The sequence below is a fragment of the Pseudoalteromonas sp. McH1-7 genome (assembly GCF_013366255.1).
Lineage (GTDB): Bacteria > Pseudomonadota > Gammaproteobacteria > Enterobacterales > Alteromonadaceae > Pseudoalteromonas > Pseudoalteromonas peptidolytica.
Map to the genome: position 1 here is coordinate 1 of NZ_JABWPQ010000008.1, position 115,343 is coordinate 115,343.

Consider the following 115,343-nt stretch of genomic DNA (forward strand, 5'->3'; position numbering starts at 1 on the left):
GTGGCGACCAAGTCCGACACCACTATTTTCAATACACAAATTCAAGGCATAAAAAAACCCTTGCTAAAAAGCAAGGGCTATAAAAGTGGTACCAGTGGGCGGACTCTGAATTTGTATTAGCGCCACCCGCGTGGCGACCAAGTCCGACACCACTATTTTCAATACACAAATTCAAGGCATAAAAAAACCCTTGCTAAAAAGCAAGGGTTATAAAAAGTGGTACCAGTGGGCGGACTTGAACCGCCACGCCCGAAGGCAACGGATTTTGAATCCGTCATGTCTACCAATTCCATCACACTGGCATAATTTTTCTTTCATCTTCTAAAACAAGAGAAAATAAAGAAAAACCACTTTGAGCTTGGGCTTTTTTTATTTGCCTTCGTCTCTATGCTTTGCATTATACAAAGGCGATGCAGAACGGCAAGTAATTTTTTTGCAATATCGCGTTAACTGCTTGTTATTTGCACACAAGATGCTAGATTTCAGCCAAACGTCAACTTTATTGTTGTAAAAATGATAAAGGTAACGTATTGCTAGGCCATTAGTTAATGTAATTGAGTAAACGTTTTACACGTTTATGTGTAGAATACGCGTCAACCTTGTAATGATGAGAGTTGTTATGTCCAACATCGTTCCTGCGAACTTTGCACGCCGTTTGGCTTCACTTATATACGACAGCTTAGTTGTAATTGCATTTGCCATGCTTACGACTATTGTATTTCTGCTTATTGTTAATGGATTTATTTCATTTGGGCTCTTGTCACTAGGTAGCCATGAAGATGTGTCTGCTTTGATCCAAGCAACCCCAATTTTATATACGGCAAGAACAGTCTTACTAGTGGCTGTATCTGTACTATTTTTCGCTTATTTCTGGACAAAGAGCGGCCAGACTATCGGTATGCGAGCTTGGCGCTTAAAAGTACAAACACATAATGGTGAGTTATTGACTTGGCCAACCGCAATTGCGAGAAGCTTATGTGCTCTACTTGGACTTGGCAATTTATTAGTGCTAATCGACTTTAAGAAGAAAAGATCGCTGCAAGATTTACTCTGTGGAACGCAAGTTATCGTACTAAGTAAAGAAGAAAATAAAAAGGTATACAACAGCTTGGGCTGAATTTTCGCTCAGCAACAACCGTTATTCTGTGTGCAAAAATATAGGCCTCACTTGAAGGCCTATATTTTTTAGCTGAAAAGGTAATACCAATCAGCATGAATACCAACTAAATTTAAGGGAGTAAAGTTAGCAAATTGGTATTAATTTTGTCTTTTTAGTAGATGTATTGCCAATCCAATGAATAATAAACTTGGCATCAGCGCCCCAACAACGGGAGGCACTTGATACACCATCACGATGGGGCCAAAAATTTCATTACTCAAATGAAATGCTAAACCAGTGATCACCCCCATGATAATTCTGGCTCCCATGCTTACTGTTCTAAGCGGCCCAAAAATAAAAGAAAGTGCGACCAACAGCATCACCCCTATCGTCAGCGGCTGCATCACCTTACGCCATAGCGCCAGCTCGTAACTACTTGCGTCTTGCTCATTTTGTTTCAAATACGCTAAAAACGACCATAACCCCGTAAAAGATAGCGCGTCTGGTTCTACTGAGACTACGCCAAGCCTGTCCTCACTTAACTCAGATTCATACAACATGGATTTGGAATAGTGAGTAGTGATTTGCTGCTGACTCAAAAGCACTTCTTCAACATCCTGCAATTGCCAGCCACTCGGGGTACTTTGTGCCGATTGCGCACGCACAATTTTTGCAAGAGTTAGCGAATCGTCGAAGTAGTAGATGGCAATGTCTTTTAATTGCCCACTTTTTTCAACATTACTGATGTTGATGAAATTGCTCCCGTCTTTAGCCCAAACACCACGCTGAGCACTGTAAACTTCACCACCATAGATAGCTTCATTTTTAAGCTTTTTTGCAGTTTGCTCTGCCTTAGGAGCGCCCCACTCTCCTAAAGCCATCATAAATAACGCCAGTACCACCGCGGTCTTCATTACTGACATTATAATTTGCAGGCGTGACCAACCAGCGGCCTGCATCACAATAAGTTCGCTGCTAGATGCCAACGCGCCAAGCCCAATTAAGCCACCTATTAATGCCGCCATAGGAAAAAACACCACGACATCACTGGGCATGCTATAAAGGGTATATAACATCGCACCAAGCAGGTCATAGCTTCCACGACCCACAGAGCGCAACTGTTCAATAAACTTGATTAAGGTATTAATACCCACAAATACCAGCAGTGCAAACCCAGTAGTTTGCAGAATACTTCGGCCTAGATACCAATCTAGTGTCTTCATCATGCCGTTGTCTCCCGCTTCATAAATACCGATCGCACCCAAACACCAAACGGCCGTCCCTTAGCGATTAAATAAACACCAATAAATAGTACACACAGGTGGATCCACCATAAACCAACAGATGCAGGAACTTTTTCTTCCGCTAGTAAAAATTTACCGGCATTGAGGAGGATAAAATAGCCCAAATATAATGCGATAGCAGGAACCAATTTCGCAAATTTGCCTTGCCTTGGGTTAACCACACTCAGTGGGACTGCGAGCAGAGTTAGCAACAAAATAGAAATAGGTACTGACAGTCTCAACTGAAATTGTGCTTTGGCTTCAGGCGTATCCATTTCTAGTAACTGTAGACTAGGAATAGCCTCTAGTTTTCGACGCTGATGCTCTATTTCTTGTTCTTTAATTTGCACTTGATAGCTACCAAATTCAGTTCTATTTAGCGCCTGACTGAAACCATCGGTTTCGTAGCGTTTACCGTCATGAAGCAACAGCTGCTGCTCACCGGTCTCTAATTCTATGACTTCGCCTTTTTGGGCATACACTAAGCGTGCAGCCTGATTGGAATCTTTTTCAGGGAGTTGTGCTACAAATACTTTGTTTAGTTCACGTCCCTGATCGCTGATCCCATGGACAAATACCACCGCTTTTTCGTTTCCGGTTTGTTGAAACCTACCTGCACGAAGGGCAGATAACCCTGACTCGGCATCAGCCTGCTCTCTTAGCTGATACTCTTTTTCACTGGCCCATGGCGCTATATACATGCTCACGCAAGCCGCAAGTAACGCAAAGAAGGCGCTAGACACCAACGTCACTCGCACAACATACCATTCGCTTACCCCGCAGGCTTTTAATACTGTCATTTCACTGTCAGCATAGATGCGACTGTACGCAAGAATTATCCCAAGAAAGAGGCTCAGCGGTAAAATGTAGCCAGCAAGTTGCGGCAATTTCAAGGCTAGCATAGCAAGCACTAACTTACCGGGTATACCTCCTTCAGATGCAGAGCTCAGAATGAGTACAAACTTTTGTGACAAAAAAATTGTCATTAGGGTGAGAAAAACCGCAATCTGAGATTTTAGTACCTCACCCGTTAAATAGCGGAAAATAAGCAATGTTCGTCCCTATAAAACGTCTCGTTTCACTGGAATAGTGGGAAAAATTGAGTAAACTGATTATTTTAGTCAGTTTATTATATGTCAATGTAACGCAATATCCTACCTAAGGTTAAAGCATAATCACGACTTTAATGTAGGAAAGTGTGTTGACATCAAAAGTTCAAAAAGACATAACAAAGACTCAGGAGTCGCAATGGAATTCAGCGTTAAAAGTGGTAGTCCAGAGAAACAGCGCAGCGCATGTATTGTTGTAGGTGTATATGAACCACGCCGTCTCTCACCAATTGGTGAACAGCTGGATAAAATAAGCGAAGGCTACATCTCCAACTTACTCAGACGTGGTGATCTTGAAGGCAAACCAGGACAAGTTTTACTGCTGCACCATGTTCCTAACGTGTTAAGTGAACGTGTTTTATTGGTCGGCTGTGGTAAAGAAAGAGAATTAGACGACAAGCAATATAAACAAATCATCTCAAAGACCATCAATACATTGAATGAAACCGGCTCAATGGAAGCGGTATGTTTCTTAACAGAACAACATGTAAAAGGCCGTGACACCTATTGGAAAGTTCGCCAAGCTGTTGAAACCACACAAGACTGTTTATATACCTTTAATCAATTAAAGAGTAAAAAGAGCGAAGCAAGACGCCCACTTCGCAAAATAGTGTTTAACGTCCCCACACGCCGTGAACTAACTATTGGTGAAAGCGCGATTGAACATGGCCTAGCGATCGCCGCGGGAAGCAAGCTGTGTAAAGACGTAGCAAATATGCCACCAAATATCTGTAACCCACGCTATTTAGGTGAGCAGGCACAACAATTGGCTGAAGACTTTGATAATGTGACGGTAAACCTTGTTGGCGAACAAGAAATGGAAGAGCTGGGTATGCACTCTTACCTAGCGGTTGGCCGTGGCAGCCATAACGAGTCGGTGATGTCGGTGATCCACTATAATGGTGGTGATGAAGGGCAAGCACCAATCGTATTCGTGGGCAAAGGGCTCACTTTCGACTCCGGTGGCATCTCTATAAAACCAGGAGAAGCCATGGACGAAATGAAATACGACATGGGGGGTGCCGCTGGCGTGCTTGGTTTGATGCGCGCAGTAGTACAAATGCAGCTACCACTTAACGTCATAGGTGTATTAGCAGGCTGTGAAAACATGCCTAGCGGCGATGCTTATCGCCCTGGCGACATTCTAACAACTATGTCTGGCCAGACCGTTGAAGTACTTAACACGGATGCCGAGGGTAGGTTGGTGCTATGTGATGCCTTAACGTATGTTGAAGCCTTCGAGCCAGAGACGGTTGTAGATGTTGCAACACTCACTGGTGCCTGCATTGTCGCACTTGGCAGTCATGCCACAGGTTTGTTATCTAACCACAACCCGCTAGCCCATGATTTACTCAAAGCATCTGAGCAAAGTGGTGACAGAGCATGGCAACTGCCACTTTGGGATGATTATCAAGAGCAGTTAGAAAGCCCATTTGCAGACTTTACTAACTTAGGCGGTCGTGCAGCTGGCACAATCACAGCAGCATGCTTCTTATCTAAGTTTACTAAAAAATACAACTGGGCGCATTTAGACATCGCGGGTACCGCATGGCGTAGCGGCAAAAACAAAGGCGCCACGGGCCGTCCTGTGCCTATGCTGATGCAATATTTACTGAATCGCGCCAATATCACAGATGCACAGCAAGATTAACACTTTTGGTCGCGAACTTGTTTAAGCAAGTTCGCGACATCAAATCACGGCCTATTTCCCCATCATAACCGAAGGCTACAGAGTACTTAAATTTCCCAAGTCGGCGATCCCCACCACTTATTATATTTTATTCTGCTTAGTTTGGTTCTTGATTGATGGTATTGCCTTTATATGGCAGAATACAGCCTTATTTATGTGCATTTATATGGCGCTATATTTAGTTTTAAACTAAGCCGCGCATACTAACTTTATTAGTCTACTCAATCACAGTAAAAACATTACAGATATTGAGCAGCTGTGGAGTCTGTGGCAAACCTCAGGACTCCTCGCAATTGGTATTATTATCATGACTATCAAAGCGCGCTTTTACGTGTTAAAACAAAACGATGAGCCGGGGGTTAGCGTTCCGGCTCATTTTGATCTGGCAGCACAAACTGCGGCGAGCTTATATCAAGCTGGACACCGTATCTTTGTTAACGTGGATAATACTGACGACGCTCATTTATTCGATGAGCATCTTTGGTGTTTTGACGCAGACAGATTTGTGCCCCACAACTTACAAGGCGAAGGCCCCAAAGGCGGCGCACCAGTGGAAATTGGCACTATGCCTCCTGCTGCTCGTCGCCCCGTGCTCATTAATCTGGCTCGGGTCATCCCTGACTTTATTCGTCGCTTTGAGCAGGTGATAGATTTTGTGCCTGTTGAAGCCAGCGCTAAGCAAGCCGCGCGAGAACGCTTTAAGCAACTTCGTGCACTTGGCGCAACAATTTCCACTGAAGACATTGAGAAATAGCATTTTTAGGGTTCTGTGTAATGGATAAAACCTACAATCCACAAGATATTGAACAGTCTTTGTATCAAGACTGGGAGTCAAATGGCTACTTTAAGCCATCAGGCAATGGTGACGCATACTCGATTATGATCCCACCGCCGAATGTCACAGGTAGTCTACACATGGGCCACGCGTTCCAAGACACTATCATGGACACGTTGATCCGCTACCAGCGTATGAAAGGCAAGAACACGCTTTGGCAAGTGGGCACTGACCATGCAGGTATTGCAACTCAGATGGTGGTTGAGCGTAAGCTTGCAGCCGAAGAAGGTAAATCACGCCATGATTTAGGCCGTGACGAATTCATCAATAAAATCTGGGAATGGAAAGAGCAATCAGGTGGCACAATCACCAAACAGTTACGCCGTTTAGGTGCATCTGTAGATTGGGATAGAGAACGTTTTACCATGGACGATGGCCTGTCTGAAGCGGTAAAAGAAGTATTCGTGCGCCTATATCAAGATGACTTAATCTACCGCGGTAAGCGCCTTGTTAACTGGGATCCAAAATTACACACTGCGATTTCTGATTTAGAAGTTGAAAACAAAGATAAACAGGGTCATATGTGGAATTTGCGCTACCCGCTTGCGGATGGCGTAACCACTAAAGATGGTAAAGACTACATTATCGTAGCAACCACACGTCCAGAGACCATGCTAGGTGACACTGGTGTTGCAGTAAACCCGGATGATGAACGTTACCAAGACTTAATTGGCAAAGAAATTCTACTTCCTATCGTCAACCGTCGCATCCCTATCGTTGCTGATGAACATGCGGATATGGAGAAAGGTACAGGCTGCGTAAAGATCACACCAGCGCACGACTTTAACGATAACGAAGTTGGTAAGCGTCATGAGCTGCCAATGATCAACGTGTTCAACAAAGACGCAGCTGTTCTGAATACGGGTGAGTGCTTTACTTTTGATGGTAAGCCACTTGAAGCGATGGATGCCCCAATTCCAGAGCGTTTCCACGGCCTTGACCGTTTCGATGCGCGCAAGCTAATTATTGACGAGTTTGAGCAGCTTGGTCTACTTGAGAAAATCGACGACCACAGCCTAACTGTGCCTTACGGCGACCGCTCTGGCGTAGTTATCGAGCCACTACTTACCGATCAGTGGTATGTTCGCGTAGCTCCTCTTGCAGAGCCTGCGGTAAAAGCGGTAGAAGATGGTGATATTCAATTCGTACCTAAGCAATACGAGAACATGTACTTTTCTTGGATGCGTGATGTTCAAGACTGGTGTATTTCCCGTCAACTTTGGTGGGGCCACAGGATCCCAGCTTGGTATGATAATGAAGGTAATGTATATGTTGGCCGTGACGAAGTAGAAGTACGTCAAAACCATAACCTTGATGCAAGCGTAGTACTTACACAAGATGAAGACGTATTAGACACTTGGTTCTCTTCAGCACTGTGGACTTTCTCAACATTAGGTTGGCCTGAAAACACAGAAGATCTAAAGGTATTCCACCCTTCAGATACCTTGGTTACTGGTTTCGACATTATCTTCTTCTGGGTAGCTCGCATGATCATGATGACCATGCACTTCATCAAAGATGAAGATGGTAAACCTCAAGTTCCATTTAAGACCGTTTATGTGACTGGCCTTATTCGCGATGAAAATGGCGATAAGATGTCTAAGTCAAAAGGTAACGTGTTAGACCCACTAGACATGATTGATGGTATCGATCTTGAGAGCCTAGTGACTAAACGCACGGGCAACATGATGCAGCCACAACTAGCTGCAAAAATTGAGAAAAACACGCGCAAAACATTTGCCGATGGTATTGAAGCACACGGCACAGATGCCTTGCGCTTTACCCTAGCAGCAATGGCGTCAACGGGACGTGATATCAACTGGGATATGAATCGTCTTGAAGGTTACCGTAACTTCTGCAACAAGCTTTGGAATGCTAGCCGTTATGTATTGATGAACACAGAAGAACAAGACTGTGGCTTCAATGAGAACGAAAAAGTGTATTCTCTTGCCGATCGTTGGATTTTAGGGCAATTCCAAAATACGGTTAAGGTGTTCTCTGAGCACTTAGATAACTACCGTTTTGACCTTGCAGCAAATACGATTTATGAGTTCACATGGAACCAATTCTGCGACTGGTATCTTGAGCTAACAAAGCCAATTCTGTTTAAAGGCAATGAAGCACAGCAGCGTGGTACACGCCATACGCTTATTACCGTGTTGGAAGGCTTACTTCGTTTGATGCACCCACTAATGCCTTATATCACAGAGACCATTTGGCAACGTGTAGCACCAATCGCTGGGGTCGAAGCAAAGACAATTATGCTTGAAGCCTTCCCTGTATTTGACGAAAGCAAAGTTGATGCGCAAGCGATGGCAGACCTTGAGTGGGTGAAGCAATTTATTATCGCTGTCCGTAATATTCGTGGTGAAATGGATATCAGCCCAAGTAAGCCGTTAAACGTGTTACTTGCTGGTGCAAGCGACGAAGACAAGCGTCGTCTAGAAGAAAATCAAGCTTTCTTAAGCGCATTAGCGAAACTGGAAACAGTAGACTTACTCGCAAGCAAAGACGAAGCACCAGCTTGTGCAACTGCATTTATTGGCGACCTTGAGATTATGATCCCAATGGCAGGCCTGATTGATGTTGAAGCAGAGCTTGCGCGTATTGCTAAACAGCTTGAAAAAGCAGAAAAAGGCCTAGCTCAGGTTGAGAAAAAACTTGCGAACGAAAAGTTTGTAAGCAATGCACCTGAAGCAGTACTTGCTAAAGAAAAAGCGAAATTAGCTGAGTTTAGCGATGCGAAAACAAAGCTACTTGAACAAAAAGCTAAGATAGAAAGCTTATAATCGCTTTCTATTGTCCAGCTTTTTAGCTAGAAAATCGAAAAAGCCGCAAAATTGCGGCTTTTTTCATAATACTAATTTTACTGTTGTTCAAATAAACTGTCTGTGCTCAGCCCTTCGTGCTGTAAAATGTCTTTTAAACGTCTCAGTGCTTCTACTTGGATTTGTCTTACACGCTCTCTAGTTAAGCCTATTTCGCGGCCAACATCTTCAAGCGTAGATGGTTCATAGCCAAGTAGACCAAAGCGTCTTGCCAACACTTCTCGCTGCTTTGGATTAAGTTCACCAAGCCAGTCAACGATATGCTTATTAATATCATTGCTTTGTACTTCAGTTTCTGGACCACCACCCTTTTCGTCCGCGATAATATCGAGCAGTGCTTTGTCATTTTCACCACCAATAGGCGTATCTACTGAGGTGATCTTCTCATTCAAACGTAGCATCTTACTGACTTCTTCGACTGGTTTATCGAGGCACTCAGCGATTTCTTCCGCAGTGGGTTCATGATCTAACTTTTGCGTCAACTCTCGAGCTGTACGCAGATACACATTGAGCTCTTTTACGACATGGATTGGTAAACGAATAGTGCGAGTCTGATTCATTATCGCTCGCTCGATGGTTTGGCGGATCCACCAAGTTGCATAGGTAGAAAATCTAAACCCGCGTTCCGGGTCAAATTTTTCTACAGCTCTTATGAGCCCCAGGTTCCCCTCTTCAATCAGGTCAAGTAAAGCTAAGCCACGGTTGTTGTAACGGCGCGCTATTTTCACAACTAGCCTTAAATTGCTCTCAATCATCCGTTTGCGTGAAGCTTCACAGCCTCTGAGTGCCTTGCGTGCAAAATACACTTCTTCTTCTGCACTGAGCAGAGGGGAAAATCCAATTTCACCTAAATAAAGCTGAGTAGCGTCCAAGTTTTTAACCACTTCTTCTTTGGCAAAAACATCTTCGTCATCTTCGAGATCTTCGAGCAATTCATCTTTTGGTTCGTCGATGTTGTCATCGTCAAACTTATCTAACTCTGGAGTTGATTTTGTAGGTAATTTTGCAGTGTGAGCCATAAGTATTCTCCCCAAGCGAATAAAAGTACGGGTACTCGACCTAATCGATGTACTCACATACTTTATGGCAAGTATTTTGCCGGGTTTACAGCTTGGCCTTTAAAACGGATCTCAAACCTCAGTGCCGTCTTAGAAGCGTCTGTACTACCCATTTCGGCAATTTTTTCCCCAACTTTAACTTTTTGCTGTTCCCTGACGAGTAACTTAGCGTTATGAGCATAGGCGCTTAGATAATCATCTGTATGTTTCAAAATGATTAAATTACCGTATCCTCGCAGTGCGCTCCCTGCATATACAACTACACCGCCAGCAGCAGCCCTTACTGAAGTACCAGGTTTATTAGAGATTTCTAACCCCTTGTAACCGTTTTCTTTAACTGAAAACTGACGTGTTACCTTTCCTTCAGTCGGCCATTTCCATAGTACCTTATTATTATACAAAGCCTTGGCACTATTAGATTTTTGTGTGGCTTGTCTTTGAACATACTCTCGTTGTTTTGGCTTATCAAGCTCTTTTTTAGCGATTTTGTTACTTTTTTGTTTTAAAGACTGAGACTTGCGGTTTACTTTTGTATATTTATTGTTCTTTTTATTCTTATTTACTGGATACTCTAAGCGTATAATTTGATTCGGATAGATAGTGTACGGGGGCTTAATTTTATTGATTTTCGCAAGCGTTCTTACATCTTTGTTAGCACTAAATGCAATTGCAAATAAAGTATCGCCTTTTTTAACTTTGTAACTACTTCCGTTTATATTAATTTTATGTGTCGAAGTGGTCTTACCAGAATACAATGTAGTAACAGGTGCTGGGGTATGATTTGATGAACAAGCAACAAGCAAGCCGCTTAAACAAATCGATATAATGACCCTAGGCTTGCGCATTACTTATATTTTCCAGTATGAATAAGGACTACTTTCATATTAATCTAACTTAAATTTATTGTATTTTCACACTTTACTGGAAAAAATAGAGATATTTTATGTAGTTGCTATGTGAGTTCAGCTTCACGGCATCTAAAAGTCAAAGCTACAACTTGTCCTTAATTTAACTTGGACTCGAGTCAACTAAAGACCTAAGCTCAACAGGTGTACTATTACTCTGGCTTGAGACTACTTCTTAATCTAAGGCAAGCTTTTGCGTCAATAGCTAGCCTATTGCAAACAAGCTAAACGCAGTAGTATGGGATTGCAGCTACTAGAGAACAATTTATATCAATTATCTTAGTAAAGTTTGCTTTTTTAAGGCAAGGAAATCTTGTCAATAACACTACTCCCGCATTCTACTAACGCTGCGATAGCGACCTCCGTGGAAGCCAGACAAAAATTTTGCTATTTAGTTGTTCTAAATAAGAATTTTTTAACGCTGTTAGCGTCAGATTTCCCCCTTCAAATTGTGCAAGTATTAAGGCTAATTGGTATCAATATCTCGAGTCCAGATTATCTAATTTGAAGGCCGCCTTTACGCTATTTGCTTAAATTAATTTGAGCGCAGTTGAGTAGTAAACAGCCTGAGCTTCGGATAAGTAGCTAGAGTTTTTGACATCGGCTGTATATTATTGTCTAACTCACTTCACCGGCAACCAAAGGTACAAAGCGTACTGGCGCTAAGGCATGACGAATATATTGCTCTCCCTTTTTGACAAATAAAGTCAACGTTTGCGTCTCAACACCGATTGGGATGATCATTGCACCTCCGTCTTGTAGCTGAGCAAGTAAGTCATCAGGCACCGATTGTGCTGCTGCGGTGACAATAATGCCAGCAAACGGGGCTTTTGATGGCCAACCTTTCCACCCATCCCCATGCTTCATTGTGACATTGTATAAATCTAATAAGTGAAGCCGTCTTCTAGCTTGCCACTGTAATGATTTAATTCGCTCTATGCTAAATACCTGCTCAAAAACCTGTGCAAGAATAGCAGTTTGATATCCAGAGCCAGTACCAACCTCTAATATACTTCCCTTTACGCCAACTTGTTTCAATACTTCAGTCATTTTTGCGACAATAAAAGGCTGAGAAATAGTTTGTCCTTGTCCAATAGGAAGCGCTGTGTTTTCATAAGATTTATGCTTCAACACTTCGTCGACAAACAAGTGCCTTGGGGTACTTGCCATTACCTCAAGTATTTGTTTGTCTACAACTCCTTGTTGTTTTAACAGCGCCACTAGCGCATTGGCGCTGCCCTGATAATTATTCAGCACACGCGCCTCTACAATAACCAGCTAGCCACTGCATCTAAGCTTTCGTGAGCGGTCATATCAACTTTTAACGGAGTAATTGCAGCATAACCATTATTCACTGCATGAAAATCAGTCCCTTCTCCAGCATCACTTTCACGCCCAAGAGTGCCGTACCAATATACGCTTCTACCCCAAGGATCTATTTGCTCTGTCATCGTGTCAGCTTTGTGACGCGCTCCCAAACGCGTTACTTTTATTCCCTTGAGTTCATCAAGGGGAATATCTGGTACATTGATATTAATGATTTGGTCTTTTGGCAGTGGGTGATTTGCCAACTTTTTAATGATCTCTATTGTCACATGTGCGGCGGTTTCATAGTGCGCTTCATTTTTTGAACACAGTGATACCGCAATGGCAGGTAGCCCTAAATGCCGTCCTTCAGTCGCAGCAGCAACGGTTCCTGAATATAGCGTATCATCACCAAGATTGGCGCCATTATTAATACCTGCAACCACTAAATCAGGCAATTCATCAGTAAGTTTGCTGACACCTAAATGAACACAGTCCGTTGGCGTGCCATTCACCGAAATAAAGCCATTATCTAATGTCGTTGCTCGTAAAGGATTTAAAAGCGTTAATGAGTTGCTAGCACCACTACAGTTTCGGTCTGGGCCAATCACCGTAACATCAGCTATCTGAGACAATGCTTGATACAAAATAGCAATCCCTTTGGCGTGAACACCATCATCATTACTTAATAGGATCTTCATTTTTACCTCTTCTTTGGCAGGCAATGCGTAGCTTGTTGCCATCTGATTTTTTTATTTTGATTAGTCAATAGGTTGCAAGCAAGCCGAACCAGCTGTTGACTTAATATTAGCACTCTTCACAATGACTGCTAGCACCAGTTAATATCGTTTTGCTTTTATACCTACTCAATTTGCAGGCGTAAGTTTAACGTTCGCTGCAATAAAGACCTCATCCTTAAAACGTCGAAGTTACAAACTTTTAGTCTGCCTATAGCACTGTAGGTACTTTGGCAATAGCAAGCTTAGGTAGTAGCGCTGCCACACCATCTTCTCTTAACCTAGTCCGCTTACACTCAATTAAGCAAATTAATATTACTCACCTGGAACTTTGACTATTTCTTACTAGCATCACGGTGATTGACAAGCTCTCTGAGCACAGCGGTTGCAAAAGTACCTTTTGGCAAACTAAATTCAAGTACCATAGAACTTTGTTCGGTCATACTAACTTTGAACTCTTGTGGCATTAATCTGAGTGCTCTACGCTCATTCTTCATACCAAACTCAGCCAACCCATTATGCCACTGTGAAAATGAACTCAACCACTCTCGCTCTTGTGGTAGTAACCCTTTTTCACCTTTACCAACTAATGGCGCAGAAAGCAGAATATCGTTACCTAACAGTCGTTCTATTAATTCGCAATCAATATCTGATTCAAAAAAAGCATTACTGCCATTTAAAAGGAATATTTCACGATGCCAGGTGGTTGCCAAGCCATGTTCAGCAACTCGACGACTCACGACTTGATTAAAAAGGTGTGACCTCGCCGCGGACAAAACCAGGCCTCTGAGCTTTTTATCTCGAATTTTTTCACCATCAAACAATCTCTGTGCCATATCAAGGTTGTGACCATCATGACCAAAACGCTGCTCCCCAAAGTAATTTGGGACTCCCTGACGCACTGCGTTAATACGAGACAAAATATCGAGTGGCTCAGTGACGTTACGTAACGTAATGGCGAAACGATTACCTTTATGGCAGCCTGTTTTCAGTTTTCGGTTATGTCTTACCTGTTTTACAATAAAGATTGAGTCACTATTGAGCGCGCTAAAGTCCAAAGGTTTTTTTATTGGCACCGGTACACTAAACCATTGGGTACAAACACCATGCCTATCTTTAATACCAGCATAACTCACCTCACGAGGAGGGAGCTGCGCAAACTCTGCTAATTTCTTCGCCACATATGCGGTATTTTCGCCCTTTTTAACGATTTGTAAGCAAACATGCTCACCTTCACCAGTAAAAGGTATGTCTAAGATCTCTTCAACCCGAAAGTCCTCTGGTTGTGACTTGAAGTCACCATCAGAGAGGGGTTTACCATATAGATAATTTAATGTCTTCATGTTTTAACCAACAGCACGACTGCGTGACTTGAGATCCCTTCTTTGCGCCCCTCAAACCCCAGTTTTTCTGTGGTAGTTGCTTTCACATTAACTTGGTCTAGTTGGGTTTCACAGTCCGTCGCAATATTACCGCGCATCGCATCGATATGAGGTCGCATTTTCGGTGCTTGAGCTACAATGGTGACGTCAATATTCCCAATTTGATAACCTCGAGCCTTCACTTGTTCCATAACACGGCGCAACAAAATACGACTGTCTATATTTTCAAATTCACTCGCGGTGTCAGGAAAGTGTTTACCAATGTCTCCAAGTGCGAGCGCACCTAATAAAGCATCACATAACGCATGAATCGCCACATCTCCATCAGAGTGAGCGATAAACCCCTGTTCATAAGGAATTTTTTCGCCACAAATTGTCAGCGGTCCAGCACCACCAAATTTATGAACATCAAATCCGTGGCCAATTCTAATCATGCTGCTTACCTTGTTGTTGAATAATAAACTCCGCCAGAGGTAAATCCTCCGGAGTGGTGATCTTAATATTATCTGTGCGTGCGGCTATCAACTGAACTGGTTTTTTTTGTAATTCCATCGCTGACGCTTCATCTGTAATATTAGCGCCTTGCGCTAACCCAAGCTCCAGTGCCGCCAATAACTCTTCATACTTAAACATTTGCGGTGTGAAAGCCTGCCATAAAGACTCTCTCGGCACCGTTTTTTGCACCAATTCAGTACCACATTTAATCGTATCTTTAACTCTGGCAGCCAGTATGCCACCTTGTCCCTCATTAACACACTTTGCTATCAAGTGATGAATGTCTTCAAGCGCGACGAGAGGTCGAGCAGCATCATGCACGAGTACCCAATCAGGCTTACTCGAAGCTAACGCTCGTAGAGCGAGCAACACAGAATCAGCACGCTCCTTACCACCGTCACAGTGACCAAAGCGACTGTCCGGCAGCAAGCTCGTAGTAAAATAGCTATCTTCTTTCGATACGGCTACCATGAACTGCTCAACGCCATCCAGTTTCGCTAATTTCTCTAATGTGTGCACTAAAATAGGTTTGCCCAATAAAGGGATATACTGCTTAGGCACCTGTGCCTGCATTCTACTGCCGACACCGGCAGCTGGAATAATAACCGCTAATTTATCGTTTCTTTTCATGGGGTACTTTAGGTAATACGCGGATGAAGGTTTCGCCAGGCTTGATCATGCCAAGCTCATGACGAGCCCGCTCTTCAACCCCTTCGAGGCCCAGCTTGAGATCTTCAATATCCGCTTTGAGTAGTTTATTTCTTTTGCTTAGGTTGGTGTTAGTTTCTTGGTGCGATTTAACTACAGATTTAATCCGCGTGTAATCCTCCACGCCGTTGTGGCCGAACCAGAGTCTATATTGAATAAATAGCGCTAACACGAACAGCGCTAATTGAAAAAATCGCATCGTTTATTCCAAACTTCTACCATTGAGCCACTTTTGGATTATTGACTCGTCTTTATTTTTTGTACGTGTGACCAATTAATCGCACTGGCTAATAACATTTCTCTTAATGTTAGCCTGCGCGGTGGTGCCGCTTTACCGTAATGCCAAGTGTGACCGCAGCACGCAGCAACCATCAAGGCTTTTGTGGGTTTTAACAGCTCAATAGATTGCGTCTCCGGTGGCGTTAAGCTGTCACCGTTCATCGCAAACCAGCCAAACTGATTACAATGGACTTTTCCTGAAGCGCAAATTTGATCAACACTATCTAATCGCACAGTAACACCCGAAAGTTCAGCACAAAGAACTGGAGCCACTAACCCAACTTTTACTTTGTTTAAAAAAAATGCCTCATTGGCTACTTTATCACTTTTTGGCTGAGTTTTTTGTTTTGCCAGCCAACAGCCATTAAAGCTGTCTAGTTCAAGCGGTACATCACCATGAATAATGTGAGTAGCAGCACGCTCCACATAATACGGTAGGCTGTTTAACAAACGCTGAAGACGTTGATGATCAGATAATTCAGCAAGTTTTGGCAGTTCTCTGGCATAAAATACATTTACAAGTTCTGCAAACATCAGGCGTGATGCTTCATCATACCAAATTGTATTTTGCTGCTGCTCCAAAACGCCTCCTATCGGTACAATCTATCAACGTAGACCGGTGTACATCCTTTATACACTAGCCATGTTTCAAATCAAAGCAAAGTGCGCAGCTGAATAAGCCTTATGGTTTAGTTCCTAGTTTAGCTTCTCCTTCAGCCATAAACTGGACTACCGAACTACGTTTTTTACCAATTAGGAAACTTCCATCCGTCAAAAACATAAAGTTTTGCCAACACCGTTTGAACACATCAAAGCGGGTCTCAATTACATCATCTCGAGAGAGACAAAAATACACCGTGGTATTGGCTTGCCAATCAAGAAATTGCTCAATCGCTTCTGGAAATTGCTCACCAGCCTCCCAGGGCTGTTCCCAACTAAGGGTTTCTTGCCATGACTCAGCTTTGCCAACCCAATCTGTTTTATCAAAAAAATCTGGGTGATCTTTTTCGTTGCTCACCATGGTGCTCCAAAGCACCGCAGCACGCGCCGCAGACATTGGTTTTATCAATGCCAAATCGGCAGCTTCGATTGGAAGATCTTTATGTTTGAAAACCCAAGCTTTCTTATAATCGTCCAGCGCAATATAATTCATCTTTAAACACCTTCAGTCTTAATGGCACGGATTATAACATTTCAGTCCGTCACGTACGGCTTTTATTTTTTGGAGCTTGAATTAGTGGATATCACACCTGGAATTTACCGCCACTACAAAGGAAAACTTTATCGTGTGCATGCTTTAGCAACACACAGTGAAACGCAGGAAAAACAAGTGGTTTATCAAACCCTATATGGAGATATGAGCTTTTGGGTTAGGCCACTTGAAATGTTTTTAGAAAACGTTATGGTCGAAGGCGAGGCGGTACCTCGCTTTACCTTAATTGAAACCGAAGCAGGGTTGGCAGCGAAAAGCTGATTGTGGCAAGATGCGGTTATCTCATCTGACCACAAGAAGTTGAATTATGTTTAAAGGTACTGATCAATATATTGCTACCTCTGCACTACAACAGGCCGTGAATGCGGCCATCGTATTAGAAAAACCACTCTTAATTAAAGGCGAACCTGGTACAGGCAAAACCTTACTCGCTGAAGAACTTGCTAAAAGTTTAGACACAGAGTTAATCCAATGGCATATAAAGTCAACCACCAAGGCCCAGCAAGGCTTGTACGAATACGATGCGGTCTCGCGTTTGCGCGACAGCCAACTTGGCGACCCTCGCGTTAACGATGTTAGTAACTACATCATCAAAGGAAAATTATGGCAGGCGTTTACCGCCACAAAACGCCCTGTTTTACTCATAGATGAAATCGATAAAGCTGATATTGAATTTCCCAATGATCTACTGTTAGAACTCGATAAAATGGAATTTCACGTTTACGAAACTAACGAGCAAATAAAGGCAAAGGTGCGCCCCATCGTTATTATTACTTCAAATAATGAAAAAGAGCTGCCAGATGCCTTTTTACGCCGCTGCTTTTTCCATTATATCGACTTCCCAAGCAAAGAAGAGATGCAGCAAATTGTGGATGTGCATTTTCCACATATTAAATCGAGCTTGGTACAACGTGCTCTTGAAAGCTTTTTCCAATTACGCGACACACCAAACTTAAAGAAAAAGCCCAGTACGAGTGAGCTGCTTGACTGGTTAAAACTATTGCTCGCAGAAGATATTTCCCCTGAGACATTACACGATAAATCCAATCAAGGTGGCTTGATGCCATTATTCGGCGCACTACTTAAAAATGAACAAGATGTTTCTTTGGTTGAAAAACTCGCCTTTATGAGCCGACGCTGATCATGCTTATTGATTTTGTACTCACACTTAGACGTTACGGTATTAAAGCAAGTTTGCGAGAATTACTGGACTGTCTAGAAGCACTTGATAAAGAGGTGTGCTTTGCCGATCTGGACGGCTTTTACTTTTTGGCAAAAATCATCTTCGTGAAAGATGAAACTTTGTTTGATAAATTCGATCGTGCGTTTGCTGATTACTTTGAGGGAATAGACTCAATAGACCTCTTCTCAAAACTTCAACAGCAGCAATTACCTGAGGACTGGCTGCGTAAAGAGTTTGAGAAATCACTGTCTGAAGAAGAAAAAGCCAAACTCAACGCAATGGGTGGACTCGATAAGCTCATTGAAACGTTGAAAGCACGCTTGGCAGAGCAACAAAAACGTCACGCTGGCGGCAATAAGTGGGTTGGTACAGGGGGCACTTCGCCTTTTGGGGCTTACGGCTATAATCCTGAGGGGATCCGCATTGGCCAAGATGGAAATCGCCATCGCAGAGCAGTAAAAGTTTGGGACAAACGGCAATACCGCAACCTCGATTGTAATACTGATATTAGCAGCCGCAATATCAAATTGGCTCTTAAGCAGTTGCGTAAATTTGCACGCAGCGGGGCAAGTGATCAGCTTGATCTGAATGAGACCATTCGTGCCACCGCAAGACAAGGCGGCATGTTAGATGTAAAAATGGCACCAGAGCGACATAACTCAGTTAAAGTCTTGATGCTGTTTGATATTGGTGGCTCCATGGATGACCATATCCAGCTATGTGAGCAACTTTTTAGTGCCGCACACGGTGAGTTTAAGCATCTTGAATTTTTTTACTTCCATAATTGTGTATACGAACATGTTTGGCACGATAATGACCGTCGTGACAGCGAATTGCTTGACACTTATCAGCTAATTAACCGTTATGGCTCAGACTATCGGCTAATATTTGTTGGTGACGCGACAATGGGCCCCTATGAAATCACCTATCCCGGCGGTAGCGTAGAGCATTGGAATCAAGAGGCTGGAGCCACGTGGCTGAACCGTTTAACCAATCACTTTAGTAAGGTGGGTTGGCTTAATCCTCAGCCGCAAAGTTATTGGTCTTACTACCATTCAATCGAGCTAATAAATCAATTAATGCAAGACCGAATGTATCCGCTAACAATTGAGGGATTAAGTCAGGCGTTTAAAGAGTTAAGCTAAAAGAGTCTTGCTTGCAAGGAAAGCGTCTTGCAAGCAATGATGCGAGGTTACTCATTCGCTTCAATAGGTTCTAATTGTAGTTTTGAAGCAATCAATACGGCTTGGGTACGATTATAGACCCCTAGCTTTCTGAAAATAGCAGTAATGTGTGCCTTTACCGTCGCTTCTGAGATATTTAATTCATAGGCAATTTGTTTATTTAACAGGCCTTCATGAAGGTATTGCAATACTTTATATTGCTGCGGTGTTAATGACGCAACCTGCTGCGCAAGCTCTTTATCTTCCCCCTCTAGCTCTGCGACTTTGTCTTTCATCCCTTCTGGTAACCAACTTTCTCCATCAAGCACTTGTTCGATAGCTTCTGTAATTTGCTCGACCGATGCTGCTTTTGGGATAAACCCCATCGCACCATAACCCATCACCTTTGAGATGATTGAAAGATCTTCGCTTCCCGACACGACAACAACAGGGAGGCTTGGGTGATCCTCTCGGATCCGAATTAGTCCATATAAATCACCATTGCCCGGCATATGTAAGTCGAGCAGCAATAGGTCTAGTTCTTCTTGTTGTTGTAAGACCGAGAGCGTAGTGTCAAAGTTTTCAGATTCGAATACCTCTAGCCCTTCAAATTGCGCTTTTAGAGCCCCCTTAAGCGCCTCTCGAAATAGAGGATGATCATCCGCGATTAAAAACTGATACATGCTATGCTCCTAAAAAATCGGCTGTTATCGTAAAGATAACAGCCGTTATAGTATGTTTATATTAGGTCGCAATTCAAGTCATTCTGTTAACGATTTAATCTATTCTCGATTAATTCATCAACAACACTTGGATCAGCAAGGGTAGAAGTATCACCTAATTGCTGATATTCATTCGCAGCTATTTTACGTAAAATGCGGCGCATAATTTTACCGGAGCGCGTTTTAGGCAGACCTGGAGACCACTGGATCATATCTGGGGTTGCTATTGGGCTTAACTCTTTCCTAACCCAACTTCTCACTTCCTTGGTTAACTCATCAGACACCATAACGCCTTCGTTTGGTGTGATGTAAACATAAATACCTTGGCCTTTGATGTCATGTGGGTATCCTACCACGGCCGCTTCAGCAACCGCCTCATGGGCAACTAACGCACTTTCGATTTCAGCAGTTCCCAAACGATGACCTGAAACGTTAAGTACATCATCAACACGACCTGTGATCCAATAGTAACCATCCTCGTCCCGACGGCAACCATCGCCCGTAAAATATACGCCCGGATAAGCAGAGAAATAGGTTTGTTCAAAACGTTCATGATCGCCATACACGGTACGCGCTTGAGAGGGCCAGCTATCCAAAATTACCAGATTACCTTCCGTTGCACCTGTAAGCGTATTACCTTCTGCATCAAATAGTGCAGGAGCAATACCAAAGAATGGACGGGTCGCAGAACCCGGCTTAAGTGCCGTTGCACCAGGTAATGGCGTGATCATGATGCCGCCCGTTTCGGTTTGCCACCAAGTATCTACGATTGGACACTCACTATTACCAATTTGTTCGTAATACCAAGACCAAGCCTCTGGATTAATTGGTTCACCAACCGAACCCAAGATACGTAAACTATCGCGCTTTGAACTTGCAGTCGGCTCGTCACCTTTAGCCATCAAAGCACGGATAGCGGTAGGCGCGGTGTAAAGAATAGTAACGCCATGTTTATCAACAATCTCACCCATACGCCCAGACGTTGGATAGGTTGGCACGCCTTCGAATACAACTTGAGTACAACCATTCACAAGTGGACCATAGGCAATATAACTGTGTCCGGTGATCCAACCGACATCAGCACTACACCAGTAGATATCGTCTTCTTGAAGGTCAAATACATACTCATGTGTCATAGAAGCATACACTAGGTATCCACCCGTAGTATGAACAACCCCTTTTGGTTGACCCGTTGAACCCGAGGTATAAAGAATAAATAGCGGATCTTCCGCATTCATCATTTCAGGTTCACATTCCGCAGGTTTATCAGCAACTAATTCATGCCACCATACATCATGCGCATTCCATTCAACATCACCACCGGTCAGTTGATGTACCACAACATGCTCTATGCTGGTTACACCAGCTTGCGCTACCGCCTCATCGACATTTGCTTTTAATGGAACACAGTTCCCACCACGGCGTCCTTCATCGGAGGTGATGACCACTTTAGCACCAGAGTCTTTAATGCGATCTGCAATTGCTGAAGGCGAAAACCCTCCAAAAACCACCGAATGGATGGCACCAATCCTAGCACAAGCTTGCATTGCGTAGATTGCTTGAGGTGTCATAGGCATATAAATAGCGACACGATCGCCCTTTTGTACACCCAAATGCTTCAAGCCATTTGCCAATTTGGCGACTTCGTCATGAAGTTGCTGGTAGGTAATATTTTCTGTTTGTTCCGGGTTATCACCTTCCCAAATCAATGCAGCCTTATCGGCGCGCTTTTCGAGGTGTCTATCGATACAGTTATAAGAGGCATTTAGTACGCCGTCTTCATACCATTTAACATTGATATGGCCTTTGTCGAATGAGGTATTTTTAACTTTGCTATAGGGTTTGAACCAATCTAAACGTTGACCGTGCTCTTTCCAAAACTCTGCGGGGTCATCAACCGACTTTTGATATAGTTCTTGGTATTGTTCGTCGTTGATTAATGCGGCGTTCTTGATTTTTTCAGGAACTGAATAAATGCTCTGTGACATAGTCATCTCCATTATATTTAGAGGTCTAGGTCTGCTAGACACGCTTTTCATAAGGATCACCCAGCCTTGGGTGTTTAAGTATTAGACCTTAGTTGTAGAACCTATGAAAACGAATAAGTTTCATCGCAACAAATGCTTTGTTACCAATTTAAAATTTACAGCAAAGCCCAAATTCTCGGGTCGCAAACCATCTACCACCTTAGTCTAATAGACCAATAGATAATTGAGTAAAAACCCACCTTCCACAACAGTTAGTGTTGATTTAAATGAATATCAGCTGATGCTGACTGTCAGGCACAGCAATTGAGGAACAGGATTATGACAACGAATAACATTAATAAAAAACTGCTTGCGGTTGCTATCAGCAGTCTTTGTGCGCTTCCTGCCACAGCAGCTGAGATTGGCGACACGAAAGTAAATTACGGTGGTTATATAAAACTTGATGCAATTTGGAGTGACTTTTCTGATGGCTCGTTAGGTGCACAACATATAGGTCGAGATTTTTATGTCCCAGGCACCACTCCTGTTGGCACAAACTCAAGCAGCGACGCTGTTTTTGATATGCATGCTCGTCAATCTCGCTTCAATTTGGCCACCGATACCAAGCTTGATGATGGCAGTAGTATCAAAACTAAAATTGAATTAGATTTTATTGCATCTGTCGGCGGTAATGAGCGTGTCAGTAACTCCTACTCCCCTCGTATTCGACAAGCTTTTGTTACCTATAAAGGCTTTTTATTTGGTCAAGCTTGGTCAAACTTCCAAAATGTAAGTGCACTACCAGAAACTTTGGACTTTGTAGGCCCTGCAGAAGGTACCGTGTTTGTACGTCAAGCAATGGCAAAATACACCACAGGCAACTGGTCTTTTTCAATCGAAAACCCTGAAAGCACAGTAACTACAGCCGATAGCGGTCGAGTAGTAACGGATGATGCGAGCATGCCTGATTTTACGGCTCGCTACACACATAATGCAGACTGGGGGCATATCGCGGTAGCTGCCCTTGCTCGGCAGATCACTTATAAAGTGGGTGGAGCTGATGAATCTGAAAGCTCATTTGGGATCAGTGCATCTGGCCGTGTCAATTTTGGCAAAAATAACCTGAAGTTTATGCTCACTCAAGGTCAAGGACTTGGCCGCTACATAGGACTAAATGTTGCTAATGGTGCTGTGTACGATGGCAATTCATTGCATGCAATTGACTCAACATCTGGTTTTGTTGCATATCAACACAATTGGAATGATCAATTCCGCTCTACATTTTTATACTCATTTTTTAATGCTGACAACGAAAGTAATCTACTGGCGGTAACGGGAGATCCTACAAAATCAAGCATAAGTTACAGTGCTAATTTACTTTATTCTCCAGTGAAGAAGCTGACTTTTGGTGCTGAATATAAAATCGGTACTCGTGAGACTGAAAGTGGCTTAGAAGGCGATTTAGACAGACTACAGCTTTCTGTAAAATACGTGTTCTAATTTTACAATAAACTGTATTGATCCAACTGTAAGCGGCTAATATGCCGCTTTTTTGTTGTTATACCAGCTTGCTTTATTAGAACTTTGAAATTCTATCAATTACTATCTTGTAATCGGAGAGAGTCCATATATGGTATTAGAGACCATGCTCTGTTAATACCCGGTTTGGCATAGTTATTATGCGCTACTAAAAGTGAACTAAACGCAGTGTTCACCTGAATTTTTGCCAAATATAAAAAACCCCACACGCTGGCGGGGTTTTTCAGTATAGTGAAGCACGTTACTACTGCGCTTTTGCATCCTTCATATAATCAAAGAATTTACTGTCTGGCGATAGCACCATTACGTCATTCTTATTTTTGAAGGTATTTTTATACGCCTCGAGTGAACGTACAAAGCCAAAAAACTCAGGGTCTTTATTGTATGCTTTAGCATAAATGTTAGCAGCTGTTGCATCACCAAGACCACGAACAGCACGAGCATTACGCTCGGCATCTGCAAGCATTACAGTTACCCTGCGGTCTACATCTGCGCGAATTTTCTCTGCCTGTTCTTGACCTTCAGAGCGGTGCTCTTTTGCTACAGCCTGACGCTCCGCACGCATACGCTGGAAAATTGAATTACTTACTTCATTAGGAAGGTTGATTTGCTTAACACGGACGTCTAGCACTTCAATACCTAGCTCAGTTGCACTTTCGGATGCTTGAACAAGGGCTTCTTCCATCAGCTCGCTTCGCTCGCCCGACACAATCTCTTTAATTGTACGAGAACCAAAGTTTGTTCTAAGTCCATTGTTCACCTTTTGCTTCAGTAGCGTTTCAGCATATTGCTTGTCACCACGAGCACGAAGATAATAAGCGCTGAAGTCATTTACGCGCCATTTTACGTATGAATCAACAATAAGGTCTTTTTTCTCGCTGGTAACAAAACGGTCAGGTTGTCCATCCAATGTTTGTATACGCGCATCGAGTTTACGAACTTGGCTAAAAAATGGCACTTTAAGGTGAAGCCCTGGCTCATACACCAAAGCATCTCCATTTGCGTCTTTTTGTACCTTACTGAATAGCAAGACAATCGCTCTTTGTCCTTCGTTTACAACGAAAATACCAGAGAAAGACATGATCACGGCAGTGATTAATAGAATGAGACTAAAATTCTTCATATTCATTATCTCCCGTTACCGAATCTATCGCGATTAAATCTATCATTGCTGGAGTTCACAGAGCTGTTTTGCTGCTGATTACCTTCTATCGTTCTGCGCAGTTGTTCGATGTCACTTTGACTCGGCAAGCGTACTGGAGAAGAGCCGCTAGCATGTGATTGCATGATTTTATCTAGTGGCAGATACAACATGTTATTGCCGCCTTCAACATCAACCAAAACTTTAGAACTTTGACCTAAAATTTGCTCCATAGCATCAATATATAAACGCTTACGTGTTACTTCTTTTGCCGCTTGATATTCTGGTAAAAGCTTTTCGAAACGCTCAACTTCACCTTGAGATTCTAGAATGATCCGTTCTCTGTATGCTTCAGCTTCCTGAGTCATACGAGTCACTTGACCACGAGCACGAGGCTCAATCTCTCTTGCGTATGCTTCCGCTTCGCGAATAAAGCGCTCTTCATCTTCCTGTGCTGCAATGGCATCGTCAAACGCGTCTTTTACTTCCGCAGGAGGACGAGAATCTTTAAAGTTAACGTCAGTCACAATCAAGCCTAGATTGTAAGGTTCGATAATGCTGTTCAGCTCATCCCATGTACGCTGACGCACTACTTCACGACCAGTAGTAAGTACTTGATCCATGCGCGAGTGACCAACAACGTAACGTAGAGCACTATCTAGCGCTTGTTGCAAACTATGATCCGCATCTGTCACACTAAAACGATATAGTGTTGGATCGACAACACGGTATTGCACTTCAAACTCCACGCTGACTACGTTTTCGTCTTCTGTCAGCATAAAACCTGATGCTGAAAGTGACCGCACGGCTTCGATATCTACAGGAATAACACGTTCAATAAACGTGGCCTTCCACCGCAGACCGGGTTCTGCAATACGATCAAATTTCCCGAACTGCAATACGATCCCACGTTCGGCTTCTTTGACGGTATAAATACCGCTTAATGCCCATACAATAACAGCAATAATTAAAATAAAGACGAAGCCCGCTCCGCCTAGTCCGCCGTTACCACCTTTTCCCGGTTTTCCACCGAAGATACCACCGAACTTATTGCCAAATTTACGGAATACTTCATCTAGATCAGGTGGGCCTTGATCCCGCCCTCCGCGGTTTTTCCACGGATCGTTATCATTGCCATTATTACCCGGTTCGTTCCAGGCCATAGCTATACTCCATTGTTATTTAAATGAATTAGGTTAAATCTAACAAAAATCGAGCGACTCTCATATAAAAATACGCTCGAAATTAACGATTTTTAACTGCCAGTGACTAAATCATTGAGATTTTGCCCAAATTCTTTATTGAGCTTTTCCCATTCAATCTGTGGCATTCTTACTGAAACAAGCCAATTGCCTTGCTCATCATAGCCTTTTTCGTTGACCGCATTAAGCTCAAACAAAGCGCCACGCAAACGCCCAAGTGCAGGAGGCACAGCCAGCTCGGCGGTAAAAACTGTTTTAGCTAACAGCTCTTTAATCGCATCGAACAACAGCGAAACTCCAGCCCCCGTATGTGCACTGAGCCACACTCGGACAGGTTTTCCCTCGTCATCCCTATCTATTCTAGGCGCAACATCGTCCATTAGATCAATTTTGTTGTAGACCAAAAGCTGAGGAATGTCATTTGCTTCAATTTCCTCTAGAACCAATTGTACCTGTTCTATATTTTCTTTTCTTCTTGGATCTGCAACATCAATCACATGGAGCTGTAAATCTGCTTCTCGTGTTTCTGTTAGTGTTGCCTTGAACGCCGCGACTAGGTCATGCGGTAAGTGGCGAATAAACCCCACGGTATCCGCTAAAATAACAGCACCAACATCGTCAATTTCAATCTTTCGTAGTGTCGGGTCTAGTGTTGCAAACAGCTGATCTGCAGCATACACCTCTGCATCCGTAATGTGGTTAAATAAGCTCGATTTGCCAGCGTTGGTGTAACCAACAAGCGAAACGGTTGGAATTTCATTGCGACTTCGCGCTCGACGCCCCTGCTCTCGAACAATAGCCACTTTTTCTAGTCGCTTGCGAATACTTTTTATCCGCTCTCGTAGTAAACGCCTATCAGTTTCAAGCTGTGTTTCACCGGGGCCTCTTAAGCCGATCCCCCCTTTTTGCCTTTCTAAGTGCGTCCACCCGCGTATTAAGCGTGTTGAGATATGCCTAAGCTGAGCAAGCTCAACTTGTAATTTACCTTCATGGGTTCGCGCCCTTTGGGCAAAAATGTCTAAGATCAGTGTAGTCCTATCTAACACCCGACACTTACAAATGCGTTCTAAATTGCGCTCTTGTGAGGGACTGAGTTGGTGGTTAAATATGATGACATCTGCGTTGTGGATATTGACAATCTCGGCAATTTCTTCAGCTTTACCCGTTCCGACGAACAACTTCGCATGAGGTGCTTGACGGCTGCCTTGCACAACCGCCACACTACTAACACCAGCAGAAGAAACTAGCATTTCCAATTCACGTAGATCTTCTCGATCACCCTCATGTGGAAATTCTATATGAACCAAGACTGCCTGTTCGCCGGCTTCGTAACGGTCAAACAAGCATTAAGCTCCTACTAATTAAAATCAATAATTACCTTCTTCATTCTGGTCACTCGCGTCACTTCCAGTTGCATTTTGGAAATTTACCGCACGAGCAGGAACCACTGTGGAGATGGCATGTTTATAAACCATTTGGTTTACCGTGTTTTCAAGTAAGATCACAAACTGGTCAAATGACTGGATCTTACCCTGCAATTTAATACCATTTACTAAAAAAATTGAGACAGGAATGCGCTCACGACGCAAGACATTCAAAAATGGGTCTTGTAAAGATTGGCCTTTTGCCATTTTCTTATCCTTCGTTTTAGGTGTTATTATGTCAGGTCGTTGATTTAATCAGAACACGCTGATTTAACAACTACTATTAGCTTAGCGAAGTTAGAACACGTTGCAAGTTTTCTTGACCATCGGTGTCAAGCCAAGTTACATCTTGCCACCCCCTCAGCCAAGTTAATTGCCGTTTCGCCAGTTGTCTGGTAGCTGCGATGCCTTTGAAAACCATTTCTTCATAATCGCATTCGCCAGCTAAATACTCCCACATTTGCCGATATCCAACACATCGAATTGACGGCAAATCAGGATGTAAATCTTTTCGATTATATAGGGTCAAAACTTCATTTTTAAAGCCTTGTTCCAACATTATTTTAAATCTTTTTTCTATACGTTGGTGCAAGACTTTTCGGTCACTTGGCGCTATCGCAAATTGATGAAATTGATACGGTAATACCGCTTGTTTCGTTTGCTGTAGTTCGGTCATCGTTTTACCACAAATACGATAGACTTCTAGCGCTCGATTTATCCGTTGTGAGTCATTTTCACTAATTTTTAGTGCCGCTTCAGGGTCAATCTCTGTTAATTGCTGATGTAGACCCGGCCACCCAATCTGTTGCGCCTCAAGTTCAAGTGCAGCTCTTACCTCAGCGTTGGCCTCAGGTAATGGCGAAAGCCCCTCTATCAACCCTTTAAAATACATCATAGTGCCACCAACCAAGATGGGCACCTTTCCACGTTGATGCAGATCATCAATCAGTCTGATAGCGTCAGCACGAAACTCTGCCACCGAATAACTTTGCGCAGGGTCAATAATATCAATGAGGTGATGTGGTGCCATTGCTTGCTCTTGCGCGCAAGGCTTAGCCGTACCAATGTCCATGCCACGATACACTAACGCAGAGTCTACACTGATGATTTCGGTGTTAAGCGTTTGGCATAATTCTATCGCTAACGCAGTTTTCCCCGCAGCTGTCGGCCCCATTAGGGTGATGACAGGTAACTTGTTCACATCTAACCTACTAATAAACTACACTAATCTTATATTATAGCTGATTGTGCATCGGAATTAATACCTACTTCTTAGGCAAATTAATCAACACTCAAAAAGCGTACTAACTTATGGCCATCTATTGTAGCAGCATTTTCATGAATGCGAGCCAAACATGCCGTGTTTGAAAGCATTTTATCTTTAACTAAATCAAAGTGCTGACTATCAAAATAAGCGCTAGGCGTGGTTGTCTCAAGCCATTGTAACCAGATAGTGAGCTCAGCTTCCGGTTCCGGCTCCAACATCGCTTTTGAGATTTCCCCCACATCGATGCTGTATAGCGATACAGGAAGTTTTTTAACTAAAATGTGAGTATCGAATAGCTCGATAGAAAAGCCTAAAATCGCGAGCCAAGTTTGCCGTTGCTGAAGAGCAGCAAGTGCGGTTTTATCCAGTTTAATTCGCACAGGTAACAACAATGCTTTACCTTGCAGCGTGCCGTCTTGCTCAATTTGCGCTTGCCAGTAAGGCAACAGGCCATGCTTACAGTCCCCAAACCGCAGCTGATTATCTTGTTCGAGTATTACTTTGCCATGAGGCAACGACATCCAACTGGATTTAGCAGCCAAGCTTGGCGCTTTGGTCAATTGCTCAGTAGGTATTGTCGACTCAGCTATCGTATCAAAGTGCTGCATTTGTTGATGTGACAGGCCTTGATAAAGCTGATTAACATTTACCTGTTTCTTTTTACTCGCGGCGCTATCTGTATGACCACGGCTTGCTTTTGATGTTTGTGTGGCGAGACTCGGGTACTGACTAGTGCTTTCATGTCTATGAGATGGCGCTTTAGGTTGGAGTGTTGAGCGATAGCTTTGATGATAAGTCTCATCTTGTTGCTCTTGAGGTGTAAATAAAGGCGTCTCAGAGCTAGGTCTGGGCAGCGATACGGTATCATTATCGCAAGATAACTCCGTTTGCGCTGTTGCAACTTGCTTAATCGCTTGAACAATAAAATCATGTACTAAACGTGCTTGATGAAAGCGCACTTCATGTTTAGCTGGGTGGACATTTACATCGACTTGCCGAGGGTCAAGCTCTAGATAGACAACAAACCCAGGAAGTTCTTCATGACCAATTGATTCATCAAATGCTTGGCGGATCGCGTGGAGGATAAGCTTATCTCGCATCATACGACCATTTACGTAAGTATATTGGGTCGAGTTAGTAACGCCTGCTGGTAACACCCAACCAAATAGTCTTAGACCTTCGTGGCCTGATTCGATGAAGCTGGCGTGCTGTGAAAACACCTTGCCACCAACTTGTGCTACCCGTTGCACTCCATGCTCCATCGCGCGCGGTCGGTATTGGCGAACCACTTTTTGATTATGAGTTAAGGTTATTGCAATATCAAAACGGCTCAGTGCGATCCGCTTTACCAATTCATCAATGTGGCTAAACTCCGTTTTCTCGGTTCGTAAAAACTTCCTCCGCGCTGGTGTATTGAAGAATAAGTCCTTTACCTCGATTGTAGTACCGTCTGGGTGCGCCGTTGGCTGGATCTGAACAGCCATATCTCTGCCTTCAGCAAAAGCCTGCCAAGCCGTTTCCTGAGTGCTCGGCTTAGAGCTTAGTGTCAGGCGTGACACTGAGCTAATAGATGCCAAGGCTTCACCTCTAAAACCAAGCGATGCAATACACTCAAGGTCATCTAAACTTTTCAGTTTACTGGTGGCATGACGCGACAGTGCCAGCATAAGTTCATCTTTAACGATCCCTTTGCCATTATCACGGATGCGGATCAGCTTGTGACCACCACGTTCAATGTCTATTTGAATTCTGGTTGCCCCAGCGTCGATACTGTTTTCCACCAGCTCTTTTACCACTGAAGCCGGACGTTCTACCACTTCACCTGCGGCAATTTGGTTAGCCAGCCGAGCTGGAAGCACTTCTATTGTCATGGTTTACGCTTTTGGGATAGTTAATACTTGGCCGATAAACAAGGTATTGTTTTTTAAGTTGTTTGCTTTTTTAAGAGCTCTGACTGTTATGCCATAACGGCTGGCTAACACACTCAGAGATTCACCACTTTTTACCTTATGGGTTACCGGCTTGTTAGACTGCATACGAGCAAACAGCGAGTTGTCAGGTGGGTTTTTCTCATAATACCCCTTAATAGAACTAAAAATAGCGCGGGCTAGGCGTTCTTGATAATGAGGTGAAGTTAATAACTTTTCCTCTCTTGGATTCGAGATAAACCCGGTTTCCACTAAAATCGACGGAATATCAGGGGACTTTAGCACGCCAAAGTTTGCAGCTTGAGGGCGGCTTTTATGCATTTTTGCGACCTTTTTTAGCTCCTTCACAACTTCTTCAGCAACCTGAAATCCGGTTTTCATCGAGTGCTCCATCGACATATCAAGCAGCGCTTTGGCAAGGTATTTCTCATTTGCTGTATCTTTGATTAGATCTGCGGCTCCTCCTAAAAGTTGAGAGTGCTTTTCTTTATCTTCCAACCATTTACCGATTTCAGAGTTAGCTCTTCGTAGCGACAGTACCCATACCGATGCCCCACTTGGTTGTGGACTGGTAAAAGCATCAGCATGAATGGAAACAAAAAAGTCGGCTTTTCTCTCTCTTGCTCTTGCCGTTCGGGTATTTAACTTTAAGTAGTAGTCTCCTGTACGAATGAGTTTCGCACTCATGCCCGGTTGGCTGTCAATTAATCTCGCTAAACGTTTTGCAATTTGTAACGTCACTAGCTTTTCATAAATACCTGATGGCCCAATGGAGCCGGGGTCTTCCCCCCCATGGCCTGCATCAATGGCAATCACAATATCTCTATCTTGTACTAGCGTTTTTCGCGGAGCAGCTGTTTTGTTATCGCTATAGGCACTTGTTTGTTTGCCATATAAATCTACCACCAGACGGTTTTTATATGGCCCTGTTGGTGCGAGTGCAAATACCTTTGGAGTGGCACTGCGACTTAATTCAATCACAATTCTCGCTGATTGACTGTTTTTAGGTTTACTATGGCGAATTTTGTTAATCACCCGATGCTCATCGGCAATATTTGGGAAGTTTTTTTTCTGTTTAGTGCCTTCGAGATCAATCACCAAGCGTAAGGGATTTTTTAACACAAAGTAGCTGTAATCCGGCTTTTTACTCATATCGAAGACGATACGAGTACTTTCTGGCGAAGGCCACACACGTACACTCTCAATGGCATTTTGAGCAACGCTGTGCATGCTTATAACCAGCATGCACAAAAAAATAAAAAAATACTTACTGTTGAGATGATTACGCATAGTCTTGTAATTGTTTTAGTAACGCCTCACCGCGACTAGACTTCGCCTGAAGAATAGCCTGACGACCTTCACCTGCGTATTGCATCGTAATGTCGATATCAGGGCTTGGTATGAATCCTTCCCCTTTTTCTGGCCATTCAACAACACAAATAGCATGGTTTGCGAAGTAGTCTCGGATCCCCATATATTCCAGCTCTTCTGGAGAACCTAGTCGATACAAATCAAAATGATATATTGAGACATCTTCTAATTCATAAGGTTCAACCAAGGTATAGGTAGGACTTTTTACCTTACCTGAATGACCAAGGCTTTGCACTATTCCACGGGTAAGTGTGGTCTTTCCTGCGCCCAAATCACCATGTAAAAACAACACGGCACCTTGGCGGACAATTTGGGCAATTTTATTACCCATCGCAACTGTTGCTGGCTCATCAGCCAAATCGAATGTAATATGTCCTGTTGTCACCCTAAAATACCTCGAATATGTTCGAATAAATCCCCAGCTAGCATACCTTTTGCACCATCATCAGCGGCCTGTTCAGCAGCTAAACCATGAATATACACGGCCAGGTTTGTGGCCGCAAATGCTTCCATTCCTTGCGCTAATAAGCCGCCTATAATACCAGATAATACATCCCCCATCCCAGCACTTGCCATTGCGGCGCAACCTGAACGGTTGATATTTATGCTTTGCTGTTGTGCCACTAGGCTACCTGGCCCTTTTAACACAGTAGTTGCTTGGTATTGCTTGCTAATATTTGATACCACTGCAAATCTATCAGCTTCATCTACTTTTGCGTTTACATTTTTCAATAACCGCCTTGCTTCGCCAAGATGAGGCGTTAATACCCAGTTTGACCTTGCAACAGGCTCTTTAGCTAGCAAATTTAGGCCATCAGCATCGAGCACTAATGGTAATTTGGTTTGTATTACTCTTCGAAATAGACTTTGCGCCCACAGATCTTGCCCAAGCCCTGGGCCTAGTACCACCACACTTGCCTTGTTAAGCAGCGGTAATAATGCTTCAGCCGTTGCCACGGCATACACCATCAATTCATAACGACCATATAGCACCGCGGCGGTATTATCTGGGTGTGTTGCCACCGAAACTAACCCAGCTCCGGCTCTCAATGCGGCTTCTGCGGCTAACCGAACCGCTCCAGCCATGCCATGATTACCACCTATCACTAACACATGGCCATGTGAATTTTTATAACTATCAAGTGCTCTTTGCGGCCTTGTTGCCATCAAAGTTTCATGATTTAAGAAATTCGATGTTGCTGTAACCTGTGAATTAAATGCTTTATCAACACCCAGACCTGCGAGTAATAAATTACCCACAAAACGTTTAGCTGTGCCACTTAACAAACCTTGTTTGAGGGCGATAAAAGTAACCGTTGTAGATGCCATCAGTGCCGATGGCGCAACTTCTCCAGTTGTTGCATTTACACCGCTAGGCACGTCGAGTGCTACTTTCCTGATAGGGAGATTATTAATGCAGTCAAAGCAAGTACGTACATGCTCCGGTAGCTCACCGCGAAATCCAGTTCCAAATACAGCATCGACCACGGTCGTAAATTGGCTCAGGTCTATTTCATTATATGTAGACACCAACTTCCCATGGTATTGACGGTATGCCTGCTGGGCATCTCCAGCTAAGCGTTTAGGTTCAAACAATGTCAGTACAGTTACGGCAATACCAGCCTCCCGACACAGCTGCGCAACTATAAAACCGTCGCCAGCATTATTTCCCTTACCAGTGATAACGAGCACCTTTTCATGGGATGACATTGTGTCATTCACATAAGAAAATGCGGCATGACCTGCACGACGCATCAGCGTGGTTAAGTTAGTACCAGATAATTTAGCTGCTTGACCTTCGTAATGCTGTACTTGCTGGGATGTGTAGGCAACTTGTGGTAAATTATCCGAGTATTCATTAGCCATTATTTCTTCCTGTGACAACCAATAACATTAATTATAGTGAACTTGCCGAACAAATTAAGCAATGGGGCCAAGCACTTGGCTTTGCAGAAGTGGGTATCACAGACATTGATCTGAGCCAGCACGAGGCGCAATTACAACGTTGGTTGGATGCCGGCTACCATGGTGAAATGGCTTATATGGCTGCACATGGAATGAAACGAGCTCGCCCTAAGGAGCTGGTTCAAGGAACACAACGTATTATTTCAGTAAAAATGAATTACCTCCCTCCCGATGCCAGTTTTGCCAAGGCATTGGGAAATAAAACAACGGCTTATATTTCACGCTATGCACTAGGTAGAGACTATCATAAAGTGATGCGTAATAAACTAAAACAGCTTGGTAAAATGATAGAGCAGCAAGTTGGGTCTCTAGGCTTTAGGCCATTTGTCGATTCAGCACCTGTTCTAGAGCGTCAAATAGCACAAAAAGCGGGGTTGGGCTGGCAAGGGAAAAATAGCTTAGTCATCAATAAGCAAGCAGGCTCTTGGTTTTTTCTTGGTGAGCTTTTTGTTGATATTCCACTGCCAATCGACAAACCTCATGAAGATGAAGGATGTGGTCGATGTACAGCTTGTCTGACTCTATGTCCAACCGGTGCTATTGTCGCTCCTTATGTTGTCGATGCTAGACGTTGTATTTCATACCTAACGATAGAGCTACAAGGTGCTATTCCTGAGCAATTTCGTGCAAAAATAGGCAACCGAGTTTATGGCTGCGACGACTGCCAATTGGTTTGCCCTTGGAACCGCTACGGGCAACTGACCCAAGAAGACGACTTTCTTCCTCGGCAGCACCTTAAAGATAAAGATCTATTGTCATTGTTTGCTTGGAGTGAAGAAACATTTTTAAAAAATACAGAAGGCAGCCCAATACGTCGAATTGGACACGAGCGATGGCTGCGCAATTTAGCCGTAGGCCTTGGTAATGCTCCGTATAACGAGGAAATAGTTCGAGCATTAGAAGACAAGCGTCAAAGCACCACCGCGCTGGTGATCGAGCATATAGATTGGGCACTGCAACAACAAAGGGGCAAATGTGCTCAATCTACACGTAAAAATGAAAGATTAATCCGTATCATAGAAAAAGGACTGCCACGTGATGCGTAACCTAAGCTCCGCTTCGCAATTTACGTCTTTCTTTTATCGCTCAGCCCGACGCGAGAGTACTTTTAAGTCTTCTTCAATATCATGAAAGGCAGCTCTCACTTCATGAACGCTGGCTTCTCGGGCAACAGAGCTTTGAATTGCTTTATCTACATTTTGATATATAAACTGCTCCTGATCCTCGTCTAGCCCCATTGTAGGGATCCGCTCTTCGAACAGCTCTTGCAGCACTCTAAACACTTTTTCATTTTCTTGACGATTTTTATCAAGTAGTGAAATCATACTTTTGAACTTGCCCTGCACCATTGTGATTGCCGCTTCTAAGTCTTCTCGTTGCTGTGTTAGTTTTCTTTTTGTAAGTATCGCAAGAAGCTGCTGCTCAGTAACACTGGCTATAAAACAGATATGATCTCGTAAGCGACCATGTTTTTCTTGGTCGTCACTGGGCATATTCAAAATCAAGATACTCAGCCAAGGGTAATTTACCAAAATACGATTTGTGAATTCATGTAATCTTCCCTTGGTATGAAGAATTTCAAATAATTCAATCACGATAGGTGAACATATTCCGGTTGTTGCAAAATGATGTTTTTGCCCTTCAAGCCTTACCTCTACATTGCAATTTAGTCCTAGTCCTTTCAAGCATTGGCATAGTGCAGCAGCAAGCCTTGGGATCGAGTCAATTTCCCCTATTTGCTCAATATAATTGACGATTTGACCCATCTCGCTACTATTTGCCATGGCGCTAAACGCGGTAGAAGTAGCGTCTTCAACCTGCTGTGCGAGCACATCTTTTTCTTTGAGTATCTGACTTAAATGTTGTAACTTGGCTTTTAATTCCCCTTGCCCAAATGGTTTAACAATATAATCCTCGGCGCCTACTGAATACCCTTCCATACGCTCTTCAACTGATCCTCTTGCAGAGACAAACATGACGATAATGTGCTGGGTGTTCGGGTTGGCTTTTATTGCTTTACACACCTCATAGCCATTCATCTTCGGCATGCTCACGTCCAGTAAAATAACCTGAGGATCAAACTCCTCAATAACGCCAAGACACGCCTTTCCACTCTCAACCGTTTTAAGCTCAAAGTCTAAATCTTCAAGAATTTCTTCAATGATTTCTAAATTAAACGGCTCGTCATCCACCGCCAAGATTCTTTGTAACGCCATAGGTGCTATCCTTTACTGGTATATGACAGTATTAAGTACACATCACACTCTCCGTATCCAACTGAGTCCAGTTATCACCATTATCTCAATTTATAACTTAATCCAGTGGAAAAGTACGCCATTCACATGTTAAACACTTATGAATAAGCAAGTAACGAAGTCTGCGTTTGTTACTGCACAATTTCTAACTTTAAATAGGACACATACTCAATACCATAAGTATAAAAACATAGTCTTCTTAGTTATAGACCGATACCGTGAAGCTTGCCAGCCAGCATCATTACACTAGATTACTCCTTCAGTATACTCAACCAATGGTAAGCTTATGTGAATACTGGCTCCGCCATCAGGGTTATTCTGTGCATAGACTTGCCCTTTATGCAGCAAGATGAACTCTTTGCAAATAGCAAGCCCTAAACCAGTACCCCCTGCACCGCTATCGGTTTTACTACTTTGAACAAATTTAGCAAAAATCTGTTCTAGTTCATCCTCTGGGATCCCAACTCCTTGATCAATGATTTTGATATGAATATCCTGCCCTTCGCAGCTAAGCACAATACTCACTTCACTTCCTTCGGGGCTAAATTTCAAAGCATTACCTAGCAAGTTTCTTATCACTTGATTTATTTGCTCTGGATCACAGAATGTCATTACTCCTCGATTTGGCTTCTCAAAGCGGATCTTAATGCGCTTCTCAAGCGCAGTCCCTGAAACATCTTCAATACCACTTTGAATAATGTTTACTAAGTTATGAAAACTGGGATTAAAAGGAAAACGACCAGCGTCTAGTTTTGATAAATCTAATAGATTATTAAGCAGCACTAACAAGCGCTCTCCGCTGGTTTCAATACGTGACAAGTATTTTTTTAATTTATCGATGGGTACCTCTGGGCTCATCAACTTATCTAGCCCAAATCGCGCAAAACTTAATATCGAGTGCATCGGCGTACGAAGTTCATGAGACATATTGGCTAAAAATTCTGACTTCGATAAGTTAGCTGCCTCAGCCGCTTCCTTCGCTTTTAGCAATTGTGAGGTTCTCGCCTGTACCTCAAACTCTAACAGCTCTTTGGTCTCTTCTAACATTTCTTGCTGCTCTTTGAGCTTAGACACATTTTTAAAAATGACCGCAAAGGCCATTTCACCGTGATGATCTATCTCGTTAAAAGTACCCATAAGTGGAATGCTGCGCTCTCCGACTTTAGGAAGGCTTAGCTCACAGTCAAAATGTTTTAGCATACCGATATGCTTCATTAAGTCGCGCAATTGTAAAACTGACACTTCATCAAATAGCTCAAAAATAGATAAAGGTTGTAGCTCCTCCTCTGTGAGTTCAAATAATTCACAGCACGAGTCATTCGCTTCAATAATGTGCCCTTGGCGATTAAACAGCATGATAGGATCAGGCGTGTGCTTATAAATAACGCGTAACAAGCTGTCTCTTTCGATAAGCGCATCTACGGTGTCCTGCAACCGCTCCACCAGCTCTTGATTATGGCGTCTCAGCAGCTCTGTTTGCCAAAGTTTATGTAAGCTTTGCAACAGATCGCTTTCATCGAACGGTTTGATAAGCACATCCTCAACCCCCTGTCGCACAGCTTCTAACATATCTACCTGATTGACACGAGACGTCATCAGTAAGCAACGGCAATTATGGTGCACTTGGCGCACTTTATTAAATACATCAAGACCTGTGTCTTTTTCTAAATTAAAGTCACAGATCAATAAATCGACAGGGTGCTGCTCTGCAGCATGTAGTGCTTCGGGCAAGGTAGTTGCAGTTATCACTGCAAGCTGAGCGCCTCGAAGACTATTTGCAAGCATCTCCAAACGGGGGGTATGGTGGTCAACCAACAAGACTTTCGGCAAAACCAGAGAATTGGTTGCACCGACCTCAAGCAAGCGCTCCAATAACCCGGTAATATCTTTATTGGCAAAAAACGGATAGATCACAATACCATTTGGTAACGCACGATTTATTTCACTAAATGACTTCAAATGCTCTGCATTATCGGGTTTTGGAGCTAGCAAAACGAGCTTGTCATGATGCCTAAGCTGTTGAATTGGAGATAATTTACTTGCGGGAACACCATGTGCAACCACCACAACATCAAACCTATCTAGGTCTAGGTCAGCTTCAAGACTGCGATAATGAACATGCTCAACGTCACCACCGAGTAACTCAAACAACACCTTGACTCGCATTGCTTGAACACTGCTGCTGTCAATAATCAGTACCTGACTCGTCATACCCTGATCCTTCAACCAAAAACCTGAATTTTAGTTTAGTTGAAGAATAGCGAGACGCTAAAAAATAGCGGCGATTTAGCCGCCATCAAAAATCAACAGAGACAAACACCTAAAAGATTATCGTAAAGATTTACCTAATATAGTTAAGCTATATTGAGTTCTGTCCATCTCCGCAATATGGGGTAACTCTCCCCACTTTTGGAAGCCATGTTTTTCGAACAAGCGAATGCTAGGCGCATTATGAGAAAAAATAAACCCTAATAAAGTAGTGATATTAAGCTTTGGTGCCTGCGCTTCAGCAAACATCATTAACTGGCTGCCAAGCCCCTTACCTTGCGCGGACTTTGCCAGATAAATACTTATTTCTGCGGTACCAGCATACGCAGGACGGCCGTAAAAGTTGCTAAAGCTCAGCCAAGCAACCACTATATTATCTAACTCAACAACGTAAATTGGTCGACATTTAGTATGTGCATCAAACCAGTCTTGTTTTTGTGCTATGCTGACAAGCTCTGTATCAGCTGTTACTTGGCGACTTGGAATTGTCTCGTTGTAAATGTCGACAATAACACTGAGATCTTGTGAGTTAGCAAGTCGTATATTCATTTAGCTGATCATTTAAATGGATGTGTCCGTATGATAAGAGATAATTTCGTTAAAAGGAAAGTGTTGATGCTAAAAAGTATTTCCACGCTGAGCCTAGCGCTTAGCTTATTATTAAGTGGCGCTGCAAATGCACAGTCGCCAAGCTGCGACGATTTCACCAATGTTGAAATGCGCAAACTACGTTCCGATGAATCTATCAACTTTTGCCAGTTTAAAGACAAACCACTGCTTATCGTAAATACAGCGAGTAACTGCGGCTACACTGGCCAATTTGAAGGGCTAGAAAAGCTTCATCAAAAGTACAAAGATCAAGGGTTAGTTGTGCTTGGGTTTCCATCTGATGACTTTTTTCAAGAAGAAGACGATGAGAAAGAAACCGCAAAGGTGTGCTTTATTAATTATGGTGTAACCTTTGATATGTTTGCCACCACCGCGGTTAGAGGTTCAGATGCAAACCCACTATTTGAGCATTTGAATGAAGTTACTAGCTCACCAAACTGGAACTTTTACAAGTATTTGGTTTCAGCTGACCGTAAAACTATCAAGCGTTTTAATAGCCGCACCAAGCCAATGTCTGAAGAACTTACCAGCGAAATTGAAAAACTATTACCAAGATAAGCTGATTTTTCTATCTGCCTAGATTAGAATAAAGTATGAATAACAATTAATCATTGGAGAAATTATGGCAATCGCTAGTGCAAGGCATATCCTAGTCGATAGTGAAGCGCAATGCTTGGAGCTAAAAGAACGAATCGCCGCAGGGGAGGATTTTGCAGAAATCGCTAAACAGTACTCCAACTGCCCTTCAGGTCAAGATGGTGGTGCGTTGGGAGAGTTTGGCCCCGGCATGATGGTACCTGAGTTTGACAAGGTCGTTTTTTCAGCGCCAATTAACCAGGTACAAGGCCCTGTGCAAACCCAGTTTGGATATCACTTATTAGAAGTGACCAGTCGTAACGACTAATTCACTTGCGAAATCATATGAGTTTCGCCATTATTCCTCACACCGCTTGTTGCAATAGCAACAGAACGTCAGTTTAAGGAATAATGGCATGAAACTCATAGGCTCAAATACCAGCCCTTACGCCCGTCGGATCAGAATGTGGGCGGCGACTAAGCAAATAGAATTAAGCTATCATCATATAGATATTTTTTCGCCAGAAGGTCACAACGAGTTAGTACAGTACAACCCAGCCAGAAAAATACCATTTCTACTAGACGATACACAACTTGTCTGCGACTCCAATCTTATCATCCGTTATCTACGTGAAAAGTACCAGCTTCCAGTGCCTAGCTGGGATCAAGAGAACTGGCTAATACTAATCAATGCGTGCAGTGACTCACTGATTGAACTGTTACTTAGCAAACGCTCCGGCTTCGATATTGAACAAGATAAGCTCTTTTTTAATCTGCAACGTGAACGAATTGGTCACACACTTCACGCATTAAACGAAGCATGTACAAGCGATACGTTTTTACACTGTGATTATCTGCAAATAAGTTTATACTGCCTACTTGACTGGGTTCTCTTTAGAGAGCTTATCGACCTGAGTGATTATGATAATCTAGTGGCTTTTCATGACCGCTTACAACATCAGCCTATTGCCCAGAAAACAGATCCACGAAATTGAGAACGACGATAATGAATGAAGAAGAAATTGGCTCAGAAGTCAGTGATTTTATTGGACAAGTAAAAAATACTGAAAGTGTTTGGGCACTCAGCTCAAGCGATGGTGGCATGGTTGTAGTTGACTCTAACCAGTTCGACGAAACCGATGTATTGCTTTTGTGGGATAGTGAAGAAAAAGCGCAAGCACAGTGCCGTGATGAGTGGAGCGAATTTTCACCAATGAGCATAGATATTGAAAGTTTCCTAGACGAATGGGTGCTAGATTTAAAAGAAGATGATGCTTTGGTTGGCCTTAACTGGAATGATGACAATGTCTGTATTGAAATTGAACCAGTTGGTCTTGCACGCTTATTAGTTGATATTGAATAAAATAACGATTCACGCAGCTATAGCCATGGGCGCATTATACCAATTTGCTTAATTAAGTGGTCTATTTTGAGGCGAGAAAATCTTGTCGATAACCAGACAAAAATTTTGCTATTTAGTTGTTCTAAATAAGAAATTTTTAACGCTGTTAGCGTCAGGTTTACTCCCTCAAATTGAGCAAGTGTTAAGTCAAATTGGTATTAGTACTAGCTTGATATGCGCCTCGTCAATTTACACCACGCTTTTTATACCAATTCGCTTAATTTAGCTTGCTGTTTTGATTTGAGACGAGAACATCTTGTCGATAACAGCTGCTAGAGAACAAGTTACCATCTCTATCAGGTTATTATTTCTAAATAATAGATTGTTAACGCAGGTAAACTCAGATTTACTCCTTCAAATTGAGTCTGTATTAGAATTAATTAGTATTACTCATTGGTAGATATTTTTGATACCAGAGCGACCAGCGTCCCTTCTATTGCTCTAACATAAGCTTGTGTCACACTCCCTTTTTGGCTTGGAGCACTTAATGGCTCTGCACCAGCCTCCACAGCTTTGTCATAGCATTCAGGTACATTAACGCAGCTTAAGGTAATTTCAAAGCCCAGTGCGGGTTGCTTTGGGTGACAACGAATGTAGTCTTGTTTGAATTGAGATTGTGCTAAAGGGTGGCTTGCAAATGCTAATTTAACTTCACCTGTGTCTAATTCGCCGTAGTCGCCATCATCGGTCATATCACAAGTGCTCAGACCAAACGCTTGATAGTAAAAGTCTAGCACTTCTTCAACGCTATCTACGTATATCACCGTTTTAACAAACACAGATTCCCCACTCCGCTATACACAAAATCGTAACCTTTTATAACTTAAGCACAAATATTGGGCAAGGTAAAATCAGTTTAATACCAATTATCTTAATTAAGTGGTCTATTTTGAGGTAAGAAAGTTTTGTGCAAGATTTACATAATCGTATGCTATAAACAGGGCGACCTAAGCAAAAACAGATTGGATAAAAACTTTAACGCAGGAATCACCTAGTCGACCTGTTTAAAATAAGTATCAAAAAAGAGCAGGGATTATTATACTGGAACCACGCAATTTCGGCCTTCCGCTTTGGCTTGGTACACGGCATGATCAGCTGCTTTCAGCGCATGGCTAAACGGTAAGCTGGTATTGACTTGTGCAACACCAAAACTTGAGGTAACGCTAATCTCTCCTGCTGGCGTCGCTATTCGGGCTTGCTCTATTTCATTTCTTAGGCGTTCAGCGATAATCATTGCTGAGTTTATCGATGTGTTTGGCAATAGTACCACAAACTCTTCACCGCCTAAGCGACACATACAATCTTCTAGTCTTAGCGTGTTAACACAAATTTCAGCAAAATGTTTTAATACTAAGTCCCCTGTTTCATGGCCATAGTTGTCATTTATCTTTTTAAAATGATCAATATCCAGCATCATCAGACTAAAAGGGTGCTCAAAGCGGGCGTGACGGCTCATTTCTCGCTTTGCACTATCCATCAAAAAGCGTCGATTGCTCAGCCCCGTGAGTGGGTCTTTAAATGCCAGCTCTGTTAGTTGTGATTGCAGTTGCCATAGCGCTTTAACTAGCAAGCGGCGGCTACAGCAATCTGCAATCATTTCTGCAAATGCAATTTCATCTTTGTGCCAGGTACGGATCTTATCCCCTTCACAACACACTACACCATGAGGTATTCCATTTTTAAAAATAACGGTATCCAGCATCGTTTTTATGTTGTGAGGGACTAAATAAATATCGTGAAATTCGCAGGTTCTTGGATCTGTTGTTGCATCATTCGCATCAATAGAGCGACCACTGTTAATCGCTGTAAAATAAGCAGCAAAGTCTTCATATTGAAGTGTTGGAAGCTGTTCTGGAAGTGTTTTACCAGACCAATCAGTATTAGCAACATTGATTAACTCTGAAGGCTTATCAAGGTCATCAAACAACCATACTGACACACGAGCGACCTTCAAGGTCTGCTTACCTTCATCAAGTAAATCGAGCAGAAAGCTCTGAAAAGTGCCAGATACATCTAACTCCTGTGAGCTAAGTCGTCTGAGGCGTTGGGTTACATTGCTAAAGTTCTTCAACATAATACGAAGAGTAGACTCTTTTTAGTTAGATTAATACCAATCAAGTCAAATAGCCAATCAAATTGTAGTAACTTGGTGGTAATACAACCCAATCACCTTCAGTGTGCTCGGGTAAGCCATATTTTTTGGTCAGTCATAGAATTTAAGTTCAGACTATTCAACCTAAAACCCTGATAGTTATATCTTTTAAAAGAGATATTTAAGCGTAAACCGTGTTGAATTGACTCTGAATAACTGCCTGTATGTAAATTCACGTTGCCAACCGGGTATAGTTACTATGCTAATCACAGGACGCAAGCGCAATTCTGTCGCCGAAAGGTGTTGATTAGATAGGGAAGTAATTTAGCGTAACTTTAAAACAATTTGTTAGCCCATTCCCTATCCAAACCTCAAGTTAATTAATATATTTCGCGAGGTACTTTTTGAAAACCGGATCCGTTTTAGCTAATTGTCGCTGCTCTTCCATAATATCGGTCAACATGGCTTCAGAGGTTAGCGGGTTCGCTAATACCACCCTAAATACAACCGTAGGTTGACGCTCATATTGCTCTGGAGTCAAACGTGTCCGTGATACGAACGAGCGCCCGGCTTCACGTTGCCGCTTTTGCATACTTGCAGTGAATCTGTTTAAGGCTGCATAAATGTCTATCTTCTCTTGCTCATCCGCTTGCTCTATTGCCAATTTAATTGCTTCCGGAACATATCGGTAAGTAAGCAAGCAAAGCTCTGGCTCTGAGATGAGCTCAAAATCAGGTGTCTGTTTGATCAATTCAGCAAAATAGCGTGCTTTTTCAATGCCTTTGTCAATGAGCATTTCATAACCTTGACGGCCAATCACTCGTAAACATGCGTGCACAAGCATCGCCATACCGGGCCGGCTACCCTCTAACGTATGACTTCCTAAGTCTTTTGAGCCTTTTCGCAATATATATTCAGCATGATGTTCAATCGCATCAGATGCTGCGGGGTCTTTAAAAATCACCATCCCAGCCCCCATAGGCACGTACATCTGCTTATGCGCATCAATGGTGATCGAGTCAGCACGCTCTACCCCTTTGAGAAGGTGACGATAATTATTAGAAAGTAATGTTGCCCCTCCCCATGCGGCGTCCACATGAAAGTGGCAACCTAGCTCTTCAGCTAGATCAGCCATATCCTCTAGCGGGTCAATATTACCAGTTTCTGTTGTGCCAGCGACCCCTACAAGCGCTAATACTTTAATACCTTGGGATTCCAATTCATGTGCTTTTTGTCGCATCGCACTGACATCAACTTTGTTATCAGCTGATGTTTTGATGGAAACGAAGTTATCGCGCCCAATACCTAGCACATCAGCCGCTTTCCCTAATGAATAATGACCACGCTCAGACACCAGTACGGCTAATCCTTTGTAGCCATAGTGCAGCATCGCGGCAACTATACCGGATGCGCCAATCCCCTTAAAATCACCGTCCGCTTTTAATAAGCGGTTGCGTGCAATCCAAAGCGCAGTGATATTTGCAATAGTGCCTCCTGAGCAAAAGGCACCTAAGGAGGTTTTGGCACTATGCATCCATTTATTGTAGAAAGTATCGTTATTGCCATAGACAAGATGGTGAACCATCCCAAGTACTTGGCGCTCAAGTGGCGTAAATGCTTTTGAGGTTTCTATTTTTACCAAGTTTTGATTCAGCCCTACCATTAACTTGGACAGTGGCAATACAAAGTGTGGTAACGCGGAGGTCATGTGCCCGATAAAACTAGGCGCTGCAGTATGCACAGAATGCGCAACTAGCTGCTCCATAATATCTTGAGCATAATCGGAGACAAACATTGGCACTTCAGGGATCTGTGCGGACTGAAAGTCTTTTTCAACTTCATGAAGTGGCTTCTCGATTGCAGCTATATTTTCATTCAAAAAACCAGCCAAGTTACTCGAGATTTCTTGCTCGATTCTGCTCAAAGTTGAATCAGGTGCCTCAGGCACTGTAAATATACGCATTAAGCTTTCTTCAGAGGCAACGGCGCAACGCTTTGGACCCATCAATACTACCTAACATCAAAAGGTGTACTAACACTCTCCCATCAAAATAGACTAGAGCAATGCCAATAACACAAGAGATTGTGATCTATGAAATGGCTAACTTTACTGTAAAGAAAAGGAATTGTCTTCTATTGTCGCGCCAAAATTCATGAAACATTGACAATTTTATGAAAAACCAGCGAAAGTTCAATGAAGGCTAGAGCTCAAATTTGTCGTTTTTATTTTACTTTTCAGGTACAAATAAGGTATAAAATGTCATGCTCATTCAGCTTTTATGAGTAGACCAGCTCCTATTCGACAACAATACATTTTGCAGAATATCAATGCGGAACTTTTTTGCTCAATTTCTTTTCATGTGATTAACTTATGATGTATTGTTTATATTATGTAACAAGGCAACACCACCTGAATCCGAAACGGTATTTCGTCGTTTACACCAAGTGAATCGGTGGATAAAGGATTATCATGAATACTCGGAGTATCGCTCAGCCACTCAAAGCTAATAAAGTGCGAGAGTCGACCAAAATCTCGCAATTATTGGGACTGACCAGTTATACCCCAAGATTACCAATTGCGTGGCTCGCTTTAGCATCGTTGATCTTCTTAGCTGCTTTATCCATTTACGTTGTTGCAAACTACTATGATACACGACGTGACATTATGGCTAGTATTGATGCGCAACTTATCAACGCAGCCACCAGCGCAAACGTGATGGTTGGCAAAGGTTATCACAGCTCTCTCGATAGTATTACAGCTGCTGAATTCAAACAAAAAAGCCATGCCCTGACTGAGCTTGCAAACGCATTGAACGTAGAATATGTTTACACTATGGTGCTAAAAGCGCCTAACGTCCATTTTACGGCATCAAGCTATACTCGCGAAGACCTCAAATTAAAACGCCTCACTCGTTATCAAGACATCTACTCTGAAGCTTCTGTAACGTTAAAAAGTGCCTTTCACTCAACGGAGCCGGTCTTTGAAGTAGCGAAAGATAAATGGGGTCATTTTAAAAGTGTATTCATTCCTTTTGTGCTTCCAGATGGTACAACTTATATTGCAGGCGCAGATATTACTATTCATGACCTTGAGAGTAGGCTCAATGAGAGTGTGATAGATGCAGCAGTTGATGCAAGCTTTTTCTTTATCATGTTTTTGGTTGTCGTCAGCCTATATTTTATGTACTACAAGAAAACTCTGACGAGTGATAACCGAACAGGGTTTGGCAATCGAATTGCCTTGGAGCAAGCACTCAAACATTCTAAATCTCAACATTTGTGCTTAAGTGTTGTCTGGGTCAAAGAGCTGGAGGATATCATAAGCTTTTATGGTACAGAGGTTGGTGATAATGTAATGGCTAAAGTAATGAGTTACTTCTCAGAGTTTACTCATCCATTTGAAGTGTATCGCCTAACAACATCTAAAATAGCCTTGGTGACGAGTATTGAGAATAGCGAGCATTACCTTGCCAATTTAACTGAGTCCTTTCCTTGCGCCAAACCTATCTATGATGCGCCGCATCTGTATGTAAATTTGTGCGCAGGCGTTGCCAAAGGCAACTGTGCCTTGTTGCTAGAGAATGCCTTTTTAGCACTTAGACAAGCACAACAACAAAATATTCAGATTTGTTATTTTGACTCGCAGTTACAAATAAACCCACAGCAACAATCAAAGAACTTACACCTAACAAGATTATTGCAAAGCGCGTGTGAATCAGATCGGATCATACCCTTTTTTACTCCCAGAAAGGCCTGTCATGATCACAACAATATTCAATATCAGTGCAGCGCTCGTATTCTCAATGAGCGAGGTGCAATTATTGATGCAGAGCACTTTTATCCGGTAATGAAGCAACCCAAGTTACGCGCGCAAATTAGTATGAAATTACTTGAGCTATGTGTTACTCGATTTAGAAAATCAAACCATGCCTGGAGCATTCAACTCAGTCATGCAGAAATAGCTGATCCTGAATATTTTGAGTATATCAGTCAAATATTGCGACGATACCCGCAACCTCAACTTATCACGTTTGAGTTTGATGAGAGTGATGTACTAAAGAATTTTAGCGACATGAACTTAATGATGCAGTCCCTAAAAGCTAAAGGTGCCAATGTTGCTGTCAGCGGCGTGAATAGCGGCTTTCTTACAATAAACAGAATATTGAAATTACCACTCGACGCAATTTGCCTCGAGAAAAGTATTTGTGAACAGCTCAGTGATGACGAGATGCTAATGAGCTCCGTCGCCTACTTGGCTGACCACTGCAACACTCGTCGCATTGACCTGATTGTCCCATGTGTGACCACGAGTCGCCAGGCTAAACAACTAGAAGAAGCTGGAGTGGCGCGATTAGAGGGAAGCTGGGTAGGCAAGGCAAGTGGCCACCTTTGATATGAATACCAATTTAACTTAATACTTGCTCAATTTGACCTGAGTAAGTCTTGACGATAACAGGACATGAAAGCGGCGTTATCGCCAAGATTTTCTTGCCTCACAAAGCAACCACCCCTAGGTTGAATTATGTTGATTTAATCGCATTGCTGAGCATTAAATCTGTGCCAACAAGCGCGTACTCGACTGCCCACTTGCCCAATACTTACGCTCAAAAGGCGTGATTGCTTGCTCGTTTTCGTAAGCTTCAACATGTGCAGTAACACCGCTTAATTCAAGCGCTCTGGCGAACTCTTTAACATAGATATTCCAATTACTACGTAGCTCTAGCTGGCCACCTAATTTCACAATATAGGGAAATACTGCGCTGCCATGCCAACGCCTTTGAATATGCTTAGCCTTTGGCCAAGGATTTGGATAGAGCAAGTAATGGTGGCTAGGTTGCCATTTAGCTTGCAGCGCAAGTCGCCAAAAATCATTTAAGTCAGCTTGTACCAGAATATATTGTCCTTCGTCGGATTGTTTATATTCTACGTCATGCTTTTCAAGGCGATGGGAAGACTTATCAATTCCAATTATAAGCGCTTCAGGGTGGTGCTTAGCAAGGTTCGCGGTACTTTCCCCTACTCCACAGCACGAATCCAAAATAATGGGTCCATCAAATGCCTGAACTCGTTTATTTACCTCATCAAAAGCACGTTGAGTGTGCACTGCTATCGGCTTTTTGAATTCAGCTTTTAAATGTTTTGTGACGATTTCATCGAGCTTTTCATGCAGCCCTTGCTGATTAGTGGTAATACTACGAGAGTTTGCTTCTGTCATAACCTATCGATAATTTGGAAGAAATTGTGGTGATTTTACCTGAAATTAGTCAAGAGTGCTGCCACCATTTACAGCACTCCATTTAAGCGCAAGCGCACTTAGTGCCTGAGCCCAACACCACGTTTAATCAAATTAAGCGCTAATAGGAATAAACCACAGATAAAGATGCCAAGTACTGTAAAGGCCACCCCGATATTTACATCAGAGACTCCTAAAAAGCCAAAGCGAAATGCATTAACCATGTAGATTATTGGGTTTATCTGCGATACGCCTTGCCAAAACTCAGGTAGCAAGGTGATGGAGTAGAACACTCCTCCCAGATAGGTAAGTGGAGTAAGTACAAAAGTGGGAATTATACTGATGTCATCAAAGCTATTGGCGAATACCGCATTGATAAGCCCTCCCAAGGCAAACACCGCAGAGGTTAAGATCACTGTGATAATAATCACCGCAAGATTGTGGATCTGGATATCAACAAAAAATAAGCTCACAATGGTGACGATTAACCCGACCAGCATGCCTCTGGCCATTCCACCTCCCATGTAGCCGAGCACGATAATATAATTTGGTACTGGGGCAACCAATAATTCCTCTATACTTTTTTGAAACTTAGTAGAATAAAAACTAGAAGCTACGTTAGAGTAAGAGTTGGTAATAACCGACATCATAATAAGGCCAGGCACAATAAACTCCATGTAGCTAAAGCCGCCCATCTCACCGATTCTAGAACCTATCAAGCTACCAAAAATCACAAAATAAAGCGTCATTGTGATCGCAGGAGGTACTAAAGTTTGCACCCAAATTCGCAAAAAGCGAATACACTCTTTTATCCAGATACTTTTTAACGCGACGCCGTATTTCAGCACGATTATACCCCTCTGCCCTGCTCTAATAGACCCACAAACAACTCCTCTAATCGGTTAGCCTTGTTGCGCATACTCAATACTTGATTCCCCTGCTGCGTTAACTGTGAAAAGACCCCATTGAGCCCCTGTGACTTAGCAACTTCGACTTCAATCGTATGATCATCAACACGAGTAAACTGATAACCATCTAACGTCACCGGCTTGATGGGAGACTTGAGGTCTAGTACAAAGGTTTCTTTATCTAACTTAGCAAGTAATGCCTTAATAGTTGTATGCTCTACTATGGTGCCTTTATCGATAATCGCAATATTGCGGCACAGTAACTCAGCTTCTTCTAAATAGTGGGTAGTTAAGATAATCGTCACCCCTTGTTGGTTTATTTCACGTAAGAAATCCCACATTGAGCGACGTAGTTCAATATCAACACCAGCTGTTGGTTCATCTAAAATAAGTAGCTTTGGTTCGTGCATCAACGCTCTGGCAATCATCAAGCGACGTTTCATGCCACCAGACAAGGTACGAGCTTGCTTATCTTTTTTGTCAAACAGTCCAAGCTGCTTGAGGTACTTTTCTGCTCGTTGATGTGCAACATCTCTTGGCACACCATAGTAGCCTGCTTGTGTCACTAAAATCTGATTTAGCGTCTCAAATTGACTGAAGTTAAACTCTTGCGGCACAAGCCCTAAGTTAGATTTTGCGTCTTCTAAATGGGTATCAATACTGTGGCCAAATACCTCAACACGGCCCTGGGTTTTATTTACCAGTGAAGCGATAACGCCAATTGTTGTTGATTTTCCGGCGCCATTAGGGCCAAGCAAAGCAAAAAAGTCACCCTCTTGTACTTGTAAGTCTATTCCTTTCACTGCTTCGACGCCGTTACTATAGACCTTTTTTAATCCTTCGATGTTCAGTGCTATTGTCATATTTTGTTATTCTCCATAACCCCAGCGTTTTGCTAAAGTATGTTCGATGTTCAGATGATCTAGAATTCGCGCCACCATAAAGTCGACTAAATCCTCAATACTTTGTGGCTGGTGATAGAACCCTGGCGCGGCAGGCATAATCGTCACGCCCAAACGGCTTAATTTAAGCATGTTTTCAAGATGGATTGGGCTAAAAGGCGTCTCACGAGGCACTAAAATCAACTGTCCCCGCTCTTTGATCACAACATCAGCGGCACGCTCCAATAAATTATCAGATGCTCCCAACGCAATGGCTGAAACACTTCCTGCACTACATGGGCATACCACCATTTGTTTTGGTGCCGCCGAGCCAGATGCCACAGGGCTAAACCAATTATCTTTGCCAAACACTTGTATTTGCTGTTGTTTGGCTGCGAATAGCGTTTGTAGCTGCTCGCTCGCTTTTTGCTCATTACCAGATAGCTTTACATTTGACTCGGTGTCCAAAACCACTCGAGCTGCGCTAGAGATTAACACATAAACTTGATAGTTTAACGACACTAATACTTCTAACAACCGCAGTCCGTAAGGTGCACCTGAGGCACCACTGAATGCCAATGTAATTGGCCCTTTAAATGTTTGTTCTGACATACAAATTACTTTTTTAATGCAGTTAATAATTTATCGTGAATACCACCAAAGCCGCCGTTGCTCATTACTAAAACATGTTGATTCGGCGCTTGATTTGCAACAACCTGTGTAACAATTTCATCGACACTAGCAAAGCACCGCCGTCCAGCACTTTCAGCCTGTGCTCTTAACGACCAAGACAAGCCTTCAGGCTCAAATAAATACACCTCATTTGCTACTGCTAATGACTGCATTAAAGTCTCTTGGTGCACCCCAAGCTTCATGGTGTTTGAGCGCGGCTCTAAAATCGCAATGATGGGTGCATCACCTACTTTTGCTCGAAGCCCTGCAAGTGTCGTTGCGATAGCGGTGGGGTGATGAGCAAAATCATCATAAACCGTCACTCCGTTGACTTCTCCTTTACACTCCATGCGTCGTTTAGGTGAGATAAACTGGCCTAGCGCTTCAATACTTACTTCTATTGGGATCCCAACATGTCTTGCGGCTGCAATCGTCACCATGGCATTCTTGACATTGTGTTCACCGATGGTCTGCCAGTTAACTACACCCTTTTCTTCTCCTTCAAACAGTACCGTAAAACTAGAGCCATCTGCTTTGATGAGGTTATACGACCATTCTTTGCCAAGGGATTCCTGCAAGCTCCAAAATCCTCTATTTATCACCTCTTGCAATGCCTTATCGTCGGCAGGATAGATGGCTTTACCTTGGCTCGGTAGCGTACGAATAAGATGATGGAATTGCGTCTGAATGGCGTTTAAATCGGGAAAAATATCCGCATGATCATATTCTAGATTATTCAAGATTAGTGTACGCGGTAAATAATGAACAAACTTACTCCGCTTATCAAAAAATGCGGTGTCATATTCGTCTGCTTCGATGACAAAAAATGGTGTGTCCGAAGTACGCGCAGACACCCCAAAGTTTTGAACCACCCCGCCGATTAAAAACCCTGGACGTAACCCAGCATATTCGAGCACCCAAGCCAGCATACTTGCGGTAGTCGTTTTTCCGTGTGTACCAGCAACAGCGAGTACCCAAGACTCTCTTAGTACATTTTCTCGAAGCCATTCAGGGCCTGACGTATAATAAAGCCCTTTTTCCAGCACATATTCAACACAGGGGTTACCGCGACTCATGGCATTGCCAATGACCACCACATCAGGCTGAGCATCAACTAATTGCTGTGGGTCATAGCCTTGAGTAAGCTCAATGCCAAGTGCTTCGAGCTGGGTGCTCATTGGTGGATAAACGTTGAGATCTGAGCCAGTAACTTTGTGACCTAAAGACTTCGCTATAGCGGCAATACCACCCATAAAGGTGCCGCATATCCCTAAAATATGTACGTGCATAGCATTCGCATTCTTTATTTTTCATTTTTAGCTAGATTAACATACTCAGCTTATCGGTGGCTGACTTTATTGTTGAATCTATTGCACCAGTATTATTCTGGTCTTGCTGAGGGCTGCAAGATTGAGGTTATACAGAAAGGTTGGGCCGAACAATCGTTCGGCCCAAATAGTTTAAGACTTGTTACGATTTTCTTTTGCAAACGCACGTAACTTGCGTTTTTGTGATAACGTCATTTTATTTGAACGGCCTGCGTATGGGTTGTCCCCTTCGCGGAACTCAATTTTAATTGGCGTTCCCATCACATTTAAAGCCTTGCGATAATAGTTCATTAGGTAACGTTTATAACTATCTGGCAGTTCGTGCACCATGTTACCGTGGATAACAATACGCGGAGGGTTATAACCACCTGCGTGTGCGTACTTCAGCTTCACACGACGACCACGCACCAAAGGTGGCTGGTGATCAGCCTGCGCCATATCCATAATGCGACGCAACATTGCTGTACTCACACGTTTAGTTGCCGACTCGTAGGCTTCATCGATAGACTCAAACAAGTGACCAACACCGGTGCCATGCAACGCGCTAATAAAGTGTAATCGTGCAAAATCAACAAAACCCAGTCTTCGGTCTAGCTCTGTTTTGATCCGCTCTTTTACGTAGTCATCAAGACCATCCCACTTGTTCACTGCAATCACCAATGAACGACCCGCATTCAGAGCAAAGCCAAGCAAGCTTAAGTCTTGATCAGAGATCCCTTCACGAGCATCAACAACTAGCAAAACTACATTTGCGTCTTCAATTGCCTGTAATGTTTTTATCACAGAAAACTTCTCAACAACATCGCTGACTTTCTTGCGTTTACGTACACCTGCGGTATCAATCAGTACGTATTCTTTGTCGTTGCGAGTCATTGGGATGTAAATTGAGTCTCGTGTCGTACCTGGCATGTCGTACACTATCACTCGGTCTTCGCCTAGAATCCGATTTGTCAGTGTCGACTTACCAACATTTGGGCGTCCAATAATCGCAAGTTTTACAGGCTTGTCTTCAAAGCCAGTTTTGCCAGCTTCAACTTCCTCATCTTCAAGATAAAGTTCCGCAATGTCTTCATCATCTTGCGCCACGGCTTCTTCTTGTAAAGAAAGCTCTGCAATGACTGGCTGCAAGGTTAACTCGAGTAGTTGAGTGACACCACGGCCATGTGCTGCTGCTATTTGCTGTACATCGCCTAATGCTAATTGATAAAACTCTGCACAATTGGAGTCTGCATCAATACCATCCGTCTTGTTAGCCACGACAAAGCACTTTTTCTGCTGTTTACGAAGGTGCTGTGCGATTGCTTGATCAGCAACAGTCATGCCTGCTCGTGCATCAACCAAAAATAGTACAATATCCGCCTCTTCAATTGCCAGCAGAGATTGTTCAGCCATTTCAGTTTCAATGCCTTCTTCTGAGCCATCAATACCACCCGTGTCCACCACGATAAACTCATAGCCTTCGTAATTTGCTTGGCCATACTTGCGGTCACGAGTGAGGCCAGGGAAATCAGCAACTAACGCGTCTCGAGTACGTGTTAAACGATTAAATAGTGTGGATTTACCCACATTAGGTCGCCCAACCAGAGCGATCACAGGAAGCATAGACTACCTCTTTTATAAACAACAAAAGGCTTCGCGAAAGCGAAGCCCCATAAAATATTCAAAATTCAGAAGGTTATTTTGGAATTTGAACTGCGCTAAGTTCACCATCTCGCGTATATACAAATACCTTGTCATCAACGACGATTGGCTCAATATAAAACCCAGAATCATCAAACTCAGTACGAGATACTAGCTCTCCTGAGTTTTTATCCAACCAATGTAAATTACCTTCTTGGTCACCGACCACGATATAATTGCCTGCAACTGTTGGGGCAGTAAGATACCAGCCACGCAAAGCAGCTTGTGTCCAACGTTCAATACCTGAGTTTTTGTCTAGGGCGTATAACACCCCGTCACTGTCAACCAAATAAATAACATCTAGGTCTAGCGTTAAGTCGCGATAACTACTGTACTCACGATCCCATACTACGTTACCGCTGCGAACATCAATAGCCACTAGTTTACCATTATAGGCGATAGAATACACATATGCGCCACTCACGACAGGCTTAGTGTCTACATCAACCAAACGCTCAAACTCTGAAGCACCTTTTGCTATCGCAACATCAGTACTCCAAGCGGTAAAGCCATTCTCGGCGATTAATGCCGTCAGTTTGCCACTTTCTTCACCAACAAGTACACCGCCATTGGCGCTGGTTGGCGAACTTAAACCACGCAAGGTCAGTGCTGGCACTTCTTGTTCGTAGTGCCAACGTTCTTCACCTGTATCAGGGTGTAAAGCAACGAGTTTACCTGAACCTAAGTTAACATATAGAAGGCCATCCCCTGCAGAAGGGGCAGAAAGCGCTTCGCCAGGTACTGATTTACGCCACACCACTTCACCGGTTTCACGGTCTAAGGCAAAAACCTGTCCATGCTCAGAGCCGATGTACAGCTTACCATATGCTTGGGTAATACCGCCTGACAACTTAGCACTGTCACTGTCTTCCCATGGCCAAAAGCTGGTATTTTTACGCACATCAACTTGCCATTTTTCTTTACCTGTCTCGACGTCAAACGCGGTGACTATACCCTCTCGAGCAGCAGCAAAGACCGTTGTTTGGTAGCTCACAGGGGCAAGATGAGAGAAATAATGCTCTACACCGTCACCAACGCCCTCTTGCCACACAATATTCGCTTCAAACTGGTTATTGATTTCAGGCAGTATCAGTTCTTCTTCGTCATCATTTGATGAGCACCCAGCCGTAAGTGCTGCCACACATAGAGCCAAAGAGGCCATAGTTAACTTCTTCATGGCAACTCCTTAAACCGTTGTCTTTTGTGCTAAATCATCCAGTTTAATTTGCAGCATGGGGTTATTATTACCTGTTGCCGCTTCTAGTGCTGACTGATAAGCGTCACGTGCCTTATCTTGCTCACCTTGCGCTAGGTAAATATCGCCTTGGATTTCTGATTGCTGTGCTTTGAATGCCTCAGGCATCGGTTTTGCTAACGTTGCTAGCGCCTGCTCGTACTGCTTTTGAGAAGCCTGAACACGTGCTAATCGAAGTAATGCTGTTGCTTTGAGCTCAGCATTATTTACATTTTCAGCAGCCCAAGTTAATTTGTCTGCGGCTAATGTTAAGTCATTCTTTTCAATTGCCTCTTTTGCAGCAACAAATGCGGCTAATACGGCATAGTTAGAATCAGCATTATCTGCAACAAATGCTTCGCTTTTTGCAAGTACGTCATCACTTTCTACGATTTGGCTGTAGGCTTCAGATGTCGCTTCTGCGGTGTCAATCTGACTCTGATTATAGGCTTTCCAACCGTATAAACCGCCTAACCCTAATACAGCCCCTATCACTAGGGTTGTACCATTCTCGCGGAAAAATCGCTTTATTGCTTCTTCTTGCTGCTCTTCTGTTGAATAAATTTCCATTCTAACCTCTTAGCTTACCAACTCTGCAAGCAGTGCTTTTACTTCTGCAAGCGGTAAGGTGATTTGTTCTTTCTCTTCACGCAAATATTTTACAGTCACTTTGCCTTGCGCCAGTTCATCTTCGCCTAGCACTAATGCCACGACTGCATCGCTTTTGTCTGCACGTTTAAATTGCTTTTTGAAGTTGCCCCCACCGCAATGTACCATCACGCGAAGTCCTGCAACCTCATCTCGTAGCTGCTGCGCTACTACTGGAGCTTGGATTGCCGCTTTGTCACCCATAGCAACTACATAAACATCAGCATTACGGCGGATTTCACCAACACACTCTAATGTTTGTAACATTAACACAAGACGCTCGATACCCATCGCAAAACCGACAGCCGGTGTCGCTTTTCCACCTAGCTGTTCAACCAAGCCATCGTAACGTCCACCGGCACACACTGTACCTTGAGCACCAAGACTGGTTGTTACCCACTCAAATACAGTACGGTTGTAGTAGTCTAGGCCACGTACCAGCTTTTCATTAACCTGGTATTCGACGCCAGCTGCGTCTAAACGTTCACATAAATTCGCAAAATGTTCACGCGACTCTTGGTCTAAATACTCAGAAAGCTTTGGCGCATCGACTAAAACTGCTTGAATGTCTGGGTTTTTGCTATCAAGAACTCGAAGCGGGTTAGTGTACATACGACGCAAACTGTCTTCATCAAGTACCGCTTTATGCTGTTCTAAATAAGCTATCAAAGCATCTCGATATTCAGCTCGGGCTTCGTTAGAGCCCAATGAATTAAGCTCAAGCTTGACGTGCTCTTGAATACCAAATTGCTGCCATAGACGCGCCGTCATTAAGATCACTTCAGCATCAATATCAGGCGTTGCGACCCCATAAGTTTCAACACCAAATTGGTGGAATTGACGATAACGACCTTTCTGCGGCCGCTCATGGCGGAACATTGGCCCCATATACCAAAGACGCTGCTCTTGGTTATACAGTAAACCATGTTGATTACCAGCACGTACGCACACAGCCGTCCCTTCAGGACGTAGCGTTAAGCTGTCGCCGTTACGATCATCAAAGGTATACATTTCTTTTTCAACAATATCGGTCACTTCACCAATAGAGCGTTTGAATAGATCAGTCGATTCAACGATTGGAAAACGGATCTCTTGGTAGCCAAACGCAGCCACAGTTTCTTTTAATACCGATTCTACTTTCTGCCAGATTTGTGTATCACCTGGCAGACAATCATTCATCCCACGGATTGCCTGAAGTTGTTTTGTCACTGAAAACCCTAATTATTCTTTGCCATCAGCCAATATGTGTTGGTTGATGCTATTGCTTAAACACATGCTCAGGTAGCATTGTTTGCGTACCTGTATAAAGCTTGAAAATTCGCTTATCTTAACGATTACATCCGTATCAGTCGATGATTTTTACATCGATTTTTTCTTCGCTCTCTTTTTTCTCTACATACTCTCTAATTTGAGATTCAAGCTGAGCAACAATATCATCATTATCAATACGTGTTTTTTGACGTTCACCATTAATGTAAAGCCCTGAGCGGCGATTTGCACCTGCAAGACCTAAATCACTCACTAATGCTTCACCAGGGCCATTTACCACACACCCTATCACCGACACCGAAATTGGCGTAGTGATATCTTCTAGACGCTCTTCAAGTTGATTCATGGTGTTGACCACATCAAACTCTTGTCTTGAACAGCTTGGGCAAGCGATAAAGTTAATACCACGCGAACGGATACGCAGCGATTTAAGGATATCGAAGCCAACTTTTATCTCTTGTACTGGATCAGCAGCAAGAGAAACGCGCAGGGTGTCACCTATCCCCTCAGCCAACAACATGCCAAGACCCACTGCCGACTTCACTGAACCGGCTCTAAAGCCACCAGCTTCTGTGATCCCTAAATGTAGTGGCTGATCGATTTCTTTAGCGAGTAGACGATAAGCGCCCACCGCCAGAAACACATCTGACGCTTTTACCGATACCTTAAACTGATCGAAGTTATGACGCTGAAGAATCTCAACGTGACGCATCGCGGACTCAAGTAAAGCCTCAGGTGTTGGCTCACCGTACTTCTCTTGCAAGTCTCGCTCAAGTGACCCGCCATTGACCCCAATTCGAATAGGAATATTGTGTTCACCAGCTGCGTCAATCACAGCGCGGATCCTGTCTTCACTACCGATATTGCCAGGGTTGATCCGCAGACAGTCCGCACCATACTTGGCAACTTGTAAAGCGATGCGGTAGTCGAAATGAATGTCTGTCACCAGTGGAATGTCTACTTGTGCTTTAATGCTTTTGAATGCTTCAGCGGCATCCATGGTCGGCACAGAAACGCGAACGATATCAGCGCCCGCATCTTGGATAGCTCTTATCTGCGCCACCGTTGCATCGACATCTAGGGTGTTAGTATTCGTCATCGATTGCACCGCTATCGGTGCGCCATCACCAATAGGCACATTACCGACATAGATCCTCGTTGACTTTCTACGCTTAATAGGTGGTTCTGAAAACATGCTGACTACTCTGCTAACGGTAAATTAAATTTGGCTAGACGGTTTTTAGTGAACTCTGGCAAGGTCACAGGTTTACCATCAAGTGTGACCTCTACGGCCCGATGCTTGCCGAGTATAACAGAAAAAGGGGCTTTCCCTTCAACTGTCATGGTATATCCTGCTTTTTTAACCCCAAATGCCACGCGCTCTTGGGTTGCATCAAACATTTCAACCCAACTTTCTTCATTAAAGTACATCACCACCGTGCTGATCCCTGGCGCGCGTTTAGTCTGCTCTTTCGGGTTGCTCTGAGCAGGCGTTGATGTCGCCACCTCAAGCGTACTTGTTGGCTGCTCTTCTAGCGCGCCTGTACTCTCAGACTGTTCTGGCTCGTCGTTTTGTATCTCTTCTTGATCGCTTGTTACTTCAAGCTCTGGTACTTCAAGCTCTGGTGCTTCAATTGTGGTGATCGCGCTTTCTTGAGCGCTTTCAGGCTCCGAAGTATTGGTCTGCCAAAACCACAACGCTGAGGATCCCAACACAATAGCAAGCACGATATAACTCACCATCATTAAACGGCTATCATGTGCCTCTTTGTGCGTACGACGCGAAAAGCTCTGCATTCGTTTTTTCTGCGGCGGTACCACTGGTGATTGGTACATGGCCAGTACCTCTACCGGATTTAGTCCAAGCAATGCGGCATAGTTTTTAATATAACCACGCACAAATGTTTCAGGCCCTAAATCTTGATAATCGTCCTGCTCGAGCTTAGTGAGTTGGGCATGAGTCATCTTTAGACGTGATTCAATCTCAGCAAAACTGATCCCAGCATTTTGTCTTGCAGTCGCCAAAGTTTGCCCGATTGAAGGCTGCTCTTGTTCAGGTGCTTCTTGCTCTTTCATATTTTGGTTCATAAAACGTAATTTGTTGGGTCTACTATTAATAATCCGTGGCCTGCTTGCAGCGCCACGTCAGGAGTTAGCTTATTCCATCGCATAATTTCATCGATCAACACACCATATCGATCGGCTACGCTGAGCAAAGTATCTCCCACAGCGATTTTATGGATCACATTGGGATTATTTAGATACACCTTTTGACCCGCAACTAACCTTGCAGATTCACGCACTTGATTATACTGCATCAAATCGACCATTTTAATGTCGTATTTTACAGAAATACTAAATAGGTTTTCACCTGCTATAACCGTGTGAAACGCTACCCTTGGTGGCGTTAATTCGCTGTTTAGCAGCGGTATAGAAGTGTTAGTTGCTGCCGCGGTCACTACATGACGTTCCTTTGGCACTTCACTAAAGGTGACATCTGCAGGATTTGGTTGATAGAACTCAACTTGCTCATCAGAGCGCAATGACGTAGTTACCGCTGGAGAATTTTTAACTACCTCAGGTTTTGCTACTGGCGCAAAATTATTAGTCTCTACAGGTGAATCAGCAGTGAATATAGGCGTTGATTTGCGTTGCGTTTTTTTACGTTTAATTTTTATCTTTGGATTTGCAACGATATGACTGGGTGACGCACCAGCCAACTTGTTAAGCTGCGCTTCTCGGTATCGATTCCTCAGTCGTTCAAACTCACTCGCCACAGTATTGTCAGTTAATATCAAGGCCGCCTGCGCTGACTTTGGATAGCTTTGCACTAACGTGGTTGCTAAGTCCTGCGCTTTTTGTAAATGTCCCATTTGCATGTGAACAAGGTGGCCAAGCATCAGGCTTCTGGGAGAAACAAAACCCCGCTTTTCAATACTTTCTAGAATATCTTCGACTCGCAAAAAGTCACTGCGCGCATAATACAGACCGGCCAAAGCCAGCTGTGAAGAGATCTGCTGCGCATTATGCTTAATAGCGCTTTGCAAATAGTCCTCAGCAAGTAAATATTCATTTTGCTTCAAAGCACATAATGCTAAGTTTTCGTAACTGGCTGCTACTCTGAGATAACTTGGCACTTCAATTGCCTTAAAAAAGTACGCATTAGCTTTATCGTACTGCCCTACTCGGCACAAAAACGTGCCATAGTTATTTAGCGTATCGGGATTATCAGGTTCAATATCCAATGCAGCTTGGTACGCATTGTCGGCACGCTGTTGCTCTCCCACCTGCTCATAGTAATAGGCCAGCGTATAATGTGCTTCTGCCAGCTTTGGCGCGAGTTGCAACGCGCGCTCAAGATTAAACTTCGCTGACGTAGTATTACCTGAATTGAGATATTGAAGTGCAAGCGCGATACGAGTTCTAGCAGCATTGGTGTTATTGACTTGCTGCTCGGCTACTGGACGGCCATCAGCACGATAGCTGCGCTCCGTCACACAACCTGACAAAACTAAACTCGCACCTGCGAGAATGGATGCAGCCAATCCTGTTTTGCGATAATTTCGCGATTGCATCACTCACCTTTGAATGCCACTGGGTTTTATATCTGCACTATATTACCCAAAAGGCTACGAGATTCACCCATTTTTTGTAAGATAACCAGAACTTATCTGAGACTCAGATGAAATGAGCTGACCCAAGCCAGCTCATTATTTGTTATTGTGCACTCACATTGACAGCAATGGCGCTGTCATCACGTTGCTTTTTCTTGGCTAGACGCTTGGTTCTATCCACAACATCACCAACCAACTGACCACATGCAGCATCAATATCATCGCCACGAGTACGACGCACAATACAAGTCAGTCCAGCCGCTTGTAACACTTTCGAGAATCTATCGATACGGCTATTACTAGAGCGGCCATATTCGTTACCAGGGAACGGGTTGAACGGGATCAAGTTAATCTTTGATGGCGTGCCTTTAAGCACTTTTACTAACTCATGGGCATGATCCGTGCTGTCATTAACATCTTGCAGCATTACATACTCAATGGTGACATCTTTATTCGCCTTTGAGCCATCAATATAACGGCGACATGCAGCTAAGAACTCTTCAATTGGATACTTTTTATTGATTGGTACAAGCACATCGCGAAGTGGGTTATTTGGTGCATGTAGTGAAATTGCAAGTGCCACATCTATTTTTTCTTTCAAGATGTCAAGCGCAGGTACCACGCCTGATGTACTGAGCGTGACGCGGCGCTTGGATAGGCCAAACGCCCAATCGTCCATCATCAGCTCCATCGCTGGTACAACGTTATTGAGGTTTAACAGAGGCTCACCCATACCCATCATCACGATGTTAGTAATTGGGCGCTTAGTGCTATCACCTTTATGTAGACCAATGTCGGTTGCCACGCGCCAAACCTGACCTATGATCTCAGACACTTTTAAGTTACGGTTAAAGCCTTGTTGCGCCGTTGAGCAAAAAGTACATTCCAACGCACAGCCAACCTGAGAAGATACACACAGTGTGGCTCTATCTTTTTCTGGGATCCACACGGTTTCAACTTCTTGGCCGCCTTCGAGTAACAGTGCATATTTGATGGTGCCATCTGAAGCCTCTTGCTTTACTGATATTTCAGGCGCTTTAATCTCACACTCAGCCTGCAAACGTGCACGAAGCTTTTTATTTAAGTTACTCATCTCATCGAAATTATCGATACCAAAATGATAAATCCATTTCATCACCTGATCCGCGCGAAACGGCTTTTCGCCATATGATGCAAATAACTCGCGCATCCCCTCGCGATTTAAATCAAGTAAGTTAATTTTTTTCTCAATAGTGGTCATGAACAACCTCGGTTATAGACGGTAAAAACAGCTTAATTGCCAACTGCACATTGTACAAAAAAGCAGCAAACATCACAAATAATGAAACGTGTTTTGTGAAGTAGTGTGATTACTTTACAAAGCACGCTTGTCCCATATCAACACCATTTGGCTACGGGACAAAAAAAGGGCTCGAAAGCCCTTTTTTGGCACCAAGTCTCGAATTAACGAGTACGTGGGCAGATTTCTTCTTCAGCGAAGAAATAAGCGATTTCGCGAGCAGCAGACTCTGGTGCGTCAGAACCGTGTACAGCGTTCTCGTCGATGCTGTCTGCGTAGTCAGCACGTAGTGTACCAGCTAACGCTTCTGCAGGGTTAGTAGCACCCATGATTTCACGGTTTTTACGAACTGCATCTTCACCTTCAAGAACCTGAACCATTACAGGGCCTGAAGTCATGAAAGAAACTAGTGCACCAAAGAAAGGACGCTCTTTGTGCTCTGCGTAGAAACCTTCAGCTTTCTCTTGAGAAAGGTGAACCATTTTTGATGCAACGATTTTAAGACCAGCAGACTCAAAACGGTTGTAGATAGCACCGATGTGGTTTTTAGCTACCGCATCAGGCTTGATGATTGAAAAAGTACGCTCTAAAGCCATCTTTTGCTCCAAAATATTGTTGTGAATATTAACGGGCGCGAATTATACGTTGTTTGGTAGAAAAAACCTACTATCTCACGCCGCTTTCTTTGAGAAGATAAAGAAGTTTAGTCAATTTAATATCAATAAACGTCCATAATTCACCGCTACAGCCCAGCTGACAGGGAAATCTATTTGCTTCACAGACAACATCGAAAAACCTGATCTACATCAAAATTATTTTACAGGCTTTCTTCTATACTGCGCCGCTTTTTAGAATCAGCGCACGAAATCACTCAACAGCTGACCCGTAATCAGTTCAATGTATGAGGTAAACCATGTTTGTACCAGAACTTCTCTCTCCAGCCGGCAGTTTAAAGAATATGCGTTACGCTTTTGCGTACGGTGCCGATGCCGTCTATGCCGGACAACCTAGATATAGTTTGCGAGTGCGTAATAACGAATTTGACCTTGAGAACCTTGAGATAGGTATCAATGAAGCTCACCAGCAGAATAAAAAGCTTTATGTGGTGTCAAATATTGCGCCGCATAATGGCAAAGTAAAGACCTACTTACGTGATATTGAACCCGTCATCGCGATGAAACCAGATGCGCTTATCATGTCCGATCCTGGACTAATTATGCTCGTACGTGACAAGTGGCCTGATATGCCAATTCACCTTTCTGTACAGGCTAATGCAGTCAACTATGCTGCGGTACAATTTTGGGCGAAACAAGGAATTGAGCGCGTAATTCTTTCTCGTGAACTATCACTACAAGAAATAGAAGAGATCCGTGCGCTTTGCCCAGAAACAGAACTTGAGGTGTTTGTCCATGGGGCACTGTGCATGGCATACTCTGGGCGCTGTTTGTTATCTGGTTACATCAATAAGCGCGATCCAAACCAAGGGACGTGTACCAATGCCTGTCGCTGGAGTTACGACGTAAAGCCAGGTCAAGAAGACGAAACCGGTGACGTAGTGCATAAAGTGGATCCAAAGGCCATTATTCCTACTTTGGGTGAAGGCCAGCCAACCGATCAAGTCTTTATGCTCGAAGAGCAAGGCCGTCCAGGTGAATATATGCCAGCGTTTGAGGATGAACACGGCACATACATCATGAACTCCAAAGACTTACGTGCTGTACAGTATGTTGACCAGCTGACTCGTATGGGCGTACATAGCCTTAAAATTGAAGGTCGTACCAAATCTTTCTATTACGTTGCACGTACTGCTCAAGTTTATCGTAAAGCTATCGATGATGCAGTAGCGGGTAAGCCATTTGATCCCAGCTTAATGAAAACTCTAGAGAACCTTGCTCACCGAGGCTACACCGAAGGCTTCTTAAAGCGTCATGTACATCAGGACTACCAAAACTACGACTACGGCCACTCTATCTCAGATAAACAACAATTTGTCGGTGAAGTGCTAGGTCGCACAAACAATGGCTTAGTTGAAATCGACGTAAAGAACAAGTTCTGCACAGGACACAGCCTTGAGTTGATGACACCAAAAGGGAATATTCACTTTAACCTTGAACACATGGAAAATAAAAAAGGTGAGACCATTGATGACGCTAAAGGCTCAGGCCATGTTGTAAAGATCCCATTGCCGGAGGATATTGACTTAGACCATGCGATTTTAATGCGTAATTTAGGTCAGCATGAGGACACACGAAACCCATTTAAAAAGGCTTAGTCATGGCACTTTTGATCAATGATAAATGTATCAACTGTGATATGTGTGACCCTGAATGTCCAAATCAAGCCATTTATATGGGCGATAAAATTTATCAAATTGACCCAGATAAGTGCACAGAATGCGTGGGGCATTACGATACACCAACTTGTGTGAGTGTATGCCCAATAGACTGTATCAAGCCGGATCCAAATTATAAGGAAAGCCTAGATCAACTGGCTGAAAAGTATCTTCGCCTTACTGAACCAAATCCGTGAAGCCTAAAGGCTTCACTTTCTCTTTTCATCCTTCACTCGCCTCAGAAATACCATTTGTTTTTCTACTTGCTTCAGACGACAGCATAATTTTGATGCTAACGGTAGGAATAGCCTTATCTCAAACAACTATACAGACAATTCTAATCTGTAATTTATTAGCTCAAAATAGCGCGCTTACTAACCTGATGAACGTCTAATAATTAGGCTAATTGGTATAGTTCAGATTTGACCCCGTCGAAGTTTCAAATAGATATACTACAATCAAATTAAGCTTAGAAACGAATTAATTATCTTTAATTGCATTATAGCAAATGCGCGATTTTGCAAAGAAAACGATAGAGCTAATAACTCGAAGATTAATGCTGCAACTGTGTAGGCCGAAAAACTTTATATTCAATCGTATAGGAATATTTCTCAAATAGGTTAAAGAGCCAACACAACTTGATAGTTACCCTCTGGAATTGGTATCACTTAAGGTAGGGAAATAACATGGATTTGAACTCATTTGAGTCTTTTTTTCACAATGCCTACATGCCCCATGGCCACTGCTACTTGTGGCAACCTCATTTGCTATGGACAAATGTTATCTCCGATATTCTGATCGCGACTGCATATTTTTCCATCCCCATGGCGATCATCATTTATGCAAAACAGAGACCTGATGTTGGCAAGAATTGGGTATTCGTGCTGTTTTGTAGCTTCATTACCTTATGTGGCTTAACACATCTTATTGGTGTCTACACCGTTTGGCATGGTGCGTATGGTATACACGGGATCTCAAAAGCCGCAACCGCCCTTATTTCTATGATCACAGCGGTATACTTATTCAGGCTTATTCCAAGCGCAGTCGCTATTCCAACGCCAAACCAATTTCATAGTATTAGCGCAAAACTCAAACGTGTCACCGATGAAAAGCAAGCCCTACATACCCAGCTTGATCAACATAGGGTCACTGAATTTATGCTCAATACGCTGCCAACAAGCACCTTACTGCTCGATGGGTTGCTTTCGATAAGTAAGTGTAACCCTTACTTCTATCGTGAGCTTGGTTATGACTCCCCCGATGAACTTATCGGATTACGATTACATGACATCATCAGCTTGGATGACCCCTTCGATAGTCTCGAATCTGTAAGCCAATCATTACTTGATCAAAATGATTACAGTAAAGAGTCACTGTGCCATGTTCGGGATAAATTTGGTAACCAAATTCCGATGGAAATGCGACTAGTGCAAGAACCTCATGATGGTACCCATCTTATTCTTGCAGTATTCAATAACCTTTCCTCCCTAAAGAAGACGGAACAAGCGCTTGCCGACTCTATAGATAAAATGAAACGAGCCATTGGTGCAACAGAAGATGGGATATGGGAGTGGAACGTTGTTGACAATAGCGTAAGTTACTCTGCTGGGTTAAAAGCCATGATAGGCAAAAGAGAAGATGAAAACGTGACTTTTGATGACTGGTTTGCACACATCCACCCTGATCATCAAAATAAAGTACAAGCCGCTATCGAGCAACACTTTGAAACGAAGGCACAATACTTTGTAGAGTATTTAGGCAGAGATAATAAAGGTGAATATGCGTGGTTTTCTGCTGTAGGTAACAGTCAGTTTGATGACAATGGCAAACCCCATATTATGTCTGGTGCGCTGAGAAATATTCACCAAAGAAAAGCCCTTGAATTACAGGTTGCGGAGAAAAGCAAAATTTTAAATGCCATTTACGAAGGTTCAAGCCAAGCCATTTGGTTATTGAAAGTCGAACCAAATCAAGATTTTCGCTTTTTAGAGTACAATAAATTTGCCTGTCAGCGCACCGGAGTAAAATTAGAACAAGTGCTTGGGAAAACACTGAAAGAGCTCAGAGGCGCGACACTTGACGCAGAATTAGTCGACAGAATAGAAAAAAACTACTTGCTCTGCGTAGAGCTTGCAAAGCCAATCGACTACACCGAAATGATGCCACTGAAAGGCAAAGCGCACTGGTATCAGACTACCCTCTACCCGTTAAAAGATCATAAACAAAATGTTGAGCGTATTGTCGGGGTAGCTGTAGACATTACTGCACGAAAAATTGCTGAAAAAGAACTCAAAGACAATCACAATTTCTTACAACGAATGATTGACTCTGCGGTGTGTGGCCTCTACCTCTACGACTTGAAAACACATAAAAATACTCGGATCAATAAACGCTATACACAAATACTGGGCTACACCATGAAAGAACTAGAGCTCTGTGACCTTGATAGTTGTTTCCATGAGAGTGAACGCGCTTTGGTGTATGAGCACATAGAAGAAATCAAATCTAGCCAAGATGGCGTGCTTATTCCTATAAAGTATCGATTTAAACACAAAGATGGGCATTGGGTGTGGTGCTACTCAGTAGATACCATTATCACCCGTGATAAACACGGTGAACCTGAATTGATGTTAGGTACTTTCGTCGACATGACTGAGTACACAGAACTCTTACTTCAGTTACAGGAATCAAACGCGTACCTTGAGCACTTTGAATATATCGCCTCTCATGACTTGCAAGAACCGCTGAGAAAGATCACCGCCTTTTCGGATAGCTTAGCACAGAGGATCACGCCTGAATTTAAAGACTATGACGGTGCAAAGTTTGAAATCGACAGGCTGGTTGATGCCAGTCAGCGAATGCGAGTCATGATCCAAGACCTACTAAAACTTTCACGCTTACATTCACACACTTTAAAGCGACAACCCACTAACTTGTCTATACTAATTGAGGATGTTTGTGAAGTGATGAGCTTTAGCTTAGAGGAAAGTCAAGCCGAGATTAAGCTTGAAAACGCTGAAGTACCGCTACAGCTTGATGCTTCTTTATTTTTGCAAGTATTGCAAAATCTAATAAGTAATAGCATCAAATTTAAATCACCTGAACCGGTACCTATTATTCGTATTTCAGTTACTCAAAGTAGTAGTGAAACCATGATCTATTATCAAGATAATGGGATAGGAATACCAAAATCACGACGACAACAAATATTTGAGCCATTTAGACGCTTTGGTACAACACAAGAATACGGTAGTGGAATAGGACTTGCTTTGTGTCGTCAAATTATTAAGTTACACGGCGGCACCATTAAGTGTATAGAGTGCGAACAAGGTGCTTTATTTGTAATGGCTTTTGCAAATAAAGCTAAGGGGTAATAATGGAACTGTTATTAGTTGAGGATGACCCCGATGATGTCTATTTCTTTGAACGTGCCTATCGCAGTATAGATAACGCACCTGAGTTGAAAATCTTTTCAGATGGTCATGCTTTGCTGGATTATCTCAACACCTGTACAACCCCCAAGCAAGTGCTGTTGTTAGACTTGAATATGCCTGCGATGAGTGGCTTCGAGGTAATGGAAGCCTTACGCGCTGAGCACATGATAGATAATTTAATTACGGTGTGTTACACCACCTCTACACATCACAGTGATATCCGCAAAGCGTATCAACTCGGTGCAAAATCCTACATCACCAAATCTGGACGTTTGCGTGATTTAGAGTCATTAATTAAGTTGATAAAACAATATTGGTTTGATAACAATCGAGTTGTGCAGGGATAACTATGAATACATGTCTTGTTTACCTTCTAGAAGACAACGATGAAGATGCCTACTTGGTAAAGCGCACGCTTGCCAAAGTCGAAGGCAGATAAAAGTTTAATGTGAAGCACTTTATCAATCTCGAACAGCTTGATCATGCAATCAACACAGTTAAGCCTGACGTGTTATTGCTCGACCTAAATATCGAAGAAAGCCAAGGACTACCCACTTTAATTAAAGTAAAACAGCTTAATATACGCGCCCCCATCGTAGTGTTAACAGGCGTGTCAGAAACGCTTTTTGGAGAAAAGGCCATACAATTAGGTGCACAAGACTATATACCTAAGCATGAACTCAGCGGCCCACTGCTTGCTCGCACTATCACCTTTTCAAAAGAACGTTATGAGATGCATCGCAATTTAGAACACTTAGTTGTCATGGACAAACTAACCATGCTTCACAACCGTGGAGCATTTGATACTGAACTAGAAAAAGCCATGTCAGGCTCTGAGCGATATGGTCACGGATTTGGTTTGCTGTTCATTGATTTAGATAACTTTAAACCGGTCAATGATACGCTCGGTCACCAAGCCGGTGATCAATTGTTAAAAATAATCTCAGCGAAGCTCAAAATGTACAAACGTGCATCTGATTTTTTCGCCCGTTATGGCGGAGATGAGTTTGTCGTTATTGCACCCAATCTTTGCGAAAAAAACCAACTTAAAAAGCTCGTACAACACAAATATGACTTGCTTAGCGATACCTATTGTTTACAAGATGAAAGCGGCTGTATTCAAGAAGTAAAGTTAAGTTTAAGTATCGGCGCTGTCATTTATCCGTCCGACGCGGCTTCGGCCGCTGAACTGGTTGCAAAAGCAGATAAAGCCATGTACTTCGCCAAAAGTAATCAGCTCCCATACGCTCTATATAACGAAACTGAATCAACTGAGCAATAACAGAACAACTCATACCAATTTGACTTAATACTTGCTCAATTTTAAGGAGTAAACCTGATGCTAACAGCGTTAAAAACTTCTCATTTAGAACAACTAAATAGCAAAATTTTTGCCTTGCCTACAGGACGTAGGTACCTCGGCGAGAGCAGGACGCGGAAGCGGTGTCATCGACAAGATTTTCTCGCCTCAAAACAGATCACTTAATTAAGAAAATTGGCATCATTCACTCTTGGATGGCCTTCACCTCAGCGATTGCATAGTTTATGTATTATTTTTGTTTCGTCCGAACACTTCGAGCCAAACAGCCCCTTTGTTAAATCCAGTCAAGACAAAACTTTTATTTTACAAAATAATTACACTTGGTTATAACTTAGTTTGAACAAAAAACAAACAAAAAGGATACAACATGAAACACCACTACCTATCAGCATGTATACTCGCATTGCTTTCGCACCAAGCTACAGCAGCAGGTCAACACGACTCAATCTCGCTACCTGATTTTACTGCAGAGCATGTTCGTAGCTTACCAATCACCAGCCTGATGGCCGTGAACCCAGATCTATTTCTATTTAGTAACGCGCTGCAGTATGTTGATTGGCAACAAACTCTTGATACAACTGCGCCCCATCTCAACGATAAACTAGAGGTCATCTTGCATTACGCAGGCTATGCCAGTATCAATCCAAAGCTATTGCTCGCTTTAATGGAAATGTCATCTGGCATCATTAGCACGCCAACGCCAGAGGCATACTTAGCACCGTTTGGAAAACTCTCGCATGAAACAGGCTTCGATGCGCAACTTAAAGATATCGCGCTAAATTTAAGTGGTCGATATTACGCGTTCCAAAAACTTCAAACTGAAATGGGCTTACAAGTCTTTCCAGCAGTAAATGAAGCCACCGTTGCCCTTGCTGATCTGACTAATATGCCAGTCAATCAACTATTTAATGTTTATCAGACATTATTTAATGGTGAATCTTTGGCACTCAAGGAAGATGGCGTTTCACACTTTACGGCCTCAAAAGACTCACAAGTAGGCACACTCGCCAGTTTCACTCTCAACTTTCCTTGGCCTTCAGGTTACGCTTGGTATAGTGGTGGCGCACACTCGAATACCGGATCTGGATACCCATACTCTTCATTGGACTTTAATAATGGGTCTGGTGGTTGGGGTAGTAATACACCTTGGGTACAAGCCGCACACGGCGGTACCGTCACGCGCTACTCACGATGTAATATTCGAGTAACACACTCAAGTGGCTACTCAACTCAGTACTACCATATGGAAAGCCTCCAATATAATACTGGTGATGTGGTATCCGCAGGCGCGTGGCTCGGCCGCTATGCCGACGACAAATCAACAGCATTATGCCAAGGAGGTCAATCAACAGGCCCTCATGTGCACTTCTCTTTACTCTATAATGGCGGGCATATTTCACTTCATAATTGGTACATCAGTGGCTATCGCATAGACGTTGGTAACTACAACTATGACGATAATTGCAGCCGCTTCTACTTTGAGAAAAACGGTTACCGCACCTGTGCATGGAGAGCATTGTATAAGTAATACCAATTTTCTTAATTAAGTGATCTATTTTGAGGTAAGAAAATCTTGTCGATAACACCGCTTCCGCGTCCTGCTATCGCCAAGGTACCTACATCCGTGTAGGCAAGGCAAAAATTTTGCTATTCAGTTGTTCTAAATAAGAAATTTTTAACGCTGTTAGCGTCAGATTTACTCCTTCAAATTGAGCAAGTATTAAGTCAAATTGGTATAGATGATAACTTGTTCTCTAGCCGCTGTTATCCCTTAGGGTAAAATTTGTTTTAAGAGATAGCTTCCGGCTAGCGTGATGTTGCACGTCTGGGTTTAGGTATTTTAGTTGATTAACTAACTTCTTATCTCAAGTTGAGGCTAAGATACCCCCTCAGCTAGGGATAACACTATACTTTTGTATTATTCGATAAAGGCTTGCCTAAGTAGCTGGCCTTTACCTACATGACCATTCTAAAGCACTGAAGCTCCAGTAAAATTCAACAATAGCGTCTCATTGCCTAACGTTTTAACGCCAAAAATAGAGTCGTTAATTCAGCAAACCCAAATTATAAAAAACTTAACTTTTTGTAAAAACTATGTATATTAATTTTTAAATAAAATAAAAAAGGATTGAGTACATCCATGCTTACTAAGGAAAACTCTAATGATTTCATCGAGTGGCAAAAACGCAACTTTTTTATCTTAACTCACGCCAAAGCCGATACAAGCTCTACCAACTACACACTATTAATAAAAGTGTTAGAAACCTTAGGCAGCTCGGTTAAAGTTGATACCAGACTTCCTGAGCCAAATTTACGCGCACAAACCGCTCTTTTTTTGGTGGATACTGAACACCGAGACTGTAACGAGCTGATAAGTGCTGAAGTTAAGCTATTGGCCGCAACCCATAAAGTTTTGTTGTTCAATGCCAATCCCGAAGAAGTAAATGAAAAAACAGCATTACTTGGTAATGTGAAAGGCTTACTTTACCAGAACTCCCCCCCCGAAACTCTATTTAAAGGACTTAGCAGAGTCTTAAAAGGTGAGCTTTGGTTTTGTCGAAGTGCTATTTCTACCGCATTTAGTGAGCTACTTGCTGCACTCCCTCAAACGCTGCCTAATAGCGATATAGTCTTAAACAGTGAAGAGCTAAGTATACTCACCTGTAGAGAAAAATCAGTGATCAAACTAATCGCGGCGGGTGCCAAAAATGAAGATATCGCTGACAAGCTAAATATAAGTAGTCATACAGTAAAAACTCATATCTATAGCGCGTTTAAAAAAACGAACTCACGCAACCGCGTTGAGCTAGCTAATTGGGCGCTACGGCATATACCCATAGTCAGTTTAAATTAAATATCAGTAATTCACTTAACGCTCAGAAAAATATAGTGCCTTTGATTGTACGAACGCAAAGTAAAAGAAGTGAAAAGAGAATAGGCGGCTAGTAAACCTAACCGCTCAATAATACAAAACGCGAGCTGTATTACGCTACGCCATAGCTATCACGGTATGCTTTAACTGCATCTAGGTGTGCATCCATACCACCTTGTTGCTCAAGGTAAGTGATCAGATCAGCAAGCTTAACGATAGAAACTACCTGAGTATTAAAATCGCGCTCAACTTCCTGAATAGCAGAAAGCTCAGCTTTGCCTTTTTCTTGACGGTCCAACGCAATTAATACACCAGCAAGATCGGCACCGTTGGCAGCGATGATTTCCATTGACTCACGAATAGCAGTGCCCGCCGTGATAACATCATCAACCAACATAATACGACCCTCAAGTGCAGAACCTACTAAGTTGCCGCCTTCACCGTGCTCTTTCTTTTCTTTACGATTAAAGCAATAAGGCACATCTTTATTGTGATGATCGGCAAGGGCAACCGCTGTAGTGGTTGCAATAGGAATACCTTTATATGCTGGGCCAAACAACACATCAAACTCAATACCTGCATCTTCCAATGCTGACGCATAAAAACGGCCTAAACGGGCAAGATCACGACCCGTGTTAAATAAGCCTGCATTGAAAAAGTAAGGACTTGTGCGGCCTGATTTTAACGTAAACTCACCAAACTTCAGCACCTGCTTTTCTAAGGCAAATTCAATAAACTCTTTTTGATACTGTTTCATGTTTTCCTACCGAGTGTTGATTATGCTAGCGCTTGCTTTTGTAGATCAATAATTTCTCTAATTGAATGTTTCGCCAAGCCAAGTAGCTCGTCTAGCTCGTCAAACGAGAAAGGTTCGCCTTCAGCAGTACCTTGTACTTCAATGAGCTTACCGGTTTCAGTCATGATCACGTTCATGTCTGTTTCGGCTTCTGAGTCTTCAAGATACTCGAGATCCGTGATTGGCTGACCTTTATAAACCCCAACCGAAATTGCCGCGATCATAAATTTTAATGGGTTTACATTAATCATGCCTTTTGCACGCATGTGCGTTAGTGCATCAACCAATGCCACACAAGCACCACTGATTGACGCAGTACGAGTACCACCATCAGCTTGGATAACATCACAGTCAATGGTAATTGTGTTTTCACCTAACGCTTTTAAATCAACCGCGGCACGTAAAGCACGCGCGATTAAGCGTTGAATTTCCATGGTGCGGCCACCTTGTTTACCGCGCGCTGCTTCACGGTTGTTGCGCGTATGTGTAGAGCGCGGAAGCATACCGTATTCTGCGGTGATCCAGCCCTTGCCTTGCCCCTTCATAAAGCGTGGTACACCGGCTTCTACAGAAGCTGTGCATAACACTTTTGTGTTACCAAACTCCACCATTACTGAGCCTTCAGCGTGCATAGTATAGTTACGAGTAAATGTAACCGGCCTGATCTGATTTGCAGTTCTTTCGCTTGGACGCATCCACGTTCCCCCATCATCAAAATTTGCCGTACATTATAAAGGGATCACAAAGACTATGCCACGCGATCCGACTAAAAATAAAATTCACTTTAGGGCTGTGTGGAAATTCGGCTATAATGCTGCGGTTAAACCAAGCTAAATTTTAGGGACTTTATATGATCCATAGTATGACCGCCTACGCCCGCAAAGAAGTGAAAGGTGATTGGGGCACTGGGGTTTGGGAAATTCGTTCAGTTAATCAACGCTACCTTGAAACCTTTATCCGCGCACCGGAACAATTTAGAGGCTTAGAGCCAGTAATACGTGAGCGCCTGCGTAAACACCTACAACGCGGCAAAGTTGAAGTATTCCTAAAGTTCACCGCCAACCCAGCGCACGTAGGCCAACTCAGTGTCAACGAAGCACTCGCGAAGCAACTTGTTGAAAGCGCAAAGTGGCTGCAATCTCAAAGTGGTGGCGACATCAATCCCGTAGATATTCTACGCTGGCCAGGCGTGATGGAAGCCGAAGAAGTTGATTTGGACTCCGTAAACAGCGAGCTGTTAAGTGGCTTTGACGATCTAGTTGAAGACTTTAAAGCGGCGCGTGCAAGTGAAGGTGAAAATCTAGAGACCATGATCACCACCCGCCTCGACGGTATATTAGAACAAGTTGCCATTGTTGAAGGGCACATGCCTGAGGTGACAAAATGGCAACGTGAAAAGCTTTCTCAAAAGCTTGAAGAACTCAAAACCGACATTGACGAAGGCCGCTTAGAGCAAGAACTTATTTATCTTGCACAAAAACAAGATGTTGCCGAAGAACTCGACCGTCTTAAGTCACACGTTAAAGAAACCCACAAAATCCTCAAAAAAGGAGGCGCGTGTGGTCGTCGTTTAGACTTTATGATGCAAGAATTTAACCGCGAATCTAACACCCTTGCTTCAAAGTCGATCAACAGCGACATCACCAACGCCGCTGTAGAACTAAAAGTGCTGATCGAACAGATGCGCGAGCAAATTCAAAACATCGAATAACCAGCCATATTTTGAGATATGTCACCGATTTGGTGACATATCTCATTATGTTCGATACCGTGATATTGTTGGCAGTTTTAGCTGAGCTTACTCTTGCATATCTCATTACACTTGGCACTTGATGGCGATAATAAAAACCAATTTTGACTTAAATTCTGTGCCATTGCCCCCGTTCAAATCGCTTTAGTACGTTGCATTTTGGTGAAATGGAAATTAAATATAACCATTCATTTTCCACCAGTTGTTTCACCACTTCATGCTCAGCCATCACATGCTCAAGGGCGCTTGTCGGTGCTTGGACTATTACGCTCAAACGCTGTGGTGTGTGCATCCACTTTTCACCGTTATAAACTGATTGCAGTGGCAGACCAATTCGCAAATCACCACCATTACCCTCAAAAACGCCTATTCGCCCCCCTACCACGTTATGAAGTACTTTATTACCACTACCATACTTACCAGGATCGGTGACTGAGGCGTTATATTGCATATTAATCCAATTAGTAACGAGCATTGGCGCCGTTAAAATTGAGGTTAATTTAGTTAACTCTGGGTCTTGCTGATAATCGTACTCATGTAAGAACACTCGACCTTGTAGGTCTAGCCCCTGCGTTGTCTGTCGAGGCGCAATAATAAATCCAGCGTTATTCGCAAGCCCCCACTCAGGACGTACTTGAGACCAGTCCTTGGTTCGAGCGCTAAACTGCAGTTCTAGCTGTTGCTGTGACAAAATATCTGGGTTGATTGCAAGTGCCTCTGAGCGCTCAATGCGGGCTAGATGTGATGCCTGTTTTAGCCACTGACTGATCTCTGGTTTGAGTTCGCCATAAGTTACAATTTGCTCTGTTGTAGTATTGTGTAATGCCGCGATGAACCGAGTTGTGACAGGGATCTTCACCCCCAGTTTTATCAGCTCATTACGCACCGCAACATCATTTAATAGCTGGGCGAGTACCTTTACATTAACCTCGCCAGATTGACCACCGCATGCGCCACACTGTAGCCCCGCGTCGTGAAGATTATTAGTGGTTTTTGCTCCGTGACCTACTAACAAAACTGTATCTGCAAATGTTGTTAGTCCCATACCCGCTAAGATAGGTGCAACCAATTGAGCTTGTTCAGTAGCCGAAATCTCTCTTTCATCTTGAGTGAGCCGCCATGCTGTTGTACCTATGTGGCTATCAACAGGGTGCGCGGTGGGATACAGCATAAACACTTTACGTAACAGCTTGTAAAAATAGCTCATCCCCATCGATTCAACCATAGAAAAAGAAGCTGCGGCAGAGTGTGACCAACTCTGCCAGCGCCCCGCATGTTGACGTTGTGTGGTTAGCGATTGTGGCTCGTGTATTTGTGTTACCTTTAATGGGGCTTTTAATAAACCGGGTAGTTGTGGCCGCTCAAAGCCGCTATCTGAGGCTCGATAATCTATCGGTAAGCCAAAAAAACCAGCATATCCCATCGTTTGAATACCAAGGTGCTGCTTTTCTAATGCCCGACGTATTACCTCTGAGCGCACATCAATGCAAAATATAGCTTGTAGTATATTTGCGTTGCTCTCATGTGCTTGCTTAGACTCGAATTGTTGAGCTAACTTAGTTTGATAGCTAAGCTCTAGTGCACGCTGGAATAACAACCTTGGCGAGAGTGCTTGCTTATGCTCCGCGATGATTTTAGGTAGCTGCTGCTTTTGCCTGTTCCAATGATGGCTGATTTGACTAAACATCGTAGGATAACGTTTACTAACATACTGCCAAATCACAAGCTCCCATGCCATTCTAATAGCCAATAGCGCCCGCATGTCAGAAGTTGGGCTGCCGGTAAGATTAGCCTGCCAACGCTCGTACCCAACCCATGACGCCCAACCATTTATATCTAACAGCAGCATATGTGCGTAGTCCGCAATCGCTGTGGACTCAATGCCTAATGTCTCAACGGTCAGTGCTATTACCGTATCAGGTTCTGTCGGTAACTGTTTAAAGTATTCGACTAAACCTGGTTCCCCCATCACGATACTTATGCCCAAATCTTGAGAAACCGTCTCATGCCAATGACGATAAACGCAGAGCTTTTTGTGTCCTTGGGTTTGTTTCAAGATAGGCTGCACTTGCTGATAGTGGGCAGCGCAAAATTGGCTAATTTGATGGGTTATTTCCTCTTGCCATGGCATCTTGTGTTCAGAGCGGTAGCGGTCAAATAGATCAGCCAATGTATGCCAATGTGGTAACTCTTTTCGGCGACTTTGCCTTAACCAATTCAGTAATTCATTATTGCTGCGCGGCACCTGATAGTACTCGGCAGCTTGTTGTAGCGCAGCAGGCGCGATAGCCCCTTGTAGCCACTGTTCAAGATAGAAATCAATGGGCATCAACATGTTAACTTGTGCCAACGCACTCATTTTGCTCACCGCCACATCAAATGACAAGGCTTTTATCCCCCAAAACGGATTAACCGCAATTAACTGATCAAGCGGCCAAGTTGGCGCGATCCGCATTTCTGCGTCGAGCAATTGCTGTTGCTGTGGCGCTGACAATACACTCTGGTTATTACTGTGATTGAACATTACTTCAGCTCCTCAAGGTTGGGGGTATAATGATGTTTAGCGAGATACTTTTGCTTTTTGGTACGAGGCAGCTGCACAGGCCAAAGTAATATGGTCAATCTAGTCATCCATTCATCCAAATAGAGACCGGCATATAATAATCGAGACAGCTTTTGTACCAGAGGTAAGTGGGCGCGATAGTAAAGTAGATAATTGACTATCGCTAATGTGATCACTATGGTGAGCAGCCATACGTCTGAAGCAGAAAAAGCCTGTGTTCTTAGCTCGTCGGGTAAAGCGACCATAAAATGTAATAACCATTTCTGTACGCTGTACACAACCAGTAGTACCAACGCAATACCGAGTATTTTCCAATAGCTACGCAGCACCTGAGCTTCGAACCGCAGTGCCAACCATACTGTCAGTGCGCCTATCATCAGTGCCCAAATACTTACAGGCCCTTGGTACCCGATACTGCTTGCTGCATCATAAACCAAACCCATGGCAACACCAAGTGCGCCAAACCACTGCCACAAAGGCGGCTCTACTTGCTTGCTCATCCGTCGAGTTAAGTCTTCATGAACCCATTGACTCGCATTAAGAAAGGCATGTGCTTTATACGCTGAGTGAGCAAGCAAGTGTAGCAGCGCCAACTCGTATAGCCCAAGCGCACATTCCACCAGCATGAGCCCCATTTGCGCTGATGTAGACCAAGCTAAACGAACCTTTAAGCTGATCCTCGTAGTCATAATAAGCGCCGCTAATAACGTGGTGATCCCTGCAACAATTAAAAGCAGCCACTTCGCAGCCTCTACCCGTAAGACTAAGGCTCCAAATAACATCACCAGAAAACCACCTAAATTAATGATACCGGCGTGCAGCAGCGCGCTGACAGGCGTTGGAGACTCAACAACCTGCATTAGCCACCCATGAACGGGGAGCTGAGCACACTTTATTAATGCAACAACAGCCAATAAAATGGCGGCGGTTTGATCCAAAGCTGTGATCGCGCCTGTATATGTCGAATAAAATTTCAATATTTCATTAACTTGCAGTGAGCCTGTGGTTAAATAGATACAGATAAAAGCACCTAAGAGTGCTGACTCCGCCAACCGCGCCAAAATAAACTTTTTATGTGCAGCCAAGGCAGCTCTTGGTCGGTTTGGATAAAACACTAGAAGACGATGTAAACTTAGGCTAATTCCAACCCAAGAAACCCAAAATAGTATCAAGTGATTGCTTAACACCACCACAGCCACACACAGCAATGTGATCAGCAGGCTGCGAAAATACCGTCCTCGTAACTTGTCGCCATCAAGGTAATGAATTGAATAGCGCAGTAACACAAAGCTCATAAAGCCAATAAGAGAAACCACACAAAGTCGCAAAAAGTTTATTTCAAACAATGTGTTTGCGTTGCTTTTTGAGGTACTCCAATACCCCCAAGCTAACACCAGACAAAGGCCAACGCCCAGAGCAAAAAGGTTAGTAACACGGAATAAAAAACCATTTTGAGCCATGCTTTTTCCCATCACAAAAGCGGCAACGACAAAATGGAGGAGCAGTAAAATCACCAAGGTGGTAAGCATCAATTTCTACACTTCGTTATCGAATTTTACGGTATCAGTATTATTCCAACCTTTTTAACTTAATAAAAATAGATATAATTTAACTATTCGTTCTGTTTTTGTTATGTATAAATGAGCCGACTCAACTATCATCACCTTTATTACTTTTGGCAAGTCGCCAAACAAGGTAACCTGACTCAAGCAGCTAAAGATCTGCATGTGTCACAGTCTGCACTTTCAGCACAGATAAAGCAGCTAGAGCACAATAGCGGAGTTGCATTATTTGAACGCAGCGGCCGACAGTTAATACTTACCGAGCAGGGTAAAAAAGTACTTAGCTATGCGGATGATATTTTTACTACAGGACAGGAACTTGAGGCGTTATTAAGTAAAGGCGTGCAATCTACCACTCATGTTACGATTGGGGTTTTAACAACTCTCTCACGTAACTTTGTCGAGGCATTCATCACCCCGTTGATGGAGCGCTGTGATGTTCAATTTAAATTGAAATCAGGCAGTATCTCTGAGCTACTAAACGGACTAACCAAGCACGAACTGGATTTAGTACTAACCAACCGCACCGTTAACTTGGATACATCCGATCCATACTGGCAATGTCAGCTCGTGGCAAAGCAACCGCTAGCCATTGTAGGCCCACCTCAAAACAAACCCGATACATTGTTTCCAAAAGGCTTTGCTCACACCCGCTGGATTTTACCCCCAGCCAGTTCTGATCTCCGCACTGCTTTTAATGCCTTATGCGCGCAACACCAGTTCTTTCCTAACATACTTGCTGAGGTGGATGACATGGCAATGATGCGACTGCTTGCAAGAGACAGTGGTGCTGTGGCGGTATTGCCAGCAGTGGTGGTAAAAGACGAAATTGCTCAAGGGGTGTTAACGCACTATCAAGACTTACCTGATATTTATGAATATTTTTATGCTATTTCAACACATAAAAAAGTCATCCCTGAAGCGATTAAGCTGTTGTTACATAAAGCACGTAGCGACCCTGAAGCCTTTTAAGTTGAGATTGTTAGCGACCATACTCATTACGCATGCCATCAAGCGATAAAACGTTCAGTAGCACAGAGACTTAATTTACCATATAGCAAGACTGCCCCCACCCAAAGTTGAGGCATCTATATTGCCCTATAAAGTTAGTGTAAATGGACAATAGTCGAGTGTTTTGTAACTGAGCCCATATTTAGGTAAGAAAATCACCCTAAGCACTTGACCAATTAACGTTTATTTAGCAAGCTGAAGTTATAGGACAAAAAATAAACGAGGCGATGATCGTGTTCAAACTTGCGCATAATGGCAACATTTTAATGGATGTGAAATCTGCTTCACCGCCAAGTGCAGCCTTTATCATCGAAGCCCTTGAAAAGTCGCAGTTTGCCGACTGTGAAGTTGACCATGAATCTATTGACGCTTACTTCAAGAGTGACTTCCCTGAAAGTCAGCTTGTTGTCGCGAAACAATATGACGCTGAATTTACCGTGACACTCAGCGACGACAAAATGCAAGCTTTTGGGCAACTCAAAACCGCACGCGGTGGTAAAGCGATTGCATTAGAAGAAGCCAAGAAGGTTATAATCAAAGCAGGCGTTAGTCGTGGCTATAAGCAAGCCTACCTAGAAAAGATTTTAAGCAAACAGTTTGAATTACCTCCCGGTGAAGAAGCTTCTGGCATCATCGCACAAGGCCGACCACCACAAGATGGTCAGTCCGCTAAGTTATTACCTCATGTACAAACGCTAAAAGAACGCCTTAAACAACCAAGAATGCGTGAAGATGGCACTGTGGATATGCGTGATTTTGGCAAGCTCGCAAGTGTTTCCCCCGGAGATCTACTGGTTACACAAAGACCAGCAACCCCAGGTAAAGAAGGGTTTACTGTCACGGGTGAAAGCATAGAAGCCAAAGCAGGAGAGTCTTTTCAGTTGATGGCAGGTGAAGGTACAGAAATTAACCCCAGTAACCCTCTTGAGCTCATAGCAACAATTGCGGGGTGTCCATCAGACATAGGCAACGGCATGCGGGTAGACGATGTTTTTACCATTGCTGATGTAACTGTAAAAAGTGGCCACGTTGACTTCAATGGGAGCGTAGTCGTCACACACAATGTTGAACCGGGCATGCGGGTTACAGCAAAAGGAGATATAACGATATTAGGCACAGTAGAATCAGGAGAGCTAGTTGCTGGTGGGAATATCGAAGTAAAAGGTGGCGTTATAGGTCATGTTGACCACCAAAATAACGAACAAGGCTTAACTTGCAAACTCAGCGCAAAAGGCAATGTCGAGATCGCTCATGGTCAGTATACTTACCTTGAAGGTGAAAATATATTTATCAATAAGCAAAGTAACCATTGTGATATCAAAGCGCAGCGGCTGGTTCAAGTAGGCACTGGGGAGCACCCTAATGGCAAACTCATCGGCGGCTCTATCATTGATGCTCAGATGATAGTAGCAGGAGAGATAGGCAGTGGTTCTGGGGCTAAAATGATGATTTACTTAGCCCGTAAAGGGATTCAAATCACTGAAGATACCGACACATTATTCAAAGAAGTCGCAGCGACCAATGAATCTTTAGACCAACTCCAACAAGCTATTGAAAAAGCAGAGTTAGTCAAAGACACGGAGAAAAAGCAACAGCTAAAAACAAAGATAGGTGCGACACAAATGCACTATTGCCAGCAAGCCGAGCAGCTAGAGAAGCAGCTCTATCAGCTCGACCATGACTTACATGAACTGTTAGAAAATACAAAATTATCTGCAAATAAAGCGCTGCATTCTGGCGTTGAAATACATATATTTGATCGCGTTTATAAAACAACCCGCAGCTATCCACCTTGCACAGCCTCATTACAAGATAACCAAGTTAAAATTGATTTTAAAACGGCTGGTAACTAGAGCCTGTTGACCTTTGATTTTTGCTCCTTGAGTGTACTTGGTCGCGGTGCTCAACTTGCCGCCCAATAGTCAAAGTAGAAGTTGGGCAATCGTGAACAAGGCGCACTTGGGTAAACCTAAAGGGCAACGCTTGATCCACATTTTTACTGAGTTGCTCTATCAGGGGGCAAGGAGACTTTACAGCAGCACAAACTCTTTATCGCCTGACTGACATAAAGCAACTCTCCTACACAGGCTCTACCTTATACAATACCAATCAAACGACTGCGAAAACAAACTTAAAAAAATAAGCAAACTCTAAAACTATTTATCGTTGGCATTTGGGACAATACACTGTACTTCGCTGTCCTAATCGGACTTCTTTCAATGAAGTTTCACAAGTAACACACGGCTCACCTTTTCGTCCGTACACCAGTAACTCTTGGGCAAAATAGCCAGGTTTACCATCGCTTTGTGCAAAGTCTTTTAGCGTAGTACCGCCTTGTTTAATCGCCGCACTAAGGGTTTCCTTAATTATGGGCGCAAGTGCCTGATAACGTTTAAGGGATATTTTTCCTGCTTCTTTTTTAGGGTGGATCCCAGCTTTAAACAAGGATTCATTCGCATAAATATTCCCTACCCCCACGACTACGTGGTTATCCATAATAAATTGCTTAACTGCTTGCTTTTTACCACGGCTCATTGCAAACAAATGCTCCGCAGTAAACTCAACGGTCAAAGGCTCGGGACCCAGTTTTGCTAAAGTCGGGTGTAGTGCTCCTTTTGCTTGCCACAAAAAAGCCCCGAAGCGGCGGGGGTCATTCAGGCGTAGTGATTTGCCACCAGCGAGGATAATTTCGACATGATCATGCTTTTTAAGCGGTTCACCTTGGTCAACAACGCGCAAGTTCCCCGACATACCCAAATGCAATATTGCGGTGCCATGAGCCGACTCAATTAAGAGATATTTAGCGCGTCGCTTCACGGCGGTGACTTGCTCCCCTTCCAACAAATGCACGTCTTGGGGTACAGGCCACCTTAGCTTCTCGTTATAGACTTTTACATGGGTGATCACTTGTTCAGTTAAGTAGGGTTGAATGCCCAACCGACTTACTTCCACTTCTGGTAATTCAGGCATAATTAGCTCTATATTTCTTGCTGTCTAAATAATATGGGTAAAAACAAGGCGCGCACCTGTGCTTCATCAAGCTCAAACCAGCGCTGCTTATGCTTATCAAACAAAATCAGCCTGTTGCTATGTTGATATAACTGAAAGCTTAATGGCAGTTCATGTGTCGCTAACCAAATACGCGCGACACTAAGCGCTTCACCTAGTTGTGGTGGCTTTTCAACAACGTTAAGCTGGGCTTTTTGCCAACTTGAGACCATCGCACTAAGCTCTGATACGCTATAAGACTGCGTCGCGCCTTTTGGCAGTTCTATACGCCAGCTAGTACCAATACGTTCAATCTTATAACCAGGAAAAGCTACTGTCAGGATAAAGCTTTGCGCTGGTAACACCGCCTGTATTCCCATTTTTTCATCTGTTGGATTCAATTTGTAATGTAACCCATTGAGAAAGAAAATCATCAGCAGCATGGAAAATATAACCACGTTATTCCATGCTTTACGGCTCATTTGGATCATAGCCATCTCCTAGCGTCTACTGACCTTTTGCATTTATTTTTATAGCTATCTGCTCGCTAGCCACTACTTTTGGTAATGTAAGCTCTTTTAGCGATTCGCTTTGGCGCTTAACTAAGCTTATCAAATAGCGAAATTATTCATTTCATGAGTATAACATCAGCACAGATGAATAAGGCTAAAGTTTCCCTCACTTATAGATGCTCGTTACCACATTCACAGCTATAAAAGCCAATGCTTTCCTAAATCAGGCTTGCTATCTTGAACTCAAACTAACTGGGGTAAATTGCACATTTAGACTATTTAATTAACAAGTTATTTTGCTAGAATGTGGGCAAAATTTTTAGGAGTTCCGTCAATGGCAATGTATGTTGTGGGTCATAAGATCCCAGATTCAGATTCAATCTGTGGTGCAATCGCACTTGCATATTTAAAAAATCAAATTGGTGAAGAGGCAATCCCATCACGTTTAGGTGATGTATCACCTGAAACTCAGTTTATCCTTGACCGTTTTGGTTTTGAAGCGCCTGAGCTGAAAATGAGCTACGCAGGTGAAGAGGTTTACATCGTAGATCACACTGAAAAGACGCAAGCACCTGATGACATCGATAAAGCGACGATTGTCGGCGTTGTTGACCACCATAAGCTTGGCGATCTGACCACATCTGCCCCACTAGAATGTTGGATCCGTCCTGTCGGTTGTAGTAACACGATAATCAAAATGATGTATGACTTTTACGATGTTGAAATCCCAGCAAATATTGCTGGCATCATGATGTGTGCAATTTTAAGCGATACCGTGATCTTTAAGTCACCGACTTGTACTACAGCAGATATTAAATGTGTTGAAGCGCTAGCTGAGATTGCTGGTGTTGATGACGCAAAAGCACTGGGCATGGAAATGTTCAAAGTAAAATCTGCAGTTGATGGCACTCCAGTGCGTGATTTAGTAATGCGTGATTTTAAAGACTTCAATATGAATGGAAACCTTGTTGGGATCGGCCAACTTGAAGTCGTTGATCTTGCTGTGTTCGACAACATCAAAGATGAGCTACACGCTGATATTGCCAAGTTAAAAGCTGAAGGTAATCGCCACAGTGTGATGTTACTGCTGACTGACATCATGAAAGAAGGCTCACAAATGCTAATCGCATCTGATGATGAAGCAATTATTGCTAAAGCCTATAATGTTGAACCAGAAGCAAGCAAAGTATGGTTAGACGGTGTACTAAGCCGTAAAAAACAAGTAGTCCCGCCACTACAAGATGCCTTTGCACAGTAATACCATTGCCGAGGTGCTTACCTCGGCATTTTACTCCTGACTCTATACGACCAAGCCCGTACACTAAACAGCATTAGCCGCTGACCAGACCCCCTTTTCTATCCCTTGCTTCACTATTAACGTCAACGCTTTTTCAATCGCTTGAGTCACACAAATATGCATCGGCTCATTATCACTAAACCCTGCTTCCGCTTCCGCCAGCCGCTTATAACTTACGTAACGAAAAAAACCGGCTCGAACTTCCATTGAGAGTACTTTTTTGCTGCTTGCAACAGACAATAATACTTGCCCAGTACGCACATCAACAGCGCGCATATAAATTGAAATGACATCTTCTCGATAAAGCTCTGAAGCACCAATACCAAAGTACTCCATACCTAATCCACCCGTGCGAATATTAGAGTCATAACTGATGATCCCGCCTTCTAAAATAATTTTTGCAGTTGTAAGTGGCGGTAATGGCGCAGCATCGTTGTCATCATTGGCTGCACGAATAATTTTACGCTCGGTCAATAGGTTTTGTAGCCCCTCTCGTTCAACCGGAATAAACCAGTCGGTCTCGTGTAGCGCTTGCATCAAAATTGAGTTTGCGCCTTGCGTAACTGCGGTAGAAAAAGAGCTAACATTGTCTTGTGGCTTATATTGACCGGTTTGATCGCGAAAGGAATAAACAGAAACAGGTATTCGACCTCTGGGCTTAGGTAGCGCTTTTAGCTCTGCAAACGTTTGTGTTTCTGTTAATGCGATAGCAGCACTCTGCGAAGGAGGTAAAACACGAGACAGATTAGAGCAACCTGTTACAAAGAGCGTGATGGCAATTACTACTAGTCGGTACATTTAAAACCCTCCGTCGGGAGAGACTGAAAACCTAGGAACTTCTAGGATCGTTTCTTCACCTGACGAAGTGTTAGTAATCCTCACCGTAATGGTGTCTGGCGTACTTGTGATCACTTGGATCTGATAATCTCCACTCATAAATGTGGCATCTTGATCAAAAATACTATCTTTTACATCATCACCAAAAGCCACATCAGTGATCTCTCTGACCAAACGATTGAGATATGTTCGCTCTAGCGATTCTTGAAACTTTTCATCATAAGTCTTTTCAATGATCGGCGCTCGGTGTTTATTTTGTGATTGCGCTTTACTTAGTAACATATTGGCGTTTAGCGGGTTACCACCAAAAGCTGGATTAATTGGCTTGTAGACCAACTCAGTTGCCATACTATTTTTGCTGTGAACACAGCCCAACACACCGAGTAACAATGTTATTTTTATTATCTTCATTTTACCACCCACTAGCTGCCAAATCTTCAGACCCACTTTGCTGATACTGCGCCTTAGCCATCGCATCCATTACCGTAAAAATCGCGGTTTCAACACGCTCGTCAACAGAGCCACCTCGCCTTCCCATTGCAGTTGCGTACACAGGCTTATTATTCATTAACACTTCCAATCGAGTACCAGCTCTTGGTAAAACGGTTTCTTTAACCGTAATGTTAATTCCAGTTGAATTTGGCACATCTCGCCAAAGTTGTGAGAATTGGGAATAAAATTGATGGCCAAACCGGCTAATACTTTGATCCATCACTAAACCATCGATCTCAACATCTTGTTGTGCCACTGCTATATTGGCTAAAAAAAGTTGCGCACTTAGTAGTATTATTATTTTTGTCATGACTTATCTGCTCGTTATTTTGGCGATGTTGATGAGAGTATTCCTTATAGACTACAGTTTAGAGCCAAGTATTAATTGAGGATAAATAGGCTAAACAGTACCAACTTGCTTCATTCAGTGATGTATTATGAGGCGAAAGAATCTTGTCGATAACACCGTTAAAATTTTGCCATTTAGTGGTTCTAAATAAGACTTTTTTAACGCTATTAGCGCCAGGTTTACTCCTTCGAATTGAGCAAGCATCAAGACAAATTGATACCAATACAAAGCGGGGGCCTGCTCACTAAGCCCCCGTTTATTCGCAGTTACTGCTGCGTTATTGTAGCAACGTTATTGTCGCCTACTTGTGTAACCGTGATGTTTTGACCACTGCCTGTAATGCCACCTTGTACCAAGTTACCATCACCCATTTGGCTAATTGTTAGGGCATTATCATCACCATTGATAACAAAAGCGTCAGATCCCATCCCCATAACAAAGTTATTAGTGCCAGTTTGTGTGATGTCTAACATATTGCGACTGCCTTCTAACATCAGATCAATGGCATTGAACTCTCCAGACTGAGCAATATCAACTTGGTTAGCGCTACTTTCAAAAACACTGCTCATTGTCACAGCGACACCATTGCTGTCACCATCTTGAGTAATATCAAGCGCATTGTTATTGCTTGCCAAGTTCACGTTTGGATAAGATGACTGTACAAGTGCTTCATTATTGCTGCCGGTTTGAACCACCTCAACATCATTATCATTACCGTTGAAATTGGCGATATGCGCAACGTTACCATCACCGATTTGCACGGCTGAAAACTCATTGTTGTTCCCTGCAACACCTAGGTACATATCATTGTTATCGCCGACCTGAAGTGCGCTAAACTCGTTATTGTCACCAACAACATCTGCCAAAATGTTATTGTTTTCGCGTCGTTGTTCTGTGGTTATCTCATTGTCACTACCAACAAGTAAATCAGATGCAAACTGGTTACCCGAACCCTCTTGCTCTATCGCTAGCTCATTACTATCGCCTGAAATTTCAAACACGCTAACGCTATTATTATTACCTTCTGATTGCTCTATTTCTATTTGATTATCATCACCTGTGATTGTCTCAATTGAAACCACATTGAAATCACCACTTTGACTAGATTCAATCTCGTTTTCGTTACCTTGTAAACTCACCACCTTGTATTGATTGTACAAGCCGTCTTGTGTCAAGGTTATTTGGTTCATATCACCTTGCAGTGACTCTAATGTAGCCTCATTCCAAGTGCCAGTTTGTGTTGCAGAGACTTCGTTTTGGCTGCCTTGCATGTCTAGGTTATAGAACCATTGACCACCGGAACCTTGAGACACCGAGATGGTATTCTGATCACCGGTTACTACGTTAATCGCTTCGTTATTAATACCAAGCAGACCAGCACCTGATTGCTGTACATCAATGTTGTTATCATCACCTGTTACTTCTGAAAGCGCGCCGTTAGACTCTCCGTCTTGGCTGTACACTTGTTCATTGTTATTACCGGTTGTAGTGATAATAGCAACATTACCTGTACCATTTTGCTCTGCTGTCGTCGTATTATCATCACCAACTGTTGTTACATCGGTTAGGTTGGAAACACCAGATTGAACGGAGATTAGTTCGTTATCACCGTGGCTTCTTGAAGTTTGAGAAAGCTTTAACTGGTTACTAGTACCATTGATTTGCTCAACTTGTGAAAGTGCAGAAGTAGAAAGCGCTTTGTTGTCTGATTTTGTATCAGCCTGTGCAGCAAACGAATGAGTTAATGCAAGTGCTATGGCGCAGCTCACAATTGATTTTGAAAACTTCACACTGTTCTCCTTAGAGATTTATTATATTGTTTTAAAATTAAGTGTTCAGTGTTGCGTCTGAGCAGTTGCCTTTACTCAGTTAAATACCACCTTCACCTAATCAACGTCCTGTTATGGCTCAATAATTTGAGCCGCTCCTACCTAAGCCAGTTACCAGAGTGTTACATTTGAGTGAAAAACATAATCTATATCAAAGCAGCCACCTTGATATGCTGAAATAATATATTCCATTACGTTTTGCCATCTCTAACTCTAAGTTGGGAACATCCGAAGATAAATAGAAAGATTTTATGAAATATATAACCTCATAATTACATCAACTTACCTATAAAAAATCACATCTCATTACAAATCAAAAATTTAACTACAAAAAAAGTATGACTAAAGTTCCATCGCGTTTAGTTTATCTCTACTCACAAAAAAGAACTAAATAATATATTCTTAAATTTGCAAACCAATAAAAATGCCTGATTTTTTTATTTAACCCTTTTTTTACATTGCATAGCCGAATTTCTGCGTCTACGTTTTAAAGCGTTGCCAAAAAGACCACAGCCACTACCAGAAAACTACCAACTAAAACAGCGTGATAATAAAAAGCGCTTGAAATTAAAAAGGTTATTAAAATGAGATCAAAACTTTCTGCATTGTCTTTGGCTTTGCTACCTGCATTTGCGTTTACCGCTCAAGCAGCAGTTCAAATTGACACAACAACCGCAACTGCTGACGACAGTATTTTAGTGGTATTTAAAGAAAATACGTCCGCGGCACTGCGCGCTAACGCAAGAAATCTTGTTAAAGCAAAAATATCGGATTTAAACGCTGACGGTGTAGATGACAAATATCGCCATGTCTTGAAAGGACGACTAGCAAACTTTAAGCTTGATAGCATCAAAGCAAAACAAGCTATTGAGAAACTAGCCAACCACCCTGCGGTAGAATATGTAGAGCCAGACTATCAGGTCAAAGCACTTGGGATCCCTGATGACAGCCGCTTCGATGAACTTTGGGGTATGCACAATACCGGCCAAACAGGTGGAACAGCAGATGCTGATATCGATGCACCTGAGGCATGGGACATTAGTATTGGTTCGCGTGATGTGATTGTCGGTGTTATTGATACAGGTGTGGACTACACACACCCAGACCTTGCAGCAAATGCCTGGGTAAACCCTGGCGAAATTGCTGGAGATGGTATCGATAATGATGGTAATGGCTATGTCGATGACGTCTACGGGATCAACGCAATCACAGGTAGCGGCGACCCTATGGATGACCAAGGTCACGGTACTCACGTTTCTGGTACAATTGGTGCCACTGGCAATGATGCAACAGGTGTTGTTGGTGTCAACCATGAGGTATCCATTGTAGGCTGTAAATTCCTAGATGCGTCAGGTTCAGGCTCTACTTCTGATGCTATCGAGTGTATTGACTATATGGTTGCATTGAAAAATGCAGGCCACAATGTTCGTGTAACAAATAACAGCTGGGGTGGTGGCGGATTTAGCCAGGCACTGTCTGATTCGATTACAGCAAGTGAAAATGCGGATATTCTGTTTGTTGCCGCAGCGGGGAACAGCGCAGTTGATAATGATGTAAATCCACACTATCCATCAAGCTATGATCACGACACTGTTTTCTCTATCGCCAGCACAACACATACTGATGCCATGTCTTCGTTCTCACAGTGGGGGTTAACATCGGTAGATATGGGTGCGCCAGGTAGCGCGATTCTCTCTACCGTACCCGGTGGCTATGCGAGTTATTCAGGTACATCTATGGCCACACCGCACGTTGCCGGTGCCGCCGCATTAGTACTATCAGTTAACCCAACACTGAGTGCTGTTGAGCTTAAAAATCTACTTATGCAAAGTGGTGACGTAAACGCAGATCTTACCGATAAAACAGTCTCTGGTACGCGTTTAAATGTAAATCAAGCTGTTATTGATGCCGATCCTGAGCCAGGCTTTAGAGTCTCAGCACGTCCAGCAAATCTAGAAATTGTTGCTGGTGATACTGCAACTTATGAGTTCACGTTCACATCAGTTGCTGATTGGCAAGGTTCCATCAATCTTGCAGTGGCTTCACCTCTTGAGGGTGCAACACTATCTGCTGATACAGCAATGCCTGGTGATACAGTAACGTTATCAGTACCAACCACCAGCACGACGCAGTGGGGCGAATATAATTTGACTCTAAACGCGACATCTGGAGATTTAGCTGATAGCGAACAAGTTGGACTTTATGTACTTCCGCAGGGCTTAAGTGACTTTAGCTATGATAATACCACCACAGTTGATATTCCTGACAACGATGCAGCGGGTATTACCTCTGTGATCACTGTTGCTGATACTGTGACAGTATTTGACAGTAATACGCTTGTAGATATTACTCATACTTTCATCGGAGACCTAATTGTGACGTTAACGTCACCAGCAGGAACTGTTGCGACGCTGCACAACCGTCAAGGCGGTAGCACAGACAACATTAATCAAACCTTCAACTCCGCGGCATTTAATGGTGAAGTTGCAACGGGTGACTGGACATTATCTGTTTCTGATAATGCCGGTATTGACACCGGCTCTCTTAACAGCTGGACTTTAAACTTAACGGGTCTTGGTGAAGTAGCACCACAACCACCGGTGGCAGGCTTTAGCTATAGTGCATCAGGTTTAGCCGTAACCTTTACAGATGAAAGCCGTGATCCCAATGATGATATTGTCAGCTGGGCATGGGATTTTGGAGATGGTAGCACGAGCACTGACGCAAGCCCTATGCATGAATTTGCAGCATCTGGTGAATATAGCGTAGCGCTTACCGTTACCGATAGCGAAGGAAATAGTCACACAACGACGCAATCTGTTGTGGTTAGCAGTGACGAAGTCGCACTGTCTCTTGTGCGGGCAAATAAATCTCGCTTGGGCTTTATCCGTGTTGAACTATCATGGGAAGGTAGCAGCGCAAGCGAGGTATCAATTTACCGAGATGGTCGACTACTTGAAACCGTTTCTAACACTGGTAAGTACAGAGACTTTGCTCGTGACCTAGAGGCAACTAGCTACACATATAAAGTGTGTCAATCTGCTGAGCTTTGCTCAAATGAGATCACAGTAAACTTCTAATCATCCTCTTCCAGTGGATAATTCAAAGCCCCACTAGGGGCTTTTTCTATTAAAAATTTCTCATTTAGAACAAATAAATAGCAAAATTTTTGCCTTGCCTATATGGATGTAGGTCCCTTAGCGATAGCAGGACGCGGTAGCGGAGTTATCGACAAGATTTTCTCGCCTCAAAATAGACCACTTAATTAAGCAAATTGGCATTAAGCGCTCAATACTTCCCCCTCGATACAAAAACATAAAAAATAAACAAGTGTTCACACCTTCTGTCTAACTATCAAGTTATTCTAATTTGCAACTTTTTGACAGAAAGATACAATGCCCGATGAAACTTGGAAATCAGTCAAAATATGGACTTTTATGAAAGCAGTAATTCCTGTTGCGGGTCTTGGAACCCGGATGCTCCCAATGACCAAAGCAATTCCTAAAGAAATGCTACCTTTGGTCGACAAACCGCTTATTCAGTATATCGTTAAAGAATGCGTAGCTGCTGGGATAAAAGAAATTGTACTCGTAACCCACTCTTCTAAAAATGCAATTGAAAACCACTTTGACACTAGCTTTGAGTTAGAAGCTACGCTCGAAAAACGTGTGAAACGTAAGTTACTCGATGAGGTCCGCTCAATTTGCCCTGAAGATGTCACCATTATGCACGTTCGCCAAGGTGAAGCAAAAGGTCTAGGTCACGCCGTTTTGTGCGCACAACCCATTGTTGGCGATAGTGACTTTGTAGTTGTATTACCTGATGTCATTTTAGATGAATATACCGCAGATCAAGGCCAAGAAAACCTAGCTGCAATGCTACAACGTTTTTCACAAACACAAGCCAGCCAAATCATGTTAGAGCCTGTTCCCCAAGAAGACGTATGCAAATATGGTATCGCCGATATTGGTGGTGTAACGCTTTGTCCAGGTGAGAGCAGCCCCATCAAGCACATGGTAGAAAAGCCTGATGTGGAGACTGCACCTTCTAATCTCGCCGTGGTTGGCCGCTATGTGCTTTCTAAAAATATTTGGCCGCTCCTTAAAAAGACGCCACTGGGTGCTGGCGGTGAAATACAGCTCACTGATGCCATTGATATGCTGATGGAGCAAGAAACCGTTGAAGCTTTTCATATGAGTGGTAGATCGCACGACTGTGGCGATAAACTTGGCTATTTAAAAGCGATTGTTGAATATGCTACCCGAGATGAACAGCTAGGTGAGGCGTTTTCACAATTTTTAAAGCAATTACAGCCGAGCCACAGACTGGGATAGCGACTATCACACCTCGCACTTAGCAGCGACTTATACTAATGGCTCTTATGGATAACAGCATTCTCTTTAGCAGCTGTTATCCATACTACTGCATTAAACTTAAAGGCAGTAGTTTCCATTACAGGAAGCAACAACCTCTCGTTGTAGTGGTAGTATACTTTTAGGATACTGCCTTTTAGTTGATTAACTCGCTTCTTACTTCAAGTTTAGATTAGCCCATAGATTATGTGACCTGCGCGGTATATCATACCCTTCCGTAAAAAAACAAAACCCGCTACACTAACCGCTCTTAATACTCAAGGTGTTGATCATTGTATGAAAACTCATTTAGGCAGACGAGCATTCTCAACAATGGAACTTCATACTCTATTTAACGGGTACATCTATACCGACGAAAAATTAAAACGGGAACAGCCCAAACATTGGCACTTTTGGCTACCATTACTGAGCTACTACACTGGTGCCTACAGCGACGAAATTGGCTCGCTTACCCTTGATGATATTTTTCAACAAGACCATGTTCACCTATTGCACTTTAACACCCATGGTAAAATTCAGCCTCGCGTGGTCCCTATTCATCCAGCGCTCTGGCAAAGTGGACTTGAGCAATATTTAACGCAGGTCAAAAAGCTCGGTCAGCAACGTATTTTATTTGATCTACCGGCCAAAAGTGGAAGGTACAGTGAAAAAGTCAGAATTTGGTTTTCAGGAGAAGGAGAGCGACAGGGCTACCTGCAAAAATGCGGCTTACCCAATGTCGATCAACAAGGGATGAAAACGGCTATTAGTAGCCTTCGTTTGAACTTTGAGCAACAAATACGAATATCCGCTATCCAACAAGGTCATAAGAGTAGCTTGCATTACCTGCTTGGGTTAAAGGATGATGGCGATATAGTAACCCGCCCGCCATTAGCGATATTAAAGCAGATCACCTCTCAGCTTAGAGTTATCAATCCGAACATAACTTGGCAAAGGTTTTTAGACCGCCACTAATGTAGTACTCAGTTACTACCCTTTTCTACCCCTGCTAATTTATGATGTGCGAGGTAAGTTAAGCAAGTTACCCGTAACATAGAAGCAAGATTGTTAATCTCACCATGACGTTCTATCACCTCTTGATACAGTGTAGATATAAACTCAGCGAGTGATAGTTGCTCCTGTTTTGCAATAACTTCTAACACAGACCAAATTTCGTTTTCTAACGCAAGGCTTGTTACCACGCCTTGAATACGAATAGAGCGCCGATCAACTTCATATCGATGCGGTGCCGTTGAAGCGTATAGCTCACACATAAACATTCCAAAGGTTATAAATGGCAAAAATGATACATACCATGATCAGAGTAAAAGATGCTGATCAGTCAATTAGATTTTATCACGACGTATTTGCATTGACTGTAAAACGACGTATAGATTTTGGCAACTTTTCTCTTATTTATCTGGGTAATGGGCAAACCTCGTTTGAGCTAGAGTTGACTTGGAACCATGACATGCAATCAGAATACATTCATGGAAATGGCTACGGGCACCTTGCGTTTGTTGTAGATGAACTAGAGTCTACCTTTGAGCAAGCCCTGGCACTTGGCTACCGGCCAAAGGCAATTAAAGATTTTTACAATCAAGATGTGCTAGTTGCCAGGTTCTTTTTTATCACCGATCCTGATGGGTATGAGATTGAAGTTATTGAGAAAAGCGATGTATATCGGTGATCTGAGATTTAGGATAAAAGCGAGATAATCTGCAGTAGGGCTTGAATGAATTTATCGTGTATAACGCAGCTTTTATGCTTACTCTTGCAAGATTTCAGCTTTTTTTAGGCTCGACTAACTCACACTCCAGCGCAGCTCCTTGGGTAGGTGCAATTTCTTGATATAGGGTAGCCTCTGATTATACAAAACTTTTTGCAGTCCGAATTAATGCCACTCTGAAGGTATGGTTAAAGGTTACCCAGAAAAAAGCCGCGTCTCCGCGGCTCAGATGATTGGACTAATCATTATTTTCTATGCACCTGTCACTACTGAGCAAGTCACCGGCACATTAATTGTTTCAGCTGTACCGTCCGCTGTAATTGTTGCAGTTACAGGGCCTGTCGCATTAGCTATTCTTGGCTTAACTGACACGGTATAGGTTTGCCCTTGAACCATGTCACTTAAAGTGTAGGTGCCGCTGCCACCATTTGTAGCCACTCGTCTTGAGCTATTACCCCGAGCATACCTCACAACGGCAGCAGGTACTGGTGTAGATACGGTACTATCGTTTGTACAAGTCGCTGTTATAGCGACGTTTTCACTCACTAATGTAACAGGGTTAGTCAGCGGTGTATCAAAAGTGCCACAAACAGGGATTTCACCATTTGATTGAAACCAAGTGTTACCAGAAAAGTCAAACACTCTAATACTTGCAGTTGCAGTCGACGATACATTAACTCGTGATGATTGAGGTCCGGTCAACAATGTGGTGTTACCATCTTGTGTAATCCCAAACAACTCGCCCATATCTGAAGACTGCAAAGTCACAAGTAACCCTGAGCTTGGCACTAATGCACCGGATGTATTGATTATCACGCCAGCATCACAGCGAGGTTCATTTCTTGTAACAGCGAAGAAGGTTAAGTGATCCGTTTGAAAGGTACCGTTGTAGGTGTTTGTGGCCTCATTTAACGCGCCAACTGTGACCATTTGTTCTTCAGCAGACCATACGCCAGTGTCCTCATTGTGCGATCTGAGGTTTAGCATATCACCAGTTTTAACCTCTACACCATTGACTTTTTTTCCAGCTGGTATGGACATTGAAACGGTGATTGGACTTGAGAATTTTTTAACTTTTTTACCATTTGCAGCTGTCATTACAACATTGGATACTCCAATAGCTTGAAGTACGTTGCCAGAGTCGTTACCAGTATTCAAGCCAGCAGGTAAAACTAAGGCTGCTGCTGAGCTATTTGAGTCTGCGCCACTCACGTTAAGTGAAACAGCGCCAGAAATAGCCGTACCGTCAGCATCCTGTAATACAACACCTGAAGGGATTTTTGCACTAGCTCCAGCTTTACCCGTTGTTTCAGCAACAATTTCACTGGTGGTTGTACCATCAGTACCTACTGACGCTTCAACAGTAGTGTCAGACACATCATCACCAGTTTTGGCCACGATAGGAAGCAGAGTATTGACAGCGGTGCTGTCCCCTGATGTCTCAAGCGCTACTGTAAAGTCTTTACTAAAGTAACCTTCAGCACTTACCCGAATGGTCACCTCACTCAACTCGGCGCCCTCTTTTTTGGTGAATATGAAAGCACCTTCCTCATCACTCAGTGATGTTATCGCATTACCATCTACGTCTACAATATTGCTTGATACCGCTCCACCTTCTAGGAAGCGGATTGTACTTGGCACAATATCATTTGAGGCTCTATCCACCACGTTCGCACTGATCACTAGAGCGAGTGGATCTGAACTTTCTGGTGGAACCACTACAGGATCCGTTGGTTCAGGCGGCGGCACAACAACATTATCGTCGTCATCACTAAAACAACCAGAAAGCACAAGTGCAGAAGCCACTGATAAGGCCAGTACAGACTTTTTATTTGAAATCATGATTAATCCTTGTTCCGATTTTTAAAGCGCACGAGTGCGCAGTAGCGCATTTTTTAATATCAAATAAAAACTATAGAAGAGGTTTCAAATTTCTCCAGCTTTGGAATGAGATTTTTATGGCGCTGATCACCCGTTACTTCAAAACAGGTGCAGTTTGTGGAAGAAGTTTTCAGTAGAGCTGTTCTAAATATCAGCTCTACTGCTTTGTTTTATAAAATATTAGGCTCCTGTTACCTCAGAGCAAGATATTGTGATATTCAATGACTCAGCTGCTCCTCCAGCAGTTATAGTCGTGGTTTGAGTAGCGACGGGGCCATTGGTATCACTGACTCGAGGATTAATGCTCACGTTGTATGTTGAACCTTCAACCATGTCAGAAAACTGATAAGAGCCGGCACCTAAATTTACCGCTGTTTTAGCAGAAAAACCTGGTAAAGAGTAACGTACAACTGAAGCAGTGAGTGGTACAGACACATTAGCATCGTTACTACACGTAGCTGTTAGACTGAAGGTTTCAGCAACATAGGTTACAGGTTCAACAAGCTCAGCCTGCACCGCTCCACACACTGGAACTTCACTTACCGAGTCAAACCAAATGTTATTAGAGAAGTCGAATACCCTGACTCGAGCCGTTGCCTCAGCAGAAACCCCATAACGAGTCGCAAGCGAACCACTTAATAATCTTAAAGAGCTTGAGCCTCCAGGCGCGTAACCACTTGCGCTTGCATCAGATGAGGTTTCTGTTACCAAAAGGCCCGCAGAAGGCACGGCAGCTCCAGTAAAATTAACCACCATATCATTAGTACAAGCTGGCGTTGAACGCGTTATGGCAAAAAACGTTAGATGGTCAGTTTGAAAAGACCCAGTATAGGTATTGGTCTCAGCATTAAAGCTCCCAACTGTGGCTTGGGTAGACTCGGCAGTCCATACCCCAGTATCTTCATTGTGAGATTTGAGGCTCAATGTATCGCCAGTCTTGATTGGTACACCGTTCAACGTTGTTGTTGCTGGGATAGAAGTCGTTACTGTGATTGGGTTTGAAAACTGCTTAACTTTGCTACCTGTCGCACTATTCACTAACACGTTTGCCACCCCAACTGCTTGTTCGACATTAGCAGCACCGCTTGCATTCAGCCCTTCAGGTAAAATAGCAGTAACAGCACTGGTTGAAGCGTCCGCGCCACTGACATTGACCGAAACTTGGCCAGTAACAGGGTTGCCAGACGCATCTCGCAAAATAACCCCTGCGGGAATGTTAGCCCCAGCGGCTGCCTTACCTGAAGTTTGCGCTACAATCGCTTCAGCAGACGAACCATCATCTCCTATCGTTGCTGGAACGACAGTATCTGATACACCCTCAGCATTTTTTGAAGTGATCGCTAACTGCACGGGCAACACCGTTTGCCCCTCTTCTGCCGTTAAGTTGACCACAAAACTCTTACCGATATAACCATCAGCGGTTACACTCACAGTTACTTCTGTTAGTGTTGCATCATCTTTTTTTGTAAATGCAAAGCTTCCGCCAGTACCCTCAAGCATAGAGATGGCATTACCATCAACATCAACGATATTTTGAGATGCAACACCGTTTTCCAAGAATCGAACATTGGCGTCGACCACTCTTTGCGTTGCTGCATCCACTATGTTTGCGCTCACAACCAAAGCTAGTGCATCAGGCAGCTCAGGTGCAACCACAACGGGATCTGTTGGTTCTGTTGGTGGTACCACCACAACATTGTTGTCATCATCATCACTAAAACAACCTGACAGTGTTAAAGCTGACGCCACAGATAAAGCGAGTAAAGATTTTTTATTCGAAATCATGATGGATCCTTGTTCCCTTTTAGCAAGCGCCCATTGGCGTGGTGGCGCAATTTGATATGTTGAGATTTAAATATAGAAAAGCTTCAAGGATTGTCTAGGCTGGAGGTAAAATAATTTTATTGTAGAAACATAAGAACTAAAAGGGTTAAGGTAGTTGGGCTGGGCAGCTTATATGGGTGGCCAAAATACAATAGTCCAAGCGAATACACCACGAAAAAGGCCAATGATAAAATCATTGGCCTTAACAAACCGTCAACTTATTTTAAGACGGCTCACAATAACGATAAATGCTTATGCACCTGTAACTTCTTCACAAGTAACAGGAATGTTACCAGACTCACCGTTACTATCTGCTGTAATTTCGAAAGACTGAGGTGATGCACCTTCAATACGAGGATCTACTTGTACGCTATAAGAATTCCCTTCAACTAAGTTCGTCAAAGAAAATTGACCATTACCTGTGCTAGATGCAACCAAACGAGCTCTATTAGGTTGTCCGTAAGTAACCAAAGCAGCTGACATATCAATGGTCTGCGTCTCATCATTTGTACATGCAGCGGTTAGTGAGAACGTTTCATCTACTGTTGGGTTCGTATTCGCAAGCTCAATATCAACTGTACCACAAAGTGATGCGTTTGCAGCACTTCCCCAAGAAGTGCCATTGATATCAGATACCAGAACTTCTACCGTCGTATTTTCAGTAATACCAAGGTTTGCAGCGGTTTCAGCCGTTGCTAACTCTAGTGATGTTGAACCACCAGCAAGAGCGCGAGTCAGATTAATTGAGTTTGAGACAAAGCGTACATAAAGACCTGACGCAGGCACAGCTTCACCGGTAAAGTTTACTGTGGCCGCCGATGTACATGGAGCAACTCTAGACACTGGTACAAATGAGGAAAGGTGCTTAGTCTCAAGTGTAGCTGCAAACATATCTGTTTCAGTATTATAAGCACCAATAGTTACTAGGCTGTCTTCTTCAGTCCACACGCCTGTATCTTCATTATATGAAGAGTATGGCATTGTATCACCAGTTTTGATCTTTTCGCCGTTTAGCATGGTTGAAGCAGGAACGGACATAGATACAGTAATACTATCACCACCAAAGCTCTTTACTTTGTTACCGTTGGCATCATTCATAATGACAGTTGCAATGCCAGCAGGTACTGAAACTGAGTCACCACCCATACCATTTAGCCCTTCAGGGATAATGGAAGCTGCTGCACTAGATGATGCATCAGCACCTGCAACGTTTAGTGAAACTTCACCAGATACTGGCTCACCTGCAGCATTAAGCAATTGAGTACCAGCTTTAATTTGTGCGCCCGCAGCAGCTTTACCAGACGCTTTACCTGCACTGATAGGCTCAGCTGTTGTACCGCCTTCGATTGTGGCCGTCTCTACATCAGCAACAATACCAGTACCGTTTAAAGAAACCAGCGCTAACTGTGTATTGACAGCAGTAACGCCTTCTGACGCGTTTAGGCCTAATATAAAGCTTTTACCAAGGTAGTTATCTGCAGTGACGATAGCAGTAATTTCTGAAATATCAGCACCTTCTTTTTTTGCAAAGACAACTGTACCATCTTCTACCGTTACTTCTGTTATTACTTCGCCGTTTACATCAACGATATTTTGTGAAGGCTCACCATTTTCAAAAAACTTTATCGTTGCTGGTAATACATTAGTAGTTTCTTGATCTACAACGCTTGCAGATATAACAAGAGGAAGTGCTACTGGTGCTTCCGGAGCAACAACTACTGGATCAGTAGGTTCTGTTGGCGGAATAGTAACGTTGTTATCGTCATCACTAAAACAACCAGAAAGCGTTAGTGCAGACGCTACAGAGAGCGCTAGTAGAGATTTTTTATTTGTAATCATGATTAGTCCTTGTTTTCCTTTTGTTAACTTTCGCTTTGATGACGCGTTAACTCATAAAAAAAGCCATATTGTGGACAATATGAGCTTAAGTTTTTTAAATCATTTTAATTAAGACAGACAGGGACTAAGTCGCTCCCTGACTAAAGCCAACTTAGCTACTTTACCTATTCGAGATAAAACAACCAGATAGTCGAAGTTAGCTGCCTTAATTTATCACAGAAAAGCGGTAGTTCCAACCGCCTGTGATCAGTTGAAAGTAGGATACCTGTGGCATATTAAATAAACAATGAACAAAGTCAAATATGTGGCAAAAACACGCTTACTTAATGCTTATTAGTTAACAAAGTAGCGATGGTAAAATACAAATATACAGCAGAGAAGACCACAGACACACCAAGCCCATCTTTTTAGCTGGTATCTATCATTCTTGGCTCATTAACTCTCCATAAAAGGTAAATTGTTACCAATGCCGATAGCCAACTGAACTGTAAAGGCAAGAGCCAAATCAAAATATCGCGAGGTAAACTCGCTCCAAAATACGACCAATGTGGTAGGAACAAATTTCCTGACGATAAAAATAACGTCCGGTTTATCAGTGTAAAAATTACAAGCGCGGGTTTGCCCCGCGCCTTCTGTACTACCTATGAGTTAAATACGCTTCTCTCAACCTTGCCAAGTTACTATAAATATAACTGCTTGATAAGCGCCCTTGATTAAGGAATGTTTTGTCTAAATTTACAGGGGTTTTAACTGTATGAGCACGACCAACAACTAAGGCATTAGTCGATTCACCAATACGCGTACTTACCTCATGACGCCACGCTTCATTGCCCTTAATTTGGCCATATCGGATAGGTGCCATATCTTTGCGTGGAGTAAGTGGAATACTAAATGCGATACCAGCTACTTGGACATCAGTATCTTGTGCAAATACAGAAATATAGCTGTCACCAAACCAAAAGCGCGTTTCAAGCTTTACGCCGCTATCTTCATAAAAGAACCGCCCGGCTGTGGCATGAAAGCTCACATCCTGCTCGACCCAGTTATAACGATATGACAAGGTTTGATAATCCCTGTCTAAATCAAAGTCGTCATATTCTAAATACCCAATTTCTGCATTAATTTGGTGACGACCATTTTCACTTAGCCAAGCGGTCTCATTTTTGATGCCAGTATAATCGTTAAACTCTTTAAAGAAGCCAATATGGGTTTGGTTATAAATACCGTAAGGTAAATCTAGCGTTTGATAGATCGTTGCTTGGGTAACACCACTGTCTTTTGCAAAGCGGCCAAATGGTTTACCGGTCTCATAGTCATCTGTTTTAGCCACTTCCGTTTCAGCGCTAACGCTAATACCACCGCCATACCACATCGGTACATCTACATCGGCTTTAATTGCGAGTGAAAAGTCGTAAACACCTATTTCAGTCGCAAAATGTGAATCTAGTGAAGGCCCAACTGTTACGCGAGGCCTAAAGTAAGGGCTATTTGCCTTAGGCATACCCACCCAGGATACACTGCCGATTGGATCCATTTCTCCGCGGCGAATATCCATATCTGGCGTGCTGCTGGTATTAATAAACTCACGGTAATTGTCTATATCACCACGCACTGACAGCATAGGTATACCGCGGTTTAGCAACTGAATAGTATATTTGGCATTTGGTTCATCAATGTGCTCTGCAATTCGACCAAGTACCAAACCTATGGCGTCTATATCATTGCGATTAAACACATAGTTCTCAAAACTTACCACAATATGTGGGTCACGATTGAAGCCAACGCTAATAGCCTCAAGGCCATCATCAATTAGGGCATTTTTAAGCTCACGAGTTTGTAATGTGAGGGACTTTCTAAACTCATCTCGCTCAGTTACTTCTTGTTTAGCTTCTTCTAGCGGCTTTTGAGCTAATTCTCGTTGCTGTTGATAATGAGCTTTAAATGCAGCTTCACGTTTTTTGTGGTTATCTAAAATCGGAGCAGGCGCCGCTTCAGTAGGGTCATTCAACTGAGCCTGCTTAAATAATGGCATAGAAAAGTTAACTCCCCAAAAGGTGTCCTTTTCAGCATGGTCGGTATTACTGTAGAACTTACTAGTCAACGTAAGCGTACCTACACCGTAAATCCACTCTTTAGGCACTGTTAACCGTAAGCCTGCATTCACAGCATCTGCATCGTGTTCAAGCTGTAATGCAAACCAGTCAAGTGGCTGCCATTCAATACCCACAAAAGCACCATCCATTTGCCCTGTAGCACGGTCGCTTACTGCAAAACCTGCAGAAAACCTAAAATCGTTCCATTCACGAGAACCGGCTAGGTAGTAAGTTTCGTAGTTATTAGCAGCACCACCTAAGTCTTTACCGCCGATAGCAAGGTTAAACCACTCTTTAGGAATAAAAGGAATTTGGTATTTTAAATTAAAGGAGAGATCTCGCGTTTGCCCTTCAGCCTTCACCTCTGATTTAAACATATTATCGTGCATCGAGCTTGCTGCTATTTGACCACTTACCTCTAATCCGTCAAATAATCCAGCTGAGAATATATAGTTATGACCATCTTCATACCTCACTCCATTTAGATCGAGATTATTATTATAACCAATATCAATACTGCCTTTTTTGAGTACTTCAGCGGTAGGTGTGTTTAATAACCCAGTATAACCTGCAAACGCAGTGTAATTATTTATTTGGGTGTCAGCTAAGACAGGCATACAAGCAAGCGCAAGGCTACTTGCAATTATCGTATTTGTTTTTGACATGTGCGCAGACCGATTTATAGTTTTGTATTCTTGACATTAGATGAAGTAGAACAGGCTCACGAGGACTCCTTGCCCTAACTCTTAAGTTTATTCAGCTATCGTACAGTGAACTGTAAAAAAACCCAAGTCCACTGTCAGAGGTTCTGCCCACTATCGCGCGCACAACCTGATATAATTTAGCTCTAAAAGTGCAACTAATCGGGCGGTTATCTACTATTGCTTATTTTCAACAGCTCCCTCTTGTCATTACAGCTTCCCCCATGAGCTTTAACTGAGGAGCACCCCGTAGGAGCGAGTTTACCTCGCGAAAACTTTTACTTTAAAGCCTAAAAAATAACAGAGCAGCTACACTTCCCCTCTTATTTCCTTCTAGTTGAGCCCTCTCTGTAAGAGCGGGTTTACCCCGCGAAAGCTTTAGCTTAAAAGCACACAGAATAACAAAGCTGCTTCAATACCCCTTATTTCCTTCTAGTTGAGCCCTCTTTGTAGGAGCGGGTTCACCCCGCGAGAACTTTTACTTAAAAGCCCACAGAATAACTGAGCAGCTCCACTCTCCCTTATTGCCCTCTCGTTAAGTACCCTTTGTAGGAGCGGGTTTACCCCGCGAGAACTTTTACTTAAAAGCCCACAGAATATCAAAGCAGTTCCACTCTCCCTTATTTCCCTCTAGTTGACCACCCTGTGTAGAAGCGGGCTTACCCGCGAGAAGTTTAGTTCCAAACAACTAGAATAAAAAACCGTTTTATTCCCTTTATTTGTCATCATTAAGCTACTTATGTTAGAAGAAGCTCATCCCACATAAGTTATCAAACTCAATCACTTAAAGTACTTCTCAGCCAAACCACTACGGGTTTCTGAGATTAACAACTTTTCGCTCTGCTTTGTCTTGAGTAGTAAGCACTCGACGCTTTTCATTCCAAACTAAGTCACAAATACCATCTGTAGGATTAAAGCCCGTGGGCGCTTCTAGCAGCAACTTACGGATAAGTTGATGATCAAAGTTATGACAAGCATCATCCATCGTTTTCATTAACGACTCTAACTCTGTAAGTGACAATTTGACCTCATTCGCGGTCATGATTCTGGGGTGTGAAGTATTTGCAACATTGTCACCAATCAAAAGCTCTTCATACAACTTTTCACCAGGTCGTAAACCGGTACATTGAATTTCAATATCACCGTGGGGGTTCGACTCTGACTTAACTTCCAATCCTGATAGGTGAACCATTTTTGTCGCTAAGTCTTTAATTTTAACCGACTCCCCCATATCTAATACAAACACATCACCACCTTTACCCATGGCGCCCGCTTGAATAACTAACTGAGCGGCCTCTGGGATGGTCATAAAAAAACGTGTAATGTCTTGATGAGTCAGGGTAATCGGGCCGCCTTGTTTGATTTGTTTGCGGAACAAAGGCACAACAGAGCCACTAGAGCCAAGCACATTACCAAAACGCACCATGCAGAATCGTGTATTTTTTGCAGTTACTTTGCTCTCGGCAAGTGCTTGCAACACAAGCTCTGCCATCCTTTTTGTAGCCCCCATTACGTTAGTTGGGCGTACAGCTTTATCTGTAGAGATTAGAACAAAAGTCTCGACCTCAGCATTTATTGCAGCCTTTGCCGTGTAGTAAGTGCCAAAAACGTTATTACGCACCCCCTCTACTACATTTTGTTCTACCAACGGTACGTGTTTATAAGCGGCTGCATGGTATACGGTTTGAACACCAAACGCCTTCATACAGGTTTCAATGCGGTTAATACGTTGTACCGAGCCAATCACAGGGACAATTTCAACAGTAATCCCTTTATCTAATGCTAATTGAGCTAATTCTTTCTCAATGTTATATAAACCAAACTCCGATACCTCAAATAGCACTAATTTTTTTGGCTCGTTTAAGATGATTTGCCTACATAGCTCAGAGCCGATAGAGCCACCAGCCCCCGTTACCATAATGACTTTATTTTTGATGTTGGCAGCTATTAAGTCTGCTTTTGGTGCCACAGGGTCGCGCCCTAGTAAGTCTTCAATCTCAACTTCTTTAATCTCACTTAACTGCGCTTTGCCATCAATAACATCCGCCATACCAGGCACCGTCATCACTTCCAGTGGCAACTTTTCCAGCTTAGTTAAAATTTCCTTTCGACGAGATCGAGGTACGCTCGGAAGAGCGAGCAATACTTTATCCACCCGCTTTTTATCAATTAAGTTATAAATTTCATCAAAAGCGACTACTGGAATCCCTTGAATAATAGCGTTATGTTTACTCTTATCGTCATCAAGATACGCAGTAACATAATAGTCCGGTCCAGTTGCGAGCGCTGTAGCTAACTGCCTACCAGCATCACCTGCTCCATAAATAACCACTGGAGTTTTAGTAAATGAAGTAAGCCTCCAGATGATCGCTCGCACTAAAATACGCGAGCCACCAACAGATAAGATCATTAGCCACGCGTAAATAAATGGCATAGTACGAGGAAGGGCAGTATGAGTAAAAAATGAGGAAAGTACAAGCACCACAGTACTAATGAGTGTGCCAAGTACCACAGCTCCCACAGCATTTGCTCCGACATAACGAAGTACAGCGCGGTACAAACCAAGTTTTACAAAAATAACTAAACTAGCTGGTAGTAACATACCAAGTACTAGCCAATTCTTATAGTTAGTTAGTGGGGCTAAGCTATCTAACCTAACGATAAGCGCTAACCAAAATGCTGTAATAATAAATAAAGAATCTAATACGAGGGTGAGCAGTCGCTTTTGGCTACGAGAAGCACCTAACAAAGCGCGAAACCAACTATCCATTGTGTTCCCTTTTTTATTCAAATCCGAACTAAAACCGCAGACGAACTAAAGCATAGTACATGTTGCATGTATACACAAAAGTAACAAAAATGTATGAGGAAAATATGAAGAAGCTTGAGTTTAAAATAAAGAATATCTTAAACTAACGTTTACCAACTCTATCTCCTGAACCACTGCCAGTTACCGTCATTACTATATATTTAAAATAATTAGCCACTGTCAAAGTCTCAATCATTTTCCTATCTGTTGTTGCAAGTAACTCAGGGGTAGACATATCGATTTCATTCACCTGCGCGAGACCAGTAATTCCAGGCCTAACCGAATATATGTCTTTAGCCTCTCTCGCATATGTGAGCTCTTCTTGATTAAACAAACCTGGGCGCGGTCCCACTAAACTCATCTCACCTTTTAGCACATTCCAAAGCTGCGGTAATTCATCCAGTTTTGTCTTACGCAAAAAGCCACCAAAAGGCGTAATTGAAGCTGTATTGGCTAAATGGCTTGCCACCGATGCTGTATCAACTTTCATGGTTCTAAATTTCACTAAAGTAAAAGGCTTTTTGTTACGACCAACACGCTCTTGGGTAAAAATAGGAGAGCCAGTATCAAACAAACCGATAATGTATAAAACTACTAAAAATGGAAAAGTAAACAATAAACCCAGAAGTGAAAGCGAGAAATCGAAAAAACGTATCATCTATAAATCCATTAATTATTTACTTAAAGCAGCGGCGAATACCTTCATCTAGGGTTATCGGTGGCTTCCAACTCAAAGTTTTTTTTGTATGTTCAATATCTACAGTTAATGAGTTAGACAACCTCTCAACAATGGCTTTCTTACCGAAAAATGAGGCTACAAGTTTTAGAATAGAGACAGGGACAGGTATTAGCCAAGGTTTTTTACCTGATGCTAAAGTTAGCTTTATTAAAATATTTGATGTAGAGATAGTTTCATCATCACTGACCAAAAAAACTTGATTTGCTGCATTTGGGTGTTCGATGCAAGTAATTATTAAGTTGACTAAGTTATCAACTGCAACAAAACTTCGTTGGTTATTAACAGCTCCTAGAGGCAATGGTAGGTTTTTTTCTGCTAACTTTAAAAGAGCACCGAAGTTTCCAGGCGCATTCTTACCATAAACAAGTGGCGGGCGAATTATAACCACATCCATGCCAGTATCCTTAGCTATTTTTCTAAGACCAACCTCAGCTTCATATTTAGATATCGCATAATTTTCTGTCGGATTTGCTTCATCTAAATGACTAAAGGGGAGAGTATTTGACACTCCATTTACCCCAATCGAGCTTACAAAAATAAACCGTTCGACTCCTTTTGCGGCTGCTTGCTCTGCTAATTTTAAAGTTGCTAAGACATTTAACTTCCTAAACTCATCAAGTGCAAACTCTGATTGAGCTTCTCGAACATGAGCCTTCGCAGCCAAATGAATAACACAATCTATATCATAAAAACATCTTGTAAAGTCATTATCATCAGAGAAATCAGGGAATTCAAACTTTCTAAAAGCGCCATCAAGCACTTCTAATGAGTTTCGAGTAATTACAGAAACCTTATAATTATTTAAACATTTAAATAAATTACTTCCAACAAACCCAGTAGCCCCAGTTAGCAATATATTCTTCACAGCACCCTCTAATTAATAAAAAGCTTATGATAAAGAGCTGTGTATTTTTTTTTCAAAAACACGATAAACAAATAGCATGATAAGTTATATGCTGCTGAGAGATAGCCGCAATTGCCCACCCGACGCAGTACACGCCAATAATATTTAAACGCATCAGACTTACTTCGAGAAAGAGAGCCTGACCGAATCCTATAAAAACCTAAACTTTCGTGATAAGCATATGAATAATCGAATAACTTTAAAAGCTCTAGCCATAACGCAAAGTCCTGACGTTTTTTAACCAAAGGCATATAAATTTTACCATGAGGTTCTGTATCATACATCGCAGTTAGACAACCTATACAATTATGTTTAAGTAACCCTCTAAAATCCACTTTATCAGGAACGTCTATTACATCAAGAATATTACCATGTTCATCTATAGTTGTGTGTGCAGAAAATGAAAAACCTATATTTCTATCCAACATAAAAAGAACCTGCTTTTCCAGTTTTTCAGGTATCCATAAGTCATCTGAATCCAGAAAGGCAATATAACGACCTTTTGCAGCTTTAATAGCTTTATTCCTAGATCCTGCACCACCTAAATTTCTAGAGTTTTTAATTAGTCTAATTCTATTATCAGTCAAGAAATTCTGGACTTTCTCAACTGTTCTATCATTTGAGCAGTCATCAACAATTATTAACTCCCAGTTTTTATAAACTTGCTGAAGAACGCTTTCAATTGATAAGCCAATATACGCTTCAACATTGTACGCAGGCATAATTATAGAAACCAAAGTATCATCTTTCATAAAATGCCCCATTAACATTAGTATATAAATCAGACAGCAACTTCAAATGCTGTTTAGGAGAGAAGCACTGCGCATATCTAAAGTTAGCCTCTTTCAAAGCTTCAATCTTCTCCTTTTTTAAATTGGATATATAATCTAAAATGAAAAAAAAGTCAGCTTTATCCTCACAAAAGAAAAAACCGGCCTGATTAATACCATACAAACCAGTCCCTTTCTTACCAACAACAAGGTTTTTCCTACTTGCAGCTTCTGCATAAACTAAACCGAAACTTTCATTATCACTAGGAAGAGCAAATATATCTCCGCTGTCAAGCACTTCTAGAATACCACCAGTATCTTGATAACCTAAAAGCTGTATTCTACTGTCAAATTTGGCTCTCCCCTTATACTTATCAAAAAGAGAACCTTCACCACAAATTGTCAAAGAAATATTTTTACCAACGTTAATTTCGAAATACTCTAATAACCAATCAATATTTTTTCTAGATATAAAGTTTGCAACACAGACAAAATTGACACCTGCATCAGGAAGGACTTCTTTAGATGAGGGTAAATCAAAGTAATCTGCATTTATAAAGCTGGGGATAGTGGTTATTTTTTTGTAATACTTCTCTTCTATTCCTCGTGATAGAGAAGGAGTCATCAATACCACTTTATCTACACTCTCTAAAACTCTATCAAACAGTATTTTATTTCTTTTTGACTTTTTCAAATTTATGTAATCCCCCTCTCTGAGGGTAACAACATGAGGGATATTAAATTTCTTTGAAAGATAACACCCAATTATAGCATCTGGAAAAACAAAATGACTATGAATAATATCAAATTTCTCTATAAAATCATATTTTCTACGATTAAGAATTTTAGATAAACAGTTAACGAAAAGCCACTCTAAAATGTGAAGCTTAGGAAGTCTAAAGTAATAAAAACTTGAAACCGGCACCGCTTCAACTGAAAAATCAGAGGGCAGCTTTGATATAGCACCTGCTCTTCCTCTAAAAAACCGACCAATGAAAGGAAGTAATTCTCTCGGATAAAATACCGTAACTTTTACTCCTGCGGATTGCAATAACTGAACCTGCCTTAAGATAATATTGTTTTCCCTAAAGCCAGGAACAGGTATATTTTTAGACAGAAATAGTACTTTTAGTTGAGATACATCTTTACTCATTTTTGTATAGCCGCATTAATTTGGGAGTCAATAATACAAACACAATTTCAAAGATAACAACCCCTAACAACCCATAGAAATCTGTTGCATTAATTAACGGATGCCTTTGAAATTGCTTAATCACAAATAAATATAAGAAATACAAAAAAGTAAACGGCAGATTAACCTTTATAATAAAGATTAAGAAAACCGTAGAAAATAAAAACTTATAAATCAACCCGAAGCCGCCAAAAGCATAAACAAACCAAGACCACCAGGGATATAGAGCATTTGCCTTATCACCATCATTAAAAAAAATCATATCAGAAACAAAGGTTGAGTTATTACTAGAAATCAAATTATCAAAATCAAAGAATAATAAAGAGAATCTCTCACCCAAAAAACCAAAGAATGGAAATAAATACTTATTTTCATCTAACGGCAGTTCGAGTAAAGACTCTGACAAGTATAGACTATAAACTCTGTAACGAAACAATGACTCAACTGACTGAAAAAGAGCATCAGGTATATTACCACTACGACCTTGATAAACAGTTATTGCTCCTGACAAGATCACAGCAAAAACAATTCCCACAACAAAATAAACTAAGAGCTTTTTAGTTTCAACATTTGAAAAAAAGGATACGTAAATCAAAACCATCCAAAATAAGATAACTATCTCAGAACGAGATAAACCATTAATAACAAGAGCAAAAAAACCTAAAACTAGTATAACTACATTTCGCTTACGCTGCTTGGTGCATAAGTAAAAAACCAGTAGAACCTCAATCAAGCGCTTACTCAAAAGAGATATATACCCTCCACTTCGACTCTCTGAAATAAAATCAGCCGCAGAATTGATAGAATAACTATTAATGAAATTATACGCATCCCACATTGAAAAAGTTGATATTATTAATAGAAAAAGGGTGAAATCATTCAACCTGGGCTTGTAGTATATATGAAACTTATCAATCATATTTTGACAACGCCCCTTAAAACACCAAATCACTAAAACTATACCAAATAAAGACAGAAACAAGTCTGAAATGTAATAAAAAACATACAAATCACTAGGTTTAAATACAAACCTTCCGCTATAAAAAAGAAAAAAAACAGATATAATACCGATCAAAAATGACGGAAAGATCACTGTTATAAAAAACTTTTTTATTGATAGAGTATATAACAAAATTACTTTTGCCTTTTAAAATTAAAATAAATATCACGCACAAATTTAATGCCTTTCAATTTATTTTTAATATAGCATTTCAACCCTTCCTTGTTTGTAATTAAATCCAGACACCCAGGCTGATAAAGCTCATTAGTTTCAGTACAATATACACACTTCCCACTTACCTTAACTATTTGAAGTGCTTGCTTATACTCACTTTCAATAAAAAGAATTGCGTTTGAATCTCTGTAAACAATTCCCTTTTTTACACCATGGTCTTGAGCTTGTTGTCTTTCTCTCGCACTTTTATGAGTAGACATTTTAAGTGAATCATATTGAATTTTGTTTTCATTCAGCCATATTTCTGTCTCACTTCGATATTTTTCTAGCCTACTAGTTACAAACCCCAAAACTCTTTGGGTTGGAATATTTAGAGGAGGAGCATTTAGTAGAAAACTCTTATAGTGAACTCCGTCGTCATTATCCTGTTCACTAGGGTCTTCGCAAACAACACCGTCAATATCAAACAAAGTCTTAGAAACAATTGATGAGTGAAATAAATTCCATTCAAAAGCTCTTGGTTGCGGAACAAACTCTAAATAAAAATCCAAAAACTCAGGGATCTTTACTGAAGAATAGATAACGGCTTTGTCAATAACTAAATCAGGAATATCAAGTTGAGATAATTCATCTAGTGCAGATTTAAAGGACTTCCCTGTATTGTAACTATCATCAATTAATAATACTTTTCTAGCTCCGTGTGTTCTATCTATATATTTTCGAGTTTTTCTAGTTTTTCCTGTTTTTACTTTACTATTATTTAAAAACTGCTCTAGTGTAACTATTGGTAAGTTTAATTTTAGAGCAATGATAGAACCAACTAACAGGCCACTTCGTGGAATTCCTACAATCAGCTCGTACTCTCTTTGCGTTAAAAAGCTTAAGTTCTTATCTACTATAGTAGAAACATCCGCGACACTTCTAAAGTTCACTTGCTTATCCTTTATCACTAAAATACTTAGACCTAAAACCTAACAATCCAGCAGCAATTTTTACATCCTCTTTTCCTAACGTCTTAGATTTATATATGTTTTTACACCATAAAGGTATAACCCGTATCGCTTCTAAGAAGTGACTTTGACTCTTAAAAATTAATAAGCTTTTCTCGATCTTTAAAATTTTCTTGTAAACCACCATCTTGTCTTCCGGATTAAGCTCCTCTTTAACTTTTAATAAATGAGCAATGACCTTTTCTTTCAACTCGATGGATCTTTTAACTGAACTCTTGTTCCTCTCAGCCCAGGAGCCACTTGAACCGAGGTTATAAACGGAGAACTTTCCGTCAACATTATAATAGCCCCTTCCAGCTCCTAAATAAATTTCCAAAAATATATCACCACAAGGAGCATTTGAGATTTTCATAGCAGCTGCTTGAAGCGCTTCTAACCTGCAAAACATTGATGCTGTCGGACTAAACTGTGTATAAACATCAGAAAAAGCGGAAAAGGGTATAATACCCTCTGAATAATTCCCAAGTGGAAATCTATAATTGCTTTCTAAGCCTCTACAATTTAAGCAAAAAGAGTCATGCACACACAAATCAACTTCTTTATTCTTTTCTAGTGCATTAATTTGAACTTGCAATTTATTATCTTTACACCAATAATCATCTCCCTCACAAAAAGCAACATATTCGCCCTTTGCGTACGGCACAATAAGAGGGGTTATTTTCTTTCCCTTAGAGTATTGGTTTTCTTCTTGTAAAACTAAATTAACCAACCTTGGATATCTTCTTTTATAATCGAGTAAAATCTCCGTTGTGCCATCACTAGAACAATCATCGTGTATTAAAACTTCAAATCTATACTCCGTTTTCTGTGCTAATATACTGTCGATTGCATGTCTAACATACTTAAACTGGTTAAATACAATACATATACAACTAATATATACCTTATCATCATAAACCCATTGAGAAATGATTTCACTTTCACTTTCAGGTGGTAAAATTTTGTTTAGCATCATGAAACAACTATCAACTTAAAAGTTTAATCCACATTCTAAATTCTAAAAATCAATAACTTTGATTAGAACCCAACCTTTTAATTAGCAACTCCTTGCAAACGTAAACACCTGTCTCGTAATGAGAATCACCGACATCTATTTCTATATTATCAATCCATTTTTTCATTAACTCTGGAAAATTGAATCCTGCACTATGCCCTATAGGGTAGTGCCCCGAAATTCGGCAGTTCATTTCCGTAACATAGACCGCATCATTAACGATAAAACAATCGACCGATAATATCCCCTTATGCAATATACTTTTAGAAAGCAACCTTGCAATATTTAAAAAGGGAGAGTTGTTAACTGTTAAACCTAAATCTGTTTCTCCAGCTCTCATTCGTACTTTTTGCTTCGCAATACAAGTAAAAAAATTAGCATTTAAGTCATTAACTAGATCAATACCATATTCATTACCCACTAAAAATTCTTGTATTATAATTGGATTATCTTTTGTTAAGGAAGACTCATACTTTAGAAAAGACTTAAAAACATCTCTACATGACTTACTGTATAAAACATCTAACTCACGCTCATTATCAACAACATATATCCCCATCGAAGCCATACCCCACCGAGGCTTTATAATCACAGGAAACTTTAAGATACCTTTTTCGATATCAGAAAGAGCATCCTCTTTATTTAAATAGGTTTTAGGTGTGGCAATATTTAATTTTTTAAGAAACTCATATGTCTTCCATTTGTCATTACATATTTCGACACTCATCTCTGGCGCCAATATTAAAGTAATGCCATTTTCAGAAAACAACTTCTCATTTTTCGATAAAACATACAAATCTATATCAAATAAAGACAAAACATAAGAGACATTATTTTTTTTACAAAACCTTATTATTGTATCAATATAATCATCTTCGTATATTAATGGAGTAATTATAAAACCATCCGAAAGCTGCATAGTGTAAGTTAATTCGCTATTTGCAGTAAAAATAAGTCTACCATCCAGAAAGGCCTCTTTGAAATAGTCCACTAAGTAACCTCTCCGCCCAACGGAAGTTAACAATATATTCATTTATCTATTCCAACCTTCAATTTCATTTAATGCCGCCTCTATATCAGCTGATGAAAAGGCTTTAAACTTTTCTTTAATTACATCAGAGGGAAGGTCCCACCAGGCCACCATTTCTAGGCGTTTTATTATTTCATCAGTAAAACGATATTTAATAACTTTCGCAGGACAGCCAGCAACTACAGCATAAGCCGGGACGTCCTTTGTTACGATAGAATTTGCTCCAATTACAGCCCCATTACCAATTTTAACACCTCTAACAACTGTTACATTTGCACCAATCCAAACATCATTTCCAATGGATAGAGGTTTGATAAAGCGGTCATATGCTATCAAATTTGGATTTAAGTCATAATCGGAATTATATAGAAAATCATGAGTAGTTAATTTATTATAGTCATGTTCCCCGGCACCTATAGTAACACCCCATGAAATCGAGCAGAACTTCCCAATAATCGAGTGCATTATAACTGAAAACTGCCCAGTATAGGAATATTTACCTATTTGTGTTTCAAGAATGAAATTATTCCTGTCAATCCTTATCCAATCTTGAAAGCAAGCGTTATAAACACGGCTAAACTCACCTATAACACAAGAGTCACCAACAGTGCTATTTTTTAAAATTGAACCATTATATCCTTTAAAATTTTCACCAGTTTTACTGTTTATAATCGAACACATTAAGCAGCACCTTTATAATTTTGTTTAACATTTCCTTAGTCAAAGAAGGATGTATTGGCAAACAAATAACGTTTTCTGAAACGCACCTAGCAAAAAAGGGGTCGTAATTATCACTTTCATAAGCTTTAAAGTCAGTTACTAGTGGGTAGAAATAGCGCCTAGCTAAAATATTATTTTCCTTAAGCTTATCAAACAACTTATCTCTACTTATATGCAAGTCATTTCGTTCAACTAATATAGGGTAATATGAATAATTTGCTTGTACATTACTGCTATTATTAAGTAGACGTATGCCTTTCACGTTAGCCAAAGCAAAATCATAGGTTTGTGCTATTTTTTTTCTTGCTTTTATAGCATCACCAACTTTTGACAGAGTTACTAAGCCAAAAGCAGCTTGAATTTCGTTAAGTTTTGCATTTATCCCACAAACACTCACTTGTGTTTCCGACTCAAAACCAAAGTTTTTCAATTGATCTAACCTTTGCTTTTGCTCTAACGTTTTACAAACAACCGCTCCACCCTCTATTGTTGAGTAAGCCTTGGTTGCATGAAAACTCAAAATAGATAAGTCACCATAATTTAACACTGACTGATTATTTTCTTTTACTCCAAATGCATGGGCTGCATCATAGATAACTTTTAATCCATACTTTTTAGCGATCGCTTTAATTGCTGCATCATTGCAAGGCGTCCCATATACATGCACAGGCAAAATAGCCGATGTTTTCTCAGTTATAGCCGCTTCTATTTTTGTCGGATCGATATTAAATGTAGTTGGATCGATATCAACAAAAACAGGTGTTAAATTATTCCACTTTATTGCATGAGCTGTCGCGACAAATGTGTAAGGTGTAGTTATTACTTCTCCCTTAAGCTCTAGTAGCTGCAATGCAGTTATAAGCGCCAAAGTACCATTAGAAAATAAGCTAATATGTGGTACATCAAGGTACTTGCATAACTCATTTTCAAGCTGTTGATGATAATGGCCATTATTAGTTAACCAATTACGTTGCCATATATCTTGAAGATAGGGAGTTAATTCGTCTAAAGGTGGTAACAGTGGTGAAGTGACTGTTATTTTATCCATTGTTAATTCAACCTTTTTCTAAAAACCACATGTAAAATTTGTGTGTACAAGTCATTCTCTACCCAATAAATTAAGCCAATGTAAATCACTGGCATTACAATCAAGTTAATTACTAGGTGAACTACAGAGTTCACTATATAGTTTGTTATCAAATACCAAGTAAATATATAAGTTAGAAGCCCACTAAACATCACACAACCACAGATGGGCAGTAACATGCTCAACTGTTTAGTAGTGTTTAAACGACTAAATTTACCTGTATAAAAAGAATTAATAAAAAAAGCAATAAATGAATGTAGAAGCAAACCAATACACATGGCTTTAACACCAAATGGTATAGTAAAAATTAGCATGATCGTAATTAGGGTTTTTTTTATAATTTCTAGCTTTAAAAAAATATCCGAACGACCTTTAACTTGTAACAAATTTAGATTTATTGCATGAATAGGATAAAGCATAAAGGCTAAGCTCAATATGGATAATAATTCTGAAGCTGGTAGCCACTTGGCTCCAAGAAACGTGTTAATAAATGGCTCTGCGGAAATACTTAATAAAACCATCAAAGGGAAAACTATCAATGCAGCTAACCGCAGAGTTAATAAATATATTTCTTCAAATTTATTTATATCACTCTGAATATTGGTTAGCATGGGGTAAGTAACACGCTGTATTACTGTAGTCATCGTCATCGCAGGCATTAAAGACAATTGATTCGCTTGAGTAAAAAAACCAACTTGAGTCGCGCTAAAGTGCTTACCAATTATAATTTGATAAATATTTTTAAATATAGTATCGATAAGTGATGCGGCTAGTAACTTCGAACCAAAACCAAACAAATATTTA

99 protein-coding genes and 1 tRNA gene (1 of these 100 running past the window's edge) are annotated in these 115,343 nt (G+C 42.2%); 29 read left to right on the top strand and 71 right to left on the bottom strand.

Annotated features, from left to right (window positions below):
* Positions 1-217: 217 nt before the first annotated feature.
* Positions 218-302, bottom strand: a tRNA-Leu gene (locus tag HUZ36_RS07235).
* 317 nt (positions 303-619) lie between these two features.
* On the opposite strand from HUZ36_RS07235, the gene HUZ36_RS07240 reads away from it, so the two are divergent.
* Positions 620-1,117: an RDD family protein gene (locus HUZ36_RS07240; protein ID WP_147391106.1), complete on the top strand. Its 498-nt coding sequence runs from the start codon at positions 620-622 to the stop codon at positions 1,115-1,117.
* A 140-nt stretch (positions 1,118-1,257) separates the two neighbouring features.
* Here the strand turns inward: HUZ36_RS07240 and lptG are convergent, their stop codons facing one another.
* Positions 1,258-2,325 carry an LPS export ABC transporter permease LptG gene (gene lptG / locus HUZ36_RS07245; protein ID WP_125250566.1) on the bottom strand — a complete coding sequence of 356 codons (1,068 nt, stop codon included), beginning with the start codon at positions 2,323-2,325 and terminating at the stop codon, positions 1,258-1,260.
* Entirely contained in the window at positions 2,322-3,434 is a 1,113-nt protein-coding gene (gene lptF / locus HUZ36_RS07250) for an LPS export ABC transporter permease LptF (RefSeq protein WP_125250567.1), read from the bottom strand. Before lptF ends, lptG begins: the two co-directional genes overlap by 4 nt.
* Positions 3,435-3,630: 196 nt before the next feature.
* Here lptF and pepA point away from each other — a divergent pair, with 196 nt between their 5' ends.
* The 3 genes from pepA to HUZ36_RS07265 all read left to right on the top strand — a co-directional run bounded on the left by pepA (position 3,631) and on the right by HUZ36_RS07265 (position 8,805).
* On the top strand, positions 3,631-5,142 hold the full coding sequence (gene pepA / locus HUZ36_RS07255; protein WP_125250568.1) for a leucyl aminopeptidase: 1,512 nt from the start codon (positions 3,631-3,633) through the stop codon (positions 5,140-5,142).
* 346 nt (positions 5,143-5,488) lie between these two features.
* Positions 5,489-5,935: a DNA polymerase III subunit chi gene (locus HUZ36_RS07260; RefSeq protein WP_125250569.1), complete on the top strand. Its 447-nt coding sequence runs from the start codon at positions 5,489-5,491 to the stop codon at positions 5,933-5,935.
* A gap of 20 nt (positions 5,936-5,955) precedes the next feature.
* Complete coding sequence (locus HUZ36_RS07265) at positions 5,956-8,805, top strand: valine--tRNA ligase (RefSeq protein WP_176032461.1); 2,850 nt, start codon at positions 5,956-5,958, stop codon at positions 8,803-8,805.
* A gap of 77 nt (positions 8,806-8,882) precedes the next feature.
* On the opposite strand, the gene rpoS is transcribed toward HUZ36_RS07265, so the two are convergent.
* From rpoS to HUZ36_RS07315, 10 genes are all read right to left on the bottom strand, one after another.
* The gene (rpoS, locus tag HUZ36_RS07270) at positions 8,883-9,863 is read right to left on the bottom strand and encodes an RNA polymerase sigma factor RpoS (RefSeq protein ID WP_125250571.1); all 981 of its coding nucleotides are present in this window, start codon (positions 9,861-9,863) and stop codon (positions 8,883-8,885) included.
* A gap of 62 nt (positions 9,864-9,925) precedes the next feature.
* A complete protein-coding gene (locus tag HUZ36_RS07275; RefSeq protein ID WP_147391103.1) occupies positions 9,926-10,747 on the bottom strand; it encodes a peptidoglycan DD-metalloendopeptidase family protein in 822 nt (273 codons plus the stop codon).
* A gap of 678 nt (positions 10,748-11,425) precedes the next feature.
* Positions 11,426-12,064 carry a protein-L-isoaspartate(D-aspartate) O-methyltransferase gene (locus HUZ36_RS07280; protein WP_176032462.1) on the bottom strand — a complete coding sequence of 213 codons (639 nt, stop codon included), beginning with the start codon at positions 12,062-12,064 and terminating at the stop codon, positions 11,426-11,428.
* A gap of 8 nt (positions 12,065-12,072) precedes the next feature.
* A complete protein-coding gene (surE, locus tag HUZ36_RS07285; RefSeq protein ID WP_128730927.1) occupies positions 12,073-12,813 on the bottom strand; it encodes a 5'/3'-nucleotidase SurE in 741 nt (246 codons plus the stop codon).
* Positions 12,814-13,184: 371 nt separating this feature from the next.
* Positions 13,185-14,192 carry a tRNA pseudouridine(13) synthase TruD gene (gene truD, locus HUZ36_RS07290; RefSeq protein ID WP_176032463.1) on the bottom strand — a complete coding sequence of 336 codons (1,008 nt, stop codon included), beginning with the start codon at positions 14,190-14,192 and terminating at the stop codon, positions 13,185-13,187.
* Positions 14,189-14,665, bottom strand: a complete 477-nt coding sequence (gene ispF / locus HUZ36_RS07295) for a 2-C-methyl-D-erythritol 2,4-cyclodiphosphate synthase (RefSeq protein WP_125250575.1) — start codon at positions 14,663-14,665, stop codon at positions 14,189-14,191. The genes truD and ispF overlap by 4 nt, the downstream gene beginning before the upstream one ends.
* Positions 14,658-15,356, bottom strand: coding sequence for a 2-C-methyl-D-erythritol 4-phosphate cytidylyltransferase (ispD, locus tag HUZ36_RS07300; RefSeq protein WP_125250576.1), 699 nt, complete (start codon positions 15,354-15,356; stop codon positions 14,658-14,660). Before ispD ends, ispF begins: the two co-directional genes overlap by 8 nt.
* Positions 15,340-15,633: a cell division protein FtsB gene (gene ftsB, locus HUZ36_RS07305; RefSeq protein WP_125250577.1), complete on the bottom strand. Its 294-nt coding sequence runs from the start codon at positions 15,631-15,633 to the stop codon at positions 15,340-15,342. The genes ispD and ftsB overlap by 17 nt, the downstream gene beginning before the upstream one ends.
* 38 nt (positions 15,634-15,671) lie before the next feature.
* Positions 15,672-16,295 carry a hypothetical protein gene (locus HUZ36_RS07310; RefSeq protein WP_176032464.1) on the bottom strand — a complete coding sequence of 208 codons (624 nt, stop codon included), beginning with the start codon at positions 16,293-16,295 and terminating at the stop codon, positions 15,672-15,674.
* A gap of 100 nt (positions 16,296-16,395) precedes the next feature.
* Positions 16,396-16,866 carry a DUF2947 domain-containing protein gene (locus HUZ36_RS07315; protein WP_125250579.1) on the bottom strand — a complete coding sequence of 157 codons (471 nt, stop codon included), beginning with the start codon at positions 16,864-16,866 and terminating at the stop codon, positions 16,396-16,398.
* Positions 16,867-16,887: 21 nt separating this feature from the next.
* Here HUZ36_RS07315 and HUZ36_RS07320 point away from each other — a divergent pair, with 21 nt between their 5' ends.
* Genes HUZ36_RS07320 through HUZ36_RS07330 form a run of 3 tightly spaced genes read left to right on the top strand, consistent with a single transcriptional unit; the run spans position 16,888 to position 19,254 of the window.
* A complete protein-coding gene (locus tag HUZ36_RS07320; protein ID WP_247652021.1) occupies positions 16,888-17,187 on the top strand; it encodes a DUF1653 domain-containing protein in 300 nt (99 codons plus the stop codon).
* 43 nt (positions 17,188-17,230) lie between these two features.
* Positions 17,231-18,067 carry an AAA family ATPase gene (locus tag HUZ36_RS07325; RefSeq protein ID WP_125250580.1) on the top strand — a complete coding sequence of 279 codons (837 nt, stop codon included), beginning with the start codon at positions 17,231-17,233 and terminating at the stop codon, positions 18,065-18,067.
* 2 nt (positions 18,068-18,069) lie between these two features.
* Positions 18,070-19,254, top strand: a complete 1,185-nt coding sequence (locus HUZ36_RS07330; protein ID WP_128730882.1) for a vWA domain-containing protein — start codon at positions 18,070-18,072, stop codon at positions 19,252-19,254.
* Positions 19,255-19,301: 47 nt separating this feature from the next.
* Here the strand turns inward: HUZ36_RS07330 and HUZ36_RS07335 are convergent, their stop codons facing one another.
* Both HUZ36_RS07335 and acs read right to left on the bottom strand, forming a co-directional pair.
* Positions 19,302-19,955, bottom strand: a complete 654-nt coding sequence (locus tag HUZ36_RS07335; protein ID WP_125250582.1) for a response regulator transcription factor — start codon at positions 19,953-19,955, stop codon at positions 19,302-19,304.
* Positions 19,956-20,041: 86 nt separating this feature from the next.
* A complete protein-coding gene (acs, locus tag HUZ36_RS07340; protein ID WP_176032465.1) occupies positions 20,042-21,982 on the bottom strand; it encodes an acetate--CoA ligase in 1,941 nt (646 codons plus the stop codon).
* A 318-nt stretch (positions 21,983-22,300) separates the two neighbouring features.
* On the opposite strand from acs, the gene HUZ36_RS07345 reads away from it, so the two are divergent.
* Positions 22,301-23,461 carry a DcaP family trimeric outer membrane transporter gene (locus tag HUZ36_RS07345; protein WP_147391038.1) on the top strand — a complete coding sequence of 387 codons (1,161 nt, stop codon included), beginning with the start codon at positions 22,301-22,303 and terminating at the stop codon, positions 23,459-23,461.
* Between the two features lie 283 nt (positions 23,462-23,744).
* On the opposite strand, the gene hflC is transcribed toward HUZ36_RS07345, so the two are convergent.
* The 9 genes from hflC to HUZ36_RS07390 form a co-directional block, all read right to left on the bottom strand.
* On the bottom strand, positions 23,745-24,623 hold the full coding sequence (gene hflC, locus HUZ36_RS07350) for a protease modulator HflC (RefSeq protein ID WP_128730879.1): 879 nt from the start codon (positions 24,621-24,623) through the stop codon (positions 23,745-23,747).
* A gap of 5 nt (positions 24,624-24,628) precedes the next feature.
* Positions 24,629-25,804, bottom strand: coding sequence for an FtsH protease activity modulator HflK (gene hflK, locus HUZ36_RS07355; protein WP_128730878.1), 1,176 nt, complete (start codon positions 25,802-25,804; stop codon positions 24,629-24,631).
* A gap of 92 nt (positions 25,805-25,896) precedes the next feature.
* Positions 25,897-27,186, bottom strand: a complete 1,290-nt coding sequence (gene hflX, locus HUZ36_RS07360) for a ribosome rescue GTPase HflX (protein WP_125250587.1) — start codon at positions 27,184-27,186, stop codon at positions 25,897-25,899.
* Between the two features lie 24 nt (positions 27,187-27,210).
* The gene (gene hfq, locus HUZ36_RS07365) at positions 27,211-27,474 is read right to left on the bottom strand and encodes an RNA chaperone Hfq (protein ID WP_125250588.1); all 264 of its coding nucleotides are present in this window, start codon (positions 27,472-27,474) and stop codon (positions 27,211-27,213) included.
* A gap of 76 nt (positions 27,475-27,550) precedes the next feature.
* The gene (gene miaA, locus HUZ36_RS07370; protein WP_217704621.1) at positions 27,551-28,441 is read right to left on the bottom strand and encodes a tRNA (adenosine(37)-N6)-dimethylallyltransferase MiaA; all 891 of its coding nucleotides are present in this window, start codon (positions 28,439-28,441) and stop codon (positions 27,551-27,553) included.
* Between the two features lie 107 nt (positions 28,442-28,548).
* Positions 28,549-30,405: a DNA mismatch repair endonuclease MutL gene (gene mutL / locus HUZ36_RS07375; RefSeq protein ID WP_176032466.1), complete on the bottom strand. Its 1,857-nt coding sequence runs from the start codon at positions 30,403-30,405 to the stop codon at positions 28,549-28,551.
* 3 nt (positions 30,406-30,408) lie between these two features.
* The gene (locus HUZ36_RS07380; RefSeq protein ID WP_444428305.1) at positions 30,409-31,692 is read right to left on the bottom strand and encodes an N-acetylmuramoyl-L-alanine amidase; all 1,284 of its coding nucleotides are present in this window, start codon (positions 31,690-31,692) and stop codon (positions 30,409-30,411) included.
* Between the two features lie 52 nt (positions 31,693-31,744).
* On the bottom strand, positions 31,745-32,218 hold the full coding sequence (gene tsaE, locus HUZ36_RS07385) for a tRNA (adenosine(37)-N6)-threonylcarbamoyltransferase complex ATPase subunit type 1 TsaE (protein WP_176032468.1): 474 nt from the start codon (positions 32,216-32,218) through the stop codon (positions 31,745-31,747).
* On the bottom strand, positions 32,215-33,699 hold the full coding sequence (locus HUZ36_RS07390; protein ID WP_176032469.1) for an NAD(P)H-hydrate dehydratase: 1,485 nt from the start codon (positions 33,697-33,699) through the stop codon (positions 32,215-32,217). The genes tsaE and HUZ36_RS07390 overlap by 4 nt, the downstream gene beginning before the upstream one ends.
* 11 nt (positions 33,700-33,710) lie before the next feature.
* Between HUZ36_RS07390 and queG the strand changes: the two genes are divergently transcribed.
* On the top strand, positions 33,711-34,844 hold the full coding sequence (gene queG, locus HUZ36_RS07395) for a tRNA epoxyqueuosine(34) reductase QueG (RefSeq protein WP_176032470.1): 1,134 nt from the start codon (positions 33,711-33,713) through the stop codon (positions 34,842-34,844).
* Positions 34,845-34,877: 33 nt separating this feature from the next.
* Here the strand turns inward: queG and HUZ36_RS07400 are convergent, their stop codons facing one another.
* From HUZ36_RS07400 to HUZ36_RS07410, 3 genes are all read right to left on the bottom strand, one after another.
* The gene (locus HUZ36_RS07400) at positions 34,878-36,014 is read right to left on the bottom strand and encodes a response regulator (protein WP_176032471.1); all 1,137 of its coding nucleotides are present in this window, start codon (positions 36,012-36,014) and stop codon (positions 34,878-34,880) included.
* A gap of 285 nt (positions 36,015-36,299) precedes the next feature.
* Positions 36,300-38,264, bottom strand: coding sequence for a hybrid sensor histidine kinase/response regulator (locus HUZ36_RS07405; RefSeq protein WP_176032472.1), 1,965 nt, complete (start codon positions 38,262-38,264; stop codon positions 36,300-36,302).
* Between the two features lie 117 nt (positions 38,265-38,381).
* Entirely contained in the window at positions 38,382-38,870 is a 489-nt protein-coding gene (locus HUZ36_RS07410) for a GNAT family N-acetyltransferase (RefSeq protein WP_176032473.1), read from the bottom strand.
* Between the two features lie 66 nt (positions 38,871-38,936).
* Between HUZ36_RS07410 and HUZ36_RS07415 the strand changes: the two genes are divergently transcribed.
* The 4 genes from HUZ36_RS07415 (at position 38,937) to HUZ36_RS07430 (ending at position 40,869) form a co-directional block, all read left to right on the top strand.
* Positions 38,937-39,488, top strand: coding sequence for a glutathione peroxidase (locus HUZ36_RS07415; RefSeq protein ID WP_125250598.1), 552 nt, complete (start codon positions 38,937-38,939; stop codon positions 39,486-39,488).
* A gap of 64 nt (positions 39,489-39,552) precedes the next feature.
* Entirely contained in the window at positions 39,553-39,834 is a 282-nt protein-coding gene (locus tag HUZ36_RS07420) for a peptidylprolyl isomerase (protein WP_125250599.1), read from the top strand.
* Positions 39,835-39,922: 88 nt separating this feature from the next.
* Positions 39,923-40,501: a glutathione S-transferase family protein gene (locus HUZ36_RS07425; protein ID WP_176032474.1), complete on the top strand. Its 579-nt coding sequence runs from the start codon at positions 39,923-39,925 to the stop codon at positions 40,499-40,501.
* 11 nt (positions 40,502-40,512) lie between these two features.
* A complete protein-coding gene (locus tag HUZ36_RS07430) occupies positions 40,513-40,869 on the top strand; it encodes a DUF2750 domain-containing protein (RefSeq protein ID WP_170178637.1) in 357 nt (118 codons plus the stop codon).
* A 425-nt stretch (positions 40,870-41,294) separates the two neighbouring features.
* Here HUZ36_RS07430 and HUZ36_RS07435 read toward each other — a convergent pair whose 3' ends face one another.
* The 3 genes from HUZ36_RS07435 to panP form a co-directional block, all read right to left on the bottom strand.
* A complete protein-coding gene (locus HUZ36_RS07435; RefSeq protein ID WP_147390171.1) occupies positions 41,295-41,687 on the bottom strand; it encodes a VOC family protein in 393 nt (130 codons plus the stop codon).
* Positions 41,688-41,944: 257 nt separating this feature from the next.
* Entirely contained in the window at positions 41,945-42,982 is a 1,038-nt protein-coding gene (locus tag HUZ36_RS07440; protein ID WP_128730868.1) for a sensor domain-containing diguanylate cyclase, read from the bottom strand.
* Between the two features lie 394 nt (positions 42,983-43,376).
* Positions 43,377-45,005: a pyridoxal-dependent aspartate 1-decarboxylase PanP gene (gene panP / locus HUZ36_RS07445; RefSeq protein ID WP_128730867.1), complete on the bottom strand. Its 1,629-nt coding sequence runs from the start codon at positions 45,003-45,005 to the stop codon at positions 43,377-43,379.
* A gap of 465 nt (positions 45,006-45,470) precedes the next feature.
* Between panP and HUZ36_RS07450 the strand changes: the two genes are divergently transcribed.
* Positions 45,471-47,393, top strand: a complete 1,923-nt coding sequence (locus tag HUZ36_RS07450) for an EAL domain-containing protein (RefSeq protein ID WP_176032475.1) — start codon at positions 45,471-45,473, stop codon at positions 47,391-47,393.
* Positions 47,394-47,549: 156 nt separating this feature from the next.
* On the opposite strand, the gene trmB is transcribed toward HUZ36_RS07450, so the two are convergent.
* The 14 genes from trmB to ndk form a co-directional block, all read right to left on the bottom strand.
* On the bottom strand, positions 47,550-48,215 hold the full coding sequence (trmB, locus tag HUZ36_RS07455; protein WP_147390173.1) for a tRNA (guanine(46)-N(7))-methyltransferase TrmB: 666 nt from the start codon (positions 48,213-48,215) through the stop codon (positions 47,550-47,552).
* 98 nt (positions 48,216-48,313) lie between these two features.
* Positions 48,314-49,081, bottom strand: a complete 768-nt coding sequence (locus HUZ36_RS07460; protein WP_125250607.1) for an ABC transporter permease — start codon at positions 49,079-49,081, stop codon at positions 48,314-48,316.
* Between the two features lie 2 nt (positions 49,082-49,083).
* A complete protein-coding gene (locus tag HUZ36_RS07465) occupies positions 49,084-50,004 on the bottom strand; it encodes an ABC transporter ATP-binding protein (RefSeq protein WP_125250608.1) in 921 nt (306 codons plus the stop codon).
* A gap of 6 nt (positions 50,005-50,010) precedes the next feature.
* Positions 50,011-50,634, bottom strand: coding sequence for a flavin prenyltransferase UbiX (locus HUZ36_RS07470; RefSeq protein WP_128730864.1), 624 nt, complete (start codon positions 50,632-50,634; stop codon positions 50,011-50,013).
* A gap of 5 nt (positions 50,635-50,639) precedes the next feature.
* The gene (gene mpl / locus HUZ36_RS07475; RefSeq protein ID WP_176032476.1) at positions 50,640-51,983 is read right to left on the bottom strand and encodes a UDP-N-acetylmuramate:L-alanyl-gamma-D-glutamyl-meso-diaminopimelate ligase; all 1,344 of its coding nucleotides are present in this window, start codon (positions 51,981-51,983) and stop codon (positions 50,640-50,642) included.
* A gap of 171 nt (positions 51,984-52,154) precedes the next feature.
* The gene (gene der / locus HUZ36_RS07480; RefSeq protein ID WP_125250611.1) at positions 52,155-53,624 is read right to left on the bottom strand and encodes a ribosome biogenesis GTPase Der; all 1,470 of its coding nucleotides are present in this window, start codon (positions 53,622-53,624) and stop codon (positions 52,155-52,157) included.
* 73 nt (positions 53,625-53,697) lie between these two features.
* Positions 53,698-54,879 (bottom strand): outer membrane protein assembly factor BamB, encoded by a 1,182-nt coding sequence (bamB, locus tag HUZ36_RS07485; protein WP_125250612.1) that lies wholly within the window; start codon positions 54,877-54,879, stop codon positions 53,698-53,700.
* A 9-nt stretch (positions 54,880-54,888) separates the two neighbouring features.
* On the bottom strand, positions 54,889-55,506 hold the full coding sequence (locus HUZ36_RS07490; protein WP_147390177.1) for a YfgM family protein: 618 nt from the start codon (positions 55,504-55,506) through the stop codon (positions 54,889-54,891).
* A 9-nt stretch (positions 55,507-55,515) separates the two neighbouring features.
* Positions 55,516-56,793 carry a histidine--tRNA ligase gene (gene hisS, locus HUZ36_RS07495; protein ID WP_128730860.1) on the bottom strand — a complete coding sequence of 426 codons (1,278 nt, stop codon included), beginning with the start codon at positions 56,791-56,793 and terminating at the stop codon, positions 55,516-55,518.
* A 136-nt stretch (positions 56,794-56,929) separates the two neighbouring features.
* Positions 56,930-58,048 carry a flavodoxin-dependent (E)-4-hydroxy-3-methylbut-2-enyl-diphosphate synthase gene (gene ispG / locus HUZ36_RS07500; protein ID WP_125250615.1) on the bottom strand — a complete coding sequence of 373 codons (1,119 nt, stop codon included), beginning with the start codon at positions 58,046-58,048 and terminating at the stop codon, positions 56,930-56,932.
* Between the two features lie 5 nt (positions 58,049-58,053).
* The gene (locus tag HUZ36_RS07505) at positions 58,054-58,929 is read right to left on the bottom strand and encodes a RodZ domain-containing protein (protein WP_254879511.1); all 876 of its coding nucleotides are present in this window, start codon (positions 58,927-58,929) and stop codon (positions 58,054-58,056) included.
* Positions 58,930-58,937: 8 nt separating this feature from the next.
* Positions 58,938-60,428, bottom strand: coding sequence for a type IV pilus biogenesis/stability protein PilW (gene pilW / locus HUZ36_RS07510; RefSeq protein ID WP_176032478.1), 1,491 nt, complete (start codon positions 60,426-60,428; stop codon positions 58,938-58,940).
* 142 nt (positions 60,429-60,570) lie between these two features.
* Positions 60,571-61,707: a bifunctional tRNA (adenosine(37)-C2)-methyltransferase TrmG/ribosomal RNA large subunit methyltransferase RlmN gene (locus tag HUZ36_RS07515; protein ID WP_176032479.1), complete on the bottom strand. Its 1,137-nt coding sequence runs from the start codon at positions 61,705-61,707 to the stop codon at positions 60,571-60,573.
* Positions 61,708-61,910: 203 nt separating this feature from the next.
* Positions 61,911-62,342 (bottom strand): nucleoside-diphosphate kinase, encoded by a 432-nt coding sequence (ndk, locus tag HUZ36_RS07520; RefSeq protein ID WP_010377338.1) that lies wholly within the window; start codon positions 62,340-62,342, stop codon positions 61,911-61,913.
* Between the two features lie 317 nt (positions 62,343-62,659).
* On the opposite strand from ndk, the gene trhP reads away from it, so the two are divergent.
* The 7 genes from trhP to HUZ36_RS07555 all read left to right on the top strand — a co-directional run bounded on the left by trhP (position 62,660) and on the right by HUZ36_RS07555 (position 71,687).
* On the top strand, positions 62,660-64,018 hold the full coding sequence (gene trhP, locus HUZ36_RS07525) for a prephenate-dependent tRNA uridine(34) hydroxylase TrhP (protein ID WP_125250619.1): 1,359 nt from the start codon (positions 62,660-62,662) through the stop codon (positions 64,016-64,018).
* Between the two features lie 2 nt (positions 64,019-64,020).
* Entirely contained in the window at positions 64,021-64,275 is a 255-nt protein-coding gene (locus tag HUZ36_RS07530) for a YfhL family 4Fe-4S dicluster ferredoxin (RefSeq protein ID WP_125250620.1), read from the top strand.
* A gap of 489 nt (positions 64,276-64,764) precedes the next feature.
* On the top strand, positions 64,765-67,452 hold the full coding sequence (locus HUZ36_RS07535) for a PAS domain-containing sensor histidine kinase (protein WP_176032480.1): 2,688 nt from the start codon (positions 64,765-64,767) through the stop codon (positions 67,450-67,452).
* Positions 67,453-67,454: 2 nt separating this feature from the next.
* Positions 67,455-67,859 carry a response regulator gene (locus HUZ36_RS07540; protein WP_176032481.1) on the top strand — a complete coding sequence of 135 codons (405 nt, stop codon included), beginning with the start codon at positions 67,455-67,457 and terminating at the stop codon, positions 67,857-67,859.
* 101 nt (positions 67,860-67,960) lie between these two features.
* On the top strand, positions 67,961-68,794 hold the full coding sequence (locus tag HUZ36_RS21695; protein WP_368659790.1) for a GGDEF domain-containing protein: 834 nt from the start codon (positions 67,961-67,963) through the stop codon (positions 68,792-68,794).
* A 406-nt stretch (positions 68,795-69,200) separates the two neighbouring features.
* Positions 69,201-70,361, top strand: coding sequence for a M23 family metallopeptidase (locus HUZ36_RS07550; protein ID WP_176032482.1), 1,161 nt, complete (start codon positions 69,201-69,203; stop codon positions 70,359-70,361).
* Between the two features lie 612 nt (positions 70,362-70,973).
* The gene (locus HUZ36_RS07555) at positions 70,974-71,687 is read left to right on the top strand and encodes a response regulator transcription factor (protein ID WP_125250625.1); all 714 of its coding nucleotides are present in this window, start codon (positions 70,974-70,976) and stop codon (positions 71,685-71,687) included.
* 130 nt (positions 71,688-71,817) lie between these two features.
* Here HUZ36_RS07555 and pyrE read toward each other — a convergent pair whose 3' ends face one another.
* Together pyrE and rph are read right to left on the bottom strand one after the other, a co-directional pair.
* Positions 71,818-72,462 carry an orotate phosphoribosyltransferase gene (gene pyrE / locus HUZ36_RS07560; RefSeq protein ID WP_125250626.1) on the bottom strand — a complete coding sequence of 215 codons (645 nt, stop codon included), beginning with the start codon at positions 72,460-72,462 and terminating at the stop codon, positions 71,818-71,820.
* Positions 72,463-72,482: 20 nt separating this feature from the next.
* Positions 72,483-73,196: a ribonuclease PH gene (gene rph / locus HUZ36_RS07565; RefSeq protein WP_010377321.1), complete on the bottom strand. Its 714-nt coding sequence runs from the start codon at positions 73,194-73,196 to the stop codon at positions 72,483-72,485.
* A 155-nt stretch (positions 73,197-73,351) separates the two neighbouring features.
* Here rph and HUZ36_RS07570 point away from each other — a divergent pair, with 155 nt between their 5' ends.
* Positions 73,352-74,212, top strand: a complete 861-nt coding sequence (locus HUZ36_RS07570) for a YicC/YloC family endoribonuclease (RefSeq protein ID WP_128730764.1) — start codon at positions 73,352-73,354, stop codon at positions 74,210-74,212.
* Between the two features lie 148 nt (positions 74,213-74,360).
* Here HUZ36_RS07570 and HUZ36_RS07575 read toward each other — a convergent pair whose 3' ends face one another.
* On the bottom strand, positions 74,361-76,775 hold the full coding sequence (locus HUZ36_RS07575) for a YbcC family protein (RefSeq protein WP_176032483.1): 2,415 nt from the start codon (positions 76,773-76,775) through the stop codon (positions 74,361-74,363).
* The gene (locus HUZ36_RS07580; RefSeq protein ID WP_176032484.1) at positions 76,775-78,343 is read right to left on the bottom strand and encodes an NADH-quinone oxidoreductase subunit L; all 1,569 of its coding nucleotides are present in this window, start codon (positions 78,341-78,343) and stop codon (positions 76,775-76,777) included. The genes HUZ36_RS07575 and HUZ36_RS07580 overlap by 1 nt, the downstream gene beginning before the upstream one ends.
* Positions 78,344-78,454: 111 nt before the next feature.
* On the opposite strand from HUZ36_RS07580, the gene HUZ36_RS07585 reads away from it, so the two are divergent.
* Entirely contained in the window at positions 78,455-79,348 is an 894-nt protein-coding gene (locus HUZ36_RS07585) for a LysR family transcriptional regulator (protein WP_176032485.1), read from the top strand.
* Between the two features lie 272 nt (positions 79,349-79,620).
* On the top strand, positions 79,621-81,240 hold the full coding sequence (locus tag HUZ36_RS07590) for a DUF342 domain-containing protein (RefSeq protein ID WP_176032486.1): 1,620 nt from the start codon (positions 79,621-79,623) through the stop codon (positions 81,238-81,240).
* A 307-nt stretch (positions 81,241-81,547) separates the two neighbouring features.
* Here HUZ36_RS07590 and mutM read toward each other — a convergent pair whose 3' ends face one another.
* Together mutM and HUZ36_RS07600 are read right to left on the bottom strand one after the other, a co-directional pair.
* Positions 81,548-82,357, bottom strand: a complete 810-nt coding sequence (gene mutM / locus HUZ36_RS07595) for a bifunctional DNA-formamidopyrimidine glycosylase/DNA-(apurinic or apyrimidinic site) lyase (RefSeq protein ID WP_128731621.1) — start codon at positions 82,355-82,357, stop codon at positions 81,548-81,550.
* Positions 82,358-82,365: 8 nt separating this feature from the next.
* Positions 82,366-82,866, bottom strand: coding sequence for a hypothetical protein (locus HUZ36_RS07600; protein WP_176032487.1), 501 nt, complete (start codon positions 82,864-82,866; stop codon positions 82,366-82,368).
* A gap of 355 nt (positions 82,867-83,221) precedes the next feature.
* Between HUZ36_RS07600 and HUZ36_RS07605 the strand changes: the two genes are divergently transcribed.
* Positions 83,222-84,145, top strand: a complete 924-nt coding sequence (locus tag HUZ36_RS07605; protein ID WP_128731622.1) for a manganese-dependent inorganic pyrophosphatase — start codon at positions 83,222-83,224, stop codon at positions 84,143-84,145.
* A 63-nt stretch (positions 84,146-84,208) separates the two neighbouring features.
* Here the strand turns inward: HUZ36_RS07605 and HUZ36_RS07610 are convergent, their stop codons facing one another.
* The 4 genes from HUZ36_RS07610 to HUZ36_RS07625 all read right to left on the bottom strand — a co-directional run bounded on the left by HUZ36_RS07610 (position 84,209) and on the right by HUZ36_RS07625 (position 87,652).
* The gene (locus HUZ36_RS07610) at positions 84,209-84,982 is read right to left on the bottom strand and encodes a CsgG/HfaB family protein (protein WP_128731623.1); all 774 of its coding nucleotides are present in this window, start codon (positions 84,980-84,982) and stop codon (positions 84,209-84,211) included.
* Positions 84,983-85,432: a curli assembly protein CsgF gene (locus tag HUZ36_RS07615; RefSeq protein WP_373865584.1), complete on the bottom strand. Its 450-nt coding sequence runs from the start codon at positions 85,430-85,432 to the stop codon at positions 84,983-84,985.
* A 1-nt stretch (position 85,433) separates the two neighbouring features.
* Complete coding sequence (locus HUZ36_RS07620; RefSeq protein WP_125250636.1) at positions 85,434-85,823, bottom strand: CsgE family curli-type amyloid fiber assembly protein; 390 nt, start codon at positions 85,821-85,823, stop codon at positions 85,434-85,436.
* A gap of 305 nt (positions 85,824-86,128) precedes the next feature.
* Entirely contained in the window at positions 86,129-87,652 is a 1,524-nt protein-coding gene (locus tag HUZ36_RS07625; RefSeq protein WP_128731624.1) for a curlin, read from the bottom strand.
* A gap of 623 nt (positions 87,653-88,275) precedes the next feature.
* Here HUZ36_RS07625 and HUZ36_RS07630 point away from each other — a divergent pair.
* The 3 genes from HUZ36_RS07630 to HUZ36_RS07640 all read left to right on the top strand — a co-directional run bounded on the left by HUZ36_RS07630 (position 88,276) and on the right by HUZ36_RS07640 (position 93,018).
* On the top strand, positions 88,276-90,771 hold the full coding sequence (locus tag HUZ36_RS07630; RefSeq protein ID WP_176032488.1) for a S8 family serine peptidase: 2,496 nt from the start codon (positions 88,276-88,278) through the stop codon (positions 90,769-90,771).
* A 357-nt stretch (positions 90,772-91,128) separates the two neighbouring features.
* On the top strand, positions 91,129-92,025 hold the full coding sequence (gene galU / locus HUZ36_RS07635) for a UTP--glucose-1-phosphate uridylyltransferase GalU (protein ID WP_176032489.1): 897 nt from the start codon (positions 91,129-91,131) through the stop codon (positions 92,023-92,025).
* A 315-nt stretch (positions 92,026-92,340) separates the two neighbouring features.
* Complete coding sequence (locus HUZ36_RS07640) at positions 92,341-93,018, top strand: hypothetical protein (RefSeq protein ID WP_176032490.1); 678 nt, start codon at positions 92,341-92,343, stop codon at positions 93,016-93,018.
* 8 nt (positions 93,019-93,026) lie between these two features.
* Here HUZ36_RS07640 and HUZ36_RS07645 read toward each other — a convergent pair whose 3' ends face one another.
* Entirely contained in the window at positions 93,027-93,317 is a 291-nt protein-coding gene (locus HUZ36_RS07645; protein ID WP_176032491.1) for a ribbon-helix-helix domain-containing protein, read from the bottom strand.
* 20 nt (positions 93,318-93,337) lie between these two features.
* Here HUZ36_RS07645 and HUZ36_RS07650 point away from each other — a divergent pair, with 20 nt between their 5' ends.
* The gene (locus HUZ36_RS07650) at positions 93,338-93,733 is read left to right on the top strand and encodes a VOC family protein (protein WP_176032492.1); all 396 of its coding nucleotides are present in this window, start codon (positions 93,338-93,340) and stop codon (positions 93,731-93,733) included.
* 291 nt (positions 93,734-94,024) lie between these two features.
* Here HUZ36_RS07650 and HUZ36_RS07655 read toward each other — a convergent pair whose 3' ends face one another.
* From HUZ36_RS07655 to HUZ36_RS07730, 16 genes are all read right to left on the bottom strand, one after another.
* Positions 94,025-95,614 (bottom strand): hypothetical protein, encoded by a 1,590-nt coding sequence (locus tag HUZ36_RS07655; RefSeq protein WP_176032493.1) that lies wholly within the window; start codon positions 95,612-95,614, stop codon positions 94,025-94,027.
* A 219-nt stretch (positions 95,615-95,833) separates the two neighbouring features.
* Entirely contained in the window at positions 95,834-97,438 is a 1,605-nt protein-coding gene (locus HUZ36_RS07660; protein WP_176032494.1) for a hypothetical protein, read from the bottom strand.
* Between the two features lie 291 nt (positions 97,439-97,729).
* Positions 97,730-99,316 (bottom strand): hypothetical protein, encoded by a 1,587-nt coding sequence (locus HUZ36_RS07665; RefSeq protein ID WP_176032495.1) that lies wholly within the window; start codon positions 99,314-99,316, stop codon positions 97,730-97,732.
* A gap of 637 nt (positions 99,317-99,953) precedes the next feature.
* A complete protein-coding gene (locus HUZ36_RS07670; RefSeq protein ID WP_176032496.1) occupies positions 99,954-102,074 on the bottom strand; it encodes a YjbH domain-containing protein in 2,121 nt (706 codons plus the stop codon).
* Between the two features lie 844 nt (positions 102,075-102,918).
* On the bottom strand, positions 102,919-104,880 hold the full coding sequence (locus HUZ36_RS07675) for a polysaccharide biosynthesis protein (RefSeq protein ID WP_176032497.1): 1,962 nt from the start codon (positions 104,878-104,880) through the stop codon (positions 102,919-102,921).
* A gap of 142 nt (positions 104,881-105,022) precedes the next feature.
* Positions 105,023-105,577 carry a sugar transferase gene (locus HUZ36_RS07680; protein WP_176032498.1) on the bottom strand — a complete coding sequence of 185 codons (555 nt, stop codon included), beginning with the start codon at positions 105,575-105,577 and terminating at the stop codon, positions 105,023-105,025.
* A 19-nt stretch (positions 105,578-105,596) separates the two neighbouring features.
* Entirely contained in the window at positions 105,597-106,523 is a 927-nt protein-coding gene (locus HUZ36_RS07685) for a UDP-glucose 4-epimerase family protein (protein ID WP_176032499.1), read from the bottom strand.
* 8 nt (positions 106,524-106,531) lie between these two features.
* On the bottom strand, positions 106,532-107,314 hold the full coding sequence (locus tag HUZ36_RS07690) for a glycosyltransferase family 2 protein (protein ID WP_176032500.1): 783 nt from the start codon (positions 107,312-107,314) through the stop codon (positions 106,532-106,534).
* Positions 107,304-108,485: a glycosyltransferase gene (locus HUZ36_RS07695; protein ID WP_176032501.1), complete on the bottom strand. Its 1,182-nt coding sequence runs from the start codon at positions 108,483-108,485 to the stop codon at positions 107,304-107,306. Before HUZ36_RS07695 ends, HUZ36_RS07690 begins: the two co-directional genes overlap by 11 nt.
* Entirely contained in the window at positions 108,478-109,443 is a 966-nt protein-coding gene (locus tag HUZ36_RS07700) for an oligosaccharide repeat unit polymerase (RefSeq protein WP_176032502.1), read from the bottom strand. Before HUZ36_RS07700 ends, HUZ36_RS07695 begins: the two co-directional genes overlap by 8 nt.
* Before the next feature lie 215 nt (positions 109,444-109,658).
* A complete protein-coding gene (locus HUZ36_RS07705) occupies positions 109,659-110,630 on the bottom strand; it encodes a phosphoribosyltransferase family protein (protein WP_176032503.1) in 972 nt (323 codons plus the stop codon).
* A 4-nt stretch (positions 110,631-110,634) separates the two neighbouring features.
* The gene (locus tag HUZ36_RS07710) at positions 110,635-111,663 is read right to left on the bottom strand and encodes a glycosyltransferase (RefSeq protein WP_176032504.1); all 1,029 of its coding nucleotides are present in this window, start codon (positions 111,661-111,663) and stop codon (positions 110,635-110,637) included.
* A gap of 49 nt (positions 111,664-111,712) precedes the next feature.
* Entirely contained in the window at positions 111,713-112,735 is a 1,023-nt protein-coding gene (locus HUZ36_RS07715) for an ATP-grasp domain-containing protein (RefSeq protein ID WP_176032505.1), read from the bottom strand.
* The gene (locus HUZ36_RS07720) at positions 112,736-113,413 is read right to left on the bottom strand and encodes a CatB-related O-acetyltransferase (protein WP_176032506.1); all 678 of its coding nucleotides are present in this window, start codon (positions 113,411-113,413) and stop codon (positions 112,736-112,738) included.
* Positions 113,391-114,500, bottom strand: a complete 1,110-nt coding sequence (locus tag HUZ36_RS07725) for a DegT/DnrJ/EryC1/StrS family aminotransferase (protein ID WP_176032507.1) — start codon at positions 114,498-114,500, stop codon at positions 113,391-113,393. The genes HUZ36_RS07720 and HUZ36_RS07725 overlap by 23 nt, the downstream gene beginning before the upstream one ends.
* 2 nt (positions 114,501-114,502) lie before the next feature.
* Positions 114,503-115,343: the 3' portion of a lipopolysaccharide biosynthesis protein gene (locus HUZ36_RS07730; RefSeq protein WP_176032508.1), read on the bottom strand. It continues 602 nt past the right edge of the window; the window shows 841 of its 1,443 coding nt (coding positions 603-1,443); the start codon falls outside the window, past its right edge; the stop codon is at positions 114,503-114,505.

Coding starts and splice junctions, on each gene's coding strand:
- HUZ36_RS07240 (WP_147391106.1), top strand. CDS start 620: ATGTCCAACATCGTTCCTGCGAACTTTGCACGCCGTTTGGCTTCACTT.
- lptG (WP_125250566.1), bottom strand. CDS start 2,325: ATGATGAAGACACTAGATTGGTATCTAGGCCGAAGTATTCTGCAAACT.
- pepA (WP_125250568.1), top strand. CDS start 3,631: ATGGAATTCAGCGTTAAAAGTGGTAGTCCAGAGAAACAGCGCAGCGCA.
- HUZ36_RS07260 (WP_125250569.1), top strand. CDS start 5,489: ATGACTATCAAAGCGCGCTTTTACGTGTTAAAACAAAACGATGAGCCG.
- HUZ36_RS07265 (WP_176032461.1), top strand. CDS start 5,956: ATGGATAAAACCTACAATCCACAAGATATTGAACAGTCTTTGTATCAA.
- rpoS (WP_125250571.1), bottom strand. CDS start 9,863: ATGGCTCACACTGCAAAATTACCTACAAAATCAACTCCAGAGTTAGAT.
- HUZ36_RS07275 (WP_147391103.1), bottom strand. CDS start 10,747: ATGCGCAAGCCTAGGGTCATTATATCGATTTGTTTAAGCGGCTTGCTT.
- surE (WP_128730927.1), bottom strand. CDS start 12,813: ATGAAGATCCTATTAAGTAATGATGATGGTGTTCACGCCAAAGGGATT.
- truD (WP_176032463.1), bottom strand. CDS start 14,192: ATGAAGACATTAAATTATCTATATGGTAAACCCCTCTCTGATGGTGAC.
- ispF (WP_125250575.1), bottom strand. CDS start 14,665: ATGATTAGAATTGGCCACGGATTTGATGTTCATAAATTTGGTGGTGCT.
- ispD (WP_125250576.1), bottom strand. CDS start 15,356: ATGAAAAGAAACGATAAATTAGCGGTTATTATTCCAGCTGCCGGTGTC.
- ftsB (WP_125250577.1), bottom strand. CDS start 15,633: ATGCGATTTTTTCAATTAGCGCTGTTCGTGTTAGCGCTATTTATTCAA.
- HUZ36_RS07315 (WP_125250579.1), bottom strand. CDS start 16,866: ATGAATTATATTGCGCTGGACGATTATAAGAAAGCTTGGGTTTTCAAA.
- HUZ36_RS07320 (WP_247652021.1), top strand. CDS start 16,888: ATGGCACGGATTATAACATTTCAGTCCGTCACGTACGGCTTTTATTTT.
- HUZ36_RS07330 (WP_128730882.1), top strand. CDS start 18,070: ATGCTTATTGATTTTGTACTCACACTTAGACGTTACGGTATTAAAGCA.
- HUZ36_RS07335 (WP_125250582.1), bottom strand. CDS start 19,955: ATGTATCAGTTTTTAATCGCGGATGATCATCCTCTATTTCGAGAGGCG.
- acs (WP_176032465.1), bottom strand. CDS start 21,982: ATGTCACAGAGCATTTATTCAGTTCCTGAAAAAATCAAGAACGCCGCA.
- HUZ36_RS07345 (WP_147391038.1), top strand. CDS start 22,301: ATGACAACGAATAACATTAATAAAAAACTGCTTGCGGTTGCTATCAGC.
- hflC (WP_128730879.1), bottom strand. CDS start 24,623: ATGAAGAATTTTAGTCTCATTCTATTAATCACTGCCGTGATCATGTCT.
- hflK (WP_128730878.1), bottom strand. CDS start 25,804: ATGGCCTGGAACGAACCGGGTAATAATGGCAATGATAACGATCCGTGG.
- hfq (WP_125250588.1), bottom strand. CDS start 27,474: ATGGCAAAAGGCCAATCTTTACAAGACCCATTTTTGAATGTCTTGCGT.
- miaA (WP_217704621.1), bottom strand. CDS start 28,441: ATGGGGCCGACAGCTGCGGGGAAAACTGCGTTAGCGATAGAATTATGC.
- mutL (WP_176032466.1), bottom strand. CDS start 30,405: ATGACAATAGAAGTGCTTCCAGCTCGGCTGGCTAACCAAATTGCCGCA.
- HUZ36_RS07380 (WP_444428305.1), bottom strand. CDS start 31,692: ATGCACAGCGTTGCTCAAAATGCCATTGAGAGTGTACGTGTGTGGCCT.
- HUZ36_RS07390 (WP_176032469.1), bottom strand. CDS start 33,699: ATGGCTAATGAATACTCGGATAATTTACCACAAGTTGCCTACACATCC.
- HUZ36_RS07400 (WP_176032471.1), bottom strand. CDS start 36,014: ATGGCGTTACAAAGAATCTTGGCGGTGGATGACGAGCCGTTTAATTTA.
- HUZ36_RS07405 (WP_176032472.1), bottom strand. CDS start 38,264: ATGACGAGTCAGGTACTGATTATTGACAGCAGCAGTGTTCAAGCAATG.
- HUZ36_RS07410 (WP_176032473.1), bottom strand. CDS start 38,870: ATGAATATACGACTTGCTAACTCACAAGATCTCAGTGTTATTGTCGAC.
- HUZ36_RS07415 (WP_125250598.1), top strand. CDS start 38,937: ATGCTAAAAAGTATTTCCACGCTGAGCCTAGCGCTTAGCTTATTATTA.
- HUZ36_RS07420 (WP_125250599.1), top strand. CDS start 39,553: ATGGCAATCGCTAGTGCAAGGCATATCCTAGTCGATAGTGAAGCGCAA.
- HUZ36_RS07425 (WP_176032474.1), top strand. CDS start 39,923: ATGAAACTCATAGGCTCAAATACCAGCCCTTACGCCCGTCGGATCAGA.
- HUZ36_RS07430 (WP_170178637.1), top strand. CDS start 40,513: ATGAATGAAGAAGAAATTGGCTCAGAAGTCAGTGATTTTATTGGACAA.
- HUZ36_RS07440 (WP_128730868.1), bottom strand. CDS start 42,982: ATGTTGAAGAACTTTAGCAATGTAACCCAACGCCTCAGACGACTTAGC.
- panP (WP_128730867.1), bottom strand. CDS start 45,005: ATGGGTCCAAAGCGTTGCGCCGTTGCCTCTGAAGAAAGCTTAATGCGT.
- HUZ36_RS07450 (WP_176032475.1), top strand. CDS start 45,471: ATGAATACTCGGAGTATCGCTCAGCCACTCAAAGCTAATAAAGTGCGA.
- trmB (WP_147390173.1), bottom strand. CDS start 48,215: ATGACAGAAGCAAACTCTCGTAGTATTACCACTAATCAGCAAGGGCTG.
- HUZ36_RS07465 (WP_125250608.1), bottom strand. CDS start 50,004: ATGACAATAGCACTGAACATCGAAGGATTAAAAAAGGTCTATAGTAAC.
- HUZ36_RS07470 (WP_128730864.1), bottom strand. CDS start 50,634: ATGTCAGAACAAACATTTAAAGGGCCAATTACATTGGCATTCAGTGGT.
- mpl (WP_176032476.1), bottom strand. CDS start 51,983: ATGCACGTACATATTTTAGGGATATGCGGCACCTTTATGGGTGGTATT.
- der (WP_125250611.1), bottom strand. CDS start 53,624: ATGCTTCCTGTGATCGCTCTGGTTGGGCGACCTAATGTGGGTAAATCC.
- bamB (WP_125250612.1), bottom strand. CDS start 54,879: ATGAAGAAGTTAACTATGGCCTCTTTGGCTCTATGTGTGGCAGCACTT.
- HUZ36_RS07490 (WP_147390177.1), bottom strand. CDS start 55,506: ATGGAAATTTATTCAACAGAAGAGCAGCAAGAAGAAGCAATAAAGCGA.
- ispG (WP_125250615.1), bottom strand. CDS start 58,048: ATGTTTTCAGAACCACCTATTAAGCGTAGAAAGTCAACGAGGATCTAT.
- HUZ36_RS07505 (WP_254879511.1), bottom strand. CDS start 58,929: ATGAAAGAGCAAGAAGCACCTGAACAAGAGCAGCCTTCAATCGGGCAA.
- pilW (WP_176032478.1), bottom strand. CDS start 60,428: ATGCAATCGCGAAATTATCGCAAAACAGGATTGGCTGCATCCATTCTC.
- HUZ36_RS07515 (WP_176032479.1), bottom strand. CDS start 61,707: ATGACCACTATTGAGAAAAAAATTAACTTACTTGATTTAAATCGCGAG.
- ndk (WP_010377338.1), bottom strand. CDS start 62,342: ATGGCTTTAGAGCGTACTTTTTCAATCATCAAGCCTGATGCGGTAGCT.
- trhP (WP_125250619.1), top strand. CDS start 62,660: ATGTTTGTACCAGAACTTCTCTCTCCAGCCGGCAGTTTAAAGAATATG.
- HUZ36_RS07530 (WP_125250620.1), top strand. CDS start 64,021: ATGGCACTTTTGATCAATGATAAATGTATCAACTGTGATATGTGTGAC.
- HUZ36_RS07535 (WP_176032480.1), top strand. CDS start 64,765: ATGGATTTGAACTCATTTGAGTCTTTTTTTCACAATGCCTACATGCCC.
- HUZ36_RS07540 (WP_176032481.1), top strand. CDS start 67,455: ATGGAACTGTTATTAGTTGAGGATGACCCCGATGATGTCTATTTCTTT.
- HUZ36_RS07550 (WP_176032482.1), top strand. CDS start 69,201: ATGAAACACCACTACCTATCAGCATGTATACTCGCATTGCTTTCGCAC.
- HUZ36_RS07555 (WP_125250625.1), top strand. CDS start 70,974: ATGCTTACTAAGGAAAACTCTAATGATTTCATCGAGTGGCAAAAACGC.
- pyrE (WP_125250626.1), bottom strand. CDS start 72,462: ATGAAACAGTATCAAAAAGAGTTTATTGAATTTGCCTTAGAAAAGCAG.
- rph (WP_010377321.1), bottom strand. CDS start 73,196: ATGCGTCCAAGCGAAAGAACTGCAAATCAGATCAGGCCGGTTACATTT.
- HUZ36_RS07570 (WP_128730764.1), top strand. CDS start 73,352: ATGATCCATAGTATGACCGCCTACGCCCGCAAAGAAGTGAAAGGTGAT.
- HUZ36_RS07575 (WP_176032483.1), bottom strand. CDS start 76,775: ATGTTCAATCACAGTAATAACCAGAGTGTATTGTCAGCGCCACAGCAA.
- HUZ36_RS07580 (WP_176032484.1), bottom strand. CDS start 78,343: ATGCTTACCACCTTGGTGATTTTACTGCTCCTCCATTTTGTCGTTGCC.
- HUZ36_RS07585 (WP_176032485.1), top strand. CDS start 78,455: ATGAGCCGACTCAACTATCATCACCTTTATTACTTTTGGCAAGTCGCC.
- mutM (WP_128731621.1), bottom strand. CDS start 82,357: ATGCCTGAATTACCAGAAGTGGAAGTAAGTCGGTTGGGCATTCAACCC.
- HUZ36_RS07600 (WP_176032487.1), bottom strand. CDS start 82,866: ATGATCCAAATGAGCCGTAAAGCATGGAATAACGTGGTTATATTTTCC.
- HUZ36_RS07605 (WP_128731622.1), top strand. CDS start 83,222: ATGGCAATGTATGTTGTGGGTCATAAGATCCCAGATTCAGATTCAATC.
- HUZ36_RS07610 (WP_128731623.1), bottom strand. CDS start 84,982: ATGTACCGACTAGTAGTAATTGCCATCACGCTCTTTGTAACAGGTTGC.
- HUZ36_RS07615 (WP_373865584.1), bottom strand. CDS start 85,432: ATGAAGATAATAAAAATAACATTGTTACTCGGTGTGTTGGGCTGTGTT.
- HUZ36_RS07620 (WP_125250636.1), bottom strand. CDS start 85,823: ATGACAAAAATAATAATACTACTAAGTGCGCAACTTTTTTTAGCCAAT.
- HUZ36_RS07630 (WP_176032488.1), top strand. CDS start 88,276: ATGAGATCAAAACTTTCTGCATTGTCTTTGGCTTTGCTACCTGCATTT.
- galU (WP_176032489.1), top strand. CDS start 91,129: ATGAAAGCAGTAATTCCTGTTGCGGGTCTTGGAACCCGGATGCTCCCA.
- HUZ36_RS07640 (WP_176032490.1), top strand. CDS start 92,341: ATGAAAACTCATTTAGGCAGACGAGCATTCTCAACAATGGAACTTCAT.
- HUZ36_RS07645 (WP_176032491.1), bottom strand. CDS start 93,317: ATGTGTGAGCTATACGCTTCAACGGCACCGCATCGATATGAAGTTGAT.
- HUZ36_RS07650 (WP_176032492.1), top strand. CDS start 93,338: ATGGCAAAAATGATACATACCATGATCAGAGTAAAAGATGCTGATCAG.
- HUZ36_RS07655 (WP_176032493.1), bottom strand. CDS start 95,614: ATGATTTCAAATAAAAAGTCTGTACTGGCCTTATCAGTGGCTTCTGCA.
- HUZ36_RS07660 (WP_176032494.1), bottom strand. CDS start 97,438: ATGATTTCGAATAAAAAATCTTTACTCGCTTTATCTGTGGCGTCAGCT.
- HUZ36_RS07665 (WP_176032495.1), bottom strand. CDS start 99,316: ATGATTACAAATAAAAAATCTCTACTAGCGCTCTCTGTAGCGTCTGCA.
- HUZ36_RS07670 (WP_176032496.1), bottom strand. CDS start 102,074: ATGTCAAAAACAAATACGATAATTGCAAGTAGCCTTGCGCTTGCTTGT.
- HUZ36_RS07675 (WP_176032497.1), bottom strand. CDS start 104,880: ATGGATAGTTGGTTTCGCGCTTTGTTAGGTGCTTCTCGTAGCCAAAAG.
- HUZ36_RS07680 (WP_176032498.1), bottom strand. CDS start 105,577: ATGATACGTTTTTTCGATTTCTCGCTTTCACTTCTGGGTTTATTGTTT.
- HUZ36_RS07690 (WP_176032500.1), bottom strand. CDS start 107,314: ATGAAAGATGATACTTTGGTTTCTATAATTATGCCTGCGTACAATGTT.
- HUZ36_RS07695 (WP_176032501.1), bottom strand. CDS start 108,485: ATGAGTAAAGATGTATCTCAACTAAAAGTACTATTTCTGTCTAAAAAT.
- HUZ36_RS07700 (WP_176032502.1), bottom strand. CDS start 109,443: ATGATTGATAAGTTTCATATATACTACAAGCCCAGGTTGAATGATTTC.
- HUZ36_RS07710 (WP_176032504.1), bottom strand. CDS start 111,663: ATGATGCTAAACAAAATTTTACCACCTGAAAGTGAAAGTGAAATCATT.
- HUZ36_RS07715 (WP_176032505.1), bottom strand. CDS start 112,735: ATGAATATATTGTTAACTTCCGTTGGGCGGAGAGGTTACTTAGTGGAC.
- HUZ36_RS07720 (WP_176032506.1), bottom strand. CDS start 113,413: ATGTGTTCGATTATAAACAGTAAAACTGGTGAAAATTTTAAAGGATAT.
- HUZ36_RS07725 (WP_176032507.1), bottom strand. CDS start 114,500: ATGGATAAAATAACAGTCACTTCACCACTGTTACCACCTTTAGACGAA.